Raw genomic sequence first — 115,343 nt, forward strand, 5'->3', positions numbered from 1 at the left:
CAAGTGGACGGATACGTAATCTATAAACATAACACTCACCTCCATGTAAGATTCTTTATTTTTAATTATAACATTCATAAAAAAAGACATCAGCAGAAGCTGATGCCACAAAATTATTATTTTGCTTCCTGATATACAGAAACACGTTTTTTGTCGCGTCCGACACGTTCGAATTTAACAACACCGTCGATTTTCGCGAATAGCGTGTCATCTCCGCCGCGTCCTACGTTTTCACCAGGGTGAATTTTAGTACCGCGCTGACGGAATAAAATAGATCCGCCTGTTACGAATTGTCCATCTTGTCTTTTGGCACCAAGGCGTTTTGATTCAGAGTCACGACCGTTTCTAGTCGACCCAACCCCTTTTTTCGATGCGAAGAACTGTAAGTTTAATTTTAACATTCAATACACCTCACTCATGTTCAATTTTTATAAATTCGCTATATTCTGATTCAATAGTTTTTAATGACACAATCATTGTTTCCAAAATCAATTGAACTCTGTCATCAGATGTATCTTCAAGCTTAACACTTAAATATCCACCTTCTTCGGCCATATCTATGGCCGGCTCGTAATCAGTAAGCGCAAATACTGCGTTCACACTGCCGAATACAACTGCCGAAGCACCTGCACATACGAGATCTTTTCCGTGAACATCAAAGTCCGCGTGTCCGTCCATCGTAAATCCGGTAATATGTTTCTCACTGTTACGGGCAACGATAACATTAATCATTACGCGTTGATTTTGCCGATTGTTAATTTAGTATAAGGCTGACGATGACCTTGTTTACGGCTGTAGTTTTTTCTGCGTTTGAACTTGATAACGTTAATCTTTTTACCGCGTCCATGCTTTTCAACTGTAGCTGTAACAGTAGCACCTTCAACTGTAGGAACTCCAACTTTAGCGCTGTCGCCTCCAACAAAAAGTACTTTGTCAAACGTGAATTCAGCGCCTTCTTCAACTTCTAATTTTTCAACGAAGATTGATTGACCTTCTTCAACTTTTACCTGTTTACCACCTGTTTCGATGATTGCAAACATACTTACACCTCCTATTATTTAAGACACGCCACTATAGGTGGGCTCTGCCGCTTAAACCTATATATGTGCGGTTGACGTTTACGTTTCATCAACTACTGTATTATATAAAATATAAGTGGCTGTGTCAATTGATTCTCCGCAATTCTTTTCTGACCTTCGCCGTCTGAATGGCAAGGACATAAAGGATAACGAAAAACAGCGCACTGACCAGTACGCTAGGGATTGCCCGGAGCGCGATATAGTCGAAGAACGGCATCGCTATAAAATCGAGCACCCGGTAAATCGCGTACTGGTATAAATCGAAAAGAAATGTGTTCAGCAGGACGACAAAGGCCATCGCTACAAAATCCCTGTAGAACACTCTGAAAGCTGCCTGCATAAAGACTACGAAGGCGATAAAACCAAAGATGTGAACACCGTACAGCGAACCGATGTACACATCGAGCATAATACCGAATACAGCAGCAAAAAACATACTGATTCCCGGCCCTGCGTATATCGTTAAAAGCAGAATATACATAAACAGAAGCTTCGGCACAAAGTAAACTTCAACTCCAAAAACCATCATCGGACTGAAGCCGGTAAAAGCCATATCAGTATACATGAGTAATATTCCTATAATAAAAATTACTATCGTCTGCATATTTGTCAATCCTCCAGTGACTCAGGATCGCGTTTTAAGACAAACACATTATCCACATCATTTAAGTCACTGTTCATCTGTACATAAGCGTTCTGGCTCAGCCCGTATTCATCGTTTTCAACTTCCACTACTTTACCGATAACAATACCTTCAGGGAAAGCACCTGTCAGTCCCGATGTAAATACTTCGTCGCCTTTTTCAAGTTTTACCTGGCTTTTAATATTTTCCACGACCAGCACATCATTTTCCGTATCGAAGTTACGGATGTTGCCGTATACAGCTTCATCGTTGTGTCTTACTTCAACCGACAGGTTATTTTGTGATGCATTCGTCGAAATCATCTCGATAAAACTCGAATTACCGTTAACGCGTTTAACAATCCCGACCAGTCCTTCCGATGTCGACACTGCCATGCCTTCTTTAATGCCGTCTTTTTCTCCCTTATCAATCGTAAAGGATTCGAGCCACTGGTCAGGTGCACGTGAAATAACCCGGGCATTGACAGTCTCGTAAGCCATACTGGAACTTACTTCCAGAGACTCTCGCAGCTCTTCGTTTTCAGCCTTGAGACGTTCATTGTCCGACTGCAGCTGCGGCAGCATATCGAGCTGCTGTTTCAGTTTCTCGTTTTCTTCAAGTGCACTGAAACTTCCTGCTATGTTTGAAAATATATTTCCTATAAAGCTGAACGGCGCATCGACAACCTTTTGAGTCGCGGCTGCCGTATCACCGGTGAACTGCTCCGCTTTCGTTGTGGAATCTCTGTCCGACAAAGAAAAACCGATTAATGCAATTAATACTACTATGCCAAACAGCACGATTAACATGCGGTTTCGATTAAAAAAATTAATCACTCTCATGCCGCCCCCAAAATTTAATATCTGGGTAAATAATACCACATTTGATGACAGACAATAAACTAATCTTGATAGAGTTCTGTAATCTCATCGAGTCTTTCTGCAAATGTTTTTAAATCTTTATCATATATAAGTAACTATATGAAACACTTCTCTCTTGAATCAATTCAGATAATCTTTAATCAGCTCGCTGCTACAGTACCTTTATAAGTAAACTTGCCGCGGCAGTGTCTGCATATATACCTTTTATTGTAGCCTTTGACCCTTTTCGTAAACTGGTAGCTGCATTTTCTGCACTCATATAAATAGGCCTGGCCCTTATATTTATAGCTCCGGGTTTTGGCAATACCGAGACGCTCCAGCGTCTCGGTAAATTCACGATCCGAATCTCTGTATGGTTTCTTTAATGTGTATAGTGCATAATGAACACATTCGTGATACAGCACATCGAGAATAATTTCCCTGGAGTTATTAACGAGAAAAGTGTGGGACATAACAATTTCTTTCGAAACAACCTGCTGCTTCTGATATTTTATTTGAAAGGCGCCGAGCTTAGATTTCATTCTTTTTGATATTCTGATTGGGATTTCGAGTGTGAGTCCGAAATTTTCAGCGAGAAATTTACGGGCATAGCTGTGCAATCCATCACTGTTCATAATATGTTCACCTTCTTAGTGTTTAAATAGCCTTAAAAAAGGCAACAAAAAAAGGGAGATCAAAAGTCTCCCTAACAGATAAATAATATAATATGATATCTAGGCCAAAGGCACTATCGAAGAACGACTTAGTTAATGATATGAAGAGTATAGCTTTAACTTTTGTTTGTGCGTTCTGTTATGTATTTCTTAATATATTTTCATTATATTTTAATGTTCAGAACTTTTCAAGCCCATGAGCGAATTTCTTTTACTTTGTAACGTGTTTGTAATAAACACAGTAATATTTCCATATAATTTTCTCTCTTTAGTGTAATTATCAACTATTATCTTTAAAATAGCAAACTATTAACTGAAATATATACGGAAATGTTTCAATTTAATTTTCAGCAGCTGCAAGGATAATATGCATATCCACCGTAATTTCTTTATTCCCCTTATCCGCAAATCTTTCTATCTGCGCTGTATCTGCATGCCAGCCGAGCGGTGTCATGGAGATTAAATCTTTCAGTGCAGCAGCGTCAAGAAATTTCGTATAAGTTATCCGTTCTTCTTTCACAAGCTTAACATTCTTCTTCATTAATTCAAGTGTATCATTGTTTTCATATTCTTTCCCTTCTGTACCGCTGAACAATTCCCTGCGGAGTTCTTTTAAATAACCGCTGCTCGGGATTACTTTTATAATTATACCGTCTTCAGCTAAAATTCTTTTAAATTCAGAGTAATTTGCAGGCGATAAAAAATTCAGTATAAATTTGCAGGACTTGTCACTAAGCGGCGGGTTCGCAAGATCTCCAGCAATCCACAATGGATTTCCGTAATTTTTCGCCGCCATTAAGATACCCTCTTTTGAAATGTCCAGGCCGATACCCGTCAATGTTTCTGTATTTACTTTATCAAGTATCGTCTGCAAGTGAGACCCTTCACCGGAACCCGCATCAAACAGCAGTGAATCTTCTGCTGAATGATTTAATATTATATCAGCAATTTTATCGTGTACCGGTGCATATAATTTTTCATCACAGATTATTTTTTGCCGTGCCTCAAATAAAGCATCATCGTACTGAGTATCCACAGGTTTTTTAAGAATATTTACATAGCCCTGTTTGGCGAAATCAAAAGTGTGGTTATTGACGCAGACCAGACTTTTAAGCTCTCTCACTTCCACAGCTTCATGACAAAGCGGACATCTTAATTTTCTGCTTATATTTTGTGCAGTCATTGCACTCTTTTCTCTTTTTTTCATTTAAAATCCCTGCCTGAACTTATATTAAAATAAAAATATTACCACACTGACTATGAAGAAGACCAGACCGATAATCGCGGGAATAAATGCCGCTAGTATCTGTATCTTGGTGCCGCCGATTAAACAGCGCTTTGGTTTTTCCGGGTCGTACAAGTCAATCAGTTTGTATCCTATCGGGTATCTATTGATAATCGACCCGTGGGCGGTCATATTTTTCTTTCTTCAGTATATGACGCCGCCTGCTTCATATTCTATAACCGGATAAAGATTATTATCGCTGCCCTGCACTTTATCGACAAATTTACCTGTCGTTCTGCTGTACATTTCCGCTTTTTCACTGCGACTCCAAAAACATAAATTATCACTGATATTAAAATCAAAAAAAGTCCGGCGGACCCGAAAATCACAGTAAAAATCTGCTGGTCTGACATGTAATGAAACACTCCAGCGTAATAATTATTTAGAAAATAATTATAGCATATGATGCGAGCGCAAATGAGACAGTGTTAAGTTTGTGTAAATAACTAATAGCCAATGTTAATAATCTTCTAAAAATGCTATCTTTTAAGGAGACTATACTTTTAGGAGAAATTAATGAACAAACTCAGAATACTGTTAGAAATATTTTTAGTATCGACGAGACTCGGATTGACATCCTTTGGCGGTCCGACAGCCCATCTCGGTTATTTCCATGCCGAGTATGTCGGGAGAAAAAAATGGATGAGTGAAAAAAGCTATGCGGATTTAGTTGCACTTTCACAATTTCTGCCGGGACCTGCATCGAGCCAGGTCGGCATCGGTGTCGGTGTAATGCGCGGCGGTGTACTCGGCGGACTGACATCATTTATCGGCTTTACCCTGCCCTCTGTTATCGTCTTGATGATTTTTGCTTCTCTGATGACGACTTTCGATATCAGTGAAGCAGGCTGGATACACGGTTTGAAAATTGTTGCCGTTGTAATTGTCCTCCACGCCATTCTGGGAATGAGTAAAAATCTCACACCGGATATAGAAAGAAAAGTCATCGCACTGTTTGCTCTGGTCGCAACACTGCTTTTTCAATCGGTATTTACCCAGATCGGTGTTATTCTGATTGCAGCGGTCATCGGTTTTATTCTTTTTAAAGATTATAAGGACGATGGTCAAAAATCTGCATCTTTCCCAATTAAAAAAAGTTTTTCTGCAGCATGTTTAGTATTGTTTTTCGTACTGCTATTTGTATTGCCGGCCTTCCGTGAGCTGACAGGCTCTTACTGGGTTGCTGTTATAGACAGCTTCTACAGAGCAGGCGCTCTTGTATTCGGCGGCGGACATGTAGTATTGCCGCTACTTGAACAGGAACTCGTTCCGACGGGATGGATTACGGAAGAAGCCTTCCTCGCAGGATACGGTGCAACACAGGCAGTACCCGGTCCGCTGTTCACTTTCGCAGCTTATCTTGGAACAGTAATGAACGGCTGGTTTGGGGGACTTATTGCAACTGCCGCGATATTCCTGCCGGCCTTCTTGTTAATATTAGGCGCACTGCCATTCTGGGATATGCTCCGTAATAACGAGAAGATCAAAGGTGCTGTAATGGGTGTTAATGCCGCAGTTATCGGTATATTGATTTCGGCACTATATACACCGATCTGGACAAGTTCTATTTTAAAACCTGCAGACTTCGCTCTCGCAGCCATACTGTTCGTCATGCTGCTCTACTTCAAACTTCCGCCGTGGGTTATTGTAGTAACCGGCGGCGCTGGCGGTATGTTGATCGGATTTCTGTAAATGTTAATAAAAGCAGCTGCATATTATGCGGCTGCTTTTGTCTTATATACGCTGGTTGATAAGAAAGATCGCAGGATTGGAACAGCTTATGTACGTTGTCGATTCCATAACGTACTTATAAGTCGCCCCATGAGCTTTGTCAATTTAACAACGTACTTACCCAAGTATCTTCCTCGCACCATCCACAATTTCTTCTACTATTTCAGCTGCCGGCTGCTCTTTTACAACAGAGCGCAGATTTTGTCCTGCCCAGAGCGACATATACTCGCTGTCACTATATACAGCTGCGGCACTTCTGACACTTTTCGTTGCAGAGTTCTGATACGGATATGGCAGCGGCTCTGCAGTAAATTTTTCTATAAATTTGTTAAGTATACCGCGTGCCGGTCTTCCGGAAAACACTTTGGTGACAACCGTCTCATCTTCTTTACTGGCAAAAAGTTTTTGCTTATAAGCTCTATGAATGCCTGCTTCTTCACTCGATAAAAATCGCGTGCCTATCTGAACGCCTGCAGCCCCGAGAGCAAGAGCAGCTGCGAGGCTTCTGCCGTCATTCACCCCGCCGGCAGCAACTACTGGAATTCCCACATTGTCTGAGACCTGCGGAACTAAAGAAAAGGTCCCGATATCTGCTCCATTTTCATGACGGATTAAATCAAAAGTTCCTCTGTGACCGCCTGCATCTGAACCCTGAGCAATAATAATATCTGCACCGCTCTTTTCGGCAAGGACAGCTTCTTCAACCGTCGTTATCATCGCCGTGATTTTCATACCTCTTTCTTTAGCTTCTTTTACTTTATCTTCTGGCAGGAGACCGAAAGCTGTACTGATTACCGGTACTTTTTCTTCTATTAATATTCTAACCTGCTCATTAAAATAATCAGCTGCATTAAACTGAATATCCGCTTCGCTCACATCAAGATCCTTGCCAATTTTAAGCAGTTCAGTCATCACTGCTTCTTTCTTTTCAGCATCCGGTTCTGCAGAATTGTCCACACAAAATAAATTCACAGCAAATGGTTTATCCGTTAATTTTCTAATATCGCAAATCGTCTGCCTGATATCTTCCGGCTTCATATATGCAGCGCCCAGTGTGCCAAGGCCGCCGGCCTTGCTCACTTCCGCAATCAGTTCCGGCGTTGTTGCTCCCCCAGCCATTCCCGCCTGGATAATTGGATATTTAATATTTAAAACATCACAGATTTCAGTTTTTAAACTAATCATTCTACCGCTCCCATCTGTAAATTGATTTATAACAATCGTAATTTAATACACAGAAGCTCAATAACAGATATTATTCCGGTGTTTTCGAAGAATTCATGCCCGTCACAATGTCCATAATATTATAATCGACAATCCTCGGATATTTGCCGTCAAGAGCTGCAATTTCTTCCATATCAGCTTTATCAAGTGAAAAATCATGAACATCAAGATTTTCTTCCATGCGTTCTTTACGAACCGATTTTGGAATAATGATAATCTCCTGCTCAAGATGCCACCTTAAAATAACCTGCGCAACAGTCTTATTATATTTATCTGCGATTTTCTTCAGCATTTCATCTTTTAGAATATCATGTTTCGCTTCAGCGAGCGGTCCCCATGATTCAACTTTCACCCCGTACTCTTGCATTACTTTTTGAGCTTCTTTTTGCTGCAGGAAAGGATGAAGCTCAATCTGATTTACTGCCGGAACGACTTCATTATTAACTATTAAATCTACGAGACGTGTTGAATCAAAGTTCGACACACCAATTGCTTTAATTTTACCTTCTTTATAAAGTTCTTCCATAGCACGCCATGAGCCGTAATAATCTCCGAGCGGCTGATGTATTAAATACAAATCAAGGTAGTCTGTTCCTAACTTATCCAAAGTTTTTTCAAATGCTTTTTTAGCTTTGTCGTACCCCTGGTCAGCAACCCACAGCTTGCTAGTCAGGAAAATTTCTTCACGGGCTACTCCGCTCTTTTTAATTGCCTTACCAACGCCTTCTTCATTACCGTAGGTCGCTGCAGTATCCAGACTGCGGTAGCCGGTCTCAAGTGCATCGAGCACACAGCGTTCTGTTTCTTTCGGGTCAACTTGGAAAACACCGTAGCCTTCAATCGGCATTTTTAAACCATTGTTAAGTTCTGCGTACTGCATATAAATTCCTCCACTTTAAAATATAATTTAAATCCTCTTTGTTTTTATTATACATATATATTTTTGAACTTAACAGACTGCATTTCCACTGTTCTTCCACTGGTATTTTTAAAGCAATCCATAAAATTTAACCGGGTTTCATAATCTCCTGTACAGGGAAATAAAGAATATTTACACTGATAAAATCTATCAGGAGGGGTTTCATGTCTCATGCGATTTTAACCATTTTCATCTTATTTTTTCTCTTTCAAATCGGGGCTTTCGCAAAGAAAAAGGGAGAGATGAAAGATACTCATAACTTTGCGCTGCAATGGCCGCTTTATCTTTATATCTTTACCGTTATGATTTCTCTGACTTTAATCTTTGCAGGAATTTATTACATTATGTCATTTTCTTCCCCGATACTGATCGACAGCAATCAGGGGTCTGTGATGAAGGATCATAACTTTGCAGAAATGATTTACTACAGCGGAGCAACTCTCTTGTCTATCGGATACGGAGACTTGAATCCCATCGGCCCGATTCGTTACATCTCGCTCTTTGAAGGCTTTCTCGGCATCGTTATGCCTACTGTCATATTTATCAGCGAAATTACTAATAAGCATAAGGAAGACTGACAAACAGTGCCCTTATGCTTATTTATAAAATTATTTTCACCAGTCCGAGGCATAATATAATCTGTACTTTTTATAATCGATAAACTTCGCGTGATAGAAATCCATAGCTGCCTGATTAATATAGGAATGGTACAGTCTGTCATACTCATAACTGCCGAAAAAAGGCCCTGGATATGACGGCAGCAGCAAGTTGGCTTTTTCAGGAGAATAGCGGATTTCATTCAGTCTAAGATATAAATCTGAAATAATGTTTTCTTTTAAGAGTATTTTCCCCGGGTTTGAAATATTATAATTTTGTTCAAAGTATCCCTGCAGCGCATTAAATTTTCTGTAGTAGCTGTACTCTATTATTTCTCCTGTCTCAATATCTTCCAGCAGTAAATACATATCCAGTCCCATACTGAAGCCTCCATTATATATAATTCATTTCTTTCAGAGAAACATACTTGCCGTCACCGATAATAATATGGTCCAGAAAGTCCACTCCTATCAAATCACCGCATTCACGTAGTCTTTTTGTGACTTCGATATCTTCTTCTGACGGTGTCGGGTCTCCGCTCGGATGATTATGGACACAGACAAAAGCTGCAGCGCTACGTTTCACAGCTTCCCGAAATATTTCACGCGGATGCACAATACTTGTATTCAGGGAACCGATGAATAGGGTTTTTTCTTCTATGACCATATTTTTGGTCGTTAAATACAGCACGATAAAATGTTCCTGATTGTAATATCTGATTTTCTCCATCAGTATATCCGTCACGTCTTTTGGAGACCGGATATACTTATCTTCTTCCCTCGAATGGGTATGCATTCTGACAGCGAGTTCTATAAAAGCAAGTATAGTAATAGCTTTCGCCTTGCCGATTCCGTTAATGGCAGTCAGCTCTTCATAAGTTACATCTCTCAGTTCTCTGATGGACTGCAAATTCTTTAATATTTTACTGGCTAAGCTGATACTTGATTCATTCCGGTTACCTGTGTTGATTAATATGGCCAGCAGTTCCTGATTCGTTAATTTATCCGGGCCGTAATTAATTAAACGTTCCCGGGGTTTATCGGAATCATGCATTTCTCTTATAAGCAGTTCTCCAGTCATTAAAATCCTCCATAGTATATATCGATAAAATCAGCGTAGAGATAAAATGTCGTGATTAAGCTTGCAGCGATGAATGGAACTAAGGGCACCTTAGTAATACGCGAAGTCTGAAACAAATCCAGAATGATAATCGAAATTCCGCCGATTATATATGTGAATAAAAAGGTAAAGATAAAAAAATCAAAGGGTGTTATTACTGCCAGTACAGAAAACAGCTGAATATCGCCGTAGCCGATTTTTTCCTTAAACAGCATATAGAAAATATGGAGAATCACCACGGTAAAAAAATCAATCCGTACATCCATATATTCAAAACCGGTTAAATATAAGCCGGAAACGAAAAGCAGCATCAGCATATGAACGGGAATCAAGAGCGTATCAAAATCGTAAATTGACAGAGGAATAAGTATGCTGACGAGCAGATAATACAGCAGCATATTATCGTAACTGAGTGGTACGATAAGCGGCATTACAAACAGTAAAATTGTCAGCACTTCCACTATTAAATAATTCAGGCCAACAGGTTTCCTGCAATGACTGCAGCGTCCGCGATTTTTTAAATAGCTGATAATCGGAATCAAGTCAGTGACTTTTAAATTTGTTAAACACGAATCACAACGGCTTCTTCTCGTTAAAAAGGAAATACTGTCCGACTGAGTCAATGCGTAAAGGAAAGAGGCGACCAGGCCGCCCGCAATGATAATTAGAGACATATTTAACCTCCAGCTCGTGATAAGCTCAATATAAGCTGCAGCTAAGTTGTTGTAAAATCGCATAAATTTAAAATTTGTATGTATATCTGGACAGTTTTTTCAAGATTGCACCGAAATCAGATTATTAATGGAAAACTGACTGACAAAAGTATGATTTTCGCAGAAATAAAAAATCTTTTAAAATAGAAAAATCCGTAATCTAAATGAATAGATTACGGAAGTTCCGCTTAACACGCTTTTATATTTTACTCATAAATACCTTCCGGCACTGTGATACCTTCGTCATCATATTCACCATAATCTTCGAGGTCCGATGATACTTCAATATGCAGTTTCTCACCTTCCACTAAGCCTGGTGCAGTTGAAACATAAGCAACATGTGACAGTTCATTCGTTTCTTTATCAACGATACCGACTACAGCATTTTGCTGCTCCGATAATTCAGCATTGGTAAACTCTACACTGAAAAGGCTGCCGAATGTATCATGCAAGATATTTTCAGATCCGATGTTATGAAGATAATAATTCTCATCATCTTCCGAGATATTGATTACATCAGAACTTTCCATAAAAGCGTCATGCAGATTGGAGTATGAGCCGTAATAGATTTCTTCTGCTTCAGCCTGTCCTCCGTAATCATTCCACATGCCGTTCTCATACACAAACAGTGAGTCGGCATCAGCATAAGCGTAAGGAACAATCGAACTCGTCGCAGGATCGAACATGCCAGAGAATACTTCAAATTCATCCCCTTCATCTATTTCCGCTGTCAGACCTGCCACATCACTATCCGCAGGAAGGTCTGAATTTCCGGCAAAAACGTTAATTACCATAAATGTTTCTGCATAGTAAGTCGCTACATCTTCTTTTGGCATGAGTACTTCTTCAATTGCTGCATCCGATTCGGAAGCGTTCGCCAGCTGTTCGCCGATACCTGAGTTCAATTCAAACATCGAAGTCATTTCAGTACCATCTTGTCCGGTTAATGTCTCTTCGGAAACTTCAAAATTAATATCTCTTGATTCCGATTCTGCACTGTCCGCATCAACATTATCTATTGAAGATGAGCTTTCAGATGAATCATCTTCTTCAATACCGTCTTCACTGTCACTCTCTGAATCATCAGTTTCAGTACCCGATTCTTCATTTTCCGCTTCATCATCTCTGTCAGTGTCTTCTCTTGCTCTGTCTTCACCTGTTGTATCTTCTGTCTCATCCGTTGATTCGTCATCTGATGTATCTTCGCCGGAATTTGTCCCTTCTGTATCAGTTTCTGCTTCTTCACCGGATCCTGTACCTTCCTTGTCTTCTACAGAATTATCCTCGGCATCTTCTTCTGTGCCCTCGCTCGGTGCCGTATTATCTTCCGCAGGTTCCTCCGTGTCACTCGTTCCGCAGCCTGCTAAAAATAAGAAGCCTGCAAATAACAGCATTAAATATCTGATAAATATCCACTCCTTAAGATTAAGAATATAGTTCATTATAATTTTTACTTTCCCTAAAAATTTCTGAATAAACGGAAAATGGACAAATAAAGACATAAAATCGTCACAACTTATATTTTCTTAAATTTCTGAATACATAAAATAATTTGTCATTATATTTCCCCAGTGATAAACTATGTTCATATATAAAAAGGGGGATTCACAATGAGTTTAAAAGAAAAGCTTTTCAGTAAACTGGAGTCGAAAGAACAGCACATGATTGAAACGAGAAGGCATCTTCATGCTAACCCGGAACTTTCATTTAAAGAAGAAAACACAGCGAAGTTTATCGAAGACTTTTATAAGGATAAGGATGTTAAAGTTACTGCAAATGTTGGAAACGGTTATGGAATTATCGTTGAAATCAGCGGCCAGTCACCTGGCAAAACCATCGGTCTTCGCGCCGACTTTGATGCACTGCCGATTCAGGAAGAAGCAGATGTTCCTTTCAAGTCTAAAAATGACGGAGTGATGCACGCCTGCGGACACGACGTACATACCGCTTACCTGCTCCACCTCGGGGAAGCGCTGATTGAATTAAAAGATGAATGGAACGGCACGATAAAACTCATTCATCAGCACGCTGAAGAAGTACCGCCAGGCGGTGCGAAAAGCATTGTTGAATCAGGCATACTCGATGACCTCGACGAAGTATACGGCATTCATATTTTCCCTATGCTCGACGTCGGGGAAGTAGGTCTGATATCCAGCAATTCAATGGCCGGCCGCTCCAACTTTGATTTAACTATACAAGGTTCAGGCGGACACGGCGCAATGCCTCATACGACCCATGATGCGTTAGTTGCCGGCGCTTACTTTGTCGCTGAAGCACAGACAATCGTTTCCCGCCGCATGGATCCGATGGACTCAGTCGTCGTATCAGTTACAGCCTTCGATGCACCGGGCGGCTACAACGTTATTCAGGATAAAGTTACTCTTAGAGGAACAGTCCGTTACTTAAATGAAGAAAATAAAGTACCTGCCTATGAAGCTATGAAGAAAATTGCTGCCGGTATTGAAAGTTCATTTGATGTTGAATGCGATCTGGATTATGTTTACGATTATCCGGTGACCTACAACCACCCTGAGGAGACACAATATGTGGAAGATATTTTATCAGAAAGTGTCGGTTCTTATATTACTGAGATTAAACATCCGAAACCTTCCAGCGGATCTGAAGACTTTGCATATTACACTCAAAAAATACCCGGGACTTTCATCCACGTAGGATCGAAACCTGACGGTGTGGAAAATCCATATCCAAACCATCACCCTAAATTTGAAGTTCATGAAGATTCGCTTTTAATCAGTGCGAAAACTTTAGGAGATGTGGTTTTAGGACGCCTTGAAAGTTAATGTAATTTAAAAACAGAAAGATAAATAAAGGGGTTTGATTACATGTCAGGTATGGATTTTGCCAACTCCCCTGTCGTCTGGATATTTGCTTCCGCGATAGTGGCCTTGGTTATTTTTCAGGCAGTAAAATTTTTATCATTATCAAAGAAAGCAGCAAGAGATGTGGGCATCAGCGAAATGGATATTAAACGCGCAGTGAAGACCGGAAGTATTACTGCGATTGGTCCTTCAATTGGTATTATCATTGTTGCAGTATCTTTAATTTCATTAATCGGCAATCCGCTGACTATGATGAGAATCGGTGTTATCGGATCTGCACCGATTGAAAGTATGGGCGCACAGCTGTCGGCACAATCTGCAGGAGCAGCTTTAGCGGGGGATGGTTTTACTCCTGAAATATTTAACCTCGTCGTCTGGACCTTATGTATCGGCGGTGCCGGCTGGATGATTTTTACCTTTTTCGCTACACCGTACTTAAGTAAAATACAGACTAAATTAACAGCTAAACCAAAAGGTGAATACTTAATGGGCATAGTTGCGAGCGGTGCAATGATTGCCGTTTTCGGATCGTTAACCGGCGCTGAAATGATAAAAAGCGCACCCTATATTTTCACGGCAATAGTGGCTGTAATTTCGTCACTTACATTTAACTATATAGCAAATAAAAAAGGAATTAACTGGCTGAAAGAATGGTCATTAGGATTTTCAATACTGATCAGTCTGATCGCAGTTTATTTCTTTATATAAAACGGAGGGGTTTTTATGCAGGAATTTAGAGCAGCCTCTCACAGATGGGGCCGTATTACTTTAGGGCTGGCAATCTTAATATCATTTGCAATGCCTTTATACATTTCGTTTGTTATGGGATTCCATCCCGGATTCTCATTAATTCTTAACAGCTTTCTCGCTTATGCAGCAGTTGTTGCAATCGTCTGGTTTTTAGAACCGATTATGTACTTCCCTGTACTCGGAGTATCCGGTACATATGTTGCATTTTTTACCGGCAACATCTCAAACATGTGCCTGCCTGCAGTCGCATCATGCCAGGAAGCAGTCGGTGTTAAAGCGGGTACAGATGAAGGTGAAATTATCGGCACACTTGGAATCAGTGCCGCTTCACTCGTTAATAAAATAATACTGATACCTGTTATACTTGCGGGACTATGGCTCTTAACAGTGATTCCTGAAAGTGTACAGGAAGTATTTCCATTCGTTCTGCCGGCAATCTTCGGTGCAGTACTCGCACAATTTTCAGGTAAATTCCCGCTTTACGGAGTGCTCGCACTCGGTGTCGGAATACTCGTAAATATGTCGCCGCTGCCGCTGTTCACAAAAAATATTTTATGTATCGTCATCTTAGTTGCCATTATGCTGACTGTAAATAAAATGAAAAATAAAGAAGCATAGTATTATTAAAAACCATCCGGAATCTCTGTGATTCCGGATTTTTCATGTGATAAATTTGTCCGGGTAGGACGACGATCTGGTGTTGTACTTGTACATACCATAATGCACCATTCCCCGCGGTCCACACCCTCATCCCAATCCAAAAAAAGCGGCACCCTAAAAAGAGTACCGCTTACTTCAAAATATATTATTGCAATCTGTTAATTACTGCTTCTGCAACCCCTTCGGCTGATGCCGGGTTCTGCCCCGTAATAAAGCTGCCGCTTGAAACGACATTTTCTTCGCCCGCTTCGCCTTTTACGAAACCTGCGCCGTTTTCTTCAAGTTTTGTCTGCAGCATAAACGGCATATCTTCTGATAAATTCACGGCGTCTTCTTCAGCATTTGTAAATGCAGTCAGTTTAACACCGTCTACTAAATATTTACCGTCCTTGGTTTTTGCATCGGCAAAGGCTGCCGGTCCGTGACATACAGCACTGATAATTCTGCCGTTGTCTTTAAAGTAGGCCATAATATTTTGAATATCAGGATCTCCCGGGAAGTCAAACATTGCCCCGTGACCGCCTGCTAAGAATATTGCGTCATATCCTTCATATACCAGGTCTCCGATACGCGGCGTTTTCTGAAGAAGTTTCGTCACTTCAGTGAATTTCTCATCATCATTCCCATTCTCGACAGAGTTCGGGTCAATCGGAACATCTCCGCCTTTCGGTGATGCTATATCAACTTTAAATCCTGCACTCTGAAATGCGATATAAGGTTCTGCTGCTTCAGACAGCCACAGACCTGTCGGTTTATCTTTATTGCCTGCGATTGTGTCAGCATTTGTTACCATAATTAATACAGATTTAGTCATATTAATATCCACTCTCCTTTTAATTTGTTTACCCTAAAGATTAAGATATTAATCTCAGTTTAATTAAAAAGAAGCACCAAACTGATATTTCAGCCGGCGCTCATAAAAATTTTATTTATTCTTCATTATTCTGTTCAACCAGCTTTTCTACATCAGATACAACTTCCGCCTGCGGGAATTTTGTATCGCCTGAATCTACACCGGAATAGTCTTTAATGATTGTACCGTCTGCATCAATCAGATAGAAAGCAGTACCGTGGGTGACCTGGTTGCTGCCTTTTGGCGGCGGTGCGACAATGGTTTTAAAGTTATCTTCTGCGAATCCTCTAATAAACTCATAGTCATACCCTGTCAGAAACTGCCATTCTGTATTTTCCGGTATATCATACCAGCCTGCATATTCCGTTAACACTTCAGGTGTATCAACTTCAGGATCAACAGAGAAACTCATTACTCCATAGTTCTCGATGCCCTTTTCATCCAATTCCTGGGTGACCTGAGTCATATTTTGAGTCATCGGCGGGCAAACAGTCGCACAGTTCGTAAAGATAAAGCTGAGGAGCCATACTTTACCATCCATATCTTCTCTAGTGAACGCTTCATCATTCTGATTCGTCACTTCGAAGTCCTGTACTTCATCACCGTACCGGCTCATCGGCTCTACTGCGCCTGCACTGCATGCTGATAAAAACATCAGTGAAGCCAAAACCGCGATTAACCACTTTTTCAAGTGTGTCCCCTCCTACATTTCATCTTACTACCAATGTTATCAAAAATTAAAAATTCTGTGCATGAAAATTATGCACTTTCTATGACTAATCATTGTCTAAAGGGTCACAATTTTCGTCGTACTCCGCTCATTATCCGGTTTCACATATAAGATGTGCTCCATACGTTCTTTTAATTCTTCGACGTGAGAGATGATGCCGATTGTTTTTCCTGTTGTCTGCAGATCAATCAAAGTAGATATCGCAACTTCCAGTGTTTCGTGGTCGAGCGTGCCGAATCCTTCATCGATCAGCATGGTATCCAGTGTAATTCCGCCGGATTCCTGCTGCAGCATTTCATTTAAAGCGAGTGCCAGCACGAGTGAAGCCTGGAAAGTTTCTCCGCCGGACAGTGAATTAATATTGCGCGCCTGGTTATTGTAGTAATCAAAAACTTCTATATCCAGGCCGCTGTAACGGTTCACTTTTTTCATGCTCCGCTGCAGTTTATACCGGTGATTCGTCATCGCAGTCAGTCTCACATTAGCAAGTTCCAAAATACGCTCCAGATAATACGTGAGCACATACCGCTCAAGCGAAACCTTTTGCCCCTTTTTGCCCTGCACCGCTTCAACCAGTTCATTCAGCTGGCTGAATTCTTCATAGGATGCATTGAAAGTGCTGATTAGCTCTGCCAGATACTCTTTTGAATTGATGTTCTGATTTTTTCTTTCATTGACCGCAGCATAATATTCTCGCGCGGACTCGAGTGCCTTTTCAGCTTCATTTATGGCCTTAATATCTTCCTCAGTACTGACTTTTTCTGTAGATTCCAATGTTTTCTTTAATTCTTCCAGACTCTTGTTAAGTGATAAATTTTCATCATCAAAAGTTTTTACTTTTTCTTTTTTCTCGTCAATAGACTCATCGTTAATAATGCGGTGCAGTGTCTCTGTATCCGTATAGCCATGCTGAGTCATAAATTTTTCAATTTTACTGTTAAACTTGGCTTCTGACAGAGCGGTCTTGTCAGCATCAGCTTCCAGAGATTTTACTTTTTGAGCGGTTAAATCACGCTGTTTAGTTAAATCATTAACAGTTTCTTTCAGCTGATTCAGATTTTCCTGAAACTCTTTTATATCTTCGTTTTCCTTGTTCATATGAGCTTTAAAAGCGCTGAAGTCCTTATAACCGGTCACTTCTTTAAATTCCTGCAGTTTTGCTGTCAGCTGATTGACTGCGTTTTTCACTTCCTGGCTCCTCATCATCAAGTCATGCATATTTTCATTTTCACGAGCCAGTTCGTTATTAAGCTGTTCTTTTTGTTCAAGTTCACTATTTGTCTCAGCCAGCATTTTTGCCGTTTTTTCTGTCTCTTCTTCTGCAGATTTCAGTTGCACTTCAAGCATATCCTCATCTTTTTGTTCTTTATCTTTTAATATTTCATCGATTACATCAATTCGCATAACGTGCTTTTGATTAATTTCTTCATAGTCAGTGATTTTTTCCGTTAAAGTATTAAGCTCCCGGCGGTCCTCTTTTGAAAACCCGCCTGATTCCGGCAGTTCAAGCACAGTCTGTTCGCAGACTGGACATGCTTCGCCGAGCTCAAGATGATTAATAAGATGATTGAGTGTCTGGGCTGTTTCTTCGTCATAGTCTAAAAGACGGGTGTTAAATACGCTTAAGTCTTTCTTCAGCTGGCTGATATCTCCATTATTTTCTTCGATATTTTTCTTTATCTGTATGCGTTCGTCAATGAGTTTTCGATCGCTATGAGCTTCCTGCACCTCATTTTCAAGTTGTCTGCTTTTATTTCGGAGTTCACTGTGCTGTTCTTGCAGTTCTGAAGCTTTTTTGTATGTTGCTGTCAGCTTTCCAAGTTTCTTTTTAATATCTTCAATATAAGCTGAAAGTTTTTTAAGATCTGCTTCTTTCTGCTCTGATTCTGCCGTCAGCGATGCGATTTCATCCCCGAGCGTTTCATATGAAGATGATAAAAAGGATTCACGCTTATAATACTGCTGCTGCCTTTTATTCATATCGGGTATATTTTCTTTTGTCTCTTCAAGCTGGGCTGCACTGTTATTCAGTTTCTCTGTCAGATGCGTTTCCTGTTTTGTTTCCGCAGCCAGGCTTTCTTTAATTTTCCGGCCTGCCGTTTTAAGTTCCTGGTGTCGCAGCAGTTCGTATCTAATTGACGATACCGATTCAAAGTCAGCGATTTCAGCGCGCCAGGCATCGATTGACTTCGCCTGTTCTTTTAAAGATTCCTTAGACTTTTTTAATTCGTTCAGCTGATTGATTTGTTCATTGTGTTTTTCTTTTTTAAGTAAAGCTTGCTGCTTTTGATCAAGCTCACTTTTAAACTTCTTGCCTTCTTCAGCCAGTGTCTCAAGTTTTTTCTTATAACTGAAGATAACCCCGTCTGCATATTCCAAAGCTATATTGTAATTCGGAAATTCCTCCTGCTTTGTAATATCAATGTCGTCAGTATGGATGTGTTTAACACATTCGTTAATTCTCATATCGAGCTTCGCCGCTTCAGCAGACTGTTCTTTCAGTTTATCTTTTAAATTCAGTTCAAAGTTTAAAAAACGTCCTGTCTGGAACAGCGTGCGCAGAATTTCCTGTTTGTCTGTACTCGATGACACGAGCAGCTCTTTAAATTCTCCCTGCGGCAGTATTAAAATTTTTCTGAACTGCGCCCGGTTCAGTTTCACTATTTCCTCTACTGCGTCTCTCACTTCATTCAACTTACCAGCAAGAATATTCCCTTCTCCGTCGTACAGCACCGCTTTTGGCGGAGTCGCACTCTTATTACCCGGTTTATGATATTTAAGCGTCCGTTCCACTGTATATTCTTTACCTCGCACATCGAAGGTAAGTCTCACCTCTGCCTGTTTATCGATGGGCGCAAATTGGCTGCGGAGGGACTCTTCATCCCGGCCGGCTGTCGATGCACTGCCGTACAAGGCGTATACAATCGCATCAAAGATCATCGTTTTACCGGAGCCTGTCCGCCCGCTGATTAAAAACAATTTATTGTTCAGACTGCGGAAATTAATTTCTTCTGATTCAAACGGCCCGAAATATTCTACTTTTAAGTTAATCAGTTTCATTATGTTCACCTGCAAAATATGACTTAAACATCGTTTTATCAAAAGCTGTTACAGCTCTGTCGAGAGTCGTTTCGATAAACGACTGATATATTTCTTCATCGCTCGTCGTCGCCATATCAACAGTCTGAAGTTCTTTTGACCGGTCTTCGATTAACGGTTTTAATTCGAGTGTATTCGGATAAAGCATTTTAATTTTGCTCATCGGTTCCGTTACATAGCTCATATTCGATAATTCAAACTTAAAATACGCATTGTTATCTTTAAAGGAGACGTTCCCGTTCGCAACTTCCTCATAGTCTCCTGTATAGACAACGACATCATGCCGGGGTTCCAGCGGAATAAAAGATACTTTTTCTTTGTCAGTATCAATAATTCTGCATCCTTTCGGCTGCTTGTGTTCGGAAAATGAATATTTTAATAAAGATCCGCTGTAAAATGATTTTTCGCTGTCTACCGCAAAAGGATGATGCAGATGACCGAACAGTGCATAATCGAACGCGCTGAATGTTTCTTCGCTGACCGCTTCACTCAGCCCCATTGACAGCGGACGTTCGGAATCACTGGCAACACTGTCCGATAAGTACAGATGCCCGACAAGTATGTTTGTTTTTTCCTGGTCCAGCTGCCCGTAAATTTTTTCAAGTATTTTATCGTAGGCATGCTGGTGAGAAACAATGTCCTCATCCTTAAAATAATTCCGCGCCTCAAGTACTTCGATATGCGGCAGCAGATAAAAGTCGGTATCGCCGATTGTTACAGGAATGTGCGCCTGATCAAGTGATGTATTAATATGAAAATCCGTCGCCTTAAACCATTCGCTGCCGTAATTCAGCCGTTCACGGCTGTCGTGATTACCGCTGATGACAAGGAGCGGTTTTCCAAGTGTAATGTTGATACGGTACAGTGTATCATTCGCCAGTTTCAGCGCCTGACGCGAAGGGTTCGCGCGGTCAAATATATCGCCTGCAACGACGACAAGATCAATGTCGCTGTTTTCTATCTCATGCATTAACTGTTCTAATATGTAGGACTGATCTTCTATCAGATCGAGACCGTTCATTTTACGGCCGATATGCCAGTCGCCTGTATGTAAAATCCGCATTAAAGTCACCTCTTAAAGTCGTTACATTGATTTTATCATATTTCTTAAACACAAAAGACTCTCACCGGTCAAAGTCCGGGAGAGTCAGTTCTTATTTGAGCTGCTGGATTGTAATGATTAAATCATCTAACTTAGTTTCCATGCGGTGCAGCAGGAAAAATGTGATTACAGCCGGAAATCCAACATCGCTCACAAAGGGTATCCAGTCCATCTTACTTAAGCACTGTCGTTGCTGTATTTACGACTTTCGCAGAGTACAGAGAAACCGGAATTCCCTGTGACGGACGCAGAATGTTTTCCGCGATCAGACGCGCTGCTTCCGCTTCGACTTCCTGAGATGTAATACCTGCTTTCGGGTTGTTGACAGTCAGAGTAAATCTTTTGTCCTGATTAGTAGTAAAAACCATTACTAATTTTTCATCCATGACTATTCCTCCTTTCTATTAGTGGTGAGAGCTGAACTTAATCGACGATGTGAGTGACCACTTTCTCAACGATAGAATACTGTTCTCCTGTCAGATTTTCGTAAATAGACGCCAGGGCGTTTACACCTGCATCACTGGCATCGCTTGCCAGACGGTTAAGCGTACGCGATTTTGTAATCTCCTTGCCTTCCTCATTCATCACAAAGAAGTAAAACTTGGCACTTAATCCTTTTATCATGTCCTCACCTCCTCTCACCCTATATATCGTCACAAATTATTAAATGGACAAACAAGTTTCAAAATATGTATAATATGAGTTAAGTAGAGGTGATTACAGTGTCATTTGATATATTTATGATTTTGATTGCGATATGGACGTTCATCATGCTTGGAGCGATGACAATCGGCGGATTTTTTATGTTCAGAAAGTTTTTGCGGCGCATGCCTAAAGGCGATGGTTATTCAGAACTCGACTGGCAGGATTACTACATAGACAAAGCACTGCCGCTCTGGAATACTGATGCACGTACGCTCTTAAACGAACTGGTCAGCCCCGTTCCGGAATTATTCAGAGATGTGGCCAAAGAAAGAATTGCCGGCAGAATTTCGAAGATTGCGCTCGATGAAGGTGTTAAAACGATTGAACTCGATCAGATAATGAAAGGCTACATTATTGCGACACCAAAGAAAGACCATAAGTTCATGAAGAAAAAATTAAAGCAGCTTGAGATAGATTACACACCATATTTGGAACTATTCGAATTGGCAGACGATGAGAAACAGAAATTCTCCATCTTTGAACAGACAGAAAAAGTAAGCGGCAGACCGTCTTAAGACGGTTTGCTGTTTTTTTATTGGTCCGGGAGATTATTGATGGTGTTTTTGGCAGTTTTACAGCCAGCGCGCCACTGTGGATGTGACAATGACCGGACAAGAGCCACTCCGCCCCCTAACAAAAAACAGCAAGCCATCACACCGCGGCTTGCTGTTTTTTAAATTCATTATGTTTGATAAGCATTGATAAACGCCAGATTCCAATCATGACGAAGGCGAGCAGGAAAAACATGCCGCCGATTTCGCCCGGTGTTGTGGTCAGTGAGAATATATACTTAAGCGCAATTCTCGCAAGCAGCAGTCCCATTAAAATTATAGGGAAAGCTTTTGTCTGTCTGACGTACAACTCGGAATTTTTAACTTCGTATTTCGTAGTTATAATCAGCACTACCGAGAATACAGCACCAATCAGTACCGTTTCGGCAATGTGTGTAAAGGATAATCTGAAGTACGGGAATATATACATCAGTGCTCCCGTTGACATCATCACCGGCGGGATAATTATTTTCTTTAATGTCAGCGGGGTCTTACTCGCATGTTTGCGGACAAAAATGACGATAATCCCCATTATTACTGCGCCGATTGATGCAAGCAGGAAGAGCAGTTCTTCGATTGATTCAAGAAATTCTATCATATTAGAACCCCTGGAAATCTCCGAAGAGCGGCTGCAGCCAAATAATGATCTGCGTTAAGCCGTCAAAGTATAATAATATTCCCATCAGTATCATGATTACTCCGCCGGTTTTCATAATTACGTTTGAATATTTCAGCATCCAGCGCGTCTTCGACACGAAGAAACTGAGGACGAAGAACGGAACACCAAATCCGATACAATATACCACCATCAGCATTAAAGCATTGCTTGGTTCTGATGCACTCATTGCAAATATCGCACCGATAATCGGTCCGTTGCACGGCGTCCAGCCGGCTGCGAATGCCATACCGATTAAGATTGAACCGAAGAAGCCGGATGGTCTGTTTTTAAACTCTATTTTATGGTTTTTCATCAGAAAATCAAATTTCAGGACACCTGTAATAACGAGTCCAAAAATAACGATTAAGATTGCACCAATCTGACGGATTAAGTTACTGTATTCTATCAGGAACCCTCCGAAAAATGCCGTTCCAAAGCCGAGAGCAATATATATAATGCTAAATCCTATTAAGAAAAACAAGGTATGTAAAATGGCGCGGCCATTAAAATTCTGTTTTTCAACCTCGTTGTAGCTCATTCCGGTAATATACGATACGAATGCAGGGAAAACCGGCAGTACACAAGGGGACACAAAACTCAGCACACCTGCTCCGAAGGCGAGGAGAAATGTTACTTCTGATCCCATGAAAATACCCCCATTCAGATTTAGTATATCAAATCTCACGGGGGCAATGAATATATTAATCTGTTTAAATATGACAAATTATTGTTCACTATTTTGCAATCGGTACATTTTATAGTAAATTCCCTTTATTTGTACCAATTCGTCGTGTGTTCCCCGCTCCACAATCTCTCCTTTATTAAGGACGAGTATCTCATCAGCATCCTGTATTGTCGACAGACGGTGTGCAATGGCGAGCGTCGTCCTGCCGCTTCTCATTTTCTGTAATGAGGCCTGGATTTTCTCTTCCGTCGATGAATCGATGTTTGCGGTTGCTTCATCGAGTATCAGGATTTTAGGGTTTGATGCCATCGTTCTTGCAAAAGCGAGCAGCTGGCGTTCCCCGCTCGAGAAGTCCGCACCTTTTTCGACTACTTTTTGTTCATAGCCGTGCGGCAGCTTATTAATGAATGAATCCGCGCCGACGAATCTTGCTGCCTCCTGTACCATCTCAAAAGTCATCGTGCTGTGATACAGCTTAATATTCGAAGTGACCGTACCGTAAAAGATAAAAGGATCCTGGAGCACGAGTCCGATATTTTTCTTCATTTCTTCTTTCGGCAGTTTTTTAATAGAATAGCCGTCGATTAAAATATCACCGTGCTCATACTCATAAAACCGCAGCATCAGATTGATAATGGAACTCTTGCCTGAACCTGTATGACCGACGAGTGCCGTCGTTGTCCCCGGCGGCACTTCAAAGCTGATATTCTTCAATACATCAACCTCACCGTCGTAGCTGAATGTAACGTTTTTAAACTCCACCCGGCCTTCTGTAATTTCATGCTGGTCTTTTGTCTGCTGCACCGGTTCATGGCGACTGTCATCAAGCAGCGTAAATACTCTGCTTGCTGCAACGAGCGCCTGCTGGAAAATATTCAGGTTCTGGCTGACCTGGTTTATCGGTTCAAAAAACCGTTCCATATACTGAATAAAGGCAAAGATAACTCCTGCAGTAACACTTGTTTCAAAACTTAAGAATCCGAAGTAGCTTAAAATCACGACTATAGACAGGATATAAATCATATCAATTGCGGGTCTCAGCAACAAGCCGTCGAGTTTTATCGTGCGGAGATTATACTGATAATGTTCTTCATTAATCGTTTCAAACTCACGCTGCAGTCTTTTCTCCTGATTGAAGACCTGGATAATTTTCATACCTTCAATCGATTCTGCAAGTTTAGCGTTCATATCGCTTAACAGCCCGCGGGCACGCGAGAAATAACGCGCTGAGTATTTCCGGTAAACGAGCAGTATAAAGACGATTACCGGCATAAAAATCAGCGCGATAAATGCCAGTTTTACATCCAGGATAAACATCATCACAAAGCTCGATATTACCATAAATATCGCCATTAAAAATGTGCCGAGCACCGAAGTAAACATGTCGACAATCGCCTGCGTATCATTGGTCAGGCGTGAGACGACACTGCCTGAGGGAACTTTATCGAAATAAGTCATCCCAAGATGGCCGATTTTTTTAAAAGCATCGATTCGGAGCTCTTGAATCACTTTAAAAGCGAGCAGCTGCAAGAGATATATCTGCCAGTAGGTCGTCACGACCGCGAGCACATTCACTGTAATAAAGGCGATAATCAGCCACATAATATCTTCTTCCGGGAAGACCGATGGCGTTAAATAATTATCGATAAAAATCATGACCAGATACGGTGTCATGACACCCATTACGGTAGAAATAATCAGCATGCTGAAGGCGAGCGCGAGGACTCCTTTAAACGGCAGTGTGTACTTAAGCAGCCTTCCGAGTACACGGAGCTGATCTTTTAAAGTTAAGTTAATGACATCAGTCGTCATGATTACCTCCTCCTTCCAGCGTCTCATCGAGCTCTTTCGTTAAATCCCTGCGCAGCGACTGCGCTTTAAATGTTTCATAATACCAGCCGCGCGCTTTGGTCAGAGATGAATGAGTGCCCTGCTCGATAATACGCCCGTCTTCCATAACGATTATTAAATCAGCATTCCTCACCGCACTCATTCTGTGGGCGGTAATAATATTTGTTTTACCGGCTCTATTTTGTTCTATATTGCTTAGAATTGCTGTTTCCGTTTCAGCATCGACTGCCGACAGGGAATCATCCAGTATAAGAATCTCCGGATTATTCATTAAAGCACGAGCTATTGAAATTCTCTGTTTCTGCCCGCCGGACAGCGATACACCGCGTTCACCGACCACCGTGTCATAGCCTTCAGGAAAGGCGGAAATATCCTGATGAATATAACTTAAATCCGCAGCCTTCTGCACTTGTTCAAGACTTGCATCAGGATTGATAAAGGCAATATTATTTCTGATTGTCGTCGAGAACAAGAAATTATCCTGGGGTACATAACCAAAGAGCCCGCGCAGTTTTTTAATATCGTACTGTTTAATATCCACACCGTTAATAGTGACAGAATTGCCGGAGTCCGTATCGAACTCCCGGAGCAGCAGCCGGATAATAGAACTTTTCCCTGAACCTGTCCGCCCCACAATGCCGAGTGTCTCTCCTTCTTTTAAAGTAAAATGTATATTCTCGAGCGACACTTCATCTTCTCCCGGGAAGGAGAATTCAGCTACATCAAAGGTAATATCACCGGAGGGAATACTGCCGGTTGTAATCTCAGTGCTGATTTCGCTTCTCGTGTTCATAATTTCTTCAATCCGGTCGTACGATGCCTTGCCCCTTTCCACTAAATTAAAGAACCAGCCGAGAGCAAGAAGCGGCCAGACCATCATACCGAGATATGTAGTAAATGTAACGAGCTGGCCGAGAGAAATTTCATCGGCTACGACCATGCGTGCACCGAAAAATATCGACAGAAAATAACTGATGGCAATAATTGCCGTAATTGTCGGATCAAACAGCGCATCGATCTTTGCCACTTTTAAGTTCTTTTTAACGACATCATTCGATAAATTGGTGAAATCTTTTAAATCTTCATCCTCATAGCCGAATGTTTTGGTTACCTTGATGCCCGCAACGGACTCCTGGGTTTTATCGTTTAAAGAACTGAACGCTGCCTGCGCCACGCGGAAAAGCCTGCTTAAAATTGAACCGTACCAGCTGGTTAAAATAACCATGAAAGGCAGCGGAATCATGGCAATCAGTGTCAGCTTCGGGCTGACAGTCAGAGCCATCGTAATCAGCACGGCGCCTCCTGTAATTACCGAGTCGGCAATAGTTAAAATACCGGCGCCCGCCGTCATTTGTACCGCATTAATATCATTCGTCGCATGCGCCATTAAATCCCCCGTGCGGCGTTTGCCGAAAAATGACGGTGACATTTTAGAATACTTTTCAAACAGCTGTTCACGGAGTGTCCGCCCCAGTCTATTCGACGCACCAAAAATCATCACGCGCCAGAAAAACCTGAATATGTATGTGAGAACCGCCACAAAAATCAGCAGTACACCGAATAACACAAGCGTATTTGATGTTAAAGTCTCCGTTGTAATTCTGTCGATCACCCGGCCGATAACCTGCGGCGGCACGAGCTCCATCAGTGCGACGAGAACAAGCATGAACAATCCTATAATGTAACTCTTCTTTTCGAGCTTAAAAAACCACCCCAAATTTTTAAATACCCGCATCCGTACACTCCCCTTATTTCTACACCTCTATTTCACTTTGAATTTTACCATATATTTCGGAAATTGAAATAAATCTTAAGTCTGATAATGGAAGATTGGGGCTGGGCTGGCATGACATGGTTTCATGTGAATCCCAGATAATTAGGGTTGATATGACAGAACTTCATGTGTACCCTGCATCACAAAATTCGCATGAGCTAAAAAATCACCAAAAAGAAAAAACCGCAGAGAATTCTGCGGCTATAATCTATTTAATACGAAAGATTCGCTCCTGGACCGACCGGAATACCGAGCATCATCCAAATCACAAACATAATTAACCATGTAATTAAGAAAATCACCGAATAAGGAAGCATTAATGAAATCACTGTTCCTATACCGTTTTCTTTACCGTAGCGCTGTGCAAATGCAACAATGAGCGGGAAGAATGGCATAAGCGGTGAAATAATATTTGTTGTTGAGTCCCCGATTCTGTAAGCAATCTGTGTTACTTCAGGCGCAATACCGAGCTGCATGAACATCGGCACAAATATCGGCGCCATAATTGCCCATTTTGCTGAATCCGCGGCAATCGCCAGGTTGATAAGTGTAGTAATCAGGATAAAAACAATCAGCACAGGCAGACTTCCAATATTTAAATTCTCGAGAAGACCTGCGCCATTAACAGCAATAATGGTACCAAGGTTTGAATAGTTAAACAAAGCAACGAATTGTGCTGCAAAGAAGATCAGCACGATAAAACCCGCCATTGTTTCTAATGATGAATCCATGAGTTTTACAGCATCTTTATCGTTTTTAATCGTTTTATTCATTGCACCGTAAACCAGACCCGGCACAAGGAAAATCAGCATCATTATAAATATAATGCTCGAAATAAACGGCGAACCGACAATCCCGCCATCTTCGCCTCTTAAAGGTGAAGCCGGGAAAGCGACAAGGCATAATATCCCAATTACTGTAAGGACAGCTGCTATATTTGCCCAGTTCAGAGCCCGCTTTTCCTGTTTGTCTAAACTTTTGTTTTCACTAATTTCTTCATTATCGAAATCGAATTTTTTAAGGCGCGGCTCAACAATCTTGTCGGTAATTATAGTACCTAAAATCACGATAAGGAAGGTCGAGACAAACATGAAGAACCAGTTATCCGTTGCATGCACGATGTAAGTCGCATCGAGAATGCCGGCCGCTTCAGTTGTAATACCGGAAAGGAGCGGATCATTCGTACCTATTAAAAGGTTAGCAGAATATCCTCCTGCGACACCGGCGAAAGCTGCTGCGAGACCCGCCAGCGGATGGCGGCGGAAACCGAGAAATATAATCGCACCGAGCGGCACGAGCACTACATAACCGACACTGGCGGCAACGTTTGACATTACACCCATAAACACCACAATCGGTGTCACAAATTTACGCGGTGCTTTCGTCACAACATTTGTCATGAGTGCACTGATATAACCGCTTTTCTCCGCGACACCGACACCAATCATTGCGACCAGTACAGGACCAAGCGCAACGAAAGACGTAAAGTTTTCAACAACGCTTGTAAACATATAGCGTATGCCGTCGCCGGTGAGCAGACTGACTGCGTGAACTGTTAACTCTTCTCGTTCTCCTGACTCGGGATTTATTCCAACATAGCTGACATTAACTCCCAGTAAATATAAAACATGAGAAATAATAATAACAAGCAAGGTAAAAATTAAAAATATCGTGACCGGATGCGGTAATTTATTACCGGTGATTTCAATCCAGTCGAGAATTGAACGTTTCTCTTTCAAACTTTTATTCATAGTAAACTCCTCTAAATAATAATCGCCGTTTATTATACTACGCCATGTTACTTTTTGCTAGTAAGTAATTTTATGTGCCCAGTATAAATTGCTGACCGTGCCATTGTCGCTTCCACAATGGCGCACTAATCCTTTCGCAGCCACAAAAACACCCGGACAGAATTTCTATTCCATCCGGGCGCTCTTATAATTTATTCTTCTGTGCTGAAGCTGGCATTTTCAAGTCTGATATTCCCTACAGGATCAAGACCAATATTGCTTACGCTGCCGTTATTCACTCCGAGCAGGAAGCTCGTGTGATTTAGATAAACTGCCGGTGAATCGTCAATCAGGAGCTGCTGTACTTCACTGTATGCTTCCTGACGTCCGTTTTCATCCGGATTTGTGCGTCCTTCATCCAGTAATGCATCGACTTCTTCATTCTTATAGAATGAACGGTTACCCGGTGCACCGAAGTTATTTGAATGGAAGAGTGCGTACAATCCGTAATCTGCATCAGCTGTTACTGTAGTCCAGCCGAGGATAAACATATCGTGTTCTCCGTTTGCAGTCTGATCGAGGAAAGCGCCCCACTCTGACTGCTGAACTTCCACAGTAATCCCGATTTCACTTAAGGCATTTTGAATATAAACTGCCGAGTCCACAATAGCAGGATCGTCATTCACCCATAATGTTGTAGTGAAACCGTCTGGCTGTGATGATTCACTTAAAAGTTCCTCTGCACGTTCAATATCAACTTCAATGCTTTCCAGGTTTTCATCGTAACCCCAGACATCCGGAGCTAGCGGACTTTCAGCTGCTATACCGTAACCGTCATACACACCGCTGATAATTTCATCACGGTCAACTGCATGGGCAATTGCCTGACGAACTAAAGGATCATCAAATGGTTCTTTCTCCATATTAAATCCTAAGTAGTTCATACGTACTGATTCGCTTTCGATTAATTCAGTTGCATCACCGTTTTGAATACGCTCTGCACTAGCTGTATCTATTTCATTCGCGATATCAATACCGCCAGTATCGAGTTCAGCTAAACGTGCCTGTGTTTCCGGTATAACTCTAAAAATAACTTCGTCAAATTCGCGCTCTCCATTTTGGAAATCTTCAAATCTGCTTAAAGTCACTGAATTTCCCGGCGAACGGTCTGCCAGCTGCAGGTGGTTCGTCCCATCTGTTTCAGCACCGGTAACAGCACCGATATGTTCACTGATTTCATCAGCTACAGTCTGGAACTCATCACCGCCAGCTTCACGCAGCTCGTAGTATTCTTCTAAACTGACATCACTGCCGGCCGCGTCCAAGGCAGGCTGGTAGTCTTTATCGATTAAATCCTTACTCATAATTCCGCCTGCGTTATGTGACAGGTGTGCAGGTAATGGAGCAAAGGCATATTCTGTATGTAAGTTCACCTCGTAGTCTCCAACGACTTCTACTTCTTCAATCATTTCGTAAAGGAATGCAACCTGTGATGCAACAGCCGGGTCATTAACACGGTCAATTGTTGCTTTCACATCTTCAGCAGTAAACTCCTGCCCGCTGTGGAAGGTTGTTCCTTCACGCAATTTGAAATTCCAAACTGTATCTTCCGTCGCTTCCCACTCAGTCGCAAGTCCAGGAGTCAATTCGAGCGCTTCATCCTGGAAAATTAAAGACTCGTAAATGTTACGTCTGATCTGTGCACTAGCCGAGTCATTCGAACCGTGCGGGTCAACTGTAACCATATCTTCAGACATACCGATGTTAATCGTTCCGCCTGACGTTTCTTCTGTACTTCCTTCTCACTCTGCAGCTTCATCTACATTTTCATCGCTTGAACATGCAGCTAAGACCAATGCTACAGTAAGTAAAAGGAGATACCTAAATCCTATTTTTACCATTTTTGTTAACCCCCAAAATATTTTGATAATTTGAATTATATAGAAAATATATAATTTTGCAATATTATGATTAATATTAGTATAAAAATTAAAAAATTAAGATATTACTGCATAAAAATACCTCTTAACTGACAAAAGCAGCCAAGAGGTATTTCCATATTATTTAAATCTCACCGTATCCAAATGTACTCTTCCTGTTGGATCAATTTCAACTTCACTTAATGAACTTTCATTATATCCAACTGCAAATTGGACGTGGAACAGATATGATGATGGTGATTCTTCAACTAGAATTTCTTCGATATCAGTATAAATCTGCTGACGTGCTTCGTCATCAACTTCGGCGCGTCCTGCATCTAACAACTCATCGACTTCGGGGTTGTCATAGAACACACGGTTTCCTGCCGCACCCTGGTGTTTAGAGTGGAACAGTGCATAGAGACCATAGTCTGCATCACCTGTTACCGTCGTCCATCCAAGGATAAACATTTCATGGTTGCCGTTCGCAAGTGTTTCTAAATACGCACCCCACTCGAACTGCTCAATCTCTACATTAATGTTAAGTTCAGCAAGTTCATTTTGAATATAGACAGCTGTATCGATAATCTGCTGGTCATCGTTAACCCAGATTGTTGTATCGAATCCGTCTGCCATATCAGTTTCTGCTAACAGTTCTTTTGCTTTTTCAATATTGTATTCCTGTCCTTCAAGGTCTTCAGAATATCCCCAGACACCCGGAGCCAAAGGACCTTTGGCAGGAATACCCATGTCATCGTAAACACCTGCTACAATTTCTTCGCGGTCAATGGCATATGAAATTGCCTGACGCACCTTGATGTCATCGAATGGTTCTTTATTCATATTAAATCCTAAATATGACATACGAACTGAATCTTTAACTGTTAAAGCAGTATCCGCACCATTTTCAATACGGTCAATGCTGGAAGAGTCAACATCCGTTGCGATTTGTACACCGCCTGTTTCGAGCTCTGCCATACGTGCACCGCTTTCAGGAATTACTTTGAATGTTACATTTTCAAAGTAGCGGTCTCCGCCTTGGAAGTCTTCAAATTTCTCCAGTTCTACTGTATCTCCCGCACTCCGTGAAACATATTTCAGATGGTTTGTTCCATTAGGCTCAGACCCAATTACCGTACCCACGTGTTCTGAAATATGCTCCTTAACGGAATCGTATTCTTCCCCGCCTGAGTCACGCGCTTCATAGTATTCTTCCAGTGTCATATCAACACCTGCTGCATCCAAAGCTGCCTGATAATCACTGTCAATCAGTTCCTTAGGCATAATGCCAGCCGTACTGTGAGCCAGGTGACTTGCCAGCGGCGCAAAAGGTATTGAAGTATGTATATTAATTTCATAATCATTTACAACTTCAACTTCTTCAATCATTTCAAAAAGAAAAAGTACTGGTGAAGCTAACGCTTCGTCCCTAACTCTGTCAAAAGTTGCGACTACATCTTCTGCAGTAAAATCTTCACCGTTGTGGAAAGTTGTACCTTCACGGAGTTTAAAATTCCATGTTGTTTCATCAACTTGCTCGTATTCAGTAGCGAGCCCCGGCTGTAATTCCATATTTACATCCTGATCTAATAATCTCTCATAAATATTTGTTCTTACCTGACTTGAAGCTGAATCATTTGAACCATGCAAGTCCAGCGACACTACATCCGCCATCGTCCCAATTGTTAAATCCCCTGTGTTTTCACTTTCTGCTGCGTCACCCCCGGCCGCTTCTTCTTCGACGTTTTCATCACTCGAACAAGCCGCCATAACAGTTAAGAAAGCGATTACAAAAAATATTAAAAAATTTTTGTGTTTCATTCTACTTTACCCCCTTTGCGTGATAAATTTATTATATCCATGCAGATAACAAAATTGCAATATTTTTCTAAAAATTGAATAAATATAAAAAACACGCATTTTTACAATGCGTGTTTTCATAAGTCTTTACTTCTTTTTGTCTTTTTTAGCTTGTTCTGATGATTTATTCATCATACTCAGCATTTGATTAATTTTCTTCTGAGAAGGTTTCTGACCCATCTGCATCATCATAATTCTGAGCATGTCTTCATTAATAGGAGGGTTTTTCTCCAAGTAATCCATCATGTATTTTCTAGAGATCCAAAATCCTAATGCGAAACCACCAATGAGGGCTACGATTACGATCAATATCCATATCCAAGTCGCCAAAATGCTCACCTCTTTTCCGTGTAAACCACTATTTAGTTTACCTTAACGGACATCTAAATTCAATGCTTATTTACTGCGGATAATATTTGCCAGGTTTTCTACAGTAAAGCCGTAGCGTTCAACGACTTCCCCGCCCGGTGCACTTGCTCCGAATGTATCAATTGTTAACAGTTTGCCTTTTATGCCGACAAATCTGTGCCAGCCGAGGCTCGCAGCCATCTCTACTGCTGTTCGGTTTTCAATGTCAGTGTTTAGCACTGATTCAATATATTCTTCATCCTGCTTTAAGAATGCCTGGACGTTTGGAATTGAGGCAACTTTAATATTTACGCCTTCTGCTGCCAGTTTTTCTGCAGTTTCAACTGCGAGTGAGACTTCACTTCCTGTAGCAAAGACAATTGCATCGTCTCCGCCGTCATAAGCGAGGTAACCGCCGCGACGTACGCCTTCTTCGACTTTTTCTTTATCGATATCCAAAACAGTGAGATCCTGGCGTGTCAGTACTAAAGCTGTCGGTGTGTCTTCAGACTCCAGTGCAACTTTCCAGGCTGCGCGCGTTTCATTGCCGTCTGCCGGACGGATAACATTCAGATTTGGAATGGCACGTAGACCTGCCAGCTGTTCAACCGGCTCATGCGTCGGCCCGTCTTCGCCGACTGCGATAGAATCGTGAGTGAATACGTATGTTACCGGTAATTTCATCAGTGCGCTTAAGCGTACTGCAGGCTTCAGATAGTCACTGAAGACAAAGAATGTTCCTGCATAAGGATAAACCCCGCCGTGTGCAGCCATTCCGTTAATTGCGGCTGCCATCGCAAATTCTCTTACACCGAACCATATATTGCGGCCCGCATAATTGTCTTTCGAGTAGTCGCTCGCTTCTTTAACATTTGTTTTGTTACTTCCCGCAAGGTCAGCTGCCCCGCCGAAGAAAGTCGGAATTGATTTTGATAATTCCTGAATCATATCTCCCGAGTTGCCGCGCGTTGCTTTTTTCGTTCCCGCTTCATAAATAGGTAGTTTTGAAGCATAGTTTTCAGGCAGTTCGCGTTTAACCGCAGCTGTAAAATCATTGTATCTTTCTTCATCCGCAGCTTTAAATGATTCAACTACTTTGTTCCACGCAGCTTCTTCAGCTTCCCCGCGTGCAGTTAATGTTTCATTAAAGCGCGTATAAACTGACTCGTCCACATCGAATGTTTTCAGGTGATCAAGTCCGTATGCTTCATAAGCACCCTGGCGTTCAGCATCTCCGAGCGGCGCGCCGTGGGCATCCGATTTGCCTGATTTGGTCGGTGCGCCAAAACCGATAACCGTTTTCACTTCGATCAGCGTCGGTTTATCGCTGTCTTTAGCGTCGTTGATTGCTTTATCGATTGCATCTAAATCGTTGCCGTCTTCTACGCGCAGATAGTTCCAGTTATAAGCTTTAAAACGTCCCGCAACATCTTCTGAGAAGCTCTTGTCAAGATCGCCGTCGAGTGAAATATCATTTGAATCGTAAAGTACAATCAGCTTGTTCAGTCCGAGGTGGCCTGCAAGTGATGCCGCTTCGTGCGAAATCCCTTCCATCAGGTCGCCGTCTGAAGCAAGCACATAAGTATAGTGGTCAACCACTTTACGGTCGTCTGTATTAAATACAGAATTCAGGTGTGTTTCCGCCATTGCCATACCGACACTCATAGCGAATCCCTGTCCAAGCGGACCTGTAGTAATTTCTACGCCGTCCGTATGTTTAAACTCAGGATGTCCCGGTGTTTTGGATTCGTACTGTCTGAATTCCTTTAAGTCATCCATTTCAAGAATGCCTGAAAGATGAAGCAGGCTGTAAATTAACATTGAGCCGTGGCCTGCGCTCAGCACGAAACGGTCTCTGTTAAACCAGTCGACATTTTTCGGGTTAAAATTTAAATGTTTTTGCCACAGTACATACGCCATCGGCGCTGCACCCATCGGCAGACCCGGGTGGCCTGAATTTGCTTTTTCAATTGCATCAATACTTAAAGAACGAATTGTATTGACCGCTAATAAGTCAGTCTTATCAAATGACATTTACTTTCGACTCCTTTAATTCTCTTCATTATTATTTTTATCTTTGCTGCGTAATGCCTTAACTTTGTCAGGGGTAACATCTTTACCTTCCGGATCAATCACTTTAGTGTTTTTAATCTGTTTCTTAAAAGAACTTCTAAAGTTGGATAAATATTCTTCTCTCAGACCAGTCAGCTCTTTAAGTTCCGCTTCAGATATTTTATCTTCACGCTTTAACTTTGCCAGCTGGTTGAGACGCTGTAATTTTTGATCGTCTAACATGAGCTCCACCCTTTCCAATATAATTTACCATAAAAAAGGTGCGGAAACCAAATGGTCCCGCACTTTAATAGATAATATATACACTAATTATTTAATTTCTGCTGGAAACGTCATAATTAACCCGTTCCGTCAGTGTCCCGCTGCTGATAAAACCGTTTGCCGGCCGTTTTTCTTCAGCTGTTTCATCCTCCGCCTCTTCAGGTTCATCAATTGACGAAGCCGATACTGTACCGTTCGCTTCTTGTTCGATTGTTTCATCATCTTCATTTTCTGAAAATGCAGTATTTTCATGAGAACGTACGTTCTCCGCATAATCAGGTTCAACCATATTAAAACTATATAAAAGCCCGAAGCTTAGCATTACCACGAATAATCCCGTGAGCGTCTTGAAATCTTTCATTGTCATTAATATCCACTCCTAAGAACAAATGTTTGTAATAACAATATAACAGAACACTTGTTCGCAGTCAATATAAATACGAACAAATGTTTGTAAGTGATTACACTATATGATAAAATTTAATTAATATAAGGCTGGAGGTAAAATTATGAAAGATTTAACAGACAGACAAAAAGATATTTTTCAATATATAAAACGCAGCGTAAATGATAAAGGCTATCCGCCGAGTGTCCGCGAAATCGGCAATGCCGTCGGACTCCAGTCGAGTTCAACGGTTCACGGCCATCTGGCAAAACTTGAAACTAAAGGCTATATTAAACGCGACCCGACAAAACCCCGCGCCATCGAAATCGTTCAGGCATCAGATGACAATGCTTCACCGGTCATTCATGTGCCGGTGCTCGGTAAAGTTACAGCTGGTCTGCCTATTACAGCCGTAGAAAACGTCGAAGAGTACTTCCCTCTGCCCGAACACTTTACGGCAAATCATAACAGTGAAATTTTCCTTTTGAATGTCGCTGGCGACAGTATGATTGATGCCGGCATACACGACGGCGACCGGGTCATCGTGCGCAAACAGAACATCGCGCACAACGGTGAAATTATCGTCGCTATGACAGAAGACGACGAAGCAACTGTTAAACGCTTCTATAAAGAAAAAGGCTACTACCGCCTGCAGCCGGAAAACACTTCGATGGAACCAATCTACCTCGATAACGTTATCGTCCTCGGTAAAGTTGTCGGCCTGTTCCGAGAATTTGTTTAATATAATATTAATTTTGACCGCCCTGAACTTTGTTCGGGGCGTTTTTTGTGCTGGGCGGGAGGCGCTTGCGTATGCATGAGCGTGTGTCATGTATATGTATCGTGATTTGCGTATACGTGAGCTGACGTCATGACTATGTATCGTGATTTACGTATACATGAGCTGTAGTCATGACTATGTATCGTGATTTACGTATACATGAGCTGTAGTCATGACTATGTATCGTGATTTGCGTATACGTGAGCTGTCGTCATGACTATGTATCGTGATTTACGTATACATGAGCTGTCGTCATGACTATGTATCGTGATTTACGTATACATGAGCTGAGGTCATGACTATGTATCGTGATTTGCGTATACATGAGCTGTCGTCATGACTATGCATCGTGATTTGCGTATACATGAGCTGGCCTCATGACTATGTATCGTGATTTGCGTATACGTGAGCTGACGTCATGACTATGTATCGTGATTTACGTATACATGAGCTGTCGTCATGACTATGTATCGTGATTTACGTATACATGAGCTGAGGTCATGACTATGTATCATGATTTGCATATGTATGACGGAATAATTCACGGGGCCTTCACTTTCTACATCACCCAAAATTAAATCATCCCGTTGTGATTTTCTCAACCCGTTAACAAACAAAAACACCCGGATTCATCGAATCCGGGTGCACGCCACACCATATTATTTCTGTATATAGTTTTCCGTATAATACGGTATATTGTCATTGTTATACTCGATGCCGACACCGAGATGGTTAAAGTTATCATTCAGTACATTCACCCGATGTGACGGAGAGTTCAGTAAACTGTGATGAGCGAATATGGGAGATGTATGGCCGGTCGCAATATTTTCCCCTGCCAGTCTAAATTCAACCGAGCCGTTTATTAGTCTGTCTTTAAGTGTGCGGCCGTCGGGTGAGTCGTGATCAAAGTAATTATTTTCTGCCATATCACTGCTGTGCCCGTAGGCGACTTGATTTGCAGAAGGATCCCGTTCCAGCACAGAATAACCATACTCAGCACGGGTTGCATTCACTAAATTAAAATGCATTTCCTCGTTATCTTCCCTCGCAGGATGATTGTAAAGATTATTGATTTCAATCACTTCATCTTTATTTATAATCAGCATGCCGTTCGCTTTATAGTTTTCATGTATATCGTAAAAGAAATATGCATAACAGTTGCCGGCATCGAAGACATCGTATTCTTCATGGTCAACTTTCAGCCGCTTCCACTGTTTACGGATATAATCGACCGGTTTGCCGTATACTTCGCGCAGCTTATCCCGGTTCATTCCTTCAATACTCATCTTTCCGAATGACACATCGCCCGAATTAGTGTAGCCGCCGGTCACAATGCCGTCGCGGACGAGCACCATGTGAAAGGCTCCCGGCTGGTTCATAATAACAAAGTCGCCTTCGTATTCGGAATGAACCACCGCCTCTTCATCTGTCCTGAACGAGGAACCGAGTGAATAATCGATGTTCGTCTCCTGTGTTCCGTGAACCTGTTCAATTTTTGACGTATCGTAATTCGGAATGATATTCTGTTCCAGCCAGTAATTAAAATAATCTTCGGTCAGACCTTCCTCGAAATCGTAGGATTGTATGGCCGGTAAGATAAAGAACAAGGCTGCATATAATATTAATAACGCTGCGATCCGCCGTGCCATATTACTCCTCCATTAAATGCTGACGTATAAATTATCAATCAATCTTGCTTTTTCAAATTGCACTGCAATAAATATAATAACATCCTGATCGATGTTTTCAACCGGCTCCAGTCCGCGCGCTGTGTAAATCGCGAGGTCATCGACAGTGCCGCTTGTCTTTTGTTCAATATGCAGCCTGATAAACGACATCACTTTATCCGTATTGACAGTGCCGTTTTTAATCTGTTCAGCCGCGTTTAATAAGGCGGCATATATTTCCGGTGCTTCCCTATATTCTTCTCCGCTTAAATTGACATTGCGGGAACTTTTCGCAAGGCCGCTCTCTTCACGTTTTGTCGGCACCCCGATAATCTCAACCGGCACATTAAAATCCCGGACATAGCGTTCAATAACCATCAGCTGCTGGCGATCTTTTTCACCGAACACCGCAATATCAGGCCGAATAATATTAAACAGTTTGCTGACCACTGTGACTACACCTTCGAAGTGCCCCGGACGCTTTACCCCGTCCAGTATATCCGCCATCGTTTTAATGCCGAGCGTGAATTCCATACCCTCCGGATACATTTCATCATCTGCCGGGTGGAAAACAAAATCCACACCGTGCTCCCGGCAGATGTTTAAATCACGTTCTAAGTCGCGCGGGTAAGTATCATAATCTTCCTCCGGCCCGAACTGCAGCGGATTGACAAAAATACTGACTGCCACAAGGTCAGCGTGCTGCTTCGCTGCTTCAATCAGCGCTGCATGGCCTTCATGCAGATAGCCCATAGTCGGCACAAGCGCAATTTTTTTACCGCTCTCTCTGTCTAAAAGTCTTCTTACTTCTTTAATACTTCCGGTATGCTGCATTTATTCGTACACCCGTTTCTTATAGGTTGTTTCCTCTGTCGGGAACATTCTGCTCTTCACTTCGTTCCGGTAGTTCGTGAGCCCCTCAACAGCAACTGAATTTATATCCGCATACGGTTTAACGAATTTCGGCAGACGGTCGCTGCCGTACTGCAGAAGATCGTGATAAACGAGCACCTGGCCGTCGGTATGAATGCCTGCCCCGATGCCGATTGTCGGAATGCTGACTGTTTCCGTTACCTTTTTGGCAAGGTCCATCGGAATTGCTTCCAGCACCATCATCGATGCGCCGGCCGCTTCAAGTGCTTTCGCATCTTTAAGCAGCTGTTCAGCCTGCTCCGAGTCTCCCGCCTGCATTTTAAAGCCTGTAATACCGAAGTGCTGCGGTGTTAATCCTAAATGCCCGCAGACAGGTACACCCGCTTTAACCAGTCCGCGGATAACATCAAATGAGTCGGCGCCTTCCATTTTGATCATATTCGCATCGCTGTTCTGATACAATCTGATGCCGTTTTTAATCCCTTCATTTACATCTGTATGATGAGTACCGAAAGGCATATCAACGACGATAAAGGTATCCGCTGCACCGCGTCTTGCCGCCTTCGCGTGGTGAATCATATCGGCGAGTGTCACCTGTACCGGTGATTCGTACCCCAGGACGACCATTCCAAGTGAATCTCCCACTAAAATGACGTCCACATCAGCCTGTTCTGCAAGTTTTGCAGAAGGGTAATCATATGCTGTTACCATCACTATTCTGTCATTGTTTTTCATGCTGATTAAATCTGCTGTCGACTTCATAGTTTCCCTACTTTCTTAAAATTAGATATAATTATTTTACCACAAATACAAACAAAAAACGGAGTGACATATATGAAAATAGGTATTATCGGTGCGGGGGCAGTCGGCAGTATTATCGCCCGCGAATTTTCTAAACTGCCCGCGGATAAAGTACAGCTTACATTAATGGCCCGGACACCGAGGGACGGCTTTACTATCCTAGAAGACGGGGTAAAAACATATCATGAAATACAGGTTCACGATGTAAATAAAGTATCGGAACGATTTGATGTGGTCTTTGTCGCGACAAAGACCCCGGCACTTGAAATGCTGAAAGATACAGTTGATAACATCACCCGTAAAGATTCGGAAATTATCTATGCACTGAACGGCATGGGCTACGATTCAGTCTTCGAAGGCGGGATTCCGTCCGTTGTTTACATCAGCGGCCAGCAGCATGACGATTACATCGAACACTTCGTCAATCAAAAGATTATATTGCCTGAAACGGACTATACTTATATCGATGAACTGATCGCAATGATTAATGTTAGTCAACAGGTTAATTTCGAACTCTTGAAAAGTTCCGATTTTAACAAAATACGCTATGAGAAGCTGCTGATAAATGTCGGTATTAATTCGGTGACCGCACTCAGCAAAAATACCTCAAAAATATTCGAAGATGATAAAATGGTTCAGCTGACCCGCCAGCTGCTCGAAGAAGCGATAACCGTTGTAAACAAATACAATAGTGACGGTGTGCAGATTGGTGATGACTTTACCGACACTGCTATGGATATGTATTACAGCTATCCCCGTGATATGGGCACGAGTATGTATTACGACGTTATGGCGAACCGCACTACGGAATTTGAACACATCCAGCAGTTTATCTTTAACATGAAAGAGGACGGTGACCTGCACACACCCGTGCTCGACATGGTCGTCACCCTCTTCGCCGGCTATGAAAAACAGTAAACTAAAAAGGAGAAATCACCTGATGGTGATTTCTCCTTTTCTTATTTCACTTTTTTCTTTGGCCTGAAGTAAAAGAGCCTAGCTAAGAATGCTAGAGCTAAAATAACAAGGATTGCGTAAACAATATTCGAATACACATCTATAACTCCTGCAATATCTTCCCAGTTCTCTCCGATTGGCTACATCCGCTGTCGTCAGGCGCAGCTATTTGCCGTATTTTAAGATTATCCGCTTCATCCGTCCAAGCCCGAGGATACCGCCGATGTAATACAGCACGACCGCCCCGCCGACGGAGCCTGCCGTCGAAGCAGCAATCACACCGGTTACTGACATATTAGATGGTGCAGTCATAAAACCGCCAAATGTTAAGATAACTTCCGAAGGTATCGGCGGAAATATATTTTCCACTGCAATCAGGATTATAATTGGGGCGTAGCCAAACTGATTAATAACTTCTTCTAAAAAATTCTGCCTTCTTTTCTCTGTCCCCGAAATAATTTATTTTTATGTTCCGCAGTATGTTTTAAAGTTCGGGTCAGCATCATCTTCCCCCGGGGCATCGGTATATTTCCCGCCAAGTTTATCGTTAAACGGTTTCGATACAGCTTTCAGCAGCTGTTTTAATTCGCCGTAATGGCCTTCCACTGCGAGGTCCAATGATTTTTGAACCAGGTGATTCCGGGGAATAAAACTCGGATTCGCCGCATTCATCGCGATATCAATTTCTTCTTTTTTTGCACTCTGAGCTTTCTTTCTCGCCTGATACTGTTCAAACCAGTTAATAAAGTCACTATCGTTAAACATCGGCAGTTTATCGTAATTCGTCAGATAAAGGTCCCGGAAGGTGCGTGTGTAATCCGCTTCATACTTAAACATAAAGCGAAGCAGATCATCGACCAGCTGCACATCATACTGCGCTTCATAATCCAAATCCAGTATTCCGAGCTTGTCGCCCGTCAGTGAAATATACTTTCTATTATAATACTGAGGATACTTATCGAGCACTGTCTGGGCGGCCTGCACCGCTTCTTCTTCGGAGCTCTTAAACAGCGGACACAGCGCTTCTCCGAGCTTGCCTAAATCCCACTGCCCGATCGGCGGCTGATTTTTGTACCGGTAGCGTCCGCCCGTATCAATTGAACTGAAAAACGTATCCGGATTATACACATCCATAAAGGCACAGGGACCATAATCAAGCGTTTCGCCTGAAATTGAAATGTTATCCGTGTTCATCACTCCATGAATAAAACCGACAGCCTGCCACTGTGCAATCAGTTCTGCCTGCTTCCGCACGACATGGTCGTAAAATAAGAGATATTTTTTATCTTCTTCAAGCGCGGACAGGTACGGATAATGACGTTCGATTGCAAAATCCGCGAGTTCTATTAAGTCCTCTTTCGACTGGCGTGCAGCATATTCAAACGTACCGACCCGTATATGTGAAGCCGCAATGCGTGTCAAAATACCGCTTGGCGTCGTTATCTGACGTGTCAGCTGTTCTCCCGTATCAACAACAGCCAGTGCTCGAGTTGTTGCAATACCAATATTCGCCATATATTCGCTGATGATATATTCCCGCAGCATCGAATCAATCGGCGCCCGGCCGTCACCCTGACGAGAATACTTCGTTGCGCCGGACCCTTTTAAGACAACATCGTATTTTTCGCTATCTGTGTTATGCTCACCTAAGAGAACGTTCCGGCCATCGCCGAGCATGTTGAGTGTTCCGAACTGATGTCCCATGTAGGCTTGTGCAATCGGTTCTGCTGATTCCGGCAGACGGTTGCCGCTGAAAAACTCAGCATCGTCTTCAAGTGCATGCTCATCCAGTTCAAGCAGTCTTGCCAGGTGGTTATTAAAAAGAACAACTTTCGGCGCCTCAGACTCTTCGGGTTCGTAAGGAGACCAGAAAGTTCGCGGCAGCGCTTTATAGTCATGTGTAAAATTAAAGCCTTTATACATTAAAATTCCCCTTTCAAAACAAACGTTCAAACTTAATCTCTAGTATCTGAGTATACTATATGCACGAACCCATGTATAACAGAATACACTGCTGTATTCGGCAGTAAATCTTTTGTTAAGTTTTTAGAAAAAAGGGTATAATCAGTAACATACAGAAATAGGAGTTGGAATCATGGCAAATGGTAAAAGTCGTGCTTCCTGGAAATATGCCTTTGCGTATACCGGTATTGTTGTAGGTGCCGGCTTTGCAACAGGACAGGAAGTACTTCAGTTTTTCGCAAGTTACGGACTTATCAGTTTTATCGGTGTTATTTTAACGGGGCTCGCAGTAATGTTTATCGGACGCCAGGCGGCAAAACTCGGCTACTCGACACATGCCGAATCCCACGTGCTGCCGCTGAATACACTATTCGGAAAAAAACTCGGCCTCGTCGTTGATATTATTCTCGCTTTTTTCCTTTATGGTCTTGCGATCGTAATGATTGCGGGAAGCGGCGCAACTTTCAACGAAGGTTTTGGTGTTCATCCGCAGGTTGGCGCAATCATTCTGATTATACTTGCTTTTATTACATTATTAATGGATTTTGATAAAATCGTCTCCATAATCGGCGTCATTACTCCTGTGCTGGTCATTGCAATGTTTTTTATTGCAGGGTATAACATATTGAATCCGGTGGTCCCGCTGTCGGAAGTCAATCAGTATAACGATGTATCACGAACACCGACTGGTTTCTGGTGGTTTGACGCTATTACTTATGCCGGCTTTACGCTGGCAACCGCTTTCAGCTTTTTATCAATAATGGGATCTGAATCCGCCCGCCAATCTATCGTCAGACGCGGTGCGGTTTACGGTGGACTCTTAATCACGCTGTTAATGCTTCTGATAAACTTCGGGGTACTGTCAATCATACCGAACGCTTACGACGTGGCCCTGCCGACGATGCAGATGGCAGTAAATGTGTCACCATGGCTCGGTACCGCCTACTCGGTAATTATTATATTATTAATTTATAATTCTATCGTCGGCTTTTTATTTCCTTTCCTCGCGCGTTTTACAAAACCCGGGACAGGTAAATACAAAATGCTGCTGGCCGCCTCGCTGATTATCGGCTACTTCGGCACTTATGTCGGTTTCGTCGAGCTCGTTAATATTATTTACCCGCTGTTTGGTTATGTCGGCATGACTATCGGAGTAATGCTGACTATTCGCTGGGTATTTTTAAAACTTAAGGCACGAAAGCTGGCTGAAAAATTGTCGGATAACGAAGATGAATAAGATGATTAATCCTGTGACTGCCTCCCGGCAGCTGCAGGATTTTTTGATATCTTTTCCGCTTATAAAGTTTATTTTTTTTCTAATAGTTTATATAAGTTATGTAAACAACATACAGGAGATGAAATTATGTCACAAGGTAAAAACCGTGCTTCATGGCGAATGGGCTTTGCATATGCCGGAATAATCGTTGGAGCCGGATTCTAAACAGGACAGGAAGTACTGCAATTTTTTGCCAGTCACGGGCTGGTCAGTATTTTAGGAATTATACTGGCGGCGCTGATTTTAATGTTCGTCGGCAGACAGGCGGCAAAACTCGGCTTCAGGTTGAATGCCGAATCACATGAAACGCCGCTCAGGGTACTCTTCGGTGCCAAACTCGGCCTGGTCATCGATTACGTTTTAATATTCTTTTTATACGGTATCGCGGTCGTTATGATTGCAGGGAGCGGTGCTACTTTTAATCAGGCCTTTGGTATACATCCGCAGCTCGGCGTGCTGATTCTTATACTATTAACCTTCGGCACACTGCTGCTTAATTTCGATAAGATCGTTAATATTATAGGCGGAATTACGCCGCTGTTAATTATCGCAGTGGTTATTATTACCGGTTACAACATATTAAATCCATACGTTCCCTACTCTGAGGTCAATAACTATGTGGAACCGTCACGCACCCCAAGTTCATTCTGGTGGTTCGATGCGATTACTTATGCAGGACTTGCACTCGCGACAGCATTCAGCTTTTTATCGATTATGGGATCTGAAGCTCAGAGACACGCAATTGCCCGCAGGGGTGCAATTTATGGCGGCCTGATTATTATGCTGTTAATGCTGCTGGTTAATGTCGGTGTGCTGTCAGTAATGCCGACAGCAAACGAGGTGCCGCTGCCGGCCATGGAAATGGCGGACAATATGGCACCGTGGCTCGGGTCAGTCTATTCAATCATTATCATTCTGCTGATTTACAATTCAGTAGTCGGTTTAATGTATCCATTCCTGACCCGCTTCACCACTGCTTATTCCGGAAAGTATAAAATTATGCTGATCGTCTCGCTTATCGCAGCCTTTATAATTGCCAACGTCGGATTCGTCGAACTTGTCAATATCGTTTACCCGATCCTCGGCTATATCGGACTCGCAATCTCACTTTCGCTGTTCATCCGCTGGATTATGAACAAGAATACGAAGAAAAAACTGCTTTAAATACTGTAGAAGATAAAAATCGCCCATCCGCTTTGTGCGGATGGGCTGTTTTGATGGGTGGGTGTGAGGAAGTGACAATCTTGGTTGCCCATGTGAAAACTACATGGGAATTCAAACGCTGCTCGTTGCCCATGTGAAAACTACATGGGAATTCAAACGCTGCTCGTTGCCCATGTGAAAACTACATGGGAATTCAAACGCTGCTCGTTGCCCATGTGTAAACTACATAGGAATTCAAACGCTGCTCGTTGCCCATGTCAAAACTACATGGGAATTCAAACGCTGCTCGTTGCCCATGTGTAAACTACATGGGAATCCAAACGCTGCTCGTTGCCCATGTGTAAACTACATGGTAATTCAAACGCTGCTCGTTGCCCATGTCAAAACCGCATGAGAATCCAACAATCAGCTCAGCCCTTCAGATGGTCTTTATATTTAAAGTACAGCTCTGCTTTCGATATTGCCTCTTCAAAATTACGATATTTAAAAGTATATGTCGTTTTCTTTCCTTTTCTATCCACGTAACAATGCTTTAATAAAATTCTGTATACAACTTTAAATGTGAGACTGTGTCCGATAAAGTTCATAAATGAGACTCTCGTCATTGGTTTTCCATAAAAAAGATACTTATAATCACTAAGCGCACGTAATAGAAGTGTTTCGTTAGTCATTTTACTTTGACATTCTGTACAAGTGAAATGAAAACGTGTTTTTAACAAGTTATAACTGCTACATTGTTCGCAGTACACTCCCTTCCTCAGCCGCGTCTCATCAACATCACTTTTAAAGTAGGGATTTTCTGCAATGTGTTCACTCAAAAGCCGGACTATGAATTGTGATTTATTACCGATTTTCCCGCCTCGGAACTGCCTGAAATATCTTCTTAAATCGGAACGCACAACAATTTTACTCCAAAGGGAATTGTCGTCGGTATGCAGATAAAAATCATCGCTCGGGAAAATCAGTTTACCGCTGACCCGAAAGCTGCTGTTAGCAGCATTCCTCAAGCCAATCAGTTTTCCGACGGCACGGTTTAACTGAGCGACCGGATCTTCTGATATTCTCCGTCCGGCTCGGTACCAGTCACCGCCTTCAACCTTGTAATCTCCCGTGTAGTTCTTTATCTCGTTTACAGCGATTCCTTCATCATCAATGACGAGAGCATCGTACTGGGTAACAGATTCTCCGATTTTAATATAAAGGTCCCGGTAAACTAAGACATCACCGTGTCCGACATCATTAAAAATCTCATCGTATAAACACTCTCCCTCAAAACCTTTCAACGTTGCAGCATGTCTTCTGTTTTCTTGCTTCGTTAATTCACTCCTTTTTTCAAGCGCATCGTAAAATAATAAATCATGGGATTTAAGTCTCGGATTCAAGAACATTTATCCGCCTCCAATATAAATTTGCTTATATCAGTTATACAGCAAATCGCTGTACAAAAATCATAAATGCCAAACAACTTACAAAAATTGCAAAACTGTATCAATATCACTACTGAAATATAGTTACAGAAATTACCACTAAATTTTATATTACTTATTACACATTTACGGTACTGATAAAAGTCCAACTGTGTTAGTATGTTCACTTGTGTTATTAATTTAGGAGGAGATTTTTGTGCAAGCACAAAAAGATGCAATTAAATTTGCTTTTGCCTACACGGGAATTGTTGTAGGTGCGGGGTTCTCTACCGGTCAGGAAGTTTTACAGTTCTTCACCAGTTTTGGCCTCTGGAGTTTTGCAGGTGTAGCAGTTGCTGCAATCTGCGTATTATTTATGAGCAGGCAGACTGCCAAGCTTGGATACAGATACGATGTAGTTTCTCATGAAGTACCACTACATAAATTGTTTGGGAAAACTGCAGGTACATTGGTCGATTATATCTTTGCTTTTTTTATGTATGGGATTGCAATTATAATGATTGCGGGAAGCGGTTCGGCTTTTGAAGAGAGTTTCGGTCTCGAACCCTGGATCGGTTCCATCGTGCTGTTATTTTTAGTGTTCTTCACACTGCTTTTGGATTTCGACAAAATTGTTACTGTACTCGGTGCAGTGACACCGTTTTTAATTATTGCAGTATTAATCATTTCACTGGTTAATATTTTCAATCCGGACGTTGTCCAGAGCGAGGTGAATCAGGCTGCAGATATCAGCCGCACACCGACAGGTCTCTGGTGGTTCGATGCAATCACCTACTCAGGCGTCGTTATCGGTGTCGCCTTCAGCTTTCTGTCTATTATGGGAGCTGATGCTGATAAACAATTTACCGCACGGCGAGGCGCAGTCTACGGCGGAATAATATTTCTTATTATGCTGTTTCTGCTCAATGCCGGAATGCTTGCAGTACTGGATGAGGCAAACCGTGTAGCGCTGCCGACACTTGTTATGGCAAATGCTATTCATCCGATCTTCGGGACTGTATTCTCGATTATTATTATCTTACTGATTTACAATACTGTCGTCGGTTTGCTGTATGCATTTTTAGCACGTTTTACAAAACCGTATTCCAAAAAATATAAGATCTGGCTGGTTACATCTCTCGTTATCGGATATATTTTAACGTTTGTCGGCTTTGTGGATCTCGTTAATTTCTTCTATCCGATTTTCGGTTATGCCGGAGTCCTCATCGGTCTCGGACTTTTAATCAGATGGATAATCAATAAAAATACGACCAAAACTTTATTATAAGACGGCACAAAAAAGCTGTGAAGACTGAGTCTTCACAGCTTTTTACATACTTTATAATTTAATTCTTGTACCCGCTTTACCTTCAAGTGCAAGTACTGCTTCATCTAATGAACAGATGATGCCTTCTTTGCCTTCGTGTTTAGCGAATGCGATTGCCGCTTCGATTTTAGGAAGCATAGAACCTGCCGGGAATTGTCCGTCAGCAACGTGCTTTTCAGCTTCTTCAACAGTAATCTCTTCAAGCTTCTGCTCGTTTTCTTTACCGAAGTTGATATAAACGTTAGGAACGTCTGTCAGCATCATGAATACGTCAGCTTCAGTTTGTTGTGCAAGTTTTAAGCCTGAACGGTCTTTATCGATTACAGCTTCAACGCCGTGGATTTGACCTTTGTCGTCGCGGTAAATAGGAATACCGCCGCCGCCTGATGATACAACGAGTGATGTTTCAATCAGTGTTTTGATTTCTTCAACACCGTGGATAACTTTTGGTTCAGGAGAAGGTACAACACGTCTGAATCCGCGGCCTGCGTCTTCAGCCATCTGATAGCCTTTTTCTTCAGTCATTTTTTTAGCTTCTTCTTCTGTGAAGAATACGCCGACAGGTTTAGTCGGGTTGTCGAAAGCTTTGTCGTCTTTGTCGACTTCTACCATTGTAAGCAGTGTAACAACGTTTGTTTTGTCGCCGCCTTCAGCCAGTCTGTTTTTAAGGGCAGATTCCATCATGTAGCCGATCATCCCTTGAGATTCAGCATTGTTGACGAAAATCGGCATTGCTGGAATTTCTTCTTTCGCCGCTTCGTTTTGAGCGATGATGTTGCCGACCTGCGGACCGTTACCGTGTGTAACGACGATTTTATGGCCTGCTTCTGAAATTTCAACCATGCGGTTTGCCGCATTAACCACGTTCTGGTACTGGTTTTCAAATGTTGCTTCCTGTTTAGGCTGTAAAATTGCATTTCCGCCTAAAGCTAATACTACTTTTTTACCCATTCTTTCATCTCCTATTTAGTGTCATATAAATACCGTACAGCGTGTCGCGCCCTGAACTTGAGCCGAGCTCAAGCAGTTCATCGGCACTTTCCTGTGACGGCTCATTACCAATTGCTGTAATACGTGTACTGAATATTCCTTTTAACGCCAGTTTAATAAAATTTTCGCTGACAATTGTCGTCACCGTCTGACTAATATACTGATCCAGTGCAAAGAGATGCTTCTCGGCGATAAACGGCTGGAGCTTATCGACATACAGAATACCTGTAATAATATCATCGCCTGACGGCGTCAGCCCGATACCCCGTCCCGCTAAATAAGCGAGCGGAAAATCCGCGCTGTCATCAGCAAGATCATCGATAATCGACGAGAGCTTTGCGGGATTGAAATCGCCTCCATCATAATCTGTGAAGTCATAGTCATCGACAACTTTTCTAATTGTACTAATATCAGCCCGTTCTGTCACTTCTTTATAAGCATATAGTTCAGCCTTATTTACCATCAGCATAAAATCGTTATGATTTACGCCATTTTTAGTCAGCCTGACGGTATCATTAACTTTAAGCGTTTCTTTAATGTGATGTATTGTATATTGATCTATCGTAATTCCAAATGGAAAATAACCATTTTTATTTGTTCCGATAAAGATTAACTCATTCTTGTCATTAACAATATTAAAACCATTGTTAAAAATACTGTGCACACGCATTGCTTTATTTGTTTTTAACAAGGAAAGTGCGATCTCTCCGATCGCACTTGACTCATATATCATTTATGCATTAAACCCGAGTTTTTCAGCATAAGCTGTAATTGCTTTTTCGAAACATTCGATTGGCGGGTTAACTGTACCGGCACCAATCTGACCAAATCCTGCAACTTTGTGTGCAATACCTGTGTTAATTACCGGAAGGATTCCTGATTCAACTACTTTACGCGCATCGATTCCTGTTGGTGCACCTTTAAAATCCCAAGTCGGGATAATGAAGTTAGGGTTTTCCTGTTCTGTAATTTCAGCCATGTTATTGCTTGTTTCAAGTGCATCGTTGAAACCGCCTGAACCGACAAAGCGAGTAACAGCAGGTGCTGCAATCATCGCCATACCGCCGACACCGATTGTTTCAGTAATCGCAGAGTCACCGATATCCGTGTTTGCATCTTCAGCTGAGTAACCAGTGAAGTACAGACCTTGAGGTGTGTTTACCGGTGCTGTGAACCACTCATCACCCATACCTGCGATACGGATACCGAAGTTTTCACCGTTACGGCACATTGCTGTAACGATTGTACCGTGTTCAATTGTACGCGCAGCATCAGTCATTGCTTTAGCTGTAGCCATTGCCACGTTTAAGAAGAACTGGTCAGTGTCAGCAAGGAACTGCATAACTTCTTCGCGTTTTTCTAATTCAACATCTTCAAGGCTTGTAATTGCCGGAGCAACTTCCTTAAGGAAAGCCAGTGAGGCTGCGATATTTCTCTGGTGGAATTCGTCACCCATAGCAATCGCTTTAGCAACTAAAACGTTGACGTTTAAACCTTCGTCCATTGTTTTAAGCGCTTTTGATAATACCGGGCCAAGTACATCTTTCATCCAGTGAAGACGTGTAAGAACCTGGTCGCTGTAAGAACCGAAACGAAGAACCGCACCGATACCTTCGTTTAAAGTACAGTAAGCTTCGTTGCCGTGTTCTTTGTTAACAACAACTACAACAGGCATGTTCATTGAAGTAATACCGCCCATTGGCCCTACTGCATTTACGTGGTGACAAGGGATGAAAGTGATTTTGCCGTTTTCCAGCAATTCACGTGCACCCTGTTCGTCGTCTGCCCATCCCTCAAAAAGAATAGCACCGACACATGAACCCTGCATAGGATCAGTCATGTTTTCATATTTAATCGGAGGTCCGGCATGTAATAATACATGCTCAGTCAGTTCCGGAATTACAGTGTGTGCAGGTACAACATCTGTTAAGAAAGGCGCTGAGCCAATCATTTTCTGTACGACTGCTTTGTTTGCTTCATCTATAGTTTGGTAAGCCATTATACATTCTCTCCTTCATAATTGTTTAAGAATTGAAGTACTTTCATAAGCTTCTCATCGCCGCCGGCAACTGGACGCCAGTTGAACTGAACAACTTCAGCTCCGCTGTTTTCTACTGCTTCAGTGAAACTCTTCAGACCGATGTTGATTACGCTCGGTTTGTTAGAAATCAGGCTCATCATTTTATCGTCTACAGAAAGGTCTTCAGTACCTTTGTCGAATGCTTTGATTTCAAGTTCAGGCTGAACGACTTTGCCGTCGATTAATTCAATTGCTGTACGTACCATCTGATCGTTAGTATCACAGATTACCGCACCTGCTTCTTCTAAAATCTGACGCTGTTTGTCATAGCCTTGAGCATCTTTGTCAGTACCGACTACAGTTGCAAGAACGACTAATGAACGCTCTTCTGAAGCTGCTTTGTCCGTAATGCGTTTAATTGTCGGAGCAAGTTCAGAAGCCATGTCGGCATGTGAACCGTAACCGATAACGTTGTCGAGCATAATAACTGCAGTATCTTCACTGTCAGCAGATGTTTCTAATTTCTGAATACGTTTTTCAGGGTCGATCATCGGGTGAGGCTTACCTTGTGTATACATGTCATCACCGAGGTCGATAACTTCGTGTGATGCAGATTTGTATGTGAAACCTTCATCTTTAATTTCTTCTTCACCAAGTGAATGTTTAATCATCATCGCTGCTTCACTTGCAAGCGTACCGCCTGAGTAATAAGCTTTGATGCCTTTTTGGTTTTTATCGAAGTCCGCTTTAATGTTGTCTTGAGCTGAAGGTGTGAAGTTAACTTTCTCATCATTTGACAGCTGAACTGATGCAACTGCAGCTTCTTCAAGAGTGTAAGCGTGATAAATTTCTTCTTCCTGATATTCAGGTTTGTTACCAAGGAATAAAGCAACGACTGGTTTGTCAATGCTGCGCAGTAAGCTTTCTACTTTTTCCTGTACTTCTTTAGCCGGCGGCTTAGAAATAACAGTGATGACCTTAACTTTAGGATCCTGATTTAACGCTTTAATGCTGTCGAGCATAGTTACAGCGCCGACCTCTGTAGATAAGTCGCGTCCGCCTGTACCGATAGCGTTCGTTACACCTTTGCCCATACGGTCGATAATAGTAGTAACTTCCTGGATGCCTGTACCTGATGCACCGACAACACCGATGTCGCCTTCAGCAACTGTGTTTGTAAATGCTAACGGCACGCTGTGGATAATTCCTGTACCGCAGTCAGGACCCATTACTAATAATCCTTTGTCGTGTGCAAGTTCTTTCAGACGAACTTCGTCTTCTTTTGCCACGTTGTCACTGAACATGAATACGTGCAATCCGTTATGAAGTGCGTTTTCAGCTTCCATAGCCGCGTATGTGCCGGGAATTGAAATCATTGCAAGGTTCGGATTGTTTGCAAGTTCAAGCGCACGCTTCCAGTTGTGAGCTTCACTGCTCTTAGCAGACTCGTCAGAACCGCCTTCGCCTGCAAGTTCAGTATCAACTGCTTCGTTCACTTCATCAACTTTTGATTCGTCTTCAGTATCGATTACAATAGCGATATCGTTGGCACTTGCTGTTTCAAGTTCCGGAGTACCGAGTCCTGCACCTTTAAAAATGTCTTTGTTAGCAGGCGTTCCCATCATAACTGATGCTTTGTTCACGCCGTCCATAGCGCTTAATTTCTGGCTTAAAAGCATTAATACGATAGAATCCTGATACGTATTTTCTTTAATAATTGTATATAACATCATGTACCTCCACTAATATTTATTCTGCAAATCTGTTTTTGCCGTGGTAGCGATCAAAATGAATATCGTCACTCACGAGGTAGTCATAAATTTCATCGACAATTTCTATGCCTTCTTCATCGTACTTATCCGCACGCATCTTGCCGCGTTCTCCCGGATAATTGACTTCTGTAAATCCTGGTGCCGGTGTCTGTTCTTTCAGTTCGTCAAGCATAGTTGACAGCTGACGCTTAAACTGATTCACATCCGTAAAGTAAGCCGGATTAATGACGATATGAAGCTGGCCAAGCTGTCTGCCTGCAGTTAAGTCTTTGTACATGCTCGATACATGCACTCCGTGCGGCAGACCTAAGAGACTGCCTGAAAGGATATCGACCATCATCATAAGGCCGTAGCCTTTCGGTCCTGCTACAGGAACGAGGGCGTGAACGTCTCTTGAGTTTGTCGTCGGTTCACCTTTATCGTTAACAGCCCAGGTATCCGGAATATCATTGCCCTTAGACCGGGCGTCGAGCACTTTACCCCAGGCCTGCACTGTCGTTGCCATGTCGAACGTAATAATACGCTCGTCATTGGTCGGTGCACTGAAGGCGATTGGATTCGTACCGAAGTACGGCTCTGTGCCGCCGAAAGGCACAACCATCGGATCGGATTGGCAGACAGAAATTGCCACCATGTCCTCTTTTGCCGCCTGTTCAACGAAGTAGCCGAGAGCGCCGGAGTGGGAAATGTTCGTCATGCCGACGACAGATACACCATTATCGCGTGCAATTTCAATAGCGTGCTCCATACCCTGTTTTGCAACTTGATGACCTGGACCGTTGTCACCATCTAATATAGCTGTTGACGGGCCGGTCTTTTCAAATTTATATTCCGGGTCGCTGGTAATACCGCCTTTGGCAATACGTTCTGCATAATATTCGACGCGCACTGCACCGTGGGAATGAATACCGCGGTGGTCAGCAAATGTTAAAACATCACTAATATCAGCCGCCGCCTCTTCTTTTAAGCCTGCTTTTTGAAGTTTATCTTTCATTAAGTTGAATAATTCTTCTTTTGATACGCGCATTTACAAAACCTCACCTTTTAATATGGTGTATCCGATTTTAAATACTCCAAGATGTCTTTTGGAATCGGAATACCTGATTTTTCGTATTCAGCTTTCGTCGCTTCCATTAATTCACCCGGGTAGTATACCTGATCAAATCCTGTTGCCGGCTTGTTGTCGTGAAGTTCATCAACCATCGTATCCATTTTTTCTTCCATCGCTTCTCTTGAACTGAAGAAGTCTGGATTGATTACGAGGTGGAACTGTCCTAAACGGCGGTACTCGCTCAAGTCTTTGTACATACTTGTAACGTGTTTGCCGTGGTTTAAGCCGAGCAGGCTGCCCGCTAAAATGTCAACAATCATCATCAAGCCGTAACCTTTAGGACCTGCTACCGGAAGCAGTGCATTTACTGCATACGGGTCAGTCGTCGGGTTGCCGTCTGAATCAACCGCCCATGTGTCAGGAATATCTTTGTTTTTACTGCGTGCATCGAGGATTTTACCCCAGGCCTGCACTGTCGTTGCCATATCAAAAACGATTGGTGTATCGTTTTTGCGCGGCGCTGCGAAAGCGATCGGGTTCGTACCGAAGTACGGATCAGAACCGCCGAAAGGTACAACCATCGGATCTGATTGACACACTGATAAAGCAACCATACCCTGTTCAGCTGCTTTTTGTACGAAGTAGCCGATAGCGCCCGAGTGGCTCATTTCGCTGACGCCGACTGCACCGATGCCGGATTCTTTAGCGAGGTTAACCGCTTCTTCCATCGCTTCATATGCAACGTAGTGGCCGACAGCGTTATCGCCGTGATAGACACCAGTTGACGGTCCGGTTTTCTCAAACTTAAGTTCCGGTTCGTTATTGAAGCCGCCTTTTGCACAGCGTTCAGAATAATACTGCATGCGCACTGAACCGTGGGAATGAATGCCGCGCTCATCTGCCCAGACGAGGACGTCTGCGGCACGATCAGCGTAAGCTTCCGGCATACCATTCAGCATCAGTTTTTCTTTAAATAACCGGCGAAGTTCAGATGAATTCGAAATTACCAGTTGTTCTGACATATCGTTGCCTCCTGAATAGTTTAATTAGATTTCAACGTCTCTGTTGGCATCTTTAGAGTAAATATATGAGAATGACTCATCGAGACCGACTGCATAAGTTGCCTGCAGCGCATATGCACCCATAAAGATGTAGTCGCCTTTATCAACAGGCATCCAGTTGTTATCAAGATTGTACATTCCGCGTCCGCTTAACACGTAAGCGCCGTGTTCCTGTACGTGAGTTTCGATATAGCCGTGTGAAGCACCCGGTTTAAATGACAGGATGTGGAAGTTCATGTCGTAAGCAATATCGGCAGGAAGAAGGTCTTGTACAAGCACTTCGTCCATTCCTTCGTAAGCTTTAGCCTGAATGTCATTTACATTGCCTGTAACGATTTCAGGTTTGCCGACACCTTTAGCTTCCTGGTAACGTTTTTTGTAAAGGAAAAGACGGCTGTCTTCACCATTATTATTGTTAACAAAAGTCAGTTCAAGGTGTGGTGGAACGTAAATATATCCGCCTTCTGATAATTCGTAAGTTTCTCCGTCGACTGTTGCAGTAACGTTTCCGTATACTACATACATGAAAGTCTGTACGCCGTCTCCGCCGAAGCCTTGAGTGTTTCCGCCCTCGTTTTTAACAGTAACTAAATAGTCAACGAAACGTGCGCCCATGCGCGGTGAACCGAGGATTGACATATCGCAGTCGACAAATCCAGGTACGACATTATTTACAAGTCCGTCCGGCGTAAGTACCGCGAACTCATCCTTTTTAACGATTGAACGTGTTTCAAGTAATCCTTCTCTGTATCCTTGCTGATGATTTAAGTAACCCATTATTATATCTCCCTTTCTTAATATCCAAATATTTTATAAGAATCTTTAACCGCTGATTAATACGCTAATTTGTAAAGAGTTTCTGCCAGTACTTCAATACCATTAACGAGGTCGTCAATATCAGTTTCTTCTTCCACGTTATGCGAGATGCCTCCGATTGAAGGAACAAAAAGCATTCCTGTCGGCATATAGCCTGCGAAGATCTGTGCATCATGACCGGCGCCTGAAGGCATTACTTTGTAAGAATCTCCAACTACTTTTTCAGCTGATTCTTCAATCATTTTAACGATTGACTCATCCATCAGTCCTGGAGACTGTTCCATCCACAGGTTAATATCTGCAGTCATGCCGTATTTATCAGCAACTTCATTAATTGTCGATTCTACAGTTTTCGCAAATGCATTCAGTTCTTCTTCATCGATATGACGCGTATCCACGGAGAATTCAACTTCACCAGGAACAACGTTTACGACACCAGGAACCGGTTTAACACTGCCGAAAGTAACAACGAGCGGGTCGCCGATTTCGCGTGCTTTTTGAACTAAAGTCTGTGCGATTTCAGTGAATGCCACAACTGCATCTTTACGGTAGCCCATCGGAGTTGTACCTGCGTGGTTTGCTTCACCTTTTAAGTTAATTGTGTAGCGTTTTTGACCGACAATACCAGTAACTACACCAATTTGTTTTTCTTCTTTTTCTAAGATTTGGCCCTGCTCGATGTGAACTTCAATGAAAGCTTTAATATCATCTCGGACTTTATCGTCTGTTCTGAAATCAAATCCTGAGTCTCTCATTGCATCGACGAATTTAATACCTTCGTCATCTGTAATGTCTTTAACATCGTCGCTATTCTGCAGGTTGAAGAAGTTTTTAACACCCCAGAAAGTATAAGGGAAGCGTGATCCTTCTTCTTCAGCAATCGACAGCACTTCGAGCGTGCGTTTCGGCTGTCCGTATTTTTCTTTCAGGTAAAGTGTAGCAATTAAAGCACTTAAAATACCGAATTGACCGTCAAGGTGGCCCCCTTCAGCGACTGTATCAATGTGCGAACCGCTCATGATTGTCTCATCCGGGAATTCACTTCCGATTAAACGGCCTGAAACGTTACCGATTGCATCGCTGGAAACTTCCAAACCATTCTCTTTGAAGATATCCTGCAGTGCACCGACTGCCTGACGCCATTCTTCAGAATATAGTAAACGTGTGATTCCGCGCGGATCCAAGCCGCCGTAACTTGTAAACTGTTTGTCCAGTTTTAGGAAGGTTTCACGAATATCCATTATTTTATCCACTCCACTCATATTATTTCATTTATAATTATAGATTTAATTGCCTCCTCGGGCATTGACAGTTCCAACAATCATTATTTTTCAAATTATTCACTTTAGACAAATACACAAAAATTCATTAGTCTGTATAATAGTACAAGTAAATAAAGGAGGCTCAAACCTATGACAGCAGTAACTATAAAAGAAACTGACACTTACACTCTTTCTGGCAATTTGTATGAGAGCACCGCACAAAATGAATCGGACGTGCTCGGCACTTTGATTTATTTACACGGCGGCGGACTTGTGTTCGGAGAAAGAACGGACCTCCCTTCAGAATATACAGCGGTACTCAGACAAAAATTCCATGTGCTGACTGCCGATTACAGATTAGCGCCGGAATCTGATATCGACGATATCTTTACCGACTTACATCACATATATCACTACGCGGCATCTTTGAAACGCGGTAATGTATATATTATGGGGAGATCGGCAGGAGGTTTTTTAAGTTTAATCATGGCAAGGGACTTCGACATCTCAGGTGTGATAGACTTTTACGGCTATTTTAACTTTACCCACAGCGACTTTAATTACCTTCCGCACGACCAAAAACATTTATCAAATATGCTCACAAAAGAACTGGCGTCGAATAATATACGGGATTATACGACTGTGAACGAACCGCCTGATCCGAGATACCTGCTTTATTTATACTACCGGCATTCGGGAAACTGGGCCGAAACGCTCGGTATCGATACCGAATCCGATAAATACCGTCTGACCAATGACGATCTCGCAGCACTGCCTCCGGTCTTTATCGCACACGCCAAAGGCGATCCGGATGTCCCGGTGTTTTTCAGCAGGAAACTTGCTAAAACTGTGGCGATTAGTGAATTTGTCGAAGTCGATACGGTAACACACAACTTCGACCAGGAAGTATCTGAAGCCAATATCAAAATTTACGAACGCGCAGTTCAGTTTATGGCTGAACAGATTTAGAGTGAAACAGCGGTATATTGTGTGCCGGTGTTTTTCTTTTGGCCGATGGGTGGTTGGTGTTGGTGTTCTATGGAAGTCGTTGATTTGACAAGGTATCTGTAGATTGTTCTATGGACGTTGTTGATTTGATAAAATACTTACCGCAATTTGTTTGTCTTTTCATTTTAAGTTACCATGACAATCTCACATGGGAACCCAAAGCACGTTAAGTTACCACGTCAATTCCACATGGGAACCCAAAGCACGTTAAGTTACCACGTCAATTCCACATGGGAATCCAAACCACGTTAAATTGCCACGTCTATCTCACATGGGAACCCAAACCACGTTAAATTACCTTGTCAATCACACACGGGAACCCAACACACGTTAAATTGCCACGTCTATCTCACATGGGAATCCAAACCACGTTAAATTACCACGTCAATTCCACATGGGGATCCAACACGCTTTAAGTTACCACGTCAATTCCACATGGGAATCCAACACGCTTTAAGTTACCACGTCAAACTCACACGGGCATCCACCCCACCAACTCTCTCATTCCACCAAAAAGCACCCCGCAATCAAAAATTGCGCGGTGCTTCCCTTAATTTATTTATAAAATTTACCGATTTTAGCGTCGCTTACGCCGTTTTCGAGTGAATAGATTTCTTCACCGCGTAAAATTGTAGCGGCAACCTGTGCGCCGATTTCGCGTCCGATGTAAGGACTGATTTTATTGCGGTATTCTAATTCTTCTTTTTCAACTGTGTAAGGTGAATCGCCTTTTATCAGCACGAAGTCAGCATCGTACCCCACTTCAATACGGCCTTTTCCTTCAAGTTCAAAACGTGCAGCCACGTTAGTTGCAATAATGTCAGAGAACTGAACGAGTGACATGCCGCGTTTTTGGACTGCTTCATCAAACAGCATATCCACGTTATTCTGGATCCCTGAGATTCCGCCCCACGCTTTAAATGCATCGTCAGTGTCTTTAAGATCAGGTGTACATGGTGAGTGGTCACTTGTAACGAACATCACTTTTCCGTCAAATACGCGTTCCCACATTCCTTCAAGACGTGATTTTTCACGGATTGGCGGCGAGCATTTCACTACCGGTCCAATATCATCGAGTTCTTCTTTATAGAAGTATAAGTAGTGAGTACATGTTTCGCATGTAATATCCACACCGTCATTTGCTGCTTCATTGATTAAATCAATGCCTTCAGCACATGCTACGTGCACGATATGCACACGGCATCCTGTTTCACGCGCGAATAAAATAATTTTTTGAATCGGCTCAATTTCAGTAAATACAGGACGTGAGTCCACATAAGCTGCTAGTGATTTTTCACCGCGCTCCTGGGCAAGCTGGCCGAGTTTATCTGTGATTGGCCCGTTTTCAGCGTGAATCGACAGGATTTTACCTGTTTTTGCAATTTGACGCATTCCTTCATATAAAGAGTAATCGTCGACGTTCATAAAGTCGCCTTCAATTGCGCGGTCGCCTGCTGTTGCAACGAACGCTTTATAAGCCACAACGCCGTTTTCATCAAGCTCCTGAATCCCGCCTTCAAGATTAAACGGCACTAAGCCGCCGTAGCTGTAAACATCCACAGATAATTTATCTTCACCGGCTGCAAATTTCTTGTTAATCGACTCTTCGTCAACTGTTGCCGGAATTTGGTTTAAAGGCATTTCGATAAATGACGTCACTCCGCCTTTTGCTGATGCGCGTGTACCTGTATCGTACCCTTCCCAGTGATCGCGGATACTGCCGCCCGGTTCACTGATATGTACGTGAGCATCGATCATACCCGGTGATACAATTAAACCTTCTGCATCTTTAACACGCGCTTCGCCTGCATCAATATCTGTACCGATAGCAGCAATCTTGCCGTCTTTCACACCGATATCGACATTCTTTTCTCCGCCTGGTAAAATTACCAGTCCGTTTTTTATAACTAAATCAAAAGCCATTTATATTCCTCCTGACCATTTCTGTAAAAACGTAAAACGCAAAAGTATTACTCAGCTGTGTGTATACTTTACCCTTAGTGCAGCCAGTAAAACGCACAGCTGGTTAATTATATTTACGTTTTAATTATTATTAGTGTACTATTATATGAAGAAATAAATATAGTTAAAATATTACGTCTGAATATTAAATTTGTGCATTTTGTACAAATTCTTATATACGGCATTTTAGGTGATGACTAATTGGTATCTATTAAAGAGATTTTATCCTTGGAACGTTTCAGCAATTTCAAATTAATAAATAAAAATGCGGACCTGTCCCGCGAAGTGACCAGTGTCGATATTACGGAAACACCGGATGTGAAAGATTATACATCCCAGGATACACTCCTTTTAACGACTGCCATGAATTTTAAGGACAACCAGCAGTCGCTCATTAACTTTATCAGTGAGCTTGCCAGCGTGCCTGTTGCGGCACTCGGCATTAAATTATCGCGTTTCATTCACACGATTGACAAAGAAGTGATTGAACACGCCGACAAGCTCGGCTTCCCGCTGATAGAAATTCCGGAAAACTGGAAGCTCGGCCAGGCGACTCACAGCATTTCCACTTATATTTCAAAAGATGAAACGGAAAAATTATATTACGCGCTGGAAGTGCAGCAGCGAATGAATTCCATGCTGATTAAAGAATTCAGCGTCGAACGCATGCTGAATCAGCTGAGCCAGTTTTTACGCTTGCCCCTTGTGCTGATTAATCCATTTTATAAAGTAGAGGTAACGAGCAACGATTTTAAAAATGATCAGAAGCTGCTGAAGGAAAACCTGAGGTATTTCAACAATGTGTATCTGCCTGATAAAGACAGCGTAAATGTCGATTTCAACAGCAGGATTGCAGTATTCGAAGTTCCGGCTTTCAGCTATTTCCCTTATTATTTAATCGTATCGAATCTCGAAACTATTAGTTATCCTTTCAGCCATCTCGCCATAGAACAGGCGATTAACTCGCTGTCGTTCGCGATTTATAAAGATTCAAGAATACGCGCGACCGAGCAGGAAGATGTAAATCTGCTTTTCAGCTCCCTGATCAATACAACTGATGGCTCGCCTATCAGTCTCGAGAGCAACCCGGAGTTTTTCGAGCGCTATCATTTGAAAGATTCCTCATATTATAAAGTGATTATTTGCGGCATTGATCCGGGCAGCGATATTGAGAATTCTGAGTATGTCAATGAACGCTACCAGCTGACCTTCGAATGGCTGCAGAGCGTTCTCGTTACTCTCGACCCGAACATCAGTATTTTCGGTTTCGGCGATTCAAATAAATTCGCTATTCTGCTGCAGGACAAGCATGAATATTACGAAGCATACTGCCGCCATCTGCAGCAGGAATACAAGAAGTTCTTTAAAGAGTCACTATCCTTCGGCATAGGCAATGAAGTATCGGATTTCACTCAGATTCATTCTTCTTTCGTAGAAGCGCTGGAAACTTTTGACCTCTGCAAAGGTGAAGGAAAACGCGAGTTTCTCGAAATTTATCGTCCTCGGAATTTTGAAGAACTGCTGCAGCTCCTGCCGCAGGATAAAGTCCGCCCGTTTGTTCTAAGCACTCTCGGCGAACTTGCTTTTCCGTCCAATACAAAAGATAAAGAATTAAAGAAAACACTGCAGAGTTATATGGATAATCAGTGCGACATTACGAAAACATCCAATGATATTTTCGTGCACAGAAATACTGTCAAATACCGCATTAATAAGTGCGAAGAAATGCTCAGAGTAAATGTAAGTGATCCTGTGCATTCTCTCAATATTCGCCTTGCCTTATTCATTTCCAAGCACATCCAGAATAATTAATTTCTTGTGGGGGGATCAATAATTACAAACACTCATTGTTCAATGTGAACAATGAGTGTTTGTTTTTTAAAACGTATAACATAGGTAGTTGAAAATTACAGGAGGCGTACTTAATAAATGAATTAGAAAAGAACGGCTCCCAGTACTATAAAAAAATAATAGTTGCTTTAGTACTTGGCTGGGTCGCAATCTGGATTTACAGAACGATTTTGACACCGGTTTATCCTCAGATTCAGAGCTCTTTAATCGATGTATCTAACGCAGAAATCGGTCTGATCGCTTCTGTATATTTCTTTGCTTATACAGGAATGCAAATTCCCGCGGGCGTATATGTTGATAAATTTGCTCAGAAAGCAGTCTTAATTCCAGCATTTATCGGTTTTGTGATCGGTGCTGTTGTACTCGGTACAGCAGGTTTACTGCCACAAGTATACCTAGGGTATTGCTACAGGTAGTTACTACGGACTAATGGGGAAACTTGCAATCGATCCTGTATTAATCACTTACGTATCAGATTCTGTTCCGGAGCAAAAAACAGCCAAAACTCTTGGCCTGTTCAACTTCTTCGGTATGGCATCATCAGTCGTGGCACCTTGGCTGACAGGTTATATCGGTGACGTAACCGGTTCACAAGTACTTGCTTTCTATATCGGTTCAATCTTACTGATTGCCGCAGCAGTATTTTTCTTCTTTGTAATCTACCTTAGAAGCAAAAAAGAATCACACGCATAATAATATTTATAAAAGCAGCGGAGTCATCTATTTAATAGATATCTTCGCTGCTTTTTTGTCTTGAATTTTATATTAGCTCACTGACGAAAATGGTCCCCAGCCTTTTTGCAGGGGACTCATTTATTTTATTTATTAAACTGTTAGAACGGGAATACATGCAGGTCGATACCGTAAACGACCGGCACCCACAGATAAACCACAACGATAATGATAACTGAAGCAATGACATTCAGCCAGAACCCTGTTTTAACCATTTCTGCGATACTTACCTTATTTGTTCCAAAGACAATCGCATTCGGCGGTGTTCCGACAGGCAGCATGAAAGCACAGTTTGCAGCCATTGCTGCCGGAATCATTAAAGCAAGCGGATGAACATCAAGAGCAATCGCAAGTCCTGCAAGTACAGGTAAAATCATCGTTGCTGTTGCTGTATTTGATGTGAACTCTGTTAAGAACAGTATTAAAATTGCGACGATAGCAATCATCAGAATCAGCGGCATGCCGCCTACACCTGCGAGCATTTCACCAATCCAGGCATCGACGCCTGTGGCAACTATAGATCCAGCTAAAGCCAGCCCGCCCCCGAACAGAAGCAGAACCCCCCAAGGCAAGTCTTTTGCGACACCCCAGTCGAGAACACGCCCGTTTTGTTTCTTCGATGGAATCAGGAACAGAAGAACAGCAGCGAACATCGCAATGGAACCGTCGCCGAGCATTTCTGTAAACGCGAACTGATCGAAGAAGAAACCGCGCATAACCCATAGGGCTGCTGCCAGGATGAATATTACCAGCACCCATACTTCTTCTCTTGTCATTTTGCCAAGCTTTTCCAGTTCATCTGTGATAATTTTACGTCCGCCCGGCAGTTCTTTCATACCGTGCTTAAACGAGAAGTAATTCATATATGCCCAGGCAATCGCAAGCATTACAATGACTACCGGTATACCGACGAGCATCCACTGGGCAAAATTTAATTCAACATCAAAAATCTGTCTCATCTGGCCTGCCAGTATAATCAGCGGCGGCGTTCCGATTAAAGTACCGAGTCCGCCGATTGTTCCTGCATAACCGATACCGAGGACGAGTGCTTTCTCAAATAATTTAACATCGCCTCCGAGTTCCGGCGTTGATAACGAATGTGCTTCTTTAATAATTGCAAGACCGATTGGAATCATAATCATTACTGCTGCTGTATTGGATACGAACATTGAAAGCAAGGCAGTAGAGACCATAAACCCAAGTAAAATTGTTGCTGTTGTCGTACCTATAGCTTTAATAATAGACAGGGCAATACGGGTATGTAAATTCCATTTTTCCATTGCTACGGCGAGTAAGAAACCGCCCAAGAATAAGAATACTATGTCATCTCCGTAAAAACTTGCTGTTTCCTGATTTGACATTACTCCGCCCATCGGGAACAGAACCAGAGGCAGCAGCGATGTCGCTGGAATAGGAATAGCTTCGGTGACCCACCAAGTTGCTATCCACAATGCCGCAGCAACAACAAAGATGCCTGAGCTGTCCAGTGAATCAGATTTTAAAAACAGCAGAGCCAGAACAAAAAGCAGAGGCCCTAAAATTAAACCGATTAATTGAGCTTTACTATATGCTTTCCTGTGCTCTTCAGGCGAAGGCGCACCGGTCGCTGCATTTCTTAAATCTTTAGTACTAAAAAACTTGAGTAATGATTTTGTCCTTTTGGATTCACTCCAAAGGTTATCATAACTTTTTTGGACAACTCCTCTATCTTTGGAATCGCTCACAAAAATCCCCCCTAAAATAAACATGATTTGAATTTATCATAAATATTCAGATAAATCTATATAAATTTAATGTTTACTGATAAGTTTATCTTATTATTAAAATCATGTAAGCGCTTATAGTAAGAATTGTGCGAATAGTTTGTACCTGTCTTTCATAAAAAAACCCAAAGCTGATGTGAGCTTCGGGAAGGTCTTACTATATAATATTAATTGATTTTTCTACATGCTCTACTCTTTTATAACCTGATTCATCCAGCAGGAATACCGCAATAATACCGACAATAAGCAGGCCGCCTGCAAGGTAGAAGCCCATATCCAAGTTTCCTGTAACATCTGTAATGAAACCGGTAATGTACGGTGCTAAAATTGATGCCGACATTCCGATAAAGTTATAAATACCGAATGAAGTTGCAAGACCGACACGCGGCGCGTTATTAGCTACAACGGCAATCAGTACAGGGTTTGTACTTAACTTACCAACGATACCGTAAACGATGAGTGATACATAGAGTACCCACATCTGATCGAATAGTACGATAGAGATTGTCGATAGAAAAGCCAGCGGAACCATTACCAGTAGTACCGGACGCTGTTTGCCTAATTTGTCTGACAGCCAGCCGAAGAACAGCATACCAGGAATTGATGCCCATGGTACTAAAGATGACACGAAAGCAACACTTGAGCCGCTGATGCCGCGTGCTGTTTCAAGGTAGTACGGCAGCCAGGTCAGAATTACGAAGAAACCGTAGATCGAACAGAATATAGTGATAAAAGCCAGTATAAGGTTTCTATTTTTGAACAGTTCCGATACTTTCAGTTTCGCCGGTGCACCGCTTTCGCTCGTTGGCGCCTGATAACCAGGCGGGTGCTCCTTCACTATAATCCACATAATAATACCGATAACAATTACGATAACACCCATAATCCAGAACGGTGTGCGCCATGACATATCCATTTCCTGAACTGTAATACTGGAAATCCAATACCCGGCTGACATACCGATTGCCATACCACTGTTAATAATGGCACTGCCGAGAGTCAGGCGTTTTTGCGGAATCGCTTCAGATGATAATCCGTACTGCGGTCCATAGAATACACCCTGGAACATACCAGTCAGGAACCACATCATGAGGAACATATAAAATGTTACCATCTGCCCTGAAATGATAGCAAGAATACCAAAGCCGATAAAGGCAGGAATAATCATTTTCTTCCGTCCGAATTTATCTCCTAAAAACCCTGACGGTATTTGAGTCGCAGTATAACCTAGAAAGAACAGACTGCTTATTAAACCTAATTGAGCAGCGTTAATACTAAATTCAGACTGAATATTGGTCATAATCGGATTTAAAATTGTACGCGTTGCATAAATCGCAATCCATCCGAGCGTAAAAACAATGACGATTTTTATCCAGTAGCTGTTGGAAAGTTTTTTGTTTTCCATGGTTAATCTCCTTTTATAATAGTTTTATATTATGATCACTTTATATTTTACAGGACCGCTCCCGATATTGCTTTATCTATAGTAGATAATATTTTTATTGATATTGTGCAAAACATCACAAAAAATCGGGTGTGAAAATAAGTCTTATAAAAATATTTGTATAATTGCGTTAATAATTATATTATTAACAGTACAAAAAAATAAAAAGACGAAGGATGATGCGCATAATGGCAAGTTTACAAATAAACAAAAGACTGATCATGACACCTGGACCTGTTGCAGCAGATCCGAGAGTATCCCAGGCTATGAGCAATTCTATTCTTGGACAATTCGATCCGGAATTTACCGGAATAATGGATGAAACTATGGAATTAATCCGGAAATCATTTAAAACTGAAAATAAATGGTCATTTCCAATAGACGGCACAAGCCGTGCCGGCATCGAGGCTGTAATTGCCAGTATCGTTGAGCCGGGCGACAAGGTACTCGTTCCGATAATCGGACGTTTCGGTTACCTGGTGACTGAACTGGTTGAACGGGCCGGCGGTGTCGTTCATACAATCGAAGCGCCGATGGGAGAAGTAATCCCTGAGGATGATATTATTGAAAAAATGGATGAAGTACAACCTAAAGTTCTGGCAATTATTCACGGAGAAACATCGTCCGGCCGCCTGCAGCCGATTCAGAAAATTGGACATGCAGCAAAAGAACGCGGCATCTTTACTGTAGTTGATGCAGTAGCGACTTATATGGGCCAGGATATACCGGTTGATGAATGGGCACTCGACGCAGTAATCGGCGGTGCACAGAAATGTCTGTCGGTGCCGTCGGGAATTACTCCGATTACCTTCAATGAACGTTTCAGCAATGAGATTAATAAGCGGAAACGCGTGGAAAAAGGAATACGTACAGAGAATGACAAATCGACATCCCATTTCATTACGAGCAACTACCTGGATTTAACGCAGCTGCAGGACTACTGGGGCGAACGCCGCTTAAATCACCATACAGAGGCAACGGTGAACGTTTACGGGCTGTATGAGGGACTGAAGCTTGCAGTAGCTGAAGGTGTGGAAGCACGCGCCCGCCGTCACAGCTATCACCACGAAGCGATGAAAGAAGGAATAAAAGCACTCGGTCTTGAGCTGTTCGGTGATGAAGAACATGAGATGCAGATGGTCGTCTGCGTTAAAATACCGGAAGGAATTAATGACGCGGAATTCCGTGCCGAGTTGCTATCACGCTTCGGTATTGAAATTGCCGGCACCTTCGGTGCGGCTGCAGGTAAAATCTGGCGCATCGGTACTATGGGATATGTTGCTGAAAAACAGAACCTGCTGAACTTTATTACTACATTCGGTGTGTTTTTACAGTCACAGAACGCAGACAATATTGACCCTGCCGCTGGACTAAAAGCGATGACAGACTTTTACGATAACAATTCACTATAATTTAAAAATCCGGCTAATAACAGCTTAAGGATTACTCTCATCCGAGAATTATTTGTGCCGAAAACATTCCAACCAGAGCTAACACGCTCACTATTATGGAGAATTTGATGTCAGTTTCTGATGAGTGATGCCGCCCGTCATGCCTACGCACCAGTTCTTTCGTATACATGAGCGCCTGTCATGACTACGCACCGGACCTTTCGTATACATGAGCGCCTGTCATGACTGCGCACCAGGTCTTTCGTATACATGAGCGCCTGTCATGACTACGCACCGAGCCTTTCGTATACATGAGCGCCTGTCATGACTACGCACCGAGCCTTTCGTATACATGAAGTCCAGTCATACCAACCCTGAAGGGCCGCAGCCTGCTTTAACACTCGGGAATCCGTCTTTCATCTACTTCAACACAATAAAGGCCTGGGAATCTTAGAATCAAGATTCCCAGGCCTTTTTACTTTTTTATATACTCCGCACTTCAAGAGAAGTTACCAGACTTAAATTAACATAAACTTCTCCCCCGCTTCGATTCGGAAGTTTCACAAACTGATTATCTTCAAAAGTACCGTCGATTAAGCCGAGCAATTCATTTACCGCTTCTGTCTTGTTCACTTCCATCGTCGATCCGCCGATATAATGAATCGTAATAATCTGTTTCATTTCCTTCACCTCTTTGTAAACTATACCCGTATTTTATAACTTTAAAAATGTTAAAATTGAGCATATTAAGGAGTGATATTATGTCACAGGGTGAACGTAATTTACAGGAAATGCACGGTACAAAACGCCGTGCAGATGCTTTTTACAACAATCAGATGATCGACTATTTAAATACGGAAATGCAGGAGTTTGTGAAAGCCCAGCAGTTTTTATTCATGTCGACAAGCGACGCCGGCGGCAACTGTGATTCGACCTTTAAAGCTGGTGAACCGGGTTTCGTTTATATTATAGACGATAAACGTCTCATGTACCCGGAATACCGCGGTAACGGTGTCATGGCATCGCTTGGAAATATTACTGAGAATCCGCATATCGGCCTTTTGTTTATCGATTTCTTTGAAGATCAGATCGGTCTGCACGTTAACGGTGCTGCTGAAATTATTGAAAACGATGAACTACATACAATTATTCCGGATGATGACACCCAGAGTGCTCTTTTTGCACAGCACGAAAACCGGACAGAACGCTGGGTCGTCACCACAGTCCATGAAGCTTACATCCACTGTTCGAAACATATCCCTAAGCTCGTCGATACGAAAAATCTAACTGACTGGGGAACCGATGATACTCAGAAAAAAGGCGGGGACTATTTTAAAGTGAAACAAAGTAAAAAGCAGCATGAATAATGATTATTGATTATACAGTACACCAGCTGCCGTCTGTTTCATCTTTTCAACATAGGACTTACCGAGTTCGTTTTCGATAATTTCAAATGCCTCTTTAGACATAAACGGTCTGTATTCTGCATGGTGAGCATCGCTTGCCACAATTTGAATCAGGCCTTTTTGTATCAGCTCCAGTGAGTTCTCCTGCAGGTCGCTGCCGAATTCTCCGCATACGGAAGCTGCAGTCACCTGGGCCAGCGCCCCCTCTTTGATTAAGCGCGCTAAAATTTGTTCATTTTTAACAAGCGGACGGCAGCGTTCGGGATGGGCAATAATTGGAGTAAGGCCGAGTTCCCGGAGTGCCGTGAAGACTTCATCTACATCTTCGCGCAATTCTGTAAAAGAAAACTCGATAAGAATATATTTGCTGCCGGCCAGTGTCAAAGCTTCTCCCGTTCGGAGCTCGTCAATCAAATCATCGTTGATTCGGATTTCCTGGCCCGGGTGCACTTTAACGGGCAGCTGGTGTTTATCGATAATATTTTTTACTTCAGAAAGTTTTTCTTTTACAACATCTGCAGGTGTATTATACGTACCGCTGTGATGATGCGGCGTACAGATAATATCTGTAATGCTTTCGTCCACTGCCTGTTTGAGTAAATCCAGAGTTTCTTCTTCAGACTTCGGACCATCGTCTACGTTGATTAATAAGTGATTATGAATATCTATCATTAAATCTCTCCATTCACTGTAGTCACCTATATTATACCGCGGATTAGTGCTTAAATAAAAATATCCGTTTTTCTTAACAGACCTCTTACAAATCTATATCATTCTTTAACAGGATTTGATTTTCACTTAATTATTCAACACATCTCTGCAGATCCTTCTTTAGGCTTTTTCCTGACTGAAACAGAAGGTGCTGTGAATAAGAACTAAATAAGATGACCCCAGCACAATACCGGGGTCATTTACTCACTCTATTAAATTACCTCTTAAACACAACTTCTCCATTAACAATTGTCATCTGAATCAGTTCATCCGACAGTTCAGTTTTTTCTTCAAACGGATTTTCATTGAGGACAGTAAAGTCTGCATACTTGCCGGCTTCCACTGTTCCTTCAACATCATCTGTGCCATTTAATTTGGCCGCATCGCTTGTCATTTTACGGTAAGCTGCGACACGGTCGAGCTTCATGTCTTCCCCGAGAACATCGCCGCCTCGCGTTTTACGCTCACAAGCAATGCGGATAGACTCGAGCGGTGAGATATCCGTTACCGGACAGTCCGAATGTATGGTGCTTACCATCCCGAGTTCATCTGCCCATTTTACAGGTTCCATCCGCTTCACCCGGTCAGGTCCTAAAAATTTAGATTTATGTACATCACCGAAATAGTAGATGTGATTCATAAAGAATGAGCCGCCGATGTCATTTTCCACCATGAGTTTTATATCATCTTTATTGACAATTTGCAGATGTTCCACTCTGTGTTTGATATCAGTCTGTTTATAATCAGCTGTATTGATATACGCCTTAATTACCGCCTCCCCTGCTCTGTCCCCGTTTGCATGGGTAATCAGCGGGAATTCTAGCTTCTGGAAATGCGTAAACAGTTCCTCCAGTTCCCTGCTTGTAAACTGCGTGTCGTCAGACGGTGTGCCATCGTAATAGTCTCCTCTGATGCTCGCTGTATGAAGCTGAATCGAACCATCGTTAAAGAATTTTGCTCCGCCGAGGGTTGCAAACCCTCCGCTTAAAGTCTCAAATTTCTCTTTTAAAGTCCGGCCGGTTTCTTCTTTAAAAATTTCCTCTTCCAGCAGCAGCTTATAATCAATGGCATATCTTGTTCTGAAATTTTGCGGCTGTTCCAAATACTCAAGGACAGCATAATAATCATCCATTCCGTTTAAAAGTCCGATGCACATTTCTGTTGCGCTCGTGATGCCGCGGCTCTGGTAATCATAAACTCCGCCGGCAATATCTTCCGCCAAGTCATCCGCTTCAATTTTCGGCAGCACAGCTTTTGCTTTATCAAGAGCAGGAAACTCAAACAGCACGCCATTAATTTTACCTTCCGCATCCCTTTCAAAACGGCCGCCTTTTGGATCCGGATCATCGAGATTGACACCCATAATTTCCAGTGCTTTCGTATTCACCGCTCCCATATGGGCTGAACTGTGCTGAACGTAGATTGGAATTTCTTTAGACACTTTATCCAGATCAAAACGGTTTGGATGACGCTGCTCTTTTAATTCAAATTCGTTGTAGCCGTATCCTCTCAGCCAGCCGTCTCTAAGCAAAGTTTCCTGTTGCTCAGTAAACTTCCTGACCATCTCCTCTATACTCGAAACACTTTCCGGAGAGCAGTTCAGCTGCCTGCGGAAGTTGCTGTACATGACGAGATGACTGTGCGTATCGATAAAACCCGGTGACAGAAACTGGCCGTTTAAATCCAGTGCTGTATCATCAATAATTAACTCGTCCTGCTCAGTTACTTCAATAATTTTTCCATTATCTATTAAAACTGTAGACAAGGCAGCCGTGCCCCTTTCAACATCGAGCACCCTGGCATTGATTATTTTTTCGACTCTCATTTAAAGATCCCCTTTTTTATAATCACTTAATCTGTAACGTATTGCGGCTTTCGGTATTTCGCTCTTGTCGTGCTTAGTCACGAGACTGACACCGACGACCAGTAAAAAGGACAGAACGTATCCGACGAGTGCCTGATCAAACGGCAATCCGAGATATGGATATATAAATATAACAGCCAGCGAAACAAGCATACTGGTGAGCACCCCTTTTTTAGTAACACGCGGCCAAAACATAATCGCAAGGAACGGGAAAACCAAGAGCACACCGTTAACCATAAGGGCCCAGCGGTAGGCATCATTAATATTGGTAATAAAGAAAGCTGCTCCAAGACCGAGCAGTGTAATTAAAATAACAGTCAGCCGCGAAACAAGCAGAAGATTTTTATTATCTGCTTTTGGATTAATCAGCACTTGATACATATCTCTAGTTAAGTTGCTCGCACCTTGTAAGTTAAATGATGTGGCACCGGTCATCAATGCAGCAAGCAGTGCAACGAAGATGATTCCCGCAACAGGCGTCGGCAGCAGTTCATTAGTAACAAAAGCGAAGACCAGATCCTGATTCATCGTTAAATCAACAAACTGACGGGCAGACACTCCGATTAAAAACGGCAGGAAGGAAATCACCATAACAATGACATGTCCTGTAATACCTGCCCGAAGGGCTGTCTTTTCATCTTTAGCCGCAAAAATTCTCTGCCAGGTCGACTGCCAGACTAAATAGAAAGGGCCGACCGATAAGGCATATAGCAAGGTTTCAGACATGCCTTCCGGACTGATTGGACTCAGAAACTCCCAGCTTGTATTTGCAAATAAATCAGAAATTCCGCCGACATGCATCACTGTAACGATAGCAAGCACAATGAGACCGACTAAAATTAAAACCGATTGTACAGCATCAGTCAGTATCGTTGCCGGCAGTCCGCCGAGAATAGAAAAGGCAAGTATTAGAGTAGTCCCGACAATCATGCCGGTTGACTGATCCCAGCCCAGTGTAATATTAAATACCGTTGACATCCCGATCAGCTGCAAGGCAAGCGTCGGCACCGAGTAGATAAAAGCAGACAGGATGGACGGCAGAATGCCGGCACGTCCGCCAAAACGGGCAGTAAATAAATCAGCGAGCGTAAATAGTTTCTGTCTTCTTAAAGGTTTAGCAAAGACAATAACTAAAATCAAACTGAATATGTAAGCGACCAGCGCAAATTTCACATAGCCTGACAAACCGACTGTAAAGCCGAGACCGACCCAGCCGATAAATACAGCTGCACCTGCATTCGTACTTACAATCGTTCCTGTAATTTTCCAAAAACCTGTACCCCAGGAAGAAATCATATAATCTTCATATGTTTTAATTTTGTAGAAGTAATACCAGGCGATGCCGATCATCGCTCCAAAATATATTATAAAATACGCTAAATACCAGTACATAATTTCCCCCATCATTTAATAGATTGTTAGTTATTTCTTTTGTTTAAAGAATATAAAAAGACTTAAACCCAGCAGCAAAACGCCTGCAAGAACCATTATCCAGTTGATGCTCGGGGCTGGTGCATTGTTCAGCATAAGCAGGTTTAAACTTTCAATCATCTCACTTTCTCCTTCCCATCGTATTTATAGATGTGCTTCATTATATATAACTGACTAAAAAATTCAAATAACTCCAGATAAAAATATCTGAAGCATATGTTTCTTCAGCACACGCTCCAGAGTTTGATAGTACTTAATTTTCTATTCAGTCGACTTGCCGAACTTTCTGCGTTCCGCTTCAAGTTCTAAGTCCTCCACCTCGTCATCCAGATATGTTTCATCAGGAAGGTTTTCTATCGGTTCATTGTACGACACAGGACCGTCGAGAATCTCTTCTTCCACTGCCACGTTCTCTATCCTGTCTTCGACATCTTCAGCTTGTTCTCCGCCGTAAGTATACGCTCCGCAATTCGGACAGATAGCGGTCTCTTCGGTGAGTTTCGCACCGCAATTTTGACATGCATCCATAATGTAAACCTCTTTTCAGTTTATGTTCTTAGACAAATACCCTTATCAAAGATATCTAGTCATTTCAGCATCAAAAAAACTTCCCGGCAGCACCGGGAAGCAAGCTTTAGTCTTCATCCGCACGGCCGAAATCACTGCGCTCTTTTTTCTGCTGTTTATTTAACTCGTCTTCAGGATAATTCTCTTCCGGCATATCTTCCATCTTATTATCTTTGCCGGGACCGTTTAAGAACTCCTCTTCAGGTGCTCTTTCCTGAATCAGACCGTTAGCATCTGTGAAATTCTCATCATCGCGGATGAACTCTCCGCAATTTGGACAAACTCTTGTCCCTTCCAGTACTTCTTCACCGCAATTTTGACATGTTACCATAGGAATCACTCACTTTCAGTAAAGTATTTTCTAATAGATAAATACCCAATTAAAAATTAAATACTCATGCATGGATTGCTTTATATATACCCTTATTTATAGTTTAATTAAAATAAGACGAAATCTGGAGGGTAAAAATGAATCTCTTATTTATCGTTCACTTCCATGCGCCGATGGGTGGCCTGCACGAGAATGTATATTCCAGTGCGCTCTATATGAAAAAACAGGGCTGTGAAGTTTACGTCTTGCTTAAACCGGGACCATTAGAAGAGAGACTGCGAGCACAAGGCATCCATACTATCCTCGCAGAATTCGGAGCTGGTGTTACCGCAGTTAAAACATGTATCGAACAACTGGAAAATATGAATGTAAAGTTCGATTTAATCCACTTCCATCCAGGACTGTCGAAATATCCGGCTCTTAAATATGGCTGGGAAAATGATATTCCGCTTGTCGAGACTTATCATGGGATGTGGCATGATGATTTAAATAAGCATGCCGGGAAGCTCGATGCGATTGTTACTGTATCAGAAGGAATTAAATTAAATCTGCAGAGCCGTTTAAAGAGGCTGCATGACCGCTATTATGTAATACCAAACGGCTACGACAGCAGCTTGTTTACCGAACCTGTCTATCACGATAAAAATAAGAAAGAACTGAACGTCGGCTTTGTGACCCGGCTCGATGATGATAAGCAGTTTATAATGGATATTCTGCTGCTTGCGGTGAATCATCTTAAAAAAAAGCAAGATATAAAAATCAATATCCATATGATTGGGGACGGCACACAAAAAGAAGAGTTTATGAGGTTGTCTGAAGAGATGTTATCAGACACTGGACACTCAATAATATTTAAAGGATGGCTGACGGACAAAAATCTGAGAGATGCCTATCTCGAATGTGATCTGATTATTGCTCCGGGACGTTCTGCCATAGAAGGTATGGCTTCCGGCAAACCGGTTATTGCGGCGGGCAGTAAAAATTATATAGGACTGATTAAACACGATAACTGGCAGTTTGGTATATATAACAATTTTGGGGGTACAGGTTTTAAATTCGCAGTCTATGAGCTTGGCAGTGTGGAAAGAGATCTCGATTACTTAATCGACAACAGGGAAAGAATAAGACCGCTCGGTGAATTCTCTTACAAAATTGCCAGTCAATTTTTCGATGCGGATAAGTTAAATCAGAAATTACTTAATCTGTATGAGATACTAGTTCTCGGGAAACAGGTTGAAGTAAATAAATAAAAGCCGAAGCGGATGCTTCGGCTTTTGGCTTACACCAGCTGATCTTTAAACATATCATCGTAAAATGACAGTGTGAATACCGAGTAGAATGATACCAGCGGTGACTGAATTAAATTGTTTTTCCATGCTGTTTCAAAGGCATTATCGATGTTGTAGTCCAATACCGTCGTATAGAATACATCATCGTAAATCTTGCTGAGCACATGGTTGTTGCTAGCCTGCAACTGTGTGATGACAACTTTAAGTGTCTCGTTCATATCGCCTGTGTTCTGCTCGACAAGACGCAGCAGCGGTTCGAGTTCTTTCGTCAGCTGAATCAGCTGAGCGCGGATTTCCTGGTTCTTGTCTTCAAGTTCCTTAGGAAAATCTAAAGGATAAAAGTCCTGATCCGTTTTTTCCAGAGTAAATCTTTCAAGCACTTCAAATTCTGAAGGATACTGCACTTTCTTATCTTCGCTCAGGACGCCATGAGTACTTTGCATAAGCGATAACCTGATTAAATCGATTCTGACGAAAGCGCGGCAGAGTTTCACTACAGATAAGTGATTGAAACCTTCTTCTTTGAATTGAGCTAAAATATCATCCAGATTTTTGGACTGTGCTTCAATCATCTCCGGCAGACGGGTCATTCTGTATGTAAAGTTTCTATAGTCTGTCTGGTTCAATAATTCTTCTTTAGTTTCTTTATAGCTTTTCATGTAATCCCCTATTCTTTATGTCATTATTAACAGTTTAACATACAGAGGGTTAAAATTTGATGCTCCTGCTGATTTTTATTACTGATATCTTAACCGGGATACTCTTCTGTATCTGCTCTTATTATAAAGCAGTTTATCTTTAGTAAAAAACTTGTAATTCCGCAGCAGATACAATACTAACTTCACCGCTTCAGAAGAATATTCGAGCAGTGTTGTTTGATGATTTACCCCTATAAATTTTAAGTTCCTGCTTCCGTTAAACACCTTATTAAAAATCATTCTGGTGCGGAAAATATGGTATTGACTCGTAACGATGATAACGTGACTGTAATGTAATCTGGATAGTATCTGCTGAATTTCTACTGCGTTGTTGTAGGTGGTCGTTGAGAAGTATTCTGTGAGGATATGACGCTCGTCTATATAGTCGTAGCTGGAGTTTAAAAGGTCTTTCGTCCCGCGGAGTTCGTTATCATCATTAAATGACGTAATCAGGATATGCGCCTTGCCGTAATCAAATTTCTGATAAAGATCTGCGACTGCTTTAAAGCGGCGGTAATCACCGTCAAGGTAGACAATTAGTGTTTTATTTTCATAAGACATAACAGTACTCACCTCATCTGTATTGTTACCTGCAGTGTAACAGGCCAGTATTTAGATACAGCTTTAGATGAGTAAAATTAATGTAAATAAAAACCGTGAGATATCCTCTCACGGCTTTCTGTTATTCTGCAGTTTTTAAATTAATAGAATCTTCATTATACTGATTGAAACTTACCATAATACGATCGGCTTCTTCTACAGTATCCAGTGTCATCGGCGGCTCTCCGCTGTATTGAATCGTTTCAATGAAATCTTCCCCGTTAAAATAAGATACGTAGCTTGAACGGTTAATCTCATAAGTATTGGATGGATCGTATTCAATAAAATCAGTAGTCATCATTTCTTCATTTTCAACAGCTTCGCCATTGTAGCCCATCCAGCTGCCTTCAGTGAGCGATCCCATATCCATCAGATTATCATCTGAACCGCCGCTGCACGCTGATAAAAGCATAATTCCCACGAGTAAACTCATAAAAGACAATTTGGTTTCATTGATGGTCCCCTTTTCTGTTTAAAGTAAGTAACAGTTAAATAATAGCATAATATTGCTGGCTGTCTCACTGTTAACCAAAGAGATTATATAAGCCGAAGCGGTAGCCCCATATTTTTACAAACTCGCTAATCCAGTGGGAAAAAGTGTCTTCTCTGTCGAGTCCTTTTTTACCTTCAAGATTTGAAGCGGAAATATAGTTAAAGGTCTTGTCATTATCATTGAGCCGTTCGAACGCTAGTTTTGCCCGTTTAAGATGGTAATCACTAGTGACAATCATTGCAGAGTCGAAATGATTATCGTCCATAATTTCTAGAGTTCTTTCTGCGTTTGAATATGTGCTGGTAGATTCCGTATCAACGATCACATCGTCCTCTTCTACACCGTAATGGCGAACAATAGATGTAAGCTCTTCAGCATTATATCTGTCCCCTGCCGGGGTAATCAGCACCTTTCCGGCATAGCCTGACTGGTATAAATCAGCAGCCTTCTCTACACGGCCCTGATCTCCGCCGCCGAGAATCACAATCACATCGCTGTCTTCAGGTGTATCAGACTCTCCAGGTATAAAGCTTTCTATTAAAATTGCTATAAATGTAAGAGCAAGAATAACAAGTAAAGGAATTGCAATTTTAATATTCATTGTTGCCTCCGCATTTGATATTATTCAATTTCAACGAGCTGCATGCCGTTTCTATTGCTTTTATTAAAGCTGAGTATTACACCATCAGCCTCTTCCACTGCACTAATAATCTCAGGTGTATCTTCATAGAGCTCTGTTTTGATAAACTCTTCACCATTGAAATAAGATACATAAGTGTCACTGCTTACCTCATAATCTTTTTCTGGATTATACGGAATGAACTGCGACTGTATCATTGCCTTATTATTTTCTGAAGTACCTTTGTAGTTAACCCAGCGATCTTCTATAATATTTACTTTATTAATTAAATTATCATTTGAATTATTTTCTCCATTGCATGCACTCAGTAATATAATCAATGCTATAAAAATAGAAAATTTAACTTGCTTAGAGTGCATATATATTCCTCCTCAAAACTATTTCGCCTTAGAAATAACACTATCTTAAGTATAGGTTATGTAATTGAGCAGTATTTTTTATAAATAATAGCATAATCTAAGTTATCAATAAATTATGCTATTTTATATGTTAGTATTTTGAAAAAAATATAATTAAAAAGAGATTTTATAAATTTTGTTGTTGTTATTTATTACTAAATTTTTCTCATCAAAGTTAAGAATTTTTATTTCATTTTTCTCTTTAGAAAGAGTAGTTAGGAAAAATCCTTTTTTAGTTTTTTGTCTATAGAGTATTCTCTGATTAGATTCAAAAGTGTTAAATCTATTTGAAATTTTACAAGGTGTTATCTCTGAGTCATTTAAAATAATACTGGTATATTTACCATAATGCGATTGAAGTATATAATTTTCAATACCTTCAACTAAAAACTGTCCTCTTGAGAGCATTTTAGCTTTAACACCTAATCCTAAATTAAAATTTACTGCAATTGTATTCTGGTTTTGAGAATCAAATTTATCAAATATAATCAATGTATCATCGTCTAATATAACTACATATCGTATTAAACTGGTATCAGCATAACCATTATTAACTCCCTTCACAATTTTATAATCCTCTCCAATAAAGTAATCATCTATGTATATTCTTTCTTGATCTTTCTCCAGATTGGAAAGTAAATAGTTTTTTCGATATAAAGATAAGCTATTGTGAGCTAATGGGGATATCATATGTTGTCTTATTTTATCTTTTTTAACATAATTATATTTACCAGAATCGTTTAACAAAATCTGTTTATCAACATAGAAAATAAAACTCAAATCATCATAATGTTTATGACCTTTACTTCCGTAACCAGATATAAAAGTAAGTTGAGATTTTCTATTTTCATTTTGAAAAACTACTCGACCGGCTTCTTTATCTATAAAATCATCATAGATTTTAATGCCTTTGAAAGTACCATCACTACTATCACCATTTATAGGATATCGTAAATTTGGCATGGCTATGATTCCTTCTAAATTCGAAGCACTATTTAGCTTTTCTAAATATTTTTCGCCTAAGGTATGTTGTACTATATTTAAGTTTTCTTCAATAGAAAATAACCATCTAATAGTTAATCGATGATAATCAGGAGAGTTCTCTAAATGTAAATACTGCGAACTAAAATCTCTATCTATTGCCTCTTGGGATCTGTTTACTACTTTATTAATAATATCCTTTTCAAGAAATTTCAATTGATTAGGTATGTATTTTAAAGTTCTTGATAGAGCAGTATCCATCATGATACCGTGATTATTCTTTTTATAATTTTTTTCGTCTAATAAGAAAATAATATGTTTTTCAATAATATCGATTATATTTCCGGGTATAACATTAGGGTATTGATATTGAGAAAAAAGTAAAATATTATTTACACGTGCAGATACAGGTTGTTCATGCATGATAAATTTACTTTGATGTTTAGAAGCAATCCATCTGCTTAATAACTTCTCACCTTCAATTAAATACTCTTTATTTTTAGTTCTGATATACTCTTTTGTTAAATAACTTAAAAAAGATAAAGAATGTACGTAAATTTGATATGTTTTATTATTTAAATTATTATTCCAAAAATCAACGTCTTTTTTTACATATCCAATTGATGTATGTACAAAAACATCTCCAGCCAATAATTCTTTTGAATACTTTGTAAAATTCTCCATGTTATTTTCACCTCACACTCGTTATTTTACTATAAAAATTATAGATATCTACTTTATAATACATAATTATATTTTTATCTGTTTCATTAAGTTATCTGTTCTTGGATAGATGTTTTTTCTTCATGTTAAACTATTTAATGAAAGTGAAAAATTTTAAACACAATATTTATTAAATTAAGACTATGTTATTATTATATTATCTATTGAAGGAGTGATACTAATTGGATGTAAATGATTTAAATTATTTGTTGGATCAATTTAAAGATGTTTCAAAAAATAAATATAAAAGTGTAAATGTGGGCTCTAATAGTAGTTATATTACATATTTGAAACGCAGTGGTTTTAATCATAGTATTGAAACTATTAATGCATCAAAAAAACTTATAAGTATTTTAACAAAAGAGGGTAAGCTTATTGATGCATTTCATTATCCACTTTACCCTAATGGAACTGAATTTGCTTTAAATCTTACAAGAGATAAATTCAGAGCTGAAAACCATCTACATAAATGTGGTTTAAACACAACAAAATCACGTGTTTATTCCTATGATGAAGTTGAAAAAGCTAAATCTGAATATTTTATAGATGATATAAATGAAAGAGTAGTCATTAAACCTCTAAAATCAAGCTTAGGCAGAGGAGTTTTCGTTAATGTATCCAAAGAAAGATTTAATGAAAACTGGAAATTAAGTAAAGAAGATTTAACTGTCACTGAACTCCGCCATGGTAATGATTTAAGATTTATAGTGCAGAACTTTCTGAAAGGCTTTGAGGTTAGAGCAACTATCCTTCAAGGAACACTGGTGGCGTTAATCGCAAGAATACCTCCTTATGTTGAAGGCAATGGTCGTAATACTATACAAGAATTAATTGTTATTAAAAATAGAACACGAAAATCATGTGGTTACTTAAAGAAATATCCAATTAATATTACCAGTAAGATTAAAGAATTTCTCAAATCAAATAATTTAAGTTTAGACTATATTCCTAAAAAAAATGAACGTGTATTATTAAGTTCTGTTTCCAATATTGCTGGAGGTGGTGAATTAATTAATATTACTGATAAAGTATCAGATAATATCAAAGAATTTGCTCTTGATGTTCTTGCTTCAATTCCAGGCTTGTATTCGGGAGGTTTAGACTTAGTGTTAAGATCTTTTGATGATCCAGAACCTCATGTTATTGAAATAAATACTTTCCCTGTTATTTCATTAACAAAATACCCGACCTACGGCAAACCTTCAAATCCTGCTAAGGTACTCGTAGAATCTGTCATTGCTCAACATCAGATTAATAATAATGAAGATAACCAATATTATATTGAAAATGCAGATGAATATTTAAAAAACTTTATTGATTTTTCTAAAAGACAACTAAAATTCATAGACATAGCAAAATAAAAATCTCCCCTTCATTCTTTCACTTTCTATAGTGTGCTCAAATAATGAAGGGGAGATCTTTTAATATTCTATTATAATTTTTCTAGATTATTTAAAATTTGCTGTTTATGTATTTCATTTTTCATTTGTTGGAATATCATTAAATTACGTACATAATCATTATGATTTTCTATATCATAAATTTGTTTTGGTGAATTTTTAAATTGATCTACCGCATAAAAAGATTTTAAGAAGTACTCTTGAGGGGCATACTGTTTTCCATATGTCGGATAGAGTGTAGACTGCAGCATAGGCCACGCATTTATTTCAATCACTCTCGGTTCCTTATCTTCAAATGTTTTCATTATTAAATCTACGCCCCCAGAATACAACCCAGGAATTGCTGCTATTGATTTTACTGCTGAACTTTTAATTTCATCGCAGACATCATCTGTAATATCAACCATTTCTCCACCATTACTAATATTAGATAGAGAAGATAACAATACAAATTCACCTTTGTTAGGTATACTTTTAAAGTTTAAATCATTATAGTTTAAGAATTTCTCTTTTTTTTCATCTAATACTATAGGCCTCTTTCTTAAATGGGCACATTTTTGTCGCTTTCTATTCTTAATTTGAACTAAATTTTTTATAGAGTTTTTTCCATTGCCGACAACATAGGCAGGTATTCGTGCAACTATTGAAATCAGTTTACCTTCAATAACTACTGCTCTGGCTTCAAATCCTTCAATATAATCTTGAACCATTAAGTTCACTTCTCGGTTACTCGTTCCCTTTATTATATTTACTGTATCATTCCAAAAATAATCAAAATCATTTTCATTAATCCTTACATTAACTCCGAGACCGCCAGACATATTTATTGGTTTTATAACAGCTAATCGATCACTTTTAGATGAGTAAAATTCTTCTTTTGCCTTACTCAAATCATTCTCATTATATACAGTAGAATTAGTAGTATATATACCAGATAATCTCAATAATTTTTCTGCTGCTATTTTATCTTTAACTAACTTCATAGATTCTCGAGAGTTATTAGGATATTTCATATCTTTTAATTCTCCAATAATTGTACCGTCTATTCTTTTTAAAGTAACAGCTTTTTGATTTCCACGGCCTAATCCTTCTTCATAATTAAAACCTAATCTTTTAGTTATATTTACATATTGCCGCATTGTATTTAGCGTTGGTATTCTCTTGTATACATTCTTCTTATTATTAGAAATGTTTGAGAAAATATATTTTACATCACTACTAAGCATGTATTTCACACCCTTATATTAATAAATTATTTATTTAATTTATTTTTAAAATCTTTAAGTAATAGATCAATTAAATCATTTACAGGAGTTTTCGGTTCTCCTTTAAGTGGATAATGGTGCATGCGCAGGTTAGCTCCTGGATTTACTTCTAACACACTTGCACTGCTATCATTAAAAGACTCAAACATAATATCCACACCGGCGGTACTAATTCCAGGAATAACTTTAATAGTATCTTCAGCCAATTTTTTTAGCGAGTCACCGACTAAATGACTAATTTCATAGCTATCTCCACCTAAAGAGATATTAGATGAATTATGAAGGAAAACAATTTCGTCTTTTTCGAGAATACTATTCAGGGTTTTTCCCAGTTGTTCAAGATTATGTTTGACAACATCTGATATTTTAATAGGAAGTCTTTTTAAATGCGGATTCATCATTCTGGCAGTATTTTTCTTATTAATAAGTTCATTAACTGTATGTAAACCGTCTCCTACAATATTTGCTGGAACTCTTAGAATAGCTGAATTAAATTTGTTTTCAACAACCAGCATTCTCGTTTCAACACCACTCAATATAGGTTGTAATAATACTTTAAATATCTTTGTTGTTTCATCATATTCTTTTTTGGCATTATTCCATGCAAATTCAAAGTTTGATTCATCAACATCTAAAGTAATACCTCTTCCACCATACATATTTAACGGTTTGAGTACGAGTGGTCTTTGGCTTTTTTTAGCTATTTCCAAGCCTTTATCGTAATCTTTTTCTTCCAGTAATATTGACTCTGTAGTGCTAATCTCATTAGTAGATAAAAGATTCTCTGTTTTCATCTTGTCTTTACACAGTCTGATACCTTTTTTATCGCTGGTTGATGGAATTTGACCGTTCATACTTCCAAATAATTTATTTTTGTAGTAAAATTTTATTTCCGAACTGCTCATTCTCTCAGATGTACATTCAGGTAACGATTTTATATGATTTTCTGCTAATTTTAAAGTGCCGTTAACTCCGTTATCATATTGATTAATATGAAGGTTAATTAAATGATCAGACATGATTTTTTTGAGAATATCGAAATCCATCTTTAACTCCATTCTGAGTTGATTATTAAAAGTCAGTATATTTTTTTATAAATCTACTCTGATTTCTTTATTATTTTGATTAAATATAATCTGGTTATTATGCAGTTTAATATCTCCTATGTTATCGATATTTTTTTTATTAAAGATAGCTGTAATAAAAGTCGCATTGTCAGTTTGCTGATTAAAAGTAATTCTAGAATTTTCAATATAATTGTTAAATTTTCTTGAAATGTATCCTTTCTCTATACTACTCGTAATCGAAGTATTAAATCTTTCAAAAGTTTTAATTATAAATTCTTCCTGCCCTAAAGATATTTCATATGTCAAATTATCTATTCTACTAATTGTAGCATTTTCATTAATATTAAAATTTTGCTGCACATTCTCGTTATTCTTACTCACCATTCTATCTGCAACAATATAAAGATCATCTTTTGTAAGAATATTATAACGTATTAAATTGACTCCTTCATATAACCTATTAATACCCGAACTGAAGATATAGTCCTTATTTGTACGATATCCTGTTAATTTAAGTTGAGATTGTTCATTAATTGGATCAATCAATTTATATTTTTTCCCCGGAATACCTATTGTATTATGCGCTTGAGGGGATATAATATGTTGCCGAATTGGATCTTTACTTGCGTAACTGTATTTTCCAGAGTCGGATAGTAATTCTTGTCCGCTCATAAATAATGTTATTGATAAATCATCGTAATGTTTATGAGTTTTACTGAAATAACCACTTTTGAAAGTCAGCATAGTACTCTCTTTCGGATTATTCTTGTTAAAATTATTAAATATTCCTATACCTGATTCAGTATCATAAAAATTTTTATAATTCTTTTTGATTTTAGTATCATTTATATGTCCAGTGTCTCCAATAATAGGATATACAAGATTTGGTTGAATCATATAATTTTTGAATTCCTGTGCCAGATTAAGAATAGATTTTTCCTCTTTACCGATAGGTATTCTTAACTCTTTAAGCTTATTTTCAATTTTTTTAAAAATGGAAAGAACCATTCTATGGTACTCTGGGGAATTTTCTAGATGAACACCTCGCCTAGTAAAATCTCTTCTTAAAGCGTAACGAACTCTGTATAAAGCTTTATCTATGTATTTAGTTTTCTTTTCTTTGTCTACGATATAACTTGATGCATTTAATAATGAATAATCCATCATTAATCCATGATTATTAAATTTATAATTACGTTCATTAAATAGAAACTCGCAGTGTTCAATTATCATTTTGTTAAAAGTTTTTTCAGCTATTTTGTATTTCTCCGCCAAATTTTGAAAATCTATAATATAGTTTAATCTTGAAGATACAGGATGTTCTTTCCAAGCATGATTCTTACCTTTAGTGTGATCGGTTTTATTCCAATCTAAAATAATATCTCTTGCGTATTTTTGTAGATTTTCATTACTATCATATTTTGAAATAATAACTAATGCTTCGACGATACTTAAGCTATGTAAATATGTTTGATAGGTATTAGCATTATCAGAATGCTGATAATTCCAGTCTATTCCATTAGTAATATTAATTGGTTCAAAACCTTTTCTAACAATTAATTGATTATTAAAATATGCATCAACTTTCTCACGTTCTTTGCTATACTTCATGCCTTACTCCTCATTAAAATTTTCTTTTATAAAGTATTTTCTATAATTACTTTAATTTTTATAATACCATTTATGTCTCTAGTGTACATATCAAAGGACAACTTCTCTATTTATTTTATAACTTTTTAAATCCCTAATTAAAAATAATAAAATATTCTATTATAGGGAGTATATACTTTTTACAATAGACTCTAAGTAAAATATATTTGATGTATAATTACATCTTTAATCTTAGTTTGCAAAAAGCGAGTTAAGCGCTTTTGGTTTAGATGGTCTTGTCAGTTAATTACGGCCAAAAAATGTATCATCTCTACCATCTTTCTTACCATTGAATTACAAGAAAATGTACCAATTTAGGCAATTTGTTTAATACTTCCGATATAATTAATCTTAACACTATTAGGCGCGACATTTTATATCAGTTGAATGAACAATCTAATTGTTTATTATGAAAAGAACTAACCTAAGCAATGGACTTCAATAAAATCAAGCAGGTATTTAAATACTCAATCGCTTCATAAAAAATCATATACTTTGAAAATTTTTGAATTACCAAACACCATTGGAAATATAGTTACGTATATAATTGTGGGTTGTTTAACCTATTTTAACAAAAAGAACTATATCAAGAAAATTTAAATTAAACTACAATATTCTAAATACTATACAGTATTTAGTATGTTATACTCATCATACATTTTAAATTATATTGATTAAGGAGGATGGCATGGTTAAGCTGAATGTACGTTTATATAATCCCTCAGATTATAATAAAATTATAAATTTCAAAGTATTTAACTATCAAAAAGATTTTACAACATCACCTATTAAGATTATTAGCGAAAACTTAGAAAGTGAAAATTGTTTCCCATTTGTTGTCGAAAATAAAAAAAATGAAATCATTGGATTTTTTTTAATACATAGACATTATCACCATCTAGGTTTCTCTACTCCTTTTGATGCTACTTTCATCAGAGCAGTAAATATAGATTCAAAACATCAGGGTAATGGTTATGGAAGAGCACTATTTAAACAGCTTCCAGAGATATTAAAAAATCATATAAAAGATATCAGTGATTTATATCTAGTTGTAGATGACATTAATAAAGTTGCTTTAAATCTATATGAGAAAACTGGATTCATACATATTGCTACCAAAGAAAATGGTCCGAGTGGTCCTGAAAGATTATACTATTTAGATCTAAATTTATTTACTTAAAAAAGATATTTTAATGTTGTCACATTGATTGAACAATACTATGTTATATCATAGTAATTTAGATATTTTATAAAATTAATCACCTAATATTACTTAAAATACTAGAAATAGAGCCTTATTAAAAAGACTCTATTTCTTATCTCACTTCATACCAATTTGATAAATAATTTTTTATTGTCTCATACTCGTCTAAATCTTCAGTACTATATACCGAGACAGTAGCACCCTCTAACACTTTGAAGAACCGTTCTCTTTGATTCTCAGGTATATTATGGACGTTATCAGGGTGGTATTTAGTAAAAAAGTCAAGGGACATATTTTCTAGCAGGTGCTCAGCATCTCCTGGAATATCAGAAACCATTGTAGAGGCTACCTCATAACCTTTAAATTTCAAAATATATAAGGCTAAATGATCTGCTTGAAATACATCACCCCATTTAAAATGCGGATTTTTCAATGGTTTTACCGGATTAGTTATCTCGATATTACTATTAAATCTTTCGTTTTCAATTTCTAAGTAGAGCTGTTTTCTATATCGCTTTTCACTTCCTTCAGAAGCTAAAGATATCAAAGACTCATTAATATGTTCAGGGAAATAGTGTGCAGCAATCCTTAATGCTCCTATCTCTGTAAGACCTAAAGTATAAGGTATTGACGACATCCCAGCACCTTCAATCAACAAAGGTGTTGATGCATTTTTAATAAATCTCGAATCACTTAAAACTGCTGATAACATGACAGATCCGAAAACATTAAAATCTGAATTCAAGTAGTCCTTATATAAAATAGAGCCAATCACCATAAACAACCAAGAATTTCTTCTGAAATCTGTTTCGATAATGTTTGTTTTTACAATATGACTATTAAATTTCTTTATAATACTCATTTCCCTATTGAAATCTCCACCAAAATCCATTGCTACTAGAGAAGAGTTTCGAGGTAAAAATGCCAATGCAGCTAAACTATCAAATCCACCACTAAAATTCAATGTCTCATTATCAAAAGATTTGTTAATAGTATATTCATTTAAATCTATATGACATTTTAACTTGGCTCCAGTATGTTTTTCTATAGTAGCTTTTGTTCTTAAAGATACTTTTAAATCCATAAAAATTGAATCGTATTTTCTTCCGCATAAACAGGCCAAACTGTATGCAATTAAATCATCTCTAACAATTATTGGATCAGTTAATTCAAATTCGATATAATGTTTGATTTCTCCATATTCATAATCTACATTAATGTATCCAGGCCTTTTTATAACATTTATAAATTTAATTCTCATTTAAACACTCCATTTTTATAGATATATTTAACAATAATTAAATAACATATCTTTGAGTTATTTAAGTATAGATATCTTTACTGTACTTGCCCTTAAGAAAGAAGAATTTTTAAATTCTTTAGAAAACTGCCACTCCATATCTAAGTTTTTATTCGATGGTATGATAACTTCTTCTCCTCGATTATAATTTTCTATATCTTTAATCACAAATTCATTTTCAATTCCTATATGTAAGTTTATAATTTCTTTCTTATCATAATCAGTTTGGATATTGATACGTAAATCTTTCTCACTTAGATTTTTCAAATTGATTCTATAATCCTTCTCAAAGCTTATCGGTGACTCTTTTATTTTGTGACTCCACTGGTTCAATCCTCCAGAGTATTTCAAATCATTATTATACTCTAATTCATACTCTGGTGTTCTGATTGTCGAAAATTTTTCACCGTGCATAATAATAATCTCTTTCTTTCGAAGTAAGTGTTTCGTTAGCTCTTCAACCTGATAAAATTCACAATCATCATAGTAAAATTTAAAAATATTTTCATTTTTTATTTTATCTAGAGGACTATCTTTTTCATTTATCGAAATTATTGTATTTTTAGATCCGATATAATCACTAATTTTAGAAGGTAAATAAGGATTATATGGCTTATTCATATTTGTCTTTGTATCAAATACTATTAAAGCATCAAATCTAGTGCTTAAATTTAAGAACTCTAAATAATCTACTGTATTAAGCAAATTAAGATTTATTTTCTTTAGATTATTTAGTTGGTTTTCATTGATGTGCTGGGGGTTAGTAAATATATAGAATTCATATTCCATCATACTTTGCTCCCTTAAACTTTTAGAAACTTTAATAAATTCATCTACGCTACGATTACTATAAAAATTACCAAAATATGCTATATTTATTTTAGTTTTATCAAGTTTGAGCTGGTTGTTTTTAATGTTGTAATATTTGAAATTCAGAGTTGGATGTTTTGAAATTGTTGCTTTATTCTCAATGAATTTTTTCAATTCATCTGGGAACCGCTGAATCATATATTTCATCTGATTCTCATTTGTAAATACGAGTTCATCAGCTAAAGCGAATGGAATAATTTCCACCAGATTAAATAGATTATCATCAACATATTCTGTGAACTCACCAAGAATTCCATTTTTCAATACATTAATAAAGTTTTTGTTATGAATCGTATGTTTTCTTTCTCTACTTTCAATATCTATAAGCAGAGGATCTGAGAATTCTGCTTTCCAAAATATGTTAGGATCAATCTTTTTAATAAACATCCCAGGTATATGAGATATTGGAAACATTGCTCTAGTATATATTTGTTCATATCTGTCACTATTAAGGAGATACTCACGAAATGCAATATCAATAAAATCTTCTAAAATTCTAAAATCAGCAAAAGAAACTGGTTTATTTACAACTGTGTTTTTCCCTAAATAAGGATTAACTAAATTGAGTACAGTATTATCAATACCTCTTTTACCCTTCATATTGTTAGAGATGACATCTACAATTTTACTTTCATTAATTATTCTTTTAGTCACTACTGATGCACTTGTATCACTATAAGGAGCAAAACAATAAGAAATTACTAAAGTTTTTGCAATGTTACGGTTCAGTAGAAAATATTTAAAATGCTTTAATTTACATTTTTCAATTAACGTAAGTATATGTTGGTGTTCAGGTATATTATTCTTTAAAAAACGATTCATGAACATTATCTGAGCATCATATTTTTGGGTTACTACTCTTTTCAAAGTATTATCATGTATTATATCCAATAACGGATCTAATATTTTCAATATATCTAGTCTTTGAGTAATTAAGAAATCAAAACTGTCGGGTTGACGTGATACAGAGTCCGGTCTGATATTTCTATAATATATGGAATTTTCCTTCTTTGGTATTAAGCATAAAGTTGGTTGATGAGTTATTAAAAGTTCTGTAAATAATACTGTATCTTCTCCGCTTCTAAGTTTATGATTAAAGCTGTTGTACTTTAAGTATTTAGTTGGTATAGCCTTACAAGCCGTAATTGTTAAAATTCTTTTTATATCAAAATAGTTAAGTTTTAGATTATCAAAATTCATTAATAATTCTTCATTAATAATATTTTCTTCAATGATTTCACCATCAATATAATCGTGAATTTGTGATATCGTCAAACAATTATCTTTTAAATAATTATAATTAGACTGTATATATGTATCAGAAACAAAGTCATCTACATCAATAAATATAGTATGGCTGTAGCTTGCATTTTTGATTCCAATATTTCTTGCAGATCCAGCTCCTGAATCATCATTTATCAATATAAGCAGGTTTAAGTCTGAGTATATATTAATATTTTCATATAAGTGATTAATGGTTTCTGAGAAGATACCATTAAAAACTACTATTACTTCATATTTTGCATCAACTATCTTTTGATTCATTAAACTTTCTAAGCATGTGTCTATAAATTCTCTTCCTCCAGATACTGGAATAATTATAGACAACCCTTTTTCAAAAAATTCATCTTTTAAAACTATATCTCTTGATTCATTAAATCTGTTCTGGATTTGCGTAAGGTTCATATTTATCACCTGCTAATTTCTTTTAATAAAGATTCTATTTTGTCTATATGTTCAGAGATTTCCCGTTGTTTTCTGACATGTTTTAAATTATTCACTTCAATTTTTTTCAATATATTATTAGCTTCAGTAATGAGATATATTAACTTATAGTTATATGAATCATTCCAATCTCTTTCTGAGAATTTTTTAATTATTCTGTTATTGTTTTTAATTAATGAACTATTTATCTTAGGCATATAAAATAGCTTTTTTACAATCTTTTTCTCTGTATGTTCTATATTCTTAATTAGAAAGTAGTTATTGAGAAAATCCCAATTATATTCAAAGTAAAATTCTGGATTAATATGAAGTGAAATGTGTTTAGCTTTTAAAATCTTTTCTATATTTTTAATTAGTAAATCCACATCCTCTTCGTCTTGTAACAGCACAGATAATTCAATCTTCTCAAAACTCTCAAAAGAAGGAATATTTCTTATTTGGTTTACTGGTAAAATAATATTAATATTGTCTGTAAAATTCTCAATCTCATTTTCAATCATAATTTCACACCTACTACATTTTTATAAATTAAGTTAACTCCTTAATAGTAATTCTTCCTGCTTTTTGCCATGATGCAGCATCATAATTGCGCTCATAATGCATTTTAATATTTATATCTGTATCGGTTTTTATAAATTTACCATTGAGAAATTCATCAATATTAAACATATCATTATTCAATTCCACTTTTATCCTATGAGCATTCTTAGGATTATTAAAATAAGATTCTACAAGCACCATTCCAGGCTTGTTTTTAGTATATGTTACTTCATAAATAACTTCTTTAGTTATCGTCTGAGATGCTGGGTAAAATGTAATACCTTTTTCAAGAATATTACCATCCAGGTTTTCAGATACGCTTATTCCCTTTTCTTCGGCTTCGCTTAAGAATTCTTGATTAACTACAACTTTTTTAAGCTCTTCAGACATTTTCAAATTTTGTTTCTTCAGCCTAGCATATTTTTGCATTAAGGTTTCACCATTTGCAAAATCATAAAAATCTATAGCCGGATGCAGTATATTAACAACTCTTGTGAGAGGATCAAAATTAGATGCATCACTGAAACGGTAAATACTCTCCTGTATTGCCATCACATTAAATGGATCATAGATTAGCTGCGGCTTTGGTTCATTTCTGTAATTCAGTTTATTAAGCAGATTATACTCAATACCTGAACGTTCATTTAAGAACTCGCTGTCCAAATTATATAAGTTATTAAATTCATCCAATTCATCTTCAGCTAATTCGTTTTTCTTCATATAAAATTTGTAGTCCATTAAATGAGTATTAGCTAAATAGGTGGTTGAAGGTTCCATATCTTCATTTAAAAGACCCATTTTATATTCACGTGCTATCCAGTTTCCAATCTTAAGTGTAGTATCATCATTCTCTCTTAAATTGAGTGTCTGATTCATCAACACTGGACGGAGGATAGATATTATCGCTTTATTCATCTTATTTCTTCTGAAATTCAGCGTTAAATCTTTGTCTAAGAAATATTTATACTGATTACTTACCAAATCAAGAATTGTTCTTTCTATTCGTTCATCAGACAGCTTATTAACAGCCAAATCTATCCGTGAAAGAGTAAAGTTCTGAAGATTTAGGATTGATGCACCGTTTAAAGTTGGTAATTCATTTGTATCATCAACTGTTACCAGTGCTTTTACTGCATCGAAATATACAGGTGTAATACTCACGGCATCTGTAATCATCTTCCATTCGCCACCTTGATTAAACAGGAGTATAAAATGCCCGTTTAAATATTTTATATTCTCCAGAATATTATTCTGATTATTAAGGAGTGTATTTAAGGTAGCCGTAATATCAGTTTCCGGATTTCTCACATCAAAACAGTAACCGTAGCTGATGATTGTACCGTCATTTTTACTAACACTGTTAAAGATATCTTTATGATTATAGCTGATTACTAAATCGTCATTCAATTTATAGTTATAACTGTACTCATCATTTACTTCATGTGATATTTCAAAACTATTTAACATCACAAACCTCCGTTTTGATTATTATATGTGGCTGATTTGAATACGCCCCGCCTGCTGCCAGGATGCTTTGTCAAAAACATTATTGTAATCTATTCTTATCATTAATTCCTGAAAAGGTTCAAGTGTTACCTCATAGCCTTCGTATAAATCTACGATATCAATACTCTTAAACGTTTTATTATCAAGTTTCATTATTTTAACATTAATATACTTTCTTCCGCTTTCTTTATTAAAAAAACTCTTTAGATGCAATTTTTTTGGTTCATGCGTATTATTCTTCGCTTTAAACACATATTGATTTTGCGGACCGACAATCTCTGAATTTGGCTTAATCGTTAATACATTATCTTCATTTCGTTCCAATTGCAGATTGTTCAATTCATACACTTTCAAACCATTAATATATTGGTTGTTTAATCCAATTTTATCATAGTCGACATTAATTGTTTTTTCGTTTACTCCTATAAATAAAAGTGCCGGCCAGTATTGCTTTATCAGCGTTTTATAAAGAACCTTATCTTTACGTTCCTGAATAGAAGGAGATTGCAGAAGATCAATTATTCTCCGGGTATTTACAAAAATGAAATCCAAAAGTTCAGGGTCTGTTTCCTGCGTCACATTACTGTGCCAATTTCCCATGCGGCTTTCCAGATGGAAGATTTCGAAGTAATGCCTGCCCTTACCCACACCTTCGTTATGAAGATTACGTTTATAGTAATTTTTAACTATTTTATTGTAATCGGGAAGTTTAACCGCTTCTTTTGAAACACCATGTATAAAATCTGACATTTCCTCATACGTTTCAGGGTTATGGTTTTTCTTTAAAGGGAAATCCGATTTCCCCATTCCGTATACTGTAGATTTAATATGGAGTGCCTTATTAAATTTTCTTTCGTTGCGGAAATAGTCGATTAAAGAGAATGAGTGAGCAGTCTGCAGATTTTGCAGTGCATTTTCTCTTTCCTCTCCCTGTAAATTATAATCAGCAAGATCCACCATCGTATGGTTCACATTTAAGTTCGTACCAATAGTTTTAGTGACATACATATCAATATCGTAAATTTCCTGTGCCCGTTCACTTAAACGCGCAAGATTCGGATGCAAGTACGTAATATACTCCACTTTTTTACTGAAAGAATTTGTCAATGCCATGGACACACGTGAGTCATATCCTCCAGTTAATGTCAGGATAATTTCTTTGTTTAAATTCTTAAGCCACTTAATCATTTCATCAAAATATATTTCTAATTCTTTAATAACAATATCTATACTCTTAGGCACAAGTTCATTATAAGGATAATATCTTTCAAATTCCCATGTATTTAAATTTAATTTTAAACTGGGATTGAACTTAAAGATTCCTTCATATCTTGTAAAATCGAACGAACCTTTCAGCTCTTCTCTTAACAGTTTAACTTCTATATTATTCTGTTTCAGTACTTCTTCAATCAGAATATCATGGGATGCAATTACTTTCTCATTTTGTAAATAGTTAATCGGCAGCAGGGCACTCGCATCAGTATAAACTGTTACACTGCCTTCTTTATTAACGATAAGCACGTAACGGCCATTAATATAATCCAGTTCTCTTTCAATATCATCAGATACTGATAAAGCATTTAGAATTTCTTTGTCTGTTAAGTCACCATTACGAATATCCAGCATATAACCTAAAGCAGCCAGCTGAGTGTTATTGTCTTCAAATACTGTAATATCCATGTCATTGCTGTAATGTAAATCATACTCACCGATAGTACATTTCAAATTCTTTGTAATTTTGTCCCCCTGCAAGGATTGATGCAGTAATACATATGAATATGATGTTTCAATATTATTAACTAACATGCTGTTCCCCCTACAAAACGATGTTTCTCTTAGAAGATCTTATCTGAGCAACATTATTTTCTGTATTCTAAAATTCTTTCTTCCACAAGTGCATAATTATCGCCGATATATTCTTTGTAAAGATTGAATATTTCAAGCAATTTGTCTGCTGCTTCTCTCTGGTTAGACTGCTCTACTCTTTCCAGCCTCGGAAGATACCAGTTCATTAAGTAGTATTCAAAACGATCTTCTAAATACTCGTTAATTAAATCATTTTCAGTTAAGAAATTTATACGGTATTTTTCCAATTTCAAGTATTTCTCAAAGAAGGACAAGCCGACTGTATTCGTTACAGAATCAACGACAGCACCGTAATACATATGAATCACTTCATCAATGGCCTTTACTTTATTAGAATGAAGCAGCAATTCCTGATAGTAAATCGTATCTTGTCCGATAGCACCTTCAACCATTTTTATATTATTATCATCAATAATATTTTTACGTACAATCATAGCCTGGATACTCTGTGCTTTTAAGAACGAGCGTTTCAGGAAGCCTTTTGTATCATCAATCAGATTGCTCTTATAGTTGTAATGCTGAACTGTTTTATAATAGTTGAAAATACTCTTTTCATTCTGGTCTTCCTTAACCATATTGCCGACTACCATATCAAGACTGTCGTCCGCTTCAATCTCTTCTAAAAGTCTGCTAAAGCCGTCTCCTGTCGCTTCATTATCCGGATCAAGGAAAGTGAGCAGTTCTGTTGATGCAAGTTCCACACCCTTATTACGCGGTGTTGAAGCACTGCCTGATGCATTTTCAAATTCATAATAAACAATATCCGGATTCCGTCTGATTAAACGGTTTACTATATTGACTGTTTCTTCATCAGTTGAACCATCATTTACAAAAATAATTTCCATATCATCATATACTGATTGTCGTTTTAAGCTGCGCAGACATTTGTTCTCAAGATATCTGCCGTTATTATGAATCGGTACAACAACACTAAGTTTATGCTGCCTGCTGCTCTTAGACGGAAGGTCATCATGCAAAACAACTTCAGTATCATCAATATTCAAACCAGATAAGACTTTTTCTTTTACAGTTTCTATCTTAGCATCTGGTAAAATATTCAAATCAAACATTGTTAAAGCGATATCCGAGAAGTTATCGGTATAGTTGTATTTCTCTTTAGTCTTATCTTTTGTCACAAAATCAACGTCTGCATACTTAAATCCGCTGACCATTTCTTCTATATAATTTTCTTCATAGTAATACTTTTCATTGTCGAAATAAGTTACAAAACGGTACGGTGATAATCCGATATCGTTCAGTTCATCCTTATTAATGAAATCTATATTTTTGTAAGACTGAGCTTTAACCATCCGATCTGCTTGTTTATCTTCAGATTTCAGCACAACCAGTACTTTTGCCTTATCTACATTCAATTCATGTCCAAGTATACCGTACATATATTGAATTCTATGATACGTCGTTTCATAATTCATCGTCTGACGGATACCCGCAGAGGATATTTCTCTTATAGCTCTATCAGAAGTATGAGTTAAAAACTGCGGTACATCCGTTTTATAATTATAAATAAAGACATGAGGGAATTTACTGTTCACTCCGACTGAGAAGTTTGACAGCAGGATATTACCAAACGCTTGAAGCTCATACACTCTGTTTGCAAACATTGTATTTGAATATTTAACCGAGTTCACGTTAATCGCATTACGATAGATTTTATGTGTTTTCATCAGTAAGTCATGCGGTAAAGGATATGAAAGATACTTCATATATTTGGGCGGGAAATGATACCTTTTATTTTCCAGCTTTAAGTTGCGGTCAATAATCGTTAAATCTTTTCCTGACTTGATTACGCCATCAAATGCCATTGCGGATTCCTGATTTCTTATTGGATATTTCACCATCCAGCTGCCGGCAAATATTACATCATCTTTATATTCTTTAAATTCAGATGCATTTATACCGATTGGATTATGTTTATGCGGGTTGATTCCAAACTCCAGCTTATACACTCTGTCATGACCGACCGCTTCCACATAGCGGGGAATAATTTCTTCTGCTGAAGTAAAGACATAATCACATTTTTTCGCAATTTCTATAAACTGGTCATAGTTGACAGGATCCTCTTTTGAATAGAATAAAGCTGGTATATTTCTATCCTGCAGTTCCTGAATTAATTCATACAGATGGTGGCGTTCTTCCGATTTGTCTTTAGAAACATTTTGCCAGCTGCCGTCAATGCCTTTCCAGGTTGTTGCAACGATAACAAAATCAAAATCTATATCAATATTGTCTTTGTCGTAGTTGATATAATGCAGATTTACAACATCCTTATAGGCCTCATATAAAAATTCATCACAAATAATACCTACGTTTAAATCTATTTTCTTAAATACACGGGAACCGTTTGATTCTGTTACAAAGTCAGACAGTTCTTCTACTTTATCAATCAGTTCCGGTTTCCCTTGTTCGTTGAATAACTTATAGTATTCTTCCAGAGATAAATCATGGTATTGTGTCGACGTCGAGACATCTTTATTAAAAAGGTCTCCGTATGTATCAACATCATGGAATTTGGCCAGCTGGTAGAGACCTAATAAGTAGTTATCTGAAATGCTCACGTGAGGTAATACTGATTCGTTATTATTTACTGTCAATACAATCCACCTACTTTCTCATCTGCCAATATTTCGTCTGAAGTTTACCGAAGAATGATTGTTTAAGATTTTTATATCGGTTCTCAATATTTTTACGTTTTTCTTTTTCAGCTGCCAGTTCTTCCTGCAGCAATTCAATATCTTTATCAACAATTAAGTTGTTTACTTCTTCAGTATTCGAAGGTTCAATTTCAATATCCGTGTCTCTGAACTGGCTTTTCAGACGTTCAACGAGCGCTTTTGTCATTTTACGTTCTTCTGAGACATTCTGAATCAAATCGTATACGACTGTTTCATCAAATGTGTATTGAGGTTCATATTCCGGAAGACTTTCCTTGTCATATTTCAGCTCGCTCATATCTGTCCAGTAATTCCCCATACCCGTTTTAACTTTAGCCAGATTTATATCTCTGAACATATGCACAATAGTAATCGGATATATTTTAGCTTCATCAACACGCACTTCAGATGTCAGGTTATTAAATTCATATAATTTAAAGTCATCGGTATAGCCTGTTACATTAATTTTTGCTCTTTCAGAGCGCACCAGCGTATCCGAAGAGAACCAGCCTTGCAGACGATGTTTTTTAAACAGCGCCTCATATTCAATCCCGTCTTTAATCATAATAAATCTGGAATCAAGCATCTGGTCTTTTAACAGACTTAAGTTATTTTTAGCTACAACGAAGATTTGTTTGTCCTGTTCCTGCATGAACTTATCAAGATCAAGTCTTACATGTTCACGCGGCTTTGAGTAAACAACAATAGATGTTTTTAATTCAGCCCAGCCAAGTTCATTGCCCTCATACTCCAAATAGTAGTAATCTTTCTTACCCACTTTTCTGTGAGCCAGTACACGCATAATCTGTTTCTGATAATCTTTCAGTTCTCCAAGTTTTTTCATTGACTGTACTGACTGCAGTAAAGGTTTGTTCCCCTTTTCATAAATCCATACGTAATGACTGACATCAAATTCTTTAACATGTCTCAAAAATTTATCTAATTTATGTTCCATTTCTCTACCCCGCATTTATGTATTATTAAATTATAAAAAAAAGAAAACTGCAGACAGGTCAGCTATTAACTTTGTCTACAGTTTTTATATTTATATTTATACTAGAATTTTTGAATATTACCGTAGTTGTAGTATTGAACTTCAGAGAAGTTATTAGGTACTACATTCTTAGTATCAAAGATTACTTTGTCTTTCATTGTTTCAAAATCGTTATCAGTTAAGATCTTGAACTCGCTGTGGTCACTTAATACTAATACTAATGAAGAATCAGTTACTGCAGACTTCATATCCTTCTCAACAAAGTCCATTTTCACGTGCGGATCGTAAGTATTTACTTCCAGTCCTTCTTCTTTACGAAGCAGTTCGTAAATATCGAACGCCGGTGATTCACGGATATCATCCACATCACCTTTATATGTTAAACCAAAAACAGTTACTTTGTTGCCGTTCAGTTTAGACAGCATTTTTTTAGTAATGTTCACTACATATTCAGGCATAGATACGTTGATTGATCTTGATAGCTGAATTAACGGAGATTCTTCCGGTGCTTCAGCAATGATGAAGTAAGGGTCTACTGCCAGGCAGTGTCCGCCGACACCAGGTCCCGGTGTGTGCAGGTTAACGCGCGGATGCTTGTTAGCCATTTCAATTACTTCATGAACGTTAATATCCAGACGGTTACAAATCATAGCAAGTTCATTTGCGAGTGCAATATTCACATCGCGATAAGTATTCTCCATCAGTTTAGACATTTCCGCTGTCTTAGCGTTTGTCTCAATCATTTCACCCTGTACAAATGTACCGTACACTTTTTTACCTGCTTCAACACACTGAGGGGTCATACCGCCGATAATACGGTTGTTGTACACAAGTTCTTCCATAATTTGACCGGGCAGTACACGTTCCGGACAGTGGACTAAGAAAATGTCTTCTCCGATTTTAAAGCCCTGTTCTTCAAGGTAGGGCGCAACGTGATCATCCATCGTACGCGGTGCTATTGTTGATTCTACGATAACAGTATCACCTTTTTTAAGTAATGGAACAATCGATTTAACACCGCTCATTACAATAGAGATATCTGCTGATTTATGTTCATCATTATTGTTTGGTGTAGGAACCGCAATAATATATGCATCTGCTTCTTCTGCAGTTGTAGACGCTCTGAATTTGCCTGTTTCAAGCACTTCCTCAAGCGCTTCCTGCAATCCAGGTTCTTCGATATGAATGGTTCCTCCATTCAGCATATCTACTGCTTCCTGTTTAATATCGACACCCAGTACATCAACGCCGTGTTTTGCAAACATAATTGATGTCGGCAAGCCGATATAACCTAATCCTATTGTTGTTAGTTTCACTCTGAAAACACCCTACCTTTTCCTATATAAATTACTCTGCTTTTCTTAGTATACCAAAACTTTTTACATTAAAAAGGTTAATTTTTTGTAAATATTGATTTAATTCCTGTCTGTCGTTCTTTTTAGCACTTATAACAGTCACTGCACTGTCAGCAAGTTCTAAAAAAGCACCGTAATTTTCACACTCTTCAAAAGGCGGGCCGATCAGGAAAATATGATCATAGTAGCTTTTCAGCGGGCTTAATTTCGACAGTACATTGTAGTCGCTGAACTTAGCCATCAATTCATCTTCATCCATTTCTTCAACATGAATGATATCGAGTTTTTCAAAGGCTGAATGGTTGATTGCTTCACTTAAAAACATCGAATTTCTTAAAGTTGTAAACAAGTTCGGTTTTGCTTTTGAATGAATATACTCTTCGACTGCCGCAGTGCTTCTGCTGTCGAGATTAACAACCAGCACCTTATCTTTTAATTCCGTCAGTATATAAGCAATATGCATCGCAGCATCAGTGACTGCCAGTCTCTTATTTACAGAAGAGAATATTGTTTTGTTATTAGGATTGTCGTGATTTTCATTTCTTATTGCCATAGCTGTATCATACAGGTTGTTAATTATATCTTCATTAAAGTTATTGAATCTGTCTTCCGTTTCGCTCATAGTCTCACTCCTAGAAAGTACCGAGGGTTCTTTCACCAAGATAGTGCTCGATATCTTCTTCAGTACTTATATTTCTATTACTAAGCGCTGTCACAATACCGATGCCGGCACCGATTAACAGCGACAGTAAAATGATCATTATTTTTAAAGCGTCATTTTGTGTCTCATAGACATTCAGAGCAGTGCTGTCAGTTGTTACAGCACCTTCTTCAGCCAGAATATCCATAGCCTGAGCTTGAATCGAATTGTAATTAATTCCCGGCTCAGTCGTAATTGTCAGATGTAAAATGTCAGAACCGGACTGGCCGTCTGCAGCGGCTACAAGAATATTATTCGATGCCTTATTCACAGTTTCGTTAAACTGAATATTTAAATTTGCAATCGTATTTGGTTCAAGCCCGCTTTCTAAGGTATAATATTCTTCGTACGTTGTACTCGCCGGTGGTATGAAGAAATTAACAGCTGTACCCACTACCCCGAGTGCCAATGTCCATATGATAATATTAAGTAAATTTTTCTTTAAAAAATACATACGCCGTCTCCTTCTCAATGATTCATCTTATATTATACTATTAAGGCGGCGAAATAGAAAACATTCTACGAAAAATACCAAGGAGCATTTTTATGAAAATCGATATTATCGGCAGCCAGTTTGCCGGCCGTTTAACAGAATTCAGAAGTTTCCCATATGATGTAAATAATTTTGTGTCAGGCCAGAGTTTCCTGTCCCTTTTATCCAAGCCTTACCCGGTTGCAATGAAAGATCTCAACACATCGGACATCGTTGAAATCTCAACTGCTCACAGAGACTTAAACAAGGCGAATTTAAATAAGCTGCAGGAATCCCGGGCTGAAGTTTTAATGATTGATCTATTGAGCGAAATGAATGCGCTTGTCAAATATAACGGTTCTTATTTCAACAAGCAGTCCTTCGAGCTGCTTGACGAGGCAGTGGATTATGAAGAAGTCCGTAAAATTGAACAATTCAAGGCGCTGAAACAGCATTTAAATAAAATTCTTGAACTGACAGCCTTTTATAAACAGGTCATCTTAATAGACGTGCTTCCGAACAATGAACATGATGATTTCATTGCCGGCATTTATGAGCTCCTGTACAGCAGCATTGACAATAAACTTGTACTGAGCGCTGATAACAAAGGCGTCAATGATATGCTGGATGCCCCCATTGAAATATACGAGGGCCTCGTCCAGCAGCTTAGAAAATTCAACTCTGACAACTACGAAAACCAGCTGCTGTTTGACGAAAAACTGGAAGATAATATTCTGTCTGTCTATATGAACTATATTGAACCAAGATACTATGTATACGAACTTTACAAAGACGGAAAGCCGTATAAAAAATCTCACCGTACCGATTCAAGATACTGCCAGTTTATACTGGATGAGCCGGGAAAATACCGTATTCGAGTGACTGCTGAAAGTGACAAAGCCAAACCGAGATTTTCTGAAACCTATGTCTACAAACCATTGACAGCCGGCAAAGAGAGTCCGGACGCTGAATATATAGAAATGCCTGACAAGAAAAACGAATGGATGCTGCAGGTTTTACTAAATAATATGAAAGTGAGGGGCCTTATCGGTAATCCTTATAAATATCCGGAAGGATACAATGGTATCGATGTATATCAGAGAGAGGAAATAAAATCACCGTATATACAAAAAGAAGATTTAACTGAAGTTTCCCTTGCTCTCATTGAAAATATGTCTCCGAAGGATTTAAAAGATTTTGTTAATGAACACAAAACGCTGATTAACGAGGCTTCTCCTGCCATGCAGAATTATATAAACTTTCTTCAACAGTAAAAAAAGAGCTGCACTTTGTGACGTGCGGCTCTTTTTAACTTGCTTTAATATCCAGTTTTTCATAAACTTTGACAAGTTTTTGAAGCAGAACTTTCCAGTCCCGGTTTTCAACGACCCACTCCCGGGCTGATTCTCCGATTGCTTCATTATTTAAAACACTGATGACTGCTTCTTCAAATGATTCCTGGTTATCCGCTTTAAAGTAAACACCATTGACCTGGTCAATTACCATTTCCTTCAGTGCATTGACGTCGCTCACAATGACCCGTTTACCCATGGCCATAGCTTCATATGTCTTAATCGGTGTCACGAGCTGGCAGACCAGCTTATCCTGGCGCGGAAACGGCGCAATGTCAATGACAGAGTAATAATCCTTCACCGTCTCAAAAGGCACCTTGCCTGTAAAGATAATATCATCGCTTAAATTCTGCTCCAGCACTTTTCTCTGCAAGGCAGCGCGGTGCTGGCCATCACCAACTACAAGAAGCTTGAACTTCTCCGTAAATTCATTACTGTTGTTCAGTGCTTCTACAGTATCAATAATTAATTCAAGTCCTTCATAGTTCGTAATAGAGCCTACAAAGCCAAGTACTGTACTGTTTTCAAGCTGGTACCGCTCGATAAGGTCCTCGGACTTTTTCAAAGGTGATAATACTTCACTGTCTACCCCGTTAGGCAGCACAGTAATTTTTTCTGCAGCAATTCCTTTTAGTATTAAATACTCTCTTAAACTTTCACTGATTACAATGACCTCGTCAGCATACTGGCAGCATAATATTTCATAGTGCTCCTGCATGTTAAAACGATCAGAATTAAAGAATTCAGGCACTTTCGATGTCTGGGTATGATGCCAAAGGCCGCGCACTTCATAAATCGTTTTAATATTCATCTGGTTGCCGAGACGGATAGCAGGCATGGCATTTTGAAAGTTCGATGCCGCATGTATTGCTGCCGGCTTTTCTTCCATAACTATTTTATATAACTCATCTTTATAAACGTTGAAATACTTCCTTAAAGGCGTACGGTTTGTTAAATACTTATCCGAGCGGTCGATATAGTACGTACGGTAATCCCCTTCATCAAGACCCGGTTTCGAATAATTCTCATGTTCAGGAGACCAGCCGAGGCGCGATGTCGCTACAGGCCGGTAGCCGTAATCTTTCACTCTCGATACTATTTCATTCGTGCGTATCGTATAACCGTTAATTGCAGGCATAGCTTTATTCAGTACAAACAGCACTGTTTCACCGTCATCCCGATAAGGACGGTTGTCACGCAGAGCTTTCGGCTGCCATTCGGTGTGAAACAGTTCATGCTCCTGCTCCGCCATCAGAAATTCTCCCGGGTACACTCTCGATGCAAACTGCTTTCTCATTTCCTGCAGTATTTTATATCTTTCATCGATATTCCCCATCACATGATGCGAACGGATGAGTGAACGCAGAACATCTGCATTATTCGGTTTAATCTCATAACCTTTACGGGCATGGAAGAGCGAAGCACCGTACATTTTAAGATTGAACAGGTACATCGATAAGTTAATATGTATTTTTAGCTGCTTATCTAAGGTGCTGGAAGTAATCAGTGCATCCAGCTTCTCTTTTTGACCTGCTGCAGCATAGTATCTCGCTAAAATGTAAGTATGGTTCTGTTTTCTGCCGGCACTCTTTTCAAGATAAGTAAAAATATAAAAAGGCAGTTCATAACGCTTGTTAACACGCTGCAGCTGGTTAATCACCGCGTTATATATTCTCGTTCTCTCACGGACATTAAAGTTATGGTGGACGAATTTATCGGTTAAAGAACGGGTATCTTCATCTATAAATAAGGTCGCGCTGTGAAAGACGTTCTGCAGCCGCTTATCGGAATTAAACATCTTTCTGCTGAGCGAATCATTAAAGTTTAAATGACGGTCAAGAACAAGTCTTCTGATGCTCATAATGTGCTGGGCATTTAAAGTCACTTCCGGCAGCAGTTTCATGATTTTATTCATCAGCATTTTAGTGCCTTTGTCGAAATGATAATAATTCAGGAGATTCTGCAGCCGGTCTGATTTCTTATCATTGGAACTTAAATTGAAGTCCAGTGTATCCACAGCAATCGGGTCTATGTATTTAAAAAGATTTTCATTGCTGTTGATGTGGTCTACAAATAAGTCATTCAGCTCATCCAGGTTCTTCTCTTTAGTAAAATAGTTGTTGATCACAAGAACATAACCAAGATTCCGCATGTTCTCATCTGTCTGATCAATTTTCTCTTTAATTTCTGCAAAAGGCGCATTCGGATCTATATCATCTAAGACAGTTGTCCGGTACTGAGACCATGAATATTTATAATATAAATCATCTTTCTCATGGTGATACAGCTCTTCAAGCTGCATCTTATTTTTGCCTGTCTGGCTGATCATCTTTTCAATTGTTTCATAATAGTTTTCTTTTATTAAATTCCTGACGAGCACCATCTGCTGCTCTTCTGTCAGTTCACCGAGGACATCGTATCCGGAATCAGCAATATTTACGACATCTTCATATCTTTTAAGATTGTAGTACAGCTTTGTTTTAAAAGGAATGAGCGCCTTATTCCGGTCGTTCGCCACCATTTCAAGAGACCCTTTGTAATTCTTTTCATGACGTAAAATCAGTGCTTTTAAATATGCTTCATAGTCATTCTGAAGGCGCATATGGTCTATTAAATCCATCAGCGTTAAATGCTCCGATTTACGGAGAAAATAACTGAGACCCGGCTCAGCTTTTCCGACTTTCTTAGTCAGGCTCAGCTTCAGAATATGTCTTGAGACGACAGGCATATTATATTTTAATGTTACGTATGAAATAATTCCTTGCAGGTATCTCATGGGCAATTCTCCTAATGTCTAATCTAAAATGAACTAGTTCTCCATATTACATATATTCCTACTAATTTACCATACTATTTACAAACTGAATATCTGAAAAACGATCCCGAACATCATAAACAGAAACAAAAGCGTGCCGACAGCAACACTGTTCATATTTATTTTTTCTTTAGGCAGATCTAAATGCTGGCTCGCCTTCATCTGCTCGCCTACCATTTTGTCCTTATATTCTATCTGCTCATCTTTAGTCAGATTTTTATACTGGTTAACAAACTCGGCATAGCTTTTAACAACATCTTTCATTTCACCGAACTGTTTCATTTCGCCGTACTGCACCCAGACTGCCTTATTGCAGAACTGTCTGATCTGTCCCGTTGCATGGGAAACAAAGAAAATCGTCTTACCCTGCTCCTGGAAATCTCGCATGCGGTCGATACATTTATTGGCGAAAGTTTCGTCACCGACTGACAATGCTTCATCGACAATTAAAATATCAGGGTCGGTATGGATCGCAATGGCAAAACCCAGTCTCGACTTCATACCGCTCGAATAGTTTTTAATCGGCTGCTTAATAAATTCACCAAGCTCGCTGAATTTTAAAATATCATCGTAGCGTTCTGCAATCTGCTTTTCACTTAAGCCGTGCATGAGACACTTGATACGGATATTTTCTTCGCCCGTCAGTTCCTGGTTCAGTCCCGCACTGATTGCAATTAAGGAAGTACGCCCGTTAATATGGATTTTACCTTTGGACGGGACTGTCGCTTCAGCAATTAAATCTGACAGCGTGGTTTTACCGGAACCGTTTAATCCCAATATACCCACAGAATCCCCTGCATTAACTTCGAAATCTATATCTCTTAAGGCATAAAAAGGTTTTGCTTTATATAATTTGCCGAAGGTCAGCAGTGATAACACTTTTGCGATGCGGTTTCTATTAATATCATATATTTTAGAGACATTCTCTACTTTAACTTTATACATAATTATCCACCTTTATAGGTAATCCACCAGTCTGTCTTTATAGCGGTAATGCACCTGTACCCCGATAAAGAACAGGAAGAGCGTAATCGACCAGAAGAAAATGTGGTCGGAAACATCACCGTAAAAAGCCGGACCGTCAAATATCAAAGCATATCTGAAAGTCATTAAGAGATAAGCCAGCGGGTTAAACGCCATAATCGTTTCCATTAACGGCGGACGTCCTGCCGGCTCCCAGAAAATCGGTGTAATGAAGAAAAACATTCTCATGACGTTAGCCTGAATATTTTTAAAGTCTCTGATGAGTATATTAACTGACGACATGATTAAGCCGATGCTGTATGTAAAAATAATGGTCGCAAACATAAAGTAAAACCAGACCAGATAATGCAGGGGTTCCGAGTAGCCGTTCACGATACTGATAACGAGAACGATAACAGACATAATCATAAAAGTAATCACATTATTCGCCATGGACATAGATAACAGCACACTCGACGGGAACTTCATTTTAGTCACGAGCCCGATCTGGCTGCTGATTGCATTCGACGCTGCGTTTATACAGCCCGAGATAAAGCTGAAGCCAAAAATACCCGTTATGAGATAGACAAGAAACGGCACATTCTGCACATCGCCCCGGTCTCCCCTTAAGCCGAGTCCGAAAATCACATAGAAGACTCCGACCTGGGCTGCCGGCATCAATATCGCCCATAGTATGCCGAGATAGTGGTTGGCATACTGCGCCTTAATATTATAGAGACTTAATTTCCAGATCAAATGAAGGTTCTCAAAGTTTTCTTTTAACAAAGCAAGGACGTTTTTCATTATGTAAGCTCCAATTTATAATTTCGAAATTAATTATACGCTTAAATTAAATAAGTGTCACTATACAATAGCGACACTTATTCTTTATAGCTCTATCATATTCTTCTCAGAGAGTTCAGTCAAAGACATTTCGAGCGCATATTTCACGTGTTCGATATGCAGGCCGCCCTGGGCGTACACTGTGTACGGCGCTCTGACCGGTCCGTCTGCCGACAGTTCAAGCGACGCACCTTGCACAAAGGTTCCCGCAGCCATAATAACAGGGTTCTGATAGCCCGGTATTAAATCCGGAATCGGCATGAAGCGCGCATTGACCGGGCTTGCTTTTTGAATCATCTGAGTGAACGTTATCATTTCTTCTTCATTATTAAATGATACACTCTGAATTAAGTCCGTACGCTCTTCTGTATATCTCGGTGAGGGTTTCATATTTAATTTTTCAAAAACATAGCTCATTAACAGCGCACCGTTAATAGATTCCATGACCGTATGCGGCGCCATAAAGAAGCCCTGGTACATATCAGTGAGTGCATTCAGGCTCGCGCCCATTTCCTTGCCGACGCCCGGCACTGTTAAGCGATAGCTCACGCGCTCGACAAGTTTTTCTTTGCCTGCAACGTAACCGCCCATTTTAGCCAGACCGCCGCCCGGGTTTTTAATGAGCGAGCCTGCCATAATATCCGCACCCGCTTCCAGCGGTTCTCTCGTTTCCGCGAACTCACCGTAGCAGTTATCCACGAAGACAATAATATCCGGGTGTTTTTCTTTTATCGTTTGTATAACCGCTTCTATTTCACCGACATTCATCGATTTGCGGTGAGAGTAGCCTCTTGAGCGCTGAATGCCAATCATTTTTGTTCTTTCTGTAATTGATGACAGTATACTTTTTGTATCGAACTGATCATCTTTTAAATCGACTGTGTTAAACTCAACACCCATTTCTTTCAGGCTGCCGATATCATCTTCTGTCGTGCCGATTACTTTTTCAAGCGTATCGTATGGTGTTCCCGTAATATATAAGAGCTCATCGCCGTTTTTTAAAAGGCTCAGCAGGACCAGACTGATCGCATGGGTTCCTGAAATAATCTGTGTCCTAACCAGAGCATCTTCCGCCTTAAACACATCTCTGTAGATCTCTTCCAGCTTATCCCGCCCGACATCGTCATAACCGTAGCCTGTCGTGCCGCTGAAGTCACTTTCTGTGACCGAGTGATTTGTAAAGGCTGCCATCACTTTTTTAAAGTTCTTATAGGCAATATCCTTATTCTTTTTATAATACGGCTGCAATGCCTCTTCTGCTTGTTCTATGATGCTGCAAATCTTTTTTTCATTATTCACGTTCGTCATCCTTCTCTACTATACGTTCTGCAAAATTGCCCTCGGGTTCAAAGCCGCTGACTTTAACTTTCTCTTCATCAAGCTCAAGTTCTTTAACGATAGTCTGTCTTTTTAATCTGTAAATCTTATCCTGTCTTGAAAGCGGAATTTCCGCATCATAGGTATTGAAATACTTCGTCATAAAGTTCTCGACATCCATTAATATGTCCTCTGCCGGCATATTCATATTCACAAACTGATGCGGACTTGCCGGCAGCAGTCTTTTCTCATCATTTAAATCTGTTTTATTAAACAGAATCAGCTCGGGAATATCTTTCATGTTCAAGGAATCGATTAAATCCAGCACCGTATCGTACTGGCTAACAAGGTCCGGAGCATTATTATCGATTACATGAATAATGAAATCACTGTCCGCCGCTTCTTCTAGCGTCGACTTAAAACTTTCTATTAAAGTCGTCGGCAGTTTTTGGATAAAACCGACCGTATCCGATATAATGCACTGAAAACCTGACGGAAGAACCATTTCCCGGGTCAGCGGATCCAGGGTCGCGAACAGCTTGTCTTCCTGCAGCGTTTTTGCATTCGTCAGCTTATTAAACAGCGTCGACTTGCCCGCGTTCGTATAGCCGATCAGCGATACCTTCGTCACTTGATTCGACCGCCGCTTATCGCGGTATCTTAAACGGTGTTCTTCAATGACAGAGAGCTGCCTTTTAATATCCTGGATTCTTTTATTAATGTGACGGCGGTCTGTTTCAAGCTTGGTTTCTCCGGGTCCTCTTGTACCAATTCCGGCACCGAGCCTCGACAGGTTGATGCCCTGCCCTTTTAAGCGCGGCACCAGGTATTCAAGCTGGGCCAGTTCCACTTGCAGCTTGCCTGCTTTTGACTGAGCTCTTAAGCTGAAAATGTCGAGAATGACCTGCGTTCTGTCGATCACACTCGTATCCAGTATGTTTTCTATAGTGCGGTTCTGGCTTGCCAGAATCTCATCGTTAACGATAGCATAATCAATATCTTCATACTGCATTTTGACTTCTTCAAGAAAGCCGCTTCCCACATAACTCTTCCTGTCTATCGATGTGCGGTTCTGGATATGCGTGCCGATAATCTCTATGCCGATGGACTCACTCAGCTCTTTAAGCTCGCGCACTTCCGACTCCACGTCTTTATTTTGTACAGTGTTCGTCGCAAGGATTATTCCAGTATGTGTCATATTCATGACAAACACCCCCGATTTTTTTATTTAATATTACAATATCATGTTTTAATCATATTAATAAGGCTATATTGTAGTATCAACTGTTGTATATAGAAAGTAAAGAAAGGAGGATCATAAGTGAAGACAACTTTTTATGACCTCTCAGCACAGGACGCAGACGGGAATCATATTCACATGAAGGACTTAAAAGGCAAAGTAATTCTGATTGTCAATACAGCAAGTGAATGCGGTTTTAATAAACAGCTTGATGAGCTTGAAAAATTATACCGGAAATACCATGATATCGGTCTAGAGATTCTGGCATTTCCGTCAAATAACTTTATGAACCAGGAACCATGTTCCGCAGCAGAAGCACGCGACCTTTACGGCAGAGAACACGGTGTTTCCTATACTGTAATGGAGAAAACCGATGTTAAGGGAGAAAATATTCATCCGCTGTTTAAGTACTTAACCGAAGGGAAATCAGGCTTAATCACCAATTCGATTAAGTGGAATTTTACTAAGTTCCTGGTTACCCGGGAAGGAAAAGTAGTTAAACGCTATCCCCCTCAAAAACCGCCGCACGACATCGAAGAAGACGTTGAAAAATATTTAGCTGGATAAAGCGGAAAACAGCCGGACAGGAAGTCCGGCTGTTTTTTTACGCTCGTATAAATGTACTGATTGCATGCTTATATATAATTTGAACTTTTCCTTCTGAATCAAGTTCAACAACATACTTGTCGAAGTCAGTAATTTTCCCCTGCAGCTGAAAACCATTCATTAAAAATACGGTGATTTCCTTTCCTGATTCTTTGTATTCCCCTAAAAACGAATCCTGCAAATTCATTTAATTCTCCCCTTTTGTTTGTAAGAATTGATATATATCTTTAATGATTATATCTGTATCTGTCTGCGCGATATCGTACCACTGCACATCCAGCTGATTGCGGAAAAAAGTCAGCTGCCGCTTCGCATACTGCCGTGAATGAGCCTGAATGCGCTCCTTTACTTCAGCGAGTGATGCTTCCCCTTTAAAATACGGCAGAAACTCCTTGTAGCCGATTGCCTGTCCCGCTGTCTCTGACAGCTTCTGATTCTGCAATCCGCTCACTTCTTCCGCGAGACCGGTATTGAACATTGCCTCTACCCGTCTGTTGATACGGTCGTATATCACACTTCTGTCTGCTGTGAGACCTATTAAGAATGTATCATATTCCGGCTTTTGTGTATACGCTTTCTTTTCTTTAGCCCCAAGCTTTTCTTTCACCAGTCTGCGGATAATCCTCTTCCGGTTATTCGGGTGGATCCCGCTTTTAGGCACCAGTTTTTCAAGTTCTGAAAACAGTTCTTCATTCGAAAACTTCTCATACGCTTCAGTCAGCCGGTCAATATCTTCCCGGCTTTCTTCATTAAACTGATAGCCCTCAATCAGTGCCTTGATATAATGTCCGGTGCCGCCGACCAGCATAGGCAGTTTCCCCCGTGCTTCAATATCTGAAACAAGGCGCGCCACCTGATTTTGAAAATCGGAAACAGAAAATGTCTCATCCGGGTTTAAAATATCAATCATATGATGCGGTATACCATCCATCTCATCTTCAGTGATTTTACCGGTTCCGATATCCATGCCTCTGTAGACCTGCATGGAGTCGCCGCTGATAATCTCAGCCTTAATTTTTTTGGCGATATCTATCGATAATGCGGTCTTTCCGATAGCTGTCGGTCCGGCTAAGATAAGCAATTTACTTTTCGACATATGTTTCCACCCATTTGACAATATTAGAATACACCGCGCCTCTGTTTTCTTCAAACAGCACTTCATGCCGCGCGTTCGGCACGAGCTCCATTTTCACCTGAGTAAAATGACGCTGCAGCCGCCAGTGTAAAAGTTCATAATCTCTGCCGAAATGCGAAAATGGATCATCCATGCCGCCGATTAATAAGTAAGGGATATCCCTGTATTGTTTAAGACACTTTGAAGAATCAACGTAGCGGATGTTTTTCAGTATTTCAGCGAGTGCTCTTACACTCATCTTCTGGCCGGCATGCGGGTCAGTGTTATAAGCATGGATGTTAGCGTAATCTGCCGACAGCCAGCGGTTTTTAACCGTGCCCTTAAAGTTGCCGTCGTAGCCGAGAAAAGATAATTTGTTAATCAGTCTCGATTTCGTGCCGGGGATTAATTTAGAGAGCGCCTGCATCAGGACGTGAGACAGCGTATCAGAAAAACGGACCTTGCTGCCTGTGCCGACAATGACACCTGCATCGTAAAGGCCTTCTTCAAGCAGTCTTCTGAGCAGAATGGAACCCATAGAATGACCGAGTCCAATATGCGGAAGACCTTCAGGCATGGACCGGCTGACGATCTTCGCATCTTCGAGCAGGTCTTCAAAAGAAGAGAAGTGGCCAAGATTGCTTAACTTCTCATCGCTGCCGTGCCCTCTATGGTTATGAATAACACAGTGAATATCATTTAAGGCGAGATACATCAGAAACTCCTTGTAGCGTCCTTTATGATCGGCCATGCCGTGCAGGATTTGAATGCTCGCTTTCGGCTTCTTTGGCGCATAATGCGTCACTGAAATACTCCTGTCTTTATTTCTCATCGTACGGTTAATAATTTTCAATTTAAGCCCCCCTTACTTCATAATCCGGTTAAACAGCCGTTCTATTTCATACGTTGTCATATGAATAATCACCGGCCGTCCGTGCGGGCAGGTGTACGGCGAAGCACATTTTCCGAGCTCTTTTAGCAGCGCTGTCATCTGGTTTTTATCGAGGTAATGATTTGCTTTAATCGACTGCTTGCAGCTCATCATAATGGACATTTCTTCTCGGTATTTATTCACATCAAAATTGTCTGTCTCTGTAATAAATTCAATTAAGTCATTGATATCCTCTTCCGGATTTTTAGCTTTAATCCACGATGGATAACGGGATACCGTGTACTGTTTAACGCCGCTTTTTTCAATATCGAAACCGAGCGACTGCAGTTCGTCAAGCTTCTCATCGATAGTAATCACATCGTCAAAACTGAATTCGAAAGTGTAAGGAATTAAGAGCGGAATGCCGTCGTTTTCCTTAATAATATTCGCGTAAATATATTCGTATTTAATGCGCTCCTGGGCAGCGTGCTGGTCCATGAGATACATGCCTGTTTCGTTCTGCATAATAATATAAGTACCGTGCAGCTGGCCGATAATTTCTAAGTAAGGCAGTTTTTCTTTTTTCGGCAGCGGTTCGTTGTAAACGTAAGCAGGCGCATCTTTGGGTGCTGATTCTTTCTGTGCTGGCCGTGCCTCCTGGAAAGGATTCGTGTAAGCTGATTTTTGCTCTTGTTCCGGCCGCTCTTTAAACGTTTCCGGTGTTTGACGGACGGGCGGTGTGTAGCTGTCAATATGCTCCCTGATCTGTTCGTGTCGCGCTGTAAAATCCATAGCTGTCTGCTCGTTTTTTTCACTCTTCGGCGTCTTATGTTCCACTTCCGGAATCAGTTCCGTTTCCATCAGTGCTTCTTTAACTGCCCTCTCGGTCAGCTTCAGCAGTTCTGTTTCCTTCGACAGCTTCACTTCCACCTTTGACGGATGGACGTTGACATCGATCAGTTTCGGGTCCATGGTGATATTTAAAAAGGCGAGCGGATACTTCTCTTTCGGCTGCAGCGTATGATAGGCATTAATAATACTCTCGGACAGTTTAAAATGACGGACATGCCTGTGATTAATACTTAAATTAATATAATTGCGATTGCTCCTTGTCACTTCCGGTCTCACGATATACCCTTCGATTTTATAGTCCGGGCTTTCCGCTTGAACTTCGAGCGTGTTGCTTGACACCTGGATGCCGTACAGAATGTTGATGACTTCTTTCAGATTGCCGTTGCCGGTTGTTTTAAAGCGGTCCTTGCCGTCAAAAACCAGCCGGAAGCTGACATTCGGATAATTTAAAGCCATCCGCTGCATAATATCGATAATTTTACCCGCTTCAGTGCGCAGATTTTTAATATATTTTAAGCGGGCCGGTGTATTGAAGAATAAATCCTCAATTTCAATAATGGTGCCGCGGCGTTCGTGCCAGACGGTATCTTCATCATACTTCCCGCCGGCGTAAACAATTTTAAAAGGCGTTGAGTCCTCCCGCATGCTCTCCAAGGTTACTTTGGCGACGGCACCGATACTGGCTAAGGCTTCCCCCCGGAAGCCGAGCGAACGGATTTCAAACAGCTCGTAAGCAGTATCGATTTTACTCGTCGCATGTCTTTCAAATAAGAGCGTGCGGTCCTCATAATCGATGCCGCGGCCGTTGTCGACCACCTTAATCGATTCCATGCCGCTGTTTTTAATAAAGACTTCGATGACCGTGGAATGGGCGTCGAGCGAGTTCTCAACAATTTCCTTGACGATGGAACTCGGACGCTCGACCACCTCGCCCGCTGCGATTTTGTTTTGTATATGAGCGGGCAGTACGTGTATCTGTCCCATTTCTATTCCTCCCCGCGTGCCTGATTGTGAAGCTTATGCAATGTGTTCAGCGCCTCCATCGGCGTCATATTATTTAAATCAAGCGATGTTAACTCGGCTAAGAGATTTGCTTCGTCTTTAGATACTGTTTCGCTGTCATCAAGCGGCAGTTCCAGCTGGAAAATGTCATTTTGTGCCTTCTGAGGCGCTTCCTGTTTCCTGTTTTCAAATGAAGTCAGATAGTCAGCTGCAAGTTCTGTCACCCGGTCCGGCAGTTCTGCCAATTTCGCAACGTGAATGCCGTAGCTTTTTTCCACCGCTCCAGGTTTGACCTTGTGCAGGAAGACGAGTTTGCCGTCGTATTCCGTTGCTTTAACGTGCACGTTCCGGAGTCCCGGCAGCGTGTCTTCCAGGTTCGTGAGTTCATGGTAGTGGGTCGAAAACAGCGTCTTCGCTCCGATTTCATCGTGAATGTAAACGAGCATAGCCTGGGCGAGCGCCATACCGTCATAAGTGCTCGTGCCTCGGCCGATTTCATCGAATATAAGCAGCGAGTCTTTCGTCGCGTGCTGGAGCGCGGTATTGGCTTCCATCATTTCAATCATAAAGGTCGATTTGCCGCTCGATAAGTCGTCGCTTGCCCCGATGCGTGTGTATATCGCATCGAATATCGGCAGCTCAGCGCTTGCCGCAGGAACCCTCATACCAATCTGAGCCATAATAATAATGAGCGCAACCTGGCGCATATAGGTCGACTTACCGGACATATTCGGGCCGGTAATCAGATAAATAAAACTGTCATCGCTCATCGTGAGGTCGTTCGGCACATAAGTATTTTCATTCAGCATGCGTTCAACGATCGGATGCCGCGCATCTTTTAAGCTGATGGCTTTGTTTTCTGTAAATTCCGGTGTGGTCAGATGGTAGTCGTTCGACACCAGGGCGAATGATATCAGCGTATCGAGTGTCGATATTTGCTCAGCCGTCTGCTGAAGGCGGGTAATGTAAGCCATCATATCCGTTCTGAGTTCAGTAAACATATCGAATTCGAGCTTAATGCTGTCATCTTCTGCTGTTAAAATCTGGCTTTCCATTTCCTTCAGTTCCGGTGTGATAAAACGCTCAGCGTTGGTGAGCGTCTGCTTGCGGTTGTATTCAAATTTCTCCGCGTCAAAGTTTACCGCCTGGCCCTTGGAAATTTCGAGGTAGTAGCCGAATACTTTGTTAAAGCCAATTTTTAAGTTTTTAATGCCGGTTCGTTCTTTTTCTGTCTCGAGGTAATTGTTCAGCCAGGTACGTGCATTGTTGCTGATATCACGGAGTTTATCGAGTGATTCGTTGACACCGTCTTTAAAGATCTTTCCTTCTCGGATGGTTTTCGGCGGCGTGTCGGTTAAGACAACGAGGCGCTCATACGCATCTTCCAGGCTGTCGAAGTTCTGGAATGTTTTATTGTCCGTCAGTTTTAGTGATTCAAGTACTGCTTTTAATTCCGGCAGTCCTTCCAGTGAATCGCGCAGCTGAACGAGATCTTTCACGTCGACATTGTTAAAAGCGAGACGCCCGACCAGCCGCTCGATATCGTAAACGTGATTTAAAATAACGGACAGTCGCTCGCGTTCGGTAAAGTTGTCGATTAAAGTCGTCACGATATTCTGGCGGTTAACTATCTCCTGTTTAGAGACAAGCGGCCGCTCGATTTGTTTTCTGAGCTGTCGTTTCCCCATCGGTGTTTCTGTGCGGTTTAAGTACCAGAACAGCGACCCTTTTACTTTTTTAGTCTGAATGTTTTCTAAGAGTTCGAGGTTCGAAATCGCAGCATAGTTCAGTTTCATAAATGTATTAATCCGGTGTTTTTCCACCGTTTTTAAATGTTTCAGTTCCTGCATATTCTGTTTACGGATGTAGTTCAAGAGCAGATTAATCGCCTGGTGTTCATCGACATCCGCTTCATAGTCGTAATCAGCAGGTTCATCCGCTTCAAATACTGTATAGAGCGGCGGATCGTTATAAATCCGGTGAATCAGCTGCTCGCTTTCTTTGTTTGTGACGAGCTCCCTTGCGCCGAGTGTTTCTATTTCACTTTTCAGCTCCGTTTTGTCATCGGTGCTGAAAGCAAATATTTCACCTGTTGAAATATCGGCGTAGCTGACTTCTGTTTTATCATTTTTTTCACAGAGTGCCAGAATAAAGTTGCTTGCACCATCGTCCATACCGAAGTCATCGATTAAGGTCCCCGGCGTAATGACCCGAACCACTTCTCTTTTGACCATGCCTTTAACCGCTCTCGGATCTTCCATCTGCTCACAGATCGCCACTTTAAAACCGTTATCAATCAGCTTTGCGATATAGTTCCGCGCAGAATGGTACGGCACGCCGCACATCGGTATCGGATCCTTGCTTTTATCGCGTGAAGTTAATGTAATTTCGAGCACTTTTGCAGCCGTGACTGCATCGTCGTAAAACAGCTCGTAAAAGTCTCCCAGTCTGAATAAAAGCAAGCTGTCCGGATGATTGTCTTTAATTGAAAAATACTGTTTCATCATCGGTGTTGGTTCCCGCATCTTAACACTTCCTAAATTAATCTTGTCGTATTATTATAACATGCACCAACGCTTATATCCGCCGTAAGACTCCGTGTTTTTCCAATTGTTTTAAGATGATGTAGGACGTGATGGCACCGATCAGACTGGAT

Annotated in this window: 107 protein-coding genes, 1 pseudogene and 1 other annotated feature (2 of these 109 only partly in view); of the genes and pseudogenes, 21 read left to right on the forward strand and 87 right to left on the reverse strand. The window is 40.0% G+C overall.

The genetic code is table 11. The features are described 5' to 3' along the window. The 9 genes from obgE to DFR63_RS11630 form a co-directional block, all read right to left on the reverse strand. Positions 1 to 30 carry the 5' end (the start) of a GTPase ObgE gene (gene obgE, locus DFR63_RS04145; protein WP_115884762.1) on the reverse strand. Its footprint begins 1,251 nt before the window's first position, so 30 of the gene's 1,281 nt are visible here — the first part of the coding sequence; the start codon lies at positions 28 to 30; its stop codon lies beyond the left edge, outside the window. An 86-nt stretch (positions 31 to 116) separates the two neighbouring features. Then, the gene (gene rpmA, locus DFR63_RS04150; RefSeq protein WP_115884471.1) at positions 117 to 401 is read right to left on the reverse strand and encodes a 50S ribosomal protein L27; all 285 of its coding nucleotides are present in this window, start codon (positions 399 to 401) and stop codon (positions 117 to 119) included. Between the two features lie 10 nt (positions 402 to 411). Next, positions 412 to 732, reverse strand: coding sequence for a ribosomal-processing cysteine protease Prp (locus DFR63_RS04155; protein ID WP_115884472.1), 321 nt, complete (start codon positions 730 to 732; stop codon positions 412 to 414). Further along, positions 732 to 1,040, reverse strand: coding sequence for a 50S ribosomal protein L21 (rplU, locus tag DFR63_RS04160; protein ID WP_115884473.1), 309 nt, complete (start codon positions 1,038 to 1,040; stop codon positions 732 to 734). Before rplU ends, DFR63_RS04155 begins: the two co-directional genes overlap by 1 nt. An 11-nt stretch (positions 1,041 to 1,051) precedes the next feature. Further along, positions 1,052 to 1,123 (reverse strand) — a sequence feature (ribosomal protein L21 leader region). A 41-nt stretch (positions 1,124 to 1,164) separates the two neighbouring features. Continuing rightward, complete coding sequence (gene mreD, locus DFR63_RS04165; protein ID WP_115884474.1) at positions 1,165 to 1,683, reverse strand: rod shape-determining protein MreD; 519 nt, start codon at positions 1,681 to 1,683, stop codon at positions 1,165 to 1,167. Between the two features lie 5 nt (positions 1,684 to 1,688). Next, positions 1,689 to 2,537 (reverse strand): rod shape-determining protein MreC, encoded by an 849-nt coding sequence (gene mreC / locus DFR63_RS04170; protein ID WP_115884765.1) that lies wholly within the window; start codon positions 2,535 to 2,537, stop codon positions 1,689 to 1,691. 185 nt (positions 2,538 to 2,722) lie between these two features. Then, positions 2,723 to 3,196, reverse strand: a complete 474-nt coding sequence (locus tag DFR63_RS04175; RefSeq protein WP_115884475.1) for a SprT-like domain-containing protein — start codon at positions 3,194 to 3,196, stop codon at positions 2,723 to 2,725. Between the two features lie 379 nt (positions 3,197 to 3,575). Beyond that, a complete protein-coding gene (locus tag DFR63_RS04180) occupies positions 3,576 to 4,442 on the reverse strand; it encodes a putative RNA methyltransferase (protein WP_115884476.1) in 867 nt (288 codons plus the stop codon). 24 nt (positions 4,443 to 4,466) lie between these two features. Beyond that, positions 4,467 to 4,652 carry a hypothetical protein gene (locus DFR63_RS11630; protein WP_147302196.1) on the reverse strand — a complete coding sequence of 62 codons (186 nt, stop codon included), beginning with the start codon at positions 4,650 to 4,652 and terminating at the stop codon, positions 4,467 to 4,469. 384 nt (positions 4,653 to 5,036) lie between these two features. Here DFR63_RS11630 and chrA point away from each other — a divergent pair, with 384 nt between their 5' ends. Beyond that, the gene (gene chrA, locus DFR63_RS04185) at positions 5,037 to 6,212 is read left to right on the forward strand and encodes a chromate efflux transporter (RefSeq protein ID WP_115884477.1); all 1,176 of its coding nucleotides are present in this window, start codon (positions 5,037 to 5,039) and stop codon (positions 6,210 to 6,212) included. Between the two features lie 156 nt (positions 6,213 to 6,368). On the opposite strand, the gene DFR63_RS04190 is transcribed toward chrA, so the two are convergent. Together DFR63_RS04190 and DFR63_RS04195 are read right to left on the reverse strand one after the other, a co-directional pair. Next, entirely contained in the window at positions 6,369 to 7,478 is a 1,110-nt protein-coding gene (locus DFR63_RS04190; protein ID WP_342767900.1) for an NAD(P)H-dependent flavin oxidoreductase, read from the reverse strand. Between the two features lie 28 nt (positions 7,479 to 7,506). After that, a complete protein-coding gene (locus DFR63_RS04195) occupies positions 7,507 to 8,355 on the reverse strand; it encodes an aldo/keto reductase (protein WP_115884479.1) in 849 nt (282 codons plus the stop codon). A gap of 203 nt (positions 8,356 to 8,558) precedes the next feature. Between DFR63_RS04195 and DFR63_RS04200 the strand changes: the two genes are divergently transcribed. Beyond that, positions 8,559 to 8,972: an ion channel gene (locus DFR63_RS04200; protein WP_115884480.1), complete on the forward strand. Its 414-nt coding sequence runs from the start codon at positions 8,559 to 8,561 to the stop codon at positions 8,970 to 8,972. Between the two features lie 36 nt (positions 8,973 to 9,008). Here the strand turns inward: DFR63_RS04200 and DFR63_RS04205 are convergent, their stop codons facing one another. The 4 genes from DFR63_RS04205 to DFR63_RS04220 all read right to left on the reverse strand — a co-directional run bounded on the left by DFR63_RS04205 (position 9,009) and on the right by DFR63_RS04220 (position 12,265). Further along, entirely contained in the window at positions 9,009 to 9,371 is a 363-nt protein-coding gene (locus DFR63_RS04205; RefSeq protein WP_115884481.1) for a hypothetical protein, read from the reverse strand. Positions 9,372 to 9,384: 13 nt separating this feature from the next. Further along, entirely contained in the window at positions 9,385 to 10,071 is a 687-nt protein-coding gene (gene radC, locus DFR63_RS04210) for a RadC family protein (RefSeq protein ID WP_115884482.1), read from the reverse strand. Further along, positions 10,071 to 10,784, reverse strand: a complete 714-nt coding sequence (locus tag DFR63_RS04215; protein WP_162842274.1) for a prepilin peptidase — start codon at positions 10,782 to 10,784, stop codon at positions 10,071 to 10,073. The genes radC and DFR63_RS04215 overlap by 1 nt, the downstream gene beginning before the upstream one ends. 245 nt (positions 10,785 to 11,029) lie before the next feature. Further along, entirely contained in the window at positions 11,030 to 12,265 is a 1,236-nt protein-coding gene (locus DFR63_RS04220) for a hypothetical protein (protein WP_147302197.1), read from the reverse strand. Between the two features lie 168 nt (positions 12,266 to 12,433). Between DFR63_RS04220 and DFR63_RS04225 the strand changes: the two genes are divergently transcribed. The 3 genes from DFR63_RS04225 to DFR63_RS04235 are packed head-to-tail and all read left to right on the forward strand — an operon-like array spanning position 12,434 to position 15,031. Continuing rightward, a complete protein-coding gene (locus DFR63_RS04225; protein WP_115884485.1) occupies positions 12,434 to 13,624 on the forward strand; it encodes an amidohydrolase in 1,191 nt (396 codons plus the stop codon). A 42-nt stretch (positions 13,625 to 13,666) separates the two neighbouring features. After that, positions 13,667 to 14,371, forward strand: coding sequence for a DUF5058 family protein (locus DFR63_RS04230; RefSeq protein WP_115884486.1), 705 nt, complete (start codon positions 13,667 to 13,669; stop codon positions 14,369 to 14,371). Between the two features lie 15 nt (positions 14,372 to 14,386). Then, positions 14,387 to 15,031 carry a small-conductance mechanosensitive channel gene (locus tag DFR63_RS04235; protein ID WP_115884487.1) on the forward strand — a complete coding sequence of 215 codons (645 nt, stop codon included), beginning with the start codon at positions 14,387 to 14,389 and terminating at the stop codon, positions 15,029 to 15,031. A 187-nt stretch (positions 15,032 to 15,218) separates the two neighbouring features. Here the strand turns inward: DFR63_RS04235 and DFR63_RS04240 are convergent, their stop codons facing one another. The 7 genes from DFR63_RS04240 to DFR63_RS04270 all read right to left on the reverse strand — a co-directional run bounded on the left by DFR63_RS04240 (position 15,219) and on the right by DFR63_RS04270 (position 21,481). Further along, positions 15,219 to 15,887 carry a type 1 glutamine amidotransferase domain-containing protein gene (locus DFR63_RS04240; protein ID WP_115884489.1) on the reverse strand — a complete coding sequence of 223 codons (669 nt, stop codon included), beginning with the start codon at positions 15,885 to 15,887 and terminating at the stop codon, positions 15,219 to 15,221. A gap of 115 nt (positions 15,888 to 16,002) precedes the next feature. Continuing rightward, positions 16,003 to 16,617: an SCO family protein gene (locus DFR63_RS04245; protein ID WP_115884492.1), complete on the reverse strand. Its 615-nt coding sequence runs from the start codon at positions 16,615 to 16,617 to the stop codon at positions 16,003 to 16,005. A 96-nt stretch (positions 16,618 to 16,713) separates the two neighbouring features. Then, on the reverse strand, positions 16,714 to 19,716 hold the full coding sequence (locus DFR63_RS04250; protein WP_115884495.1) for an AAA family ATPase: 3,003 nt from the start codon (positions 19,714 to 19,716) through the stop codon (positions 16,714 to 16,716). Continuing rightward, the gene (locus DFR63_RS04255; RefSeq protein ID WP_115884498.1) at positions 19,703 to 20,818 is read right to left on the reverse strand and encodes an exonuclease SbcCD subunit D; all 1,116 of its coding nucleotides are present in this window, start codon (positions 20,816 to 20,818) and stop codon (positions 19,703 to 19,705) included. Before DFR63_RS04255 ends, DFR63_RS04250 begins: the two co-directional genes overlap by 14 nt. 91 nt (positions 20,819 to 20,909) lie before the next feature. Further along, the gene (locus tag DFR63_RS04260; RefSeq protein ID WP_074431610.1) at positions 20,910 to 21,029 is read right to left on the reverse strand and encodes a YvrJ family protein; all 120 of its coding nucleotides are present in this window, start codon (positions 21,027 to 21,029) and stop codon (positions 20,910 to 20,912) included. A 1-nt stretch (position 21,030) separates the two neighbouring features. Next, positions 21,031 to 21,243 (reverse strand): DUF2922 domain-containing protein, encoded by a 213-nt coding sequence (locus DFR63_RS04265; RefSeq protein WP_115884500.1) that lies wholly within the window; start codon positions 21,241 to 21,243, stop codon positions 21,031 to 21,033. A 37-nt stretch (positions 21,244 to 21,280) separates the two neighbouring features. Continuing rightward, positions 21,281 to 21,481: a DUF1659 domain-containing protein gene (locus DFR63_RS04270; protein ID WP_115884503.1), complete on the reverse strand. Its 201-nt coding sequence runs from the start codon at positions 21,479 to 21,481 to the stop codon at positions 21,281 to 21,283. Between the two features lie 116 nt (positions 21,482 to 21,597). Between DFR63_RS04270 and DFR63_RS04275 the strand changes: the two genes are divergently transcribed. Continuing rightward, entirely contained in the window at positions 21,598 to 22,077 is a 480-nt protein-coding gene (locus tag DFR63_RS04275) for a DUF2621 family protein (protein WP_115884769.1), read from the forward strand. Positions 22,078 to 22,213: 136 nt separating this feature from the next. Here DFR63_RS04275 and DFR63_RS04280 read toward each other — a convergent pair whose 3' ends face one another. The 11 genes from DFR63_RS04280 to DFR63_RS04330 form a co-directional block, all read right to left on the reverse strand. Further along, positions 22,214 to 22,711, reverse strand: coding sequence for a CcdC family protein (locus DFR63_RS04280; RefSeq protein ID WP_415708149.1), 498 nt, complete (start codon positions 22,709 to 22,711; stop codon positions 22,214 to 22,216). 1 nt (position 22,712) lies between these two features. Further along, complete coding sequence (locus DFR63_RS04285; protein ID WP_115884506.1) at positions 22,713 to 23,417, reverse strand: cytochrome c biogenesis CcdA family protein; 705 nt, start codon at positions 23,415 to 23,417, stop codon at positions 22,713 to 22,715. A gap of 78 nt (positions 23,418 to 23,495) precedes the next feature. Next, positions 23,496 to 25,268 carry an ABC transporter ATP-binding protein gene (locus DFR63_RS04290; RefSeq protein WP_115884508.1) on the reverse strand — a complete coding sequence of 591 codons (1,773 nt, stop codon included), beginning with the start codon at positions 25,266 to 25,268 and terminating at the stop codon, positions 23,496 to 23,498. Further along, positions 25,258 to 27,042 (reverse strand): ABC transporter ATP-binding protein, encoded by a 1,785-nt coding sequence (locus DFR63_RS04295; RefSeq protein ID WP_115884511.1) that lies wholly within the window; start codon positions 27,040 to 27,042, stop codon positions 25,258 to 25,260. Before DFR63_RS04295 ends, DFR63_RS04290 begins: the two co-directional genes overlap by 11 nt. Before the next feature lie 251 nt (positions 27,043 to 27,293). After that, positions 27,294 to 28,832, reverse strand: coding sequence for an AbgT family transporter (locus tag DFR63_RS04300; RefSeq protein ID WP_115884514.1), 1,539 nt, complete (start codon positions 28,830 to 28,832; stop codon positions 27,294 to 27,296). A 191-nt stretch (positions 28,833 to 29,023) separates the two neighbouring features. Next, positions 29,024 to 30,568, reverse strand: coding sequence for a glutathione ABC transporter substrate-binding protein (locus DFR63_RS04305; RefSeq protein WP_245954124.1), 1,545 nt, complete (start codon positions 30,566 to 30,568; stop codon positions 29,024 to 29,026). Between the two features lie 303 nt (positions 30,569 to 30,871). Next, the gene (locus DFR63_RS04310) at positions 30,872 to 32,551 is read right to left on the reverse strand and encodes a glutathione ABC transporter substrate-binding protein (RefSeq protein ID WP_115884517.1); all 1,680 of its coding nucleotides are present in this window, start codon (positions 32,549 to 32,551) and stop codon (positions 30,872 to 30,874) included. 126 nt (positions 32,552 to 32,677) lie between these two features. Continuing rightward, positions 32,678 to 32,920 (reverse strand): YneF family protein, encoded by a 243-nt coding sequence (locus DFR63_RS04315; RefSeq protein ID WP_092599180.1) that lies wholly within the window; start codon positions 32,918 to 32,920, stop codon positions 32,678 to 32,680. 66 nt (positions 32,921 to 32,986) lie between these two features. Beyond that, the gene (tkt, locus tag DFR63_RS04320) at positions 32,987 to 34,972 is read right to left on the reverse strand and encodes a transketolase (protein WP_115884520.1); all 1,986 of its coding nucleotides are present in this window, start codon (positions 34,970 to 34,972) and stop codon (positions 32,987 to 32,989) included. A 15-nt stretch (positions 34,973 to 34,987) separates the two neighbouring features. Continuing rightward, on the reverse strand, positions 34,988 to 35,233 hold the full coding sequence (locus tag DFR63_RS04325; RefSeq protein WP_115884523.1) for a DUF896 domain-containing protein: 246 nt from the start codon (positions 35,231 to 35,233) through the stop codon (positions 34,988 to 34,990). A 91-nt stretch (positions 35,234 to 35,324) separates the two neighbouring features. Continuing rightward, positions 35,325 to 35,639 (reverse strand): hypothetical protein, encoded by a 315-nt coding sequence (locus tag DFR63_RS04330; protein WP_115884525.1) that lies wholly within the window; start codon positions 35,637 to 35,639, stop codon positions 35,325 to 35,327. Positions 35,640 to 35,781: 142 nt separating this feature from the next. On the opposite strand from DFR63_RS04330, the gene lexA reads away from it, so the two are divergent. Then, positions 35,782 to 36,399: a transcriptional repressor LexA gene (lexA, locus tag DFR63_RS04335; RefSeq protein WP_115884528.1), complete on the forward strand. Its 618-nt coding sequence runs from the start codon at positions 35,782 to 35,784 to the stop codon at positions 36,397 to 36,399. Between the two features lie 698 nt (positions 36,400 to 37,097). Here the strand turns inward: lexA and DFR63_RS04340 are convergent. Genes DFR63_RS04340 through panB form a run of 3 tightly spaced genes read right to left on the reverse strand, consistent with a single transcriptional unit; the run spans position 37,098 to position 39,740 of the window. Further along, positions 37,098 to 38,087: a CAP domain-containing protein gene (locus DFR63_RS04340; protein WP_115884530.1), complete on the reverse strand. Its 990-nt coding sequence runs from the start codon at positions 38,085 to 38,087 to the stop codon at positions 37,098 to 37,100. A gap of 12 nt (positions 38,088 to 38,099) precedes the next feature. After that, positions 38,100 to 38,939 (reverse strand): pantoate--beta-alanine ligase, encoded by an 840-nt coding sequence (gene panC / locus DFR63_RS04345; RefSeq protein ID WP_115884533.1) that lies wholly within the window; start codon positions 38,937 to 38,939, stop codon positions 38,100 to 38,102. Further along, complete coding sequence (panB, locus tag DFR63_RS04350; protein ID WP_115884535.1) at positions 38,940 to 39,740, reverse strand: 3-methyl-2-oxobutanoate hydroxymethyltransferase; 801 nt, start codon at positions 39,738 to 39,740, stop codon at positions 38,940 to 38,942. A 72-nt stretch (positions 39,741 to 39,812) separates the two neighbouring features. Between panB and DFR63_RS04355 the strand changes: the two genes are divergently transcribed. After that, on the forward strand, positions 39,813 to 40,697 hold the full coding sequence (locus DFR63_RS04355; RefSeq protein ID WP_115884538.1) for a ketopantoate reductase C-terminal domain-containing protein: 885 nt from the start codon (positions 39,813 to 39,815) through the stop codon (positions 40,695 to 40,697). Positions 40,698 to 40,901: 204 nt separating this feature from the next. Here the strand turns inward: DFR63_RS04355 and DFR63_RS12025 are convergent, their stop codons facing one another. Further along, a complete protein-coding gene (locus tag DFR63_RS12025) occupies positions 40,902 to 41,105 on the reverse strand; it encodes a DedA family protein (RefSeq protein ID WP_342767899.1) in 204 nt (67 codons plus the stop codon). A gap of 96 nt (positions 41,106 to 41,201) precedes the next feature. Beyond that, positions 41,202 to 42,659 carry a protein adenylyltransferase SelO gene (locus DFR63_RS04365; protein ID WP_115884540.1) on the reverse strand — a complete coding sequence of 486 codons (1,458 nt, stop codon included), beginning with the start codon at positions 42,657 to 42,659 and terminating at the stop codon, positions 41,202 to 41,204. A 172-nt stretch (positions 42,660 to 42,831) separates the two neighbouring features. On the opposite strand from DFR63_RS04365, the gene DFR63_RS04370 reads away from it, so the two are divergent. Together DFR63_RS04370 and DFR63_RS04375 are read left to right on the forward strand one after the other, a co-directional pair. After that, positions 42,832 to 43,935 (forward strand): YkvI family membrane protein, encoded by a 1,104-nt coding sequence (locus tag DFR63_RS04370; RefSeq protein WP_115884543.1) that lies wholly within the window; start codon positions 42,832 to 42,834, stop codon positions 43,933 to 43,935. A 285-nt stretch (positions 43,936 to 44,220) separates the two neighbouring features. After that, positions 44,221 to 45,138, forward strand: coding sequence for a YkvI family membrane protein (locus DFR63_RS04375; RefSeq protein ID WP_245954125.1), 918 nt, complete (start codon positions 44,221 to 44,223; stop codon positions 45,136 to 45,138). 410 nt (positions 45,139 to 45,548) lie between these two features. Here DFR63_RS04375 and DFR63_RS04380 read toward each other — a convergent pair whose 3' ends face one another. Continuing rightward, entirely contained in the window at positions 45,549 to 46,526 is a 978-nt protein-coding gene (locus tag DFR63_RS04380) for a nuclease-related domain-containing protein (protein ID WP_115884545.1), read from the reverse strand. Positions 46,527 to 46,761: 235 nt separating this feature from the next. Between DFR63_RS04380 and DFR63_RS04385 the strand changes: the two genes are divergently transcribed. Next, positions 46,762 to 47,832: a YkvI family membrane protein gene (locus tag DFR63_RS04385; protein WP_115884548.1), complete on the forward strand. Its 1,071-nt coding sequence runs from the start codon at positions 46,762 to 46,764 to the stop codon at positions 47,830 to 47,832. A gap of 51 nt (positions 47,833 to 47,883) precedes the next feature. Here DFR63_RS04385 and arcC read toward each other — a convergent pair whose 3' ends face one another. From arcC to allC, 8 genes are read right to left on the reverse strand one after another with little or no spacing between them, the layout of a single operon-like run. Then, on the reverse strand, positions 47,884 to 48,822 hold the full coding sequence (gene arcC, locus DFR63_RS04390; RefSeq protein WP_115884550.1) for a carbamate kinase: 939 nt from the start codon (positions 48,820 to 48,822) through the stop codon (positions 47,884 to 47,886). A 4-nt stretch (positions 48,823 to 48,826) separates the two neighbouring features. Then, the gene (locus DFR63_RS04395; protein ID WP_115884553.1) at positions 48,827 to 49,594 is read right to left on the reverse strand and encodes an oxamate carbamoyltransferase subunit AllH family protein; all 768 of its coding nucleotides are present in this window, start codon (positions 49,592 to 49,594) and stop codon (positions 48,827 to 48,829) included. Continuing rightward, positions 49,595 to 50,860, reverse strand: coding sequence for a YlbE family protein (locus DFR63_RS04400; RefSeq protein ID WP_115884555.1), 1,266 nt, complete (start codon positions 50,858 to 50,860; stop codon positions 49,595 to 49,597). Beyond that, complete coding sequence (gene fdrA, locus DFR63_RS04405; protein WP_115884558.1) at positions 50,860 to 52,611, reverse strand: acyl-CoA synthetase FdrA; 1,752 nt, start codon at positions 52,609 to 52,611, stop codon at positions 50,860 to 50,862. Before fdrA ends, DFR63_RS04400 begins: the two co-directional genes overlap by 1 nt. Positions 52,612 to 52,630: 19 nt before the next feature. Then, positions 52,631 to 53,680 (reverse strand): ureidoglycolate dehydrogenase, encoded by a 1,050-nt coding sequence (gene allD / locus DFR63_RS04410; protein WP_115884561.1) that lies wholly within the window; start codon positions 53,678 to 53,680, stop codon positions 52,631 to 52,633. 17 nt (positions 53,681 to 53,697) lie between these two features. Next, positions 53,698 to 54,726 carry an ureidoglycolate dehydrogenase gene (gene allD / locus DFR63_RS04415; RefSeq protein ID WP_115884563.1) on the reverse strand — a complete coding sequence of 343 codons (1,029 nt, stop codon included), beginning with the start codon at positions 54,724 to 54,726 and terminating at the stop codon, positions 53,698 to 53,700. Positions 54,727 to 54,750: 24 nt separating this feature from the next. Then, entirely contained in the window at positions 54,751 to 55,542 is a 792-nt protein-coding gene (allE, locus tag DFR63_RS04420; RefSeq protein WP_115884566.1) for a (S)-ureidoglycine aminohydrolase, read from the reverse strand. Between the two features lie 56 nt (positions 55,543 to 55,598). Next, positions 55,599 to 56,822 (reverse strand): allantoate deiminase, encoded by a 1,224-nt coding sequence (gene allC / locus DFR63_RS04425; RefSeq protein WP_115884775.1) that lies wholly within the window; start codon positions 56,820 to 56,822, stop codon positions 55,599 to 55,601. 171 nt (positions 56,823 to 56,993) lie between these two features. On the opposite strand from allC, the gene DFR63_RS04430 reads away from it, so the two are divergent. After that, positions 56,994 to 57,812 carry an alpha/beta hydrolase gene (locus DFR63_RS04430; protein WP_115884568.1) on the forward strand — a complete coding sequence of 273 codons (819 nt, stop codon included), beginning with the start codon at positions 56,994 to 56,996 and terminating at the stop codon, positions 57,810 to 57,812. Positions 57,813 to 58,406: 594 nt separating this feature from the next. Here the strand turns inward: DFR63_RS04430 and allB are convergent. Next, positions 58,407 to 59,774, reverse strand: a complete 1,368-nt coding sequence (allB, locus tag DFR63_RS04435; protein WP_115884571.1) for an allantoinase AllB — start codon at positions 59,772 to 59,774, stop codon at positions 58,407 to 58,409. A 240-nt stretch (positions 59,775 to 60,014) separates the two neighbouring features. On the opposite strand from allB, the gene DFR63_RS04440 reads away from it, so the two are divergent. Together DFR63_RS04440 and DFR63_RS11865 are read left to right on the forward strand one after the other, a co-directional pair. Then, on the forward strand, positions 60,015 to 61,625 hold the full coding sequence (locus DFR63_RS04440; RefSeq protein WP_115884573.1) for a PucR family transcriptional regulator: 1,611 nt from the start codon (positions 60,015 to 60,017) through the stop codon (positions 61,623 to 61,625). Positions 61,626 to 61,738: 113 nt separating this feature from the next. After that, positions 61,739 to 62,357, forward strand: a pseudogene (locus DFR63_RS11865) (MFS transporter). 140 nt (positions 62,358 to 62,497) lie between these two features. On the opposite strand, the gene DFR63_RS04450 reads toward DFR63_RS11865, so the two are convergent. Together DFR63_RS04450 and DFR63_RS04455 are read right to left on the reverse strand one after the other, a co-directional pair. Further along, positions 62,498 to 64,120 (reverse strand): SLC13 family permease, encoded by a 1,623-nt coding sequence (locus DFR63_RS04450; protein WP_245954126.1) that lies wholly within the window; start codon positions 64,118 to 64,120, stop codon positions 62,498 to 62,500. 196 nt (positions 64,121 to 64,316) lie between these two features. Continuing rightward, on the reverse strand, positions 64,317 to 65,564 hold the full coding sequence (locus DFR63_RS04455) for an MFS transporter (protein WP_115884576.1): 1,248 nt from the start codon (positions 65,562 to 65,564) through the stop codon (positions 64,317 to 64,319). Positions 65,565 to 65,791: 227 nt separating this feature from the next. Here DFR63_RS04455 and DFR63_RS04460 point away from each other — a divergent pair, with 227 nt between their 5' ends. Next, complete coding sequence (locus tag DFR63_RS04460; protein ID WP_115884578.1) at positions 65,792 to 67,015, forward strand: pyridoxal-phosphate-dependent aminotransferase family protein; 1,224 nt, start codon at positions 65,792 to 65,794, stop codon at positions 67,013 to 67,015. Between the two features lie 462 nt (positions 67,016 to 67,477). Here the strand turns inward: DFR63_RS04460 and DFR63_RS04465 are convergent, their stop codons facing one another. After that, positions 67,478 to 67,675: a hypothetical protein gene (locus DFR63_RS04465; RefSeq protein ID WP_115884581.1), complete on the reverse strand. Its 198-nt coding sequence runs from the start codon at positions 67,673 to 67,675 to the stop codon at positions 67,478 to 67,480. A gap of 80 nt (positions 67,676 to 67,755) precedes the next feature. On the opposite strand from DFR63_RS04465, the gene DFR63_RS04470 reads away from it, so the two are divergent. Continuing rightward, on the forward strand, positions 67,756 to 68,361 hold the full coding sequence (locus DFR63_RS04470; protein ID WP_115884583.1) for a pyridoxamine 5'-phosphate oxidase family protein: 606 nt from the start codon (positions 67,756 to 67,758) through the stop codon (positions 68,359 to 68,361). Positions 68,362 to 68,364: 3 nt separating this feature from the next. On the opposite strand, the gene DFR63_RS04475 is transcribed toward DFR63_RS04470, so the two are convergent. From DFR63_RS04475 to DFR63_RS04500, 6 genes are all read right to left on the reverse strand, one after another. After that, entirely contained in the window at positions 68,365 to 69,072 is a 708-nt protein-coding gene (locus tag DFR63_RS04475; protein ID WP_115884586.1) for a tyrosine-protein phosphatase, read from the reverse strand. Between the two features lie 256 nt (positions 69,073 to 69,328). Then, on the reverse strand, positions 69,329 to 70,936 hold the full coding sequence (locus DFR63_RS04480) for an amidohydrolase (RefSeq protein ID WP_115884589.1): 1,608 nt from the start codon (positions 70,934 to 70,936) through the stop codon (positions 69,329 to 69,331). Then, positions 70,937 to 72,367, reverse strand: a complete 1,431-nt coding sequence (locus DFR63_RS04485; protein ID WP_115884592.1) for a sodium:solute symporter family protein — start codon at positions 72,365 to 72,367, stop codon at positions 70,937 to 70,939. 30 nt (positions 72,368 to 72,397) lie between these two features. Further along, a complete protein-coding gene (locus DFR63_RS04490; protein WP_115884594.1) occupies positions 72,398 to 72,526 on the reverse strand; it encodes an LPXTG cell wall anchor domain-containing protein in 129 nt (42 codons plus the stop codon). A gap of 141 nt (positions 72,527 to 72,667) precedes the next feature. Continuing rightward, entirely contained in the window at positions 72,668 to 72,934 is a 267-nt protein-coding gene (locus DFR63_RS04495; protein WP_115884597.1) for a zinc-ribbon domain-containing protein, read from the reverse strand. Between the two features lie 106 nt (positions 72,935 to 73,040). Further along, positions 73,041 to 73,304 carry a zinc-ribbon domain-containing protein gene (locus DFR63_RS04500; protein WP_115884599.1) on the reverse strand — a complete coding sequence of 88 codons (264 nt, stop codon included), beginning with the start codon at positions 73,302 to 73,304 and terminating at the stop codon, positions 73,041 to 73,043. Positions 73,305 to 73,441: 137 nt separating this feature from the next. On the opposite strand from DFR63_RS04500, the gene DFR63_RS04505 reads away from it, so the two are divergent. Beyond that, positions 73,442 to 74,554 carry a glycosyltransferase family 4 protein gene (locus DFR63_RS04505; RefSeq protein WP_115884602.1) on the forward strand — a complete coding sequence of 371 codons (1,113 nt, stop codon included), beginning with the start codon at positions 73,442 to 73,444 and terminating at the stop codon, positions 74,552 to 74,554. A gap of 29 nt (positions 74,555 to 74,583) precedes the next feature. Here DFR63_RS04505 and DFR63_RS04510 read toward each other — a convergent pair whose 3' ends face one another. The 6 genes from DFR63_RS04510 to DFR63_RS04535 all read right to left on the reverse strand — a co-directional run bounded on the left by DFR63_RS04510 (position 74,584) and on the right by DFR63_RS04535 (position 79,087). Next, a complete protein-coding gene (locus DFR63_RS04510) occupies positions 74,584 to 75,252 on the reverse strand; it encodes a hypothetical protein (protein ID WP_115884604.1) in 669 nt (222 codons plus the stop codon). 78 nt (positions 75,253 to 75,330) lie between these two features. Beyond that, positions 75,331 to 75,852 (reverse strand): YdcF family protein, encoded by a 522-nt coding sequence (locus DFR63_RS04515; RefSeq protein WP_115884607.1) that lies wholly within the window; start codon positions 75,850 to 75,852, stop codon positions 75,331 to 75,333. Between the two features lie 121 nt (positions 75,853 to 75,973). Beyond that, positions 75,974 to 76,312, reverse strand: a complete 339-nt coding sequence (locus tag DFR63_RS04520; protein ID WP_162842276.1) for a hypothetical protein — start codon at positions 76,310 to 76,312, stop codon at positions 75,974 to 75,976. 103 nt (positions 76,313 to 76,415) lie between these two features. Next, on the reverse strand, positions 76,416 to 76,985 hold the full coding sequence (locus DFR63_RS04525) for a YdcF family protein (RefSeq protein WP_115884612.1): 570 nt from the start codon (positions 76,983 to 76,985) through the stop codon (positions 76,416 to 76,418). Positions 76,986 to 77,005: 20 nt separating this feature from the next. Further along, positions 77,006 to 77,383, reverse strand: coding sequence for a hypothetical protein (locus DFR63_RS04530; RefSeq protein ID WP_115884615.1), 378 nt, complete (start codon positions 77,381 to 77,383; stop codon positions 77,006 to 77,008). Positions 77,384 to 77,536: 153 nt separating this feature from the next. Further along, the gene (locus tag DFR63_RS04535) at positions 77,537 to 79,087 is read right to left on the reverse strand and encodes a heparinase II/III domain-containing protein (protein ID WP_115884618.1); all 1,551 of its coding nucleotides are present in this window, start codon (positions 79,085 to 79,087) and stop codon (positions 77,537 to 77,539) included. A gap of 221 nt (positions 79,088 to 79,308) precedes the next feature. On the opposite strand from DFR63_RS04535, the gene DFR63_RS04540 reads away from it, so the two are divergent. Beyond that, positions 79,309 to 80,487 carry a hypothetical protein gene (locus tag DFR63_RS04540; RefSeq protein WP_115884621.1) on the forward strand — a complete coding sequence of 393 codons (1,179 nt, stop codon included), beginning with the start codon at positions 79,309 to 79,311 and terminating at the stop codon, positions 80,485 to 80,487. Positions 80,488 to 80,558: 71 nt separating this feature from the next. On the opposite strand, the gene DFR63_RS04545 is transcribed toward DFR63_RS04540, so the two are convergent. From DFR63_RS04545 to DFR63_RS04555, 3 genes are read right to left on the reverse strand one after another with little or no spacing between them, the layout of a single operon-like run. Next, the gene (locus DFR63_RS04545) at positions 80,559 to 81,752 is read right to left on the reverse strand and encodes an ATP-grasp domain-containing protein (RefSeq protein WP_115884623.1); all 1,194 of its coding nucleotides are present in this window, start codon (positions 81,750 to 81,752) and stop codon (positions 80,559 to 80,561) included. A 26-nt stretch (positions 81,753 to 81,778) separates the two neighbouring features. After that, on the reverse strand, positions 81,779 to 82,837 hold the full coding sequence (locus DFR63_RS04550) for an ATP-grasp domain-containing protein (protein WP_162842277.1): 1,059 nt from the start codon (positions 82,835 to 82,837) through the stop codon (positions 81,779 to 81,781). Positions 82,838 to 82,882: 45 nt separating this feature from the next. After that, on the reverse strand, positions 82,883 to 84,469 hold the full coding sequence (locus DFR63_RS04555; protein ID WP_115884629.1) for a heparinase II/III domain-containing protein: 1,587 nt from the start codon (positions 84,467 to 84,469) through the stop codon (positions 82,883 to 82,885). 727 nt (positions 84,470 to 85,196) lie between these two features. Here DFR63_RS04555 and DFR63_RS04560 point away from each other — a divergent pair. After that, positions 85,197 to 85,688 (forward strand): GNAT family N-acetyltransferase, encoded by a 492-nt coding sequence (locus DFR63_RS04560; RefSeq protein WP_115884632.1) that lies wholly within the window; start codon positions 85,197 to 85,199, stop codon positions 85,686 to 85,688. Between the two features lie 136 nt (positions 85,689 to 85,824). Here DFR63_RS04560 and DFR63_RS04565 read toward each other — a convergent pair whose 3' ends face one another. From DFR63_RS04565 to DFR63_RS04610, 10 genes are all read right to left on the reverse strand, one after another. Continuing rightward, positions 85,825 to 86,973: a hypothetical protein gene (locus DFR63_RS04565; protein ID WP_115884635.1), complete on the reverse strand. Its 1,149-nt coding sequence runs from the start codon at positions 86,971 to 86,973 to the stop codon at positions 85,825 to 85,827. A gap of 57 nt (positions 86,974 to 87,030) precedes the next feature. After that, on the reverse strand, positions 87,031 to 89,568 hold the full coding sequence (locus tag DFR63_RS04570; protein ID WP_115884638.1) for a glycosyltransferase: 2,538 nt from the start codon (positions 89,566 to 89,568) through the stop codon (positions 87,031 to 87,033). 5 nt (positions 89,569 to 89,573) lie between these two features. Beyond that, positions 89,574 to 90,107 carry a hypothetical protein gene (locus DFR63_RS04575; protein ID WP_115884641.1) on the reverse strand — a complete coding sequence of 178 codons (534 nt, stop codon included), beginning with the start codon at positions 90,105 to 90,107 and terminating at the stop codon, positions 89,574 to 89,576. A 28-nt stretch (positions 90,108 to 90,135) separates the two neighbouring features. Continuing rightward, positions 90,136 to 91,614 carry a hypothetical protein gene (locus tag DFR63_RS04580; RefSeq protein WP_115884644.1) on the reverse strand — a complete coding sequence of 493 codons (1,479 nt, stop codon included), beginning with the start codon at positions 91,612 to 91,614 and terminating at the stop codon, positions 90,136 to 90,138. 21 nt (positions 91,615 to 91,635) lie between these two features. Further along, positions 91,636 to 93,459, reverse strand: coding sequence for a hypothetical protein (locus tag DFR63_RS04585; RefSeq protein ID WP_115884647.1), 1,824 nt, complete (start codon positions 93,457 to 93,459; stop codon positions 91,636 to 91,638). Positions 93,460 to 93,512: 53 nt separating this feature from the next. Continuing rightward, complete coding sequence (locus DFR63_RS04590; RefSeq protein WP_115884650.1) at positions 93,513 to 96,131, reverse strand: glycosyltransferase; 2,619 nt, start codon at positions 96,129 to 96,131, stop codon at positions 93,513 to 93,515. A 10-nt stretch (positions 96,132 to 96,141) separates the two neighbouring features. Beyond that, the gene (locus DFR63_RS04595) at positions 96,142 to 97,146 is read right to left on the reverse strand and encodes an SH3-like domain-containing protein (protein WP_162842278.1); all 1,005 of its coding nucleotides are present in this window, start codon (positions 97,144 to 97,146) and stop codon (positions 96,142 to 96,144) included. A 101-nt stretch (positions 97,147 to 97,247) separates the two neighbouring features. Continuing rightward, a complete protein-coding gene (locus DFR63_RS04600) occupies positions 97,248 to 98,501 on the reverse strand; it encodes a nucleotide sugar dehydrogenase (protein WP_115884653.1) in 1,254 nt (417 codons plus the stop codon). Positions 98,502 to 98,532: 31 nt separating this feature from the next. Beyond that, positions 98,533 to 99,162, reverse strand: a complete 630-nt coding sequence (locus DFR63_RS04605) for a ParA family protein (RefSeq protein ID WP_115884656.1) — start codon at positions 99,160 to 99,162, stop codon at positions 98,533 to 98,535. Between the two features lie 10 nt (positions 99,163 to 99,172). Beyond that, positions 99,173 to 99,694, reverse strand: coding sequence for a hypothetical protein (locus DFR63_RS04610; protein ID WP_115884658.1), 522 nt, complete (start codon positions 99,692 to 99,694; stop codon positions 99,173 to 99,175). A gap of 92 nt (positions 99,695 to 99,786) precedes the next feature. On the opposite strand from DFR63_RS04610, the gene DFR63_RS04615 reads away from it, so the two are divergent. Next, positions 99,787 to 100,986: a DUF6270 domain-containing protein gene (locus DFR63_RS04615; protein WP_115884660.1), complete on the forward strand. Its 1,200-nt coding sequence runs from the start codon at positions 99,787 to 99,789 to the stop codon at positions 100,984 to 100,986. Positions 100,987 to 101,020: 34 nt separating this feature from the next. Here DFR63_RS04615 and DFR63_RS04620 read toward each other — a convergent pair whose 3' ends face one another. From DFR63_RS04620 to hflX, 5 genes are all read right to left on the reverse strand, one after another. Beyond that, complete coding sequence (locus tag DFR63_RS04620; RefSeq protein ID WP_115884662.1) at positions 101,021 to 103,840, reverse strand: glycosyltransferase family 4 protein; 2,820 nt, start codon at positions 103,838 to 103,840, stop codon at positions 101,021 to 101,023. Between the two features lie 78 nt (positions 103,841 to 103,918). Next, entirely contained in the window at positions 103,919 to 104,827 is a 909-nt protein-coding gene (locus DFR63_RS04625) for an ABC transporter ATP-binding protein (protein ID WP_115884664.1), read from the reverse strand. Between the two features lie 9 nt (positions 104,828 to 104,836). Continuing rightward, positions 104,837 to 105,646 carry an ABC transporter permease gene (locus DFR63_RS04630; RefSeq protein WP_115884666.1) on the reverse strand — a complete coding sequence of 270 codons (810 nt, stop codon included), beginning with the start codon at positions 105,644 to 105,646 and terminating at the stop codon, positions 104,837 to 104,839. 84 nt (positions 105,647 to 105,730) lie between these two features. Next, positions 105,731 to 106,993: a methionine gamma-lyase family protein gene (locus DFR63_RS04635; RefSeq protein WP_115884669.1), complete on the reverse strand. Its 1,263-nt coding sequence runs from the start codon at positions 106,991 to 106,993 to the stop codon at positions 105,731 to 105,733. Then, positions 106,977 to 108,206 carry a GTPase HflX gene (gene hflX, locus DFR63_RS04640; protein ID WP_115884671.1) on the reverse strand — a complete coding sequence of 410 codons (1,230 nt, stop codon included), beginning with the start codon at positions 108,204 to 108,206 and terminating at the stop codon, positions 106,977 to 106,979. Before hflX ends, DFR63_RS04635 begins: the two co-directional genes overlap by 17 nt. A 117-nt stretch (positions 108,207 to 108,323) precedes the next feature. On the opposite strand from hflX, the gene DFR63_RS04645 reads away from it, so the two are divergent. Continuing rightward, positions 108,324 to 108,809 (forward strand): glutathione peroxidase, encoded by a 486-nt coding sequence (locus tag DFR63_RS04645; protein ID WP_281271278.1) that lies wholly within the window; start codon positions 108,324 to 108,326, stop codon positions 108,807 to 108,809. A 37-nt stretch (positions 108,810 to 108,846) separates the two neighbouring features. Here the strand turns inward: DFR63_RS04645 and hfq are convergent, their stop codons facing one another. The 6 genes in view from hfq to thiW are tightly spaced (at most 52 nt apart) and all read right to left on the reverse strand, a layout consistent with a single transcriptional unit that may run on beyond the window. After that, positions 108,847 to 109,035: an RNA chaperone Hfq gene (gene hfq, locus DFR63_RS04650; protein ID WP_115884673.1), complete on the reverse strand. Its 189-nt coding sequence runs from the start codon at positions 109,033 to 109,035 to the stop codon at positions 108,847 to 108,849. Continuing rightward, positions 109,036 to 109,944: a tRNA (adenosine(37)-N6)-dimethylallyltransferase MiaA gene (gene miaA, locus DFR63_RS04655; protein WP_115884676.1), complete on the reverse strand. Its 909-nt coding sequence runs from the start codon at positions 109,942 to 109,944 to the stop codon at positions 109,036 to 109,038. It abuts the gene before it with no gap. Then, positions 109,931 to 110,815 (reverse strand): alpha/beta fold hydrolase, encoded by an 885-nt coding sequence (locus DFR63_RS04660; RefSeq protein WP_115884679.1) that lies wholly within the window; start codon positions 110,813 to 110,815, stop codon positions 109,931 to 109,933. Before DFR63_RS04660 ends, miaA begins: the two co-directional genes overlap by 14 nt. 12 nt (positions 110,816 to 110,827) lie before the next feature. Next, entirely contained in the window at positions 110,828 to 112,669 is a 1,842-nt protein-coding gene (gene mutL / locus DFR63_RS04665; RefSeq protein ID WP_115884681.1) for a DNA mismatch repair endonuclease MutL, read from the reverse strand. 2 nt (positions 112,670 to 112,671) lie between these two features. Further along, entirely contained in the window at positions 112,672 to 115,212 is a 2,541-nt protein-coding gene (mutS, locus tag DFR63_RS04670; protein WP_115884684.1) for a DNA mismatch repair protein MutS, read from the reverse strand. 52 nt (positions 115,213 to 115,264) lie between these two features. Further along, positions 115,265 to 115,343, reverse strand: partial view of an energy coupling factor transporter S component ThiW gene (thiW, locus tag DFR63_RS04675; protein ID WP_115884687.1) — the 3' end only. 389 nt of this gene lie beyond the right edge of the window; only the last 79 of its 468 coding nucleotides appear in the window; its start codon lies beyond the right edge, outside the window; the stop codon is at positions 115,265 to 115,267.

The sequence above is a fragment of the Jeotgalicoccus halotolerans genome (genome assembly GCF_003387165.1).
Lineage (GTDB): Bacteria > Bacillota > Bacilli > Staphylococcales > Salinicoccaceae > Jeotgalicoccus > Jeotgalicoccus halotolerans.

Excerpts from the sequence above, each read along its gene's own strand:
- DFR63_RS04235 (WP_115884487.1), top strand. The coding sequence starts at position 14,387 with ATGCAGGAATTTAGAGCAGCCTCTCACAGATGGGGCCGTATTACTTTA.
- miaA (WP_115884676.1), bottom strand. The coding sequence starts at position 109,944 with ATGTCGAAAAGTAAATTGCTTATCTTAGCCGGACCGACAGCTATCGGA.
- DFR63_RS04280 (WP_415708149.1), bottom strand. The coding sequence starts at position 22,711 with ATGATAGAATTTCTTGAATCAATCGAAGAACTGCTCTTCCTGCTTGCA.
- DFR63_RS04615 (WP_115884660.1), top strand. The coding sequence starts at position 99,787 with ATGAAAATCGATATTATCGGCAGCCAGTTTGCCGGCCGTTTAACAGAA.
- DFR63_RS04470 (WP_115884583.1), top strand. The coding sequence starts at position 67,756 with ATGTCACAGGGTGAACGTAATTTACAGGAAATGCACGGTACAAAACGC.
- rplU (WP_115884473.1), bottom strand. The coding sequence starts at position 1,040 with ATGTTTGCAATCATCGAAACAGGTGGTAAACAGGTAAAAGTTGAAGAA.
- DFR63_RS04215 (WP_162842274.1), bottom strand. The coding sequence starts at position 10,784 with ATGTCTCTAATTATCATTGCGGGCGGCCTGGTCGCCTCTTTCCTTTAC.
- DFR63_RS04195 (WP_115884479.1), bottom strand. The coding sequence starts at position 8,355 with ATGCAGTACGCAGAACTTAACAATGGTTTAAAAATGCCGATTGAAGGC.
- DFR63_RS04175 (WP_115884475.1), bottom strand. The coding sequence starts at position 3,196 with ATGAACAGTGATGGATTGCACAGCTATGCCCGTAAATTTCTCGCTGAA.
- DFR63_RS04365 (WP_115884540.1), bottom strand. The coding sequence starts at position 42,659 with ATGTATAAAGGCTTTAATTTTACACATGACTATAAAGCGCTGCCGCGA.
- allE (WP_115884566.1), bottom strand. The coding sequence starts at position 55,542 with ATGGGTTACTTAAATCATCAGCAAGGATACAGAGAAGGATTACTTGAA.
- arcC (WP_115884550.1), bottom strand. The coding sequence starts at position 48,822 with ATGGGTAAAAAAGTAGTATTAGCTTTAGGCGGAAATGCAATTTTACAG.
- radC (WP_115884482.1), bottom strand. The coding sequence starts at position 10,071 with ATGACTGGAGAACTGCTTATAAGAGAAATGCATGATTCCGATAAACCC.
- DFR63_RS04585 (WP_115884647.1), bottom strand. The coding sequence starts at position 93,459 with ATGTTAGTTAATAATATTGAAACATCATATTCATATGTATTACTGCAT.
- DFR63_RS04560 (WP_115884632.1), top strand. The coding sequence starts at position 85,197 with ATGGTTAAGCTGAATGTACGTTTATATAATCCCTCAGATTATAATAAA.
- mutS (WP_115884684.1), bottom strand. The coding sequence starts at position 115,212 with ATGCGGGAACCAACACCGATGATGAAACAGTATTTTTCAATTAAAGAC.
- DFR63_RS04265 (WP_115884500.1), bottom strand. The coding sequence starts at position 21,243 with ATGGATGAAAAATTAGTAATGGTTTTTACTACTAATCAGGACAAAAGA.
- DFR63_RS04275 (WP_115884769.1), top strand. The coding sequence starts at position 21,598 with ATGATTTTGATTGCGATATGGACGTTCATCATGCTTGGAGCGATGACA.
- DFR63_RS04240 (WP_115884489.1), bottom strand. The coding sequence starts at position 15,887 with ATGACTAAATCTGTATTAATTATGGTAACAAATGCTGACACAATCGCA.
- DFR63_RS04525 (WP_115884612.1), bottom strand. The coding sequence starts at position 76,985 with ATGAATATTAAAATTGCAATTCCTTTACTTGTTATTCTTGCTCTTACA.
- DFR63_RS04480 (WP_115884589.1), bottom strand. The coding sequence starts at position 70,936 with ATGAGAGTCGAAAAAATAATCAATGCCAGGGTGCTCGATGTTGAAAGG.
- DFR63_RS04370 (WP_115884543.1), top strand. The coding sequence starts at position 42,832 with ATGGCAAATGGTAAAAGTCGTGCTTCCTGGAAATATGCCTTTGCGTAT.
- DFR63_RS04550 (WP_162842277.1), bottom strand. The coding sequence starts at position 82,837 with ATGGATTTCGATATTCTCAAAAAAATCATGTCTGATCATTTAATTAAC.
- panB (WP_115884535.1), bottom strand. The coding sequence starts at position 39,740 with ATGAAGTCGACAGCAGATTTAATCAGCATGAAAAACAATGACAGAATA.
- DFR63_RS04270 (WP_115884503.1), bottom strand. The coding sequence starts at position 21,481 with ATGATAAAAGGATTAAGTGCCAAGTTTTACTTCTTTGTGATGAATGAG.
- lexA (WP_115884528.1), top strand. The coding sequence starts at position 35,782 with ATGAAAGATTTAACAGACAGACAAAAAGATATTTTTCAATATATAAAA.
- DFR63_RS11630 (WP_147302196.1), bottom strand. The coding sequence starts at position 4,652 with ATGACCGCCCACGGGTCGATTATCAATAGATACCCGATAGGATACAAA.
- DFR63_RS04605 (WP_115884656.1), bottom strand. The coding sequence starts at position 99,162 with ATGAGCGAAACGGAAGACAGATTCAATAACTTTAATGAAGATATAATT.
- rpmA (WP_115884471.1), bottom strand. The coding sequence starts at position 401 with ATGTTAAAATTAAACTTACAGTTCTTCGCATCGAAAAAAGGGGTTGGG.
- DFR63_RS04545 (WP_115884623.1), bottom strand. The coding sequence starts at position 81,752 with ATGCTTAGTAGTGATGTAAAATATATTTTCTCAAACATTTCTAATAAT.
- DFR63_RS04330 (WP_115884525.1), bottom strand. The coding sequence starts at position 35,639 with ATGACAATGAAAGATTTCAAGACGCTCACGGGATTATTCGTGGTAATG.
- DFR63_RS04465 (WP_115884581.1), bottom strand. The coding sequence starts at position 67,675 with ATGAAACAGATTATTACGATTCATTATATCGGCGGATCGACGATGGAA.
- hfq (WP_115884673.1), bottom strand. The coding sequence starts at position 109,035 with ATGAATTTGCAGGATTCGTTTTTAGGGGAATACAAAGAATCAGGAAAG.
- DFR63_RS04500 (WP_115884599.1), bottom strand. The coding sequence starts at position 73,304 with ATGGTAACATGTCAAAATTGCGGTGAAGAAGTACTGGAAGGGACAAGA.
- DFR63_RS04400 (WP_115884555.1), bottom strand. The coding sequence starts at position 50,860 with ATGGCTTACCAAACTATAGATGAAGCAAACAAAGCAGTCGTACAGAAA.
- DFR63_RS04505 (WP_115884602.1), top strand. The coding sequence starts at position 73,442 with ATGAATCTCTTATTTATCGTTCACTTCCATGCGCCGATGGGTGGCCTG.
- DFR63_RS04305 (WP_245954124.1), bottom strand. The coding sequence starts at position 30,568 with ATGTCTGAAGATATGGTTACAGTTGACCCGCACGGTTCGAATGACTCG.
- panC (WP_115884533.1), bottom strand. The coding sequence starts at position 38,939 with ATGCAGCATACCGGAAGTATTAAAGAAGTAAGAAGACTTTTAGACAGA.
- allC (WP_115884775.1), bottom strand. The coding sequence starts at position 56,822 with ATGGATATTCGTGAAACCTTCCTAAAACTGGACAAACAGTTTACAAGT.
- DFR63_RS04325 (WP_115884523.1), bottom strand. The coding sequence starts at position 35,233 with ATGTTAGACGATCAAAAATTACAGCGTCTCAACCAGCTGGCAAAGTTA.
- mutL (WP_115884681.1), bottom strand. The coding sequence starts at position 112,669 with ATGGGACAGATACACGTACTGCCCGCTCATATACAAAACAAAATCGCA.
- DFR63_RS04535 (WP_115884618.1), bottom strand. The coding sequence starts at position 79,087 with ATGGAGAATTTTACAAAGTATTCAAAAGAATTATTGGCTGGAGATGTT.
- DFR63_RS04205 (WP_115884481.1), bottom strand. The coding sequence starts at position 9,371 with ATGGGACTGGATATGTATTTACTGCTGGAAGATATTGAGACAGGAGAA.
- DFR63_RS04460 (WP_115884578.1), top strand. The coding sequence starts at position 65,792 with ATGGCAAGTTTACAAATAAACAAAAGACTGATCATGACACCTGGACCT.
- DFR63_RS04490 (WP_115884594.1), bottom strand. The coding sequence starts at position 72,526 with ATGATTGAAAGTTTAAACCTGCTTATGCTGAACAATGCACCAGCCCCG.
- DFR63_RS04455 (WP_115884576.1), bottom strand. The coding sequence starts at position 65,564 with ATGGAAAACAAAAAACTTTCCAACAGCTACTGGATAAAAATCGTCATT.
- DFR63_RS04580 (WP_115884644.1), bottom strand. The coding sequence starts at position 91,614 with ATGTTAAATAGTTTTGAAATATCACATGAAGTAAATGATGAGTACAGT.
- mreD (WP_115884474.1), bottom strand. The coding sequence starts at position 1,683 with ATGCAGACGATAGTAATTTTTATTATAGGAATATTACTCATGTATACT.
- allD (WP_115884561.1), bottom strand. The coding sequence starts at position 53,680 with ATGCGCGTATCAAAAGAAGAATTATTCAACTTAATGAAAGATAAACTT.
- DFR63_RS04255 (WP_115884498.1), bottom strand. The coding sequence starts at position 20,818 with ATGCGGATTTTACATACAGGCGACTGGCATATCGGCCGTAAAATGAAC.
- DFR63_RS04430 (WP_115884568.1), top strand. The coding sequence starts at position 56,994 with ATGACAGCAGTAACTATAAAAGAAACTGACACTTACACTCTTTCTGGC.
- allD (WP_115884563.1), bottom strand. The coding sequence starts at position 54,726 with ATGTCAGAACAACTGGTAATTTCGAATTCATCTGAACTTCGCCGGTTA.
- DFR63_RS04610 (WP_115884658.1), bottom strand. The coding sequence starts at position 99,694 with ATGTATTTTTTAAAGAAAAATTTACTTAATATTATCATATGGACATTG.
- DFR63_RS04250 (WP_115884495.1), bottom strand. The coding sequence starts at position 19,716 with ATGAAACTGATTAACTTAAAAGTAGAATATTTCGGGCCGTTTGAATCA.
- DFR63_RS04290 (WP_115884508.1), bottom strand. The coding sequence starts at position 25,268 with ATGACGACTGATGTCATTAACTTAACTTTAAAAGATCAGCTCCGTGTA.
- DFR63_RS04200 (WP_115884480.1), top strand. The coding sequence starts at position 8,559 with ATGTCTCATGCGATTTTAACCATTTTCATCTTATTTTTTCTCTTTCAA.
- DFR63_RS04635 (WP_115884669.1), bottom strand. The coding sequence starts at position 106,993 with ATGACGAACGTGAATAATGAAAAAAAGATTTGCAGCATCATAGAACAA.
- DFR63_RS04510 (WP_115884604.1), bottom strand. The coding sequence starts at position 75,252 with ATGAAAAGCTATAAAGAAACTAAAGAAGAATTATTGAACCAGACAGAC.
- DFR63_RS04570 (WP_115884638.1), bottom strand. The coding sequence starts at position 89,568 with ATGAACCTTACGCAAATCCAGAACAGATTTAATGAATCAAGAGATATA.
- DFR63_RS04310 (WP_115884517.1), bottom strand. The coding sequence starts at position 32,551 with ATGAAACACAAAAATTTTTTAATATTTTTTGTAATCGCTTTCTTAACT.
- DFR63_RS04595 (WP_162842278.1), bottom strand. The coding sequence starts at position 97,146 with ATGGAACATAAATTAGATAAATTTTTGAGACATGTTAAAGAATTTGAT.
- DFR63_RS04180 (WP_115884476.1), bottom strand. The coding sequence starts at position 4,442 with ATGAAAAAAAGAGAAAAGAGTGCAATGACTGCACAAAATATAAGCAGA.
- DFR63_RS04485 (WP_115884592.1), bottom strand. The coding sequence starts at position 72,367 with ATGTACTGGTATTTAGCGTATTTTATAATATATTTTGGAGCGATGATC.
- DFR63_RS04555 (WP_115884629.1), bottom strand. The coding sequence starts at position 84,469 with ATGAAGTATAGCAAAGAACGTGAGAAAGTTGATGCATATTTTAATAAT.
- DFR63_RS04530 (WP_115884615.1), bottom strand. The coding sequence starts at position 77,383 with ATGCACTCTAAGCAAGTTAAATTTTCTATTTTTATAGCATTGATTATA.
- DFR63_RS04300 (WP_115884514.1), bottom strand. The coding sequence starts at position 28,832 with ATGAATAAAAGTTTGAAAGAGAAACGTTCAATTCTCGACTGGATTGAA.
- DFR63_RS04565 (WP_115884635.1), bottom strand. The coding sequence starts at position 86,973 with ATGAGAATTAAATTTATAAATGTTATAAAAAGGCCTGGATACATTAAT.
- DFR63_RS04495 (WP_115884597.1), bottom strand. The coding sequence starts at position 72,934 with ATGGATGCATGTCAAAATTGCGGTGCGAAACTCACCGAAGAGACCGCT.
- DFR63_RS04295 (WP_115884511.1), bottom strand. The coding sequence starts at position 27,042 with ATGCGGGTATTTAAAAATTTGGGGTGGTTTTTTAAGCTCGAAAAGAAG.
- DFR63_RS04340 (WP_115884530.1), bottom strand. The coding sequence starts at position 38,087 with ATGGCACGGCGGATCGCAGCGTTATTAATATTATATGCAGCCTTGTTC.
- DFR63_RS04475 (WP_115884586.1), bottom strand. The coding sequence starts at position 69,072 with ATGATAGATATTCATAATCACTTATTAATCAACGTAGACGATGGTCCG.
- DFR63_RS04285 (WP_115884506.1), bottom strand. The coding sequence starts at position 23,417 with ATGGGATCAGAAGTAACATTTCTCCTCGCCTTCGGAGCAGGTGTGCTG.
- DFR63_RS04220 (WP_147302197.1), bottom strand. The coding sequence starts at position 12,265 with ATGAACTATATTCTTAATCTTAAGGAGTGGATATTTATCAGATATTTA.
- DFR63_RS04355 (WP_115884538.1), top strand. The coding sequence starts at position 39,813 with ATGAAAATAGGTATTATCGGTGCGGGGGCAGTCGGCAGTATTATCGCC.
- hflX (WP_115884671.1), bottom strand. The coding sequence starts at position 108,206 with ATGAATATGACACATACTGGAATAATCCTTGCGACGAACACTGTACAA.
- DFR63_RS04395 (WP_115884553.1), bottom strand. The coding sequence starts at position 49,594 with ATGATATATGAGTCAAGTGCGATCGGAGAGATCGCACTTTCCTTGTTA.
- DFR63_RS04155 (WP_115884472.1), bottom strand. The coding sequence starts at position 732 with ATGATTAATGTTATCGTTGCCCGTAACAGTGAGAAACATATTACCGGA.
- DFR63_RS04630 (WP_115884666.1), bottom strand. The coding sequence starts at position 105,646 with ATGAAAAACGTCCTTGCTTTGTTAAAAGAAAACTTTGAGAACCTTCAT.
- allB (WP_115884571.1), bottom strand. The coding sequence starts at position 59,774 with ATGGCTTTTGATTTAGTTATAAAAAACGGACTGGTAATTTTACCAGGC.
- DFR63_RS04375 (WP_245954125.1), top strand. The coding sequence starts at position 44,221 with ATGTTCGTCGGCAGACAGGCGGCAAAACTCGGCTTCAGGTTGAATGCC.
- tkt (WP_115884520.1), bottom strand. The coding sequence starts at position 34,972 with ATGTCATTTGATAAGACTGACTTATTAGCGGTCAATACAATTCGTTCT.
- fdrA (WP_115884558.1), bottom strand. The coding sequence starts at position 52,611 with ATGTTATATACAATTATTAAAGAAAATACGTATCAGGATTCTATCGTA.
- DFR63_RS04380 (WP_115884545.1), bottom strand. The coding sequence starts at position 46,526 with ATGTTCTTGAATCCGAGACTTAAATCCCATGATTTATTATTTTACGAT.
- DFR63_RS04620 (WP_115884662.1), bottom strand. The coding sequence starts at position 103,840 with ATGAGATACCTGCAAGGAATTATTTCATACGTAACATTAAAATATAAT.
- DFR63_RS04260 (WP_074431610.1), bottom strand. The coding sequence starts at position 21,029 with ATGGACTGGATACCCTTTGTGAGCGATGTTGGATTTCCGGCTGTAATC.
- DFR63_RS04515 (WP_115884607.1), bottom strand. The coding sequence starts at position 75,852 with ATGTCTTATGAAAATAAAACACTAATTGTCTACCTTGACGGTGATTAC.
- chrA (WP_115884477.1), top strand. The coding sequence starts at position 5,037 with ATGAACAAACTCAGAATACTGTTAGAAATATTTTTAGTATCGACGAGA.
- DFR63_RS04575 (WP_115884641.1), bottom strand. The coding sequence starts at position 90,107 with ATGATTGAAAATGAGATTGAGAATTTTACAGACAATATTAATATTATT.
- DFR63_RS04230 (WP_115884486.1), top strand. The coding sequence starts at position 13,667 with ATGTCAGGTATGGATTTTGCCAACTCCCCTGTCGTCTGGATATTTGCT.
- DFR63_RS04225 (WP_115884485.1), top strand. The coding sequence starts at position 12,434 with ATGAGTTTAAAAGAAAAGCTTTTCAGTAAACTGGAGTCGAAAGAACAG.